Source organism: Clostridium sp. MCC328 (genome assembly GCF_018785465.1).
Classification (GTDB): domain Bacteria; phylum Bacillota; class Clostridia; order Lachnospirales; family Lachnospiraceae; genus Pilosibacter; species Pilosibacter fragilis.
This window is the reverse complement of record NZ_WQPW01000028.1, coordinates 1-115,343: the sequence shown is the minus strand read 5'-3', so window position 1 is coordinate 115,343 and position 115,343 is coordinate 1. Positions and strand designations below refer to the sequence as shown.

The window sequence follows — 115,343 nt, the reverse complement described above, 5'->3', positions numbered from 1 at the left end:
ACCAGTCTAAACAAAGCGAGAATTTCCGTAATATCCCGGCAAATAAATGCTGTAATTGCAAAGAAAGCAAGGATACCGATCTCGGCATTGTCTGAAAGTCCGGTGATCATGGCGATACAGAATAAAAAGAACAGCGTTCGGTACACAAGTTTGAAAATTCTTTTATAATCCTTATCCGCAGTTCTGTTTTGAACGGAAAGGACGCCGGCAATAGCCATAAACAGTGTCATGGCAGCGGTATATGTATTGATATTGCCATAGGAAGAAACAAACATGCCGCGCTGGCTTTCTTTTATCGCTGCGATCCACCCCATTGGATCTATCCCGGCAAAATCTGCAATTCCCCAGACTGCCGAGATTCCACCACCCAAAAGCATGAAACGTATGCATAGTCGGATAGATTTCTCGCTGACGGTATGTCTGATCATCAGATACGCAGCTGCATAAAAAAGCCACATTTTTAATCCCTGGTATCTTCCGCCTGCCCCAGTCCAAATCATTTTTGCATTACCAGAAAACAGCAGAGGAATCATCGTGCTTACTAGAAATACACACAAAAACAGATCCGGCAATATCCGATCTCGCCACGGTTGTTTATTCATCCTGCCTGCTGGGACGCGAATTTCATATTGATGTCGCCGGCAAGACTGGATAACGTATAAGAATGACATGGTGATGAAATACATCTTTGTCAGGTTCTGGAAATAACTCACGCGGTCTCCAAGAACGTGAAAATACCTGTCTGTGAAATAAAATGGGAATCCTGAGAACGTGTTCCAATGCCGTCCGGTCATCACGGGCAATCCGCATACCAGTTCAAAAATATAAATGAATGTAATGATGCCATAATAGTTTGGGGATTTTTTTTGATCTATGAATTGCATACTTTGTATGGGTATGGCCAGAGATGGCCACACCCTTCTCCTTCCCTTTGTTTGTTGTGCAAATTATGGGAAGAAAGCCTGAAAAATTGGTTTGCGCTGTGCCGATCATGGTATTTCTGGTCATTCGGCATTGCAATATAATATAATTTCATCTGTTTCCATGCATGTTTGATAAGAAGAATGTGTCTGAAAATAAAGATCCATTTTACTGCCTTTATCCACTATAAAATAATCGAATTGATAACGGCTGAAGTAATCATCAATCTGCTCCTGCCGGTATGATCCAATTACCTGCTTGAATTCTGTATATAAATCTGCATGATGGTTGATAGCGCTGTCTGAGATTTCCAGACGTGGTTCCAAAAGGACTTTTGCCCCGAACATTTCAAGAGCGGGATTTCCGGGCCATATTGTTGTTCCATCCAGATCAATGCCATGATTGTCAAAATACTGTAGTAAATCTCCGTCATCTTTCATGGCATAGACCTGTTTGCGAATATCTCCAGTTAAAAATATGTTTTCAGTCAGTTTTATTTCCCAGAAAAATCCCAGGAACACCATTGTAAGAATTAAGACAAGTTTTGCCAACTGATGCATCTTCTGTATCCTTGGAATGCTCTGTGTCCATTTATCTTTAATCCGACTTGCAATCCATGCCACCGCTCTACAGACTTCGTTCCAGACCAGCATCATGGCCGGTATCAGGAAGATAATATTTCGCTTGCATGTAAAAGCAAAAAAACCAAATCCCATCAAAAGAAATAGTCGGTAATAATCTATTTCAGGCGAAATGCACATGATTAAAAAAATGATGAATACAGTCACCAACCCTAATACAATGAATGGGGCGTCCCATGTTTCCAAGGAAAGAGGCTGGAGTTCCGGCGCCTCCACATGCCCAAGTGATTGAAACAGGTAAAATACGTTTGCAGCTTGATATGGGTTTACGAAAGCCAGTAAGCCGGCGGCTGCCGTGCTTATCCCTAGTGACGATATATACGTATTCGTGCTCCTCTTTTTGAATCTGTTTGCTGCCCATGCGGCCATAAATGCAATGATCGGGCAAAATAAAAACATCAGATTGGAGGACTGAACGTTTGCGGTAAAAATTGATGCCGCCGGCAAAACTGTCAGAATCATTTTCGAATCGTTGTTCCGATACTGTTCCAGCCCATATATGATCAAAAGAAGCCAAATAAATGTCAGAAGTGCTGGGCGTGCCGATTTCATAACATGCGCCATGCAGATATCGGACAAGCATGTAAATGCTCCGGATTCCATATCCGTATGTCCAAGGGCATGCAACAGCCGAAAACAGATATAACTGAAAAGAATATACTGTACAACGCTAAGCAGCTGCGCTCCTATCAAGCCAATGTCGCGACTGCAATAATAATGCAGTACGCAATAAAGCCAATTCTGAATGGCGATATCCATTCCATCCATAACAAGAAATGGATTGGTTTCCGGTATCCCGTGTTCTATGATATATTTCCCTGTTGCTATCATATAATAACTATCTGTGTTGATACGCAGAATAAATGGCAAAACCAGAATGACGGGAATAAGCCAAAAAAGGCCGTGTGAAGATAAAATTTTTCGCACTAACATACCGTCCCCTTTCTTCCTGCCAGTGCCAGTTTGACAATCCGAATACCATCACGCACTGTGTGGATTTTGGACTGGCTTCCATGTGGGCGATCAAGATATGGTACATCCAAGGACTGTATGTCAAAATGTTGCATCCAGGCATGAAGCGCCATCTCAGTTTCTGTTTCAAACCCGTCATACAATGCCGGGAAACTTTTTACAAAATCACGTCCCATGATCCGACTACCGCTTAGGACATCAATGTTTTCGAATCCATACAACACATGAAACATGACACTGAGAAAACGATTGCCTATGGCGTGAGAGCATGACATGACTGCGTGTTTTTTTGCATTCTTTCTCTTTCCAATCACAATGGACTTTGGATTTTCCATATACAAGCGGAGCATCTCCTGCACCATGGTCGGCGGATAAGTGCCATCTCCATCCGTCAGAACATAAATATCTGCATTAACTTCATGAAAAGCCTGTCTAAGCACGGCCCCTTTTCCTGGTATTGTACAAAAACGGATTTTTGCTCCGGCTTTCACGGCTTGTTGTGCTGTATGATCTGTTGAATCGTTGTCATAAACATAGATTTCCGCTTCCGGAAGTGCTTTGTGATAATCCTGGATCACGGACGCAATGGTCAATTCCTCATCCAGGCATGGAATAATTACTGCGATAGTGTGTTTCTGCATCAAATCCCTCCTTTTCTTTCGTAATTATGGCAAGAAACTGGTGGAAAATGGTTCTAAACACGTTGCATTTTCAATTCGTATTCGATACAATGGATTTTGTTATTAACGGAGGAATTTACATGAAAAACGAACGATTACTGGCACTAATGGAAGCCCGCGGGGTAAATAAAAATACATTATCTAAACTTACAGGCATTGCGCCGTCTACCTTGAGCCGTATTATTGAAAATAAGGTTAAGCATATTAAGCAAAGCCATATGCAATCCATTGCCTCGGCCTTGGGCACGACCATCCACGCGATTTTTGAAACAGCTTCGGAAAATGCTGTTTTATCTGCTATTCGTCCAGACGAAGCTGGTGAGCCGTTGACCAAACTTCTCTCTCCGGATGAATGTTTCCTTTTATTCTGGTATCAGAATTCCTTACAGAACGGCAGAGAAAAGATTTTTCAATGCGCAAAATCTGAATACGAACACGCTGTTGAAAAAATCAAGAATCGAGTCGAGACCAGAACTGTTCGAACGGAAGATAACGAAATTTCAATGGTACAATTATCTCTCCCTCTGGATTTGTGATTGCATTCTCATCCACAAAAAAAGATCTCTCCGATAGCTCGAAGAGATCTTGAGATGAATCTTTTAACTGTGTCATGGCCTGCGATCAAGTGCCATTCTGCATTGGGTTCATACCCAATAATTGCATTGTTAGTTTAACAATCTTTTTAACTGTTTGTCCGATAAATTCCGGATAATATCGTATCTCGAAGCAATTCTTAAAGAATCTTCCTTGATGTAGAATTTATGAGATCGTATTTTTACTAACAATATATCTTTATATTTTCCCTTTGTGTAGTTAACCACTTCCACGACTTTTCCATTATGGGAAGATGTTTTACTGTGAATGACGCATAAATCCCCGCTTTTGTATCTCATGCAGTGTTCTCCTTTCTATGGTCATTATGGTAAAAACATGCCGATTGTCGACATTTGCAGCGTTTTACTTATGACTGAAGTCACGAGTATTCGACGGTATCTTCTCAAGCTGCAAACTTCCTAATGGTGGCTCAGGGTAATTCATCTGCCTCCCCGCCAGCTGCAAAGCCATATCATGCATGGACGATGTTTTTATAGCATCCGGCGTTACCACCGTAATAGTGCCGGTTACATATTCCAGCAGATCGTGGCTGATTTCTGTCAGAACAAAAACTTCGTTTTCCGGAAGAATCTTCTGAAGCTTTTCATAGAAATCTGTCATATCTCTTTCAACCGGATCGGCATCATCCGTTTCTGTTTTGACATAAACAGTCACCGTCTTTCCGTTGAAATCAATGCAGTCGATATACCATTCCGGATGAGAGAAAACGATGTCCTTTGTGCTCTTCTCTGGCCACGTTTTCCAAACATAATACCAGACTGTCAGATCTTCATTTCTCTTTTCCAGGTCGTAGTCCAGGATGTACTCTTTTACTGTCATTTGTTCTGCATATTTGATTTTTCTGAAAGCACCAAATCCATGACGGATATCACCGTCATCACCCGTTTTTGCCCAGAACTTAATTTCCTGATCATCTGAATATAGGCCACTGATAAGTTCTTTGTATTTTTCTTCGTTTGTTACACGGAAATCATTTGATCTCGTTACGCTTCGATTTGCCATATTGTTCCTTTCCGGACAAGTCCTTATCTGCGAAATTTCTATCGTTCATCATTTGTTCGACGAGTCCCCATGCAACCCCGGCAATGCCAGGAAGCTCGATTTTGAGCCAGGACTCAACTGATAATGTTTGCATAAGTCCACATTCGTGCAAAATGACGCAGGCAATGATGACCAGTATCGTCCACTTACAAACAGCCAGAATGAAGCGTTTTATGTATTGAAGAAACATTTTCATTTTCATATTCCTCTCTATATTTTACAATAATTATGGTTGAACAGTCTTTGATTTCGGTCATGTCCAGATTGCTCTGGATTTGACGAAAGCTTCTATTCTGCCATATTAATGCCGAATTGTTTCATTACGGCAACGATTTCTTTTTCACTGTTTCTTCCAATGCCTCGAACCAAATCAAGGTGCCCATGCAAAGAAGCTACACTCTCTGCATTTTTCTCAAGATGGTTGCAGGCAAAATACCTGTAGAGCGCATTATATGGTCTCACAGATAAACCAAGTTCTTCCAGTGTTGTTTTACGACGCTTTTCAGCCAGCGCTTCGTACAGATTGGTCTCATCAGGATTTTCGCGCAGGCTCTTGGTTTCAGCCAGTACACATTCTGTTTCGGTCCGGATGTTTTCTGTCGCTTTCGATAACTCCTTGATTTTTTCATTGAGCAAACGCTGAAGTTCCAATTCTTTTGCCGCTATTACCCGTTCGTATTCCGCCTGGGCAGAATGCAACTTCTCCAATGCCTGGTTGTATCCTGCTCCAAGACACAGTTGCCATCGGTATTTTGGATGACGAAGTTTTCGCATGACTTTAGCAAGGATCTGACGAATACGTTCAGAAGACAAATGCTTGTGTTCTGCAATTTCTCTCAGCGACAAACCTTCCTGATAGCGCAACTGCAAAACCTCCCGCTCCACATCATCAAGTTCCGTGATAATCTGTGCATATACCTCGTCAAAATCTGCCGGCACCACAGTTTCCTGTCCAGTCAGATCACACAGAAAATCCTCTCTCCAGGTTTCCCAGTCTTTCTGCGTAACGGTTACACGGTCTTTTTCCCGGTTCTTCGAAGCGTCAATATTCTGCTTGACAAAACGCATAAACCACAGGTAATTGATGTTTTCTCTTTTGCATGCCTGACTGACTGGAATCCCATTGACCAGGACGGCCTCCAATACATTTTGTAATCGTGCAACTTTGTTCTGGCACTCTGTATACAGAGTTTTCTGTCCACCCACTGTTCTCATGATTCTTTCTCCTTCCTCAATGTCTGATATTGTTTCAGAGCAATTATGGATGACAATACGGCGATGTTTTACAAGAAAAAACACTCCCCAAAATAGAGAGTGTTTAGGAATATCAGAAATCTTTAGCCTTGGTTCCTTGCTTTCGCAAGTCATGACCGTAAAAGATCCCGGTGCTGTAATCACCAAATAATACCAGATATCGTAATTCTGGTTCACCTGTTATCGGTTCACCAATGACGATACCAACCCTGTTATTTGGTATTGTTCGCACAATATCTTTTCTTTGCAATTTGCGCCATTCTTCGTATCTTTTTTTGACTTCGGCATATTCCATTGCCAATACAAGATTGTACGGTACGCCAAATACAGTTATAATTTCTTCTGGCTGCATCAGGTAAATGTGACGCATCAGATCCCACGCTTCATTCGCACTGCTGTCTTTTGAATCTGTTTGCTGCACGCTGGATTTATTGTCCTGATTTAATGTTGCTGTCTTTCCTAAAAATGGGGATTCAACGCATTTATGCTTCACAACGATTGGACTTTCGTCTGCCTGATTCACCACATCTTTGGCCCAGTCGATTAGCCACGGAGCGTCTTCTGTGGTGAACATCGGTGTTGGTTCGGCTACGTATACAACGCCATCCAGAATTTTGCAACAAAGCAATACTTCCTGCTTGCCAATTTCCAGTTGATGTTGAATGGCGGATGTCATGACACCGTTATATTCTGCCTGCGCCATAAAATTCCGAATCACATCAGTACCAGTGCATCTGACCATGATTGTTTTCTTTTTGAATGCATCCCAACTAAATTTTTTCTTCATTCTCTTCCTTCTTTCTCAATGTCTCTATTGATAGAACTATAAAAATTATGGAAGGGAAAAGGTTCCGATAAGCCCCTCAAAAAAGCTGCCCATACGGACAGCTTTTGCATGAATGCAGAAAAATGATTATGTGGTTCTTTGCACGTTTTTTACAGCGGATGCTGAGAAAATCCTGGAAATACGATCGCAGGTTTCGATACGGTCTTTCAGTTCGCGCTCCAATTTCTTATAGACAGAATGATCGAAACTACTGCCAAGCAGATCATAAAGCTTGTATGCCAAGTCCGCCGTGGCCGATGCATAATGTTCGAGACAGTACTCATACCGCTTTTTACTGGCAACAGCCTGTTTGGTGATCATGCCATAATAAGCTGCCGGATTCTGGCGGTACAGAACATATAAACCATCCTGAATATTCTGGCCAGATGATGTTCTTAAAGTCACCGTGTATTTGGAATATAATCCAATAATATTTGCTTCCTCCTGAGTCAGTCTGCACTTTGGCATATCCAATGAAGATGAGGCTTCGGAGCCACCGAATAAATCAACGCCTCCCATAGCTTCTGCCATAATCGTATATGCCTCATCAGAACTACATCCCGTATATTCCATGACCATATCATGCGTTGACACAAATGTACCGCAAGCCCAGCAGTAATATCCATTTTCTTTCAAAACACAGTTTCCGATATTCATATCCGGATGCCCAAGCCGTTTTTCATGTCCGGGGCATAAAATATACGTATATTTACCTTTTCGCCTCGTATCCATCTGGATATAATCCGCAACAACTTCCGTGTCTGCTTCCATACACAATTTTCTGATATCCATTGTTTTCACTCCTTTTCATGAATCTATGCCTTATGATTATTTCATGAAAATTATGGGATTTGATGTTGTATGGAAAGAGATCTGCCGTGTGCCAACAGATCTCTTGAAAAGATTGGAAGTTCATTCAGGTTAATTCGGAATTTCTCCCACATCATTTCCATGATTTCACGCAGTCCGTGGGTGCCCATATTCCGGATACAGCGAAGATCCGTAGCCGAAAAAGTAGCGATGCTATATGCAGTTAACGGTAAATTACGGGAATAAAAAGCGCGTTTCAGTACATTGTATGGGCGTACTGACAAGCCGAGGTCTTTCAATGGCGTTGCTTTTAAAATTTCCGCAAGATGTATCTCATCCTCGTTGCTTCTACGTTCCGGAGGATCCAAGGCAAGCTCATGCAACGCAGAGATTGATTGCCCGAATGTTCTTTCCATCTCATCAACAATTTCCTTCACAAGCCCACGGTCTTCATTAAATGGATCGAACAGATTGGATCCATAGGAATGCGCCACGCTCCATGCTGTTAATGGCAGATTTTCGCTAAGAAGGAATTGCATCAGCACTTTTTCTGTATTGGGACGTAAATCCAGCTGTGAAATCATCACATCCTGCATGCGTCGTACTCCATCAGTTGATGTATCCACGGTACTGTACGTAAGCGGTGCCGTAACACCTTCCTGTTTCTGATTTCTCATTGCCACAGCTACTTCAGCTGCCAACTTGGAACGGGTAATTTCATTTTCAAGAAACGTACAAACAGCGCACGAATCAGATTTACCTCCAAGCAGCTTCAGGGCATAGGCCAAGCCGTTTGTCCGTTTCGTGAGGTGCGGCGTGTCAATCTGATCCAGGCAACCGGCAACAATGATTTTACAATCCTCTCCTGCACGGGTCAGGATTCCCTTCATCTGCGATACCGTGGTATTTTGTGCTTCATCCACAAACAGAATTTTACGTTTTAAAGACCGGCCACGCAGGAAACTCAGGGCTTCGGCGGACAGACATCCTCGTTCAAATAATTCCATGACTTTATCGCTGACATCTGTTTCTGACCCATCCTTTGTTTTTCCACTGACATATGCCGGATCTACCAGGGTTTCCAGATTGTCCATGCAGCCACGCAGCAACGGGCCGACTTTTTCCGTCTCGTCCCCTGGCAGGGCTCCAATCGCATGATCAAATTCCACATTCGCTCTTGTCACGGTAATTTCTCGATACGTATGCTCCACATATGTCTGCTGCAGCGCACATGCCAGAGTCAGGAAAGTTTTGGCTGTACCGGCATCTCCATGGATTACTACAAGCGGGATTTCATTGGCAGGTGCCATCAATGCTTCAATACAGAATCTTTGACCAACATTGCGTGGAGTAATACCAAATGGCTGGCTATTTTCATATTCCAGACATGCAATCACGCCGTTTTTCTCTTTGGCGAGTTTCGTCCCTCCGGTCACCTCATGACGGACTAAGAAAAATTGCGATTTATGTATTTTTTCTCCATGTCTTTTTTCAAATACTGCTGTTTCTTCGGGCGTCAGCGAACCGTTTTTACACAGTGCGCTAAACAGCTCATCTGAAACCGTGACATCTGCACGGCCAGTGTATTCCAAATCTTTTGCATCTACCGCTTCGTGAGTATATACCTGTACTTCCACGCCGAGCAGATCTGCTTTTACAGCCATGCAGAGATCATTGGATACAAGAACAGTTTTATTTACTGTTTCTCCCAAACACATCGGATTCGACTTCAGCGCCGCGATTGCCAGTAAAATTTCATTATCCGTTTTCTGTACGGATAACCCATAATCTTCCTTTTTAAGATCCGGCTTGATATTGCGGATAAAGAGCTTTCCTCCGTTACCGGCAGGGACGCCGTCATTCAGTTTCCCTTTTGTTTTCAGAGCATTCAGATTACGGATTGCCCGGCGGACGTTATACCCGCGATCCCCGGAGTCATTCTTGTGATTATCCAATTCTTCTAAAACCTGTGTCGGAATTAACACAATATTATCGTCAAAAGCATGAATGGCATTCGGATCGCTGATCAACACATTTGTGTCGAGAATATAAAGTTTTCTTCCCAATATAATGGCCTCCTTTTTTCTTTGTATTACAATTATGGTGTTTTTTCTGTATTTTTTTAGACAAAAAGACCTCCTCCAGAGGATCGGAGAAGGTCTATGTTGACAAACATTATAATGGTAATGCTGCAAGTGTATCCACATTCTGTTTTGTGCCTTCCATTGGAACGAACTGGATCACATTAAGATCCGGTGCACCTTTACCTCCACGCAAGGAAAGAATAACTGGGTCACTGCTCAGGTCATTGCCAATTTTTTCAATAATACGACGTATGCAATCATCGCTTTTATCGCAATGATAGGATCTTACAATAGTCGGTACTGTTTCCTCTCCCAAAGTATGGCGAAGATAAATTTCACATTCTTCATCCGTAAAAAGCTGATGCATGCGTGCAACGATTGCCTGAAGCATCATTTTGCTGATTGTCGCTCGCTCCGGAGTCTCGAATGCTGTGTTTACTTCCGGGTTTCCCGCTATCAACTGTTCGTGCTGCGGGATTGCTTCCAGATGAGTGTTAAAATCCATATTAAGCTGGCGTAATGCATTGCGGATCTGAGATAACGTCTCATCCGTTTCCAACATATAATCCGCTTCTGTCGGCTTTTTTCCAAGTTTCTCATATTCTGCACGAATTTTAAGAATCTTTTTCTTTAATACTGCATCAGCCTGCGTCATTTGATGCTTATTTGTCGTTGTTGTATGTGACAGGGCAGACTTGATATGATAATAAAAAAATGTGGATGGAGCACCTTTGGTTGCATCGTACCGCGGAAGGTTTTCCATGATAGCCTTATAGGCTTCATGCTCCAGATCTTCTTTGTACTCCGGATCGCGTTCAATATAGGTCATATATCTTTTGAAAATAAAATCACGCACCAGGCCTTTCATATAAAAGCACGCAGATTCCATGGCCTCTTTTCTTTCATTGCCGGTTTTTTCCCTGACTGTTTTTGCAAGCTGAGCATAAAATTCCTTAGATTCCATACCTTTTTTGATTTTTGCGTCTGTTTTATAAAAGTCAAACAGCTCATCTTCCTGGTTCATCAGTCTTTTGCGAAGTGCACGAGTTTTTTCCTCATCCTGCTGCTCCTTGGTTTCTTCATCCTCGGATGTGTAGTCCATGGTTTCATAAGCCTGGTACTCAGAATCATCATACGCGTCCTCTTCTTTTAATTTTGCTTCATCATATACTGATAACATATGCATGCAATCTCCTTTCAATCAGCGGAATCAGCTGTAAATAGTAGTCTATGGTGTCTGGATCTCTCACCGCGTTCCCAGTTTCTATCATCCAGTGAGTCAGGATTCCGTCATACGATTCTTTTGTGCAGTCTGTACTTTCTATAAATTTCATCAGGCTGCGTATCTGTTCAATATCGTGGGTCATGTCTAATTCTCCTGACGGTCCGAACGTCGAACCCTATCGGTTTGCTTTGTATGGGCATATTATATTCGGTTATGACAATATTTTCCAATTAGCTATCTCTGCGGATATCGTTTTTGCATGTATTTTGAAAAAATCTGAAATTTTTGTGAACAAAAATAACAGGGATCCAGATTTTTGTCTGGTCCCTGCTATTATCGGTGCAATTATACTGGCTATTGTGTTGCCTCGCTTTCTTCTCGGCTCCAGTCTATGGCAGTCACATCCTGAAGCTGAAATTTCCATTTTCCCTCTTCCCAATGACCGCGGATTACTTTTTCATTTGCATTGTAGCGATACCGTAACATATTGCCTTCTCGTCTTTCAAGCGGATACTTGCGGCCGCGCAGCTCCACGTATCCTGTAATCGGAATATTCTGTTCACCACAGTTATGGTCTTTGAACGGCACGATAAAATGAGCCGGCTGCCCCTTCCTCTCCAGACGGAACTGATCGAGAAATGCATCGGAGTCCGTACGTTCTGGCTCTGTTTTTTCAACCGTTTCTTCCATGCGGTTCTGACTTTCTGTTTTGCCTGTCAGTGTAACATAGGATGTGAAATGACCATTATCCCAAATACCATACACATTGAATTCCTTATTGTCTGACGTCGTAATCGTGATCATATCCTGTCCACGTTCCGTGCAATAGGAACGCTCTACGCCGTTTTTATCCACAACATAAATCAGAAGATCTGCAAAAGTCCTTCCTGGATACATCTCAACGATACGGGTAGGCCAGATAATGAATTTAACCTGGCTCAAAATAGCATCTCCAAATTTCGGTTTCACCGTTACCTGATGGATATGCTGGAATAATACTCCTCCATCCTGACTGTGATCCGGTTTAGCAGGTTCTGTATTATTCTGCACAGGCTCCGATGTTGATGCGGATGTTGGTGCCTCCTCCGCAACTGTATGATTATGGTTTGCCTTATCTTTTACTTCTTCCCCGGTTTTTTCGGTTTCGGCTTTCTCTGCCATTTCTTCCTTTTTGTCAAATGTCTCAGTCATGTTCTGCATTGGAGTCTGCTCATTCGGTTCTGCATTGGATACCACCGCCTTTTCTTTGGTATTTGGCTGAAATTCCGGCAAAGATCCATTTTCAGCCGGTTCTGTTTTTGCATTTTTGGATCCGATGCCAAACAGACTGGCGATAAAGCCATGTTTAGGTTTTGACTTTTCCGAAGAAGTGTCATTTGTATTCTGCATTATTTCCTCATGCTGAAGAGGATGCGCGTTCTTTTTAGGTTCGAACGGCATTGGATCCTCAGCATCTGCACGCTTGCTCTGATCGGCAACAGTCTGACTCTGTTCTGTATCTTTGTCCGGCATCTCATTTTCCTGCGTCACTTTGATATCCTGATGTGTAGATTCGGCTTCATCATCAAGAACCGGTGCATCAAAAGCACTGTAATCATCCATACCGGCGTCTTCGTTTGCTTCCTCTGGCACGTCGCTTTCACTCTTCATACCATCAGGTACAGTTTTCTCCGAAGCATCCTGGATGACTGGCATATCCTCAGTATGCAATTCCGAGGAACGGATTTCCGAAGTGCTGTCTTTCTCCTGTGCGCTGGTATCTGGTGTATTCTGATCCATCGTTAATTTTGAAGAAGTGACCGGTTTATTTTCGGGCGTATTCTCGCTCTCGTGCATAGCGGCATCCTGCTTGGATTCTACGTCGTAGGCATGAGCCGGTGTAGGTAAATCATCCACGGTTTTCGATTTATCCGGGGTATTACTATCCAGATTTGCATTTACAGGTAGCTCATGTGCATCCGCATCTTGCTCTGTCTGTGATAAGGACACTGAAGCGTTATTGTTTTCCGGGACCTTTCCGCTTGCAAAGGTGCCTCCTGCAGAATTGTCCATGGTTGCTACGATAGCATCGAGATCCAGCTCTGGTTTTTCTTCCAGAGGAGTAGAGGGTATTGTTTCTGCAAACGGTCCAGCAGTCGGTACAACAACTGTTTTTGCGGTATTAGTGACTTTTTCTTCCGCTTCTTTCTTTGATGCGGCCGTTGTGGTTTCCGGAATTGGTTTCTGCACGGGAACATTTACATGAATATCCGGGAGTACAGAACCAAATGTCGGAATTACCCTGCTAACAGGAATTTCGTGAGCGGCAGACGCCGGTTTTGTATGCTGGATCCCAGCGTTTTTTACATCTCGTTTCTCGGTGTTTGTTTTTGCATTGATTTTCTTTGTTTCCTCTTCTGTTGGTGGCTGCGCTGCTGTATTTGTCGCATGCTCGGTTTTTGTTTCATTCAGCTTACTTGCCTGTTTTTTCTTGGGGGATGTTGCCACAAGTTCCGGATACCCGCCGCTCTCCAAAACGGTGGCAAACTCTCCTCTCAGTGTATTTGAGACGCTTGTATACGGACACGCATGCTGCATCCCATCGATTTTCATCTTGATAAATGTCGGGTTGCCATTTTCATTTTTTTCAATGGTAAATGGGTAGCCTGTGCGTAAAATACCGCAGAAAGCGCTGTTATAAATGCGCGTGTTCATCTGATGAATGACCGGCACCAGTTTATCTTCTTCTGATTCATTCGCCATCAGTTTACGTCCGCACTCCAATGCCAAGGCATAGGTCTGTGGTGCATAAAAAAGTTCTTTACTCAAATCTCCATGTCCTCCTTCTGACTGTTCCTGCCGCATGGAACTGGCAGATCATTTTTTTCTGTTATAATTATGGAAACAAAATGCTCATGATTTGCACACAGCACAAGCGTGTCCAGGCACATACTCACCGTTTTTCTTCCGGCAGGAACAGTTCTTCATAACGCCGGATAATATCTTTTCCAGTCTGTGTCCCGCAATATTTTCTTGTTTCCTCACGGATCCAGCGGAACATATTTGGATATGCAAGCATCAGATCTATAAAGTAGTTGTTTCCTGATTGTCTGTCACCAAATAAAGTTCCAGGACCGCGCAGTTCCAGATCCTTTTCAGCAATTTCGAATCCATCATTTGTCTGTGTTAAAAAGGCCAGCTTGTCATTCGGGGATTCCGTCTGCAGAATACAGTATGACTGGTCTTTCCCACGTCCTACTCGTCCGCGCAGCTGATGTAAAGTTGAGAATCCAAACCGGTCAGCGCCGGTGATCGCAATTACCGTTGCGTTCGGCACATTCATTCCTACCTCGATCACGGTGGTTGCCATTAGCACATCAATAAGACCATCCGCAAAATCTCTCATAACTGCAGTTTTTTCGGCCGCTTTCATTTTTCCGGTCAGTATTTCCATATGAATTCCCGCCGGTTCAAAAATCGAACGGTATATCTTTTCTTTCTCCTCGATGGAGACAATTTCCTGCTTTTTTGTGTTGGTATCAATCGCTGGGCATACAATGTATGCTTGGTGTCCTTTTCGCACTTCCTGGATAATGCAGTCAGCAGCCTCTGTGTCTTTGCATGTCAGTGTCGTTTTCACTGCTAAACGTTCTGCCGGTTTATCCGTAATTGTGAGGATCCCGGTTTGTTCTCCATAAATGGTGGAGGCCAGAGATTTGGGAATGGGGGTGGCCGACATGGTGATTTTATGGCAGTTCTGAACGCCTTTCTCAAGAAAGTGCTCCCTGTGCATGACCCCAAATTTATGCTCTTCATCAATAACCGCAAGGCCAAGGCTCTGGTATTCCACAGCATCCGCGAAAATACTGTGGGTACCAACCAGAATGCTGACGTCGCCGTTTTTGACTGCTGCACATATTTTTTTCTTTTCAGATGCTTTTGTCTCACTGGTCAAAAATGCAATATGAATGCCAAGCTTCTCCGCTTCTGGCTGCAGATCCCGGTAATGCTGCCAGGCAAGGGTTGTGTACGGGGCAGCGAGTGCACCCTGGAACCCGTTTTCCGCAGCCTGGATGAGCAACGCAAAGGCTACGCAGGTCTTTCCGGTTCCCACATCTCCCTGAACCAGTGTATTTACCGCAGCTCCGTCAGCCATGGATTTTGAAATACTCTGAATGGCACTCCATTGACCATTTGTCAGGGCATATGGCCTCGATTGAATGTATTGCCGCATTTTTCGTACAGTGGGCATTGCAGCGATACTGTGCTGGCTGATATTTGTTCGGTTTGCTTCCAACTTCATGTTCAAATAGACCAAGTCATCGAAAATCATCCGTTTTCTGGCTATCTGACATTGTTTCCAGTTTAAAGGATGGTGCATGAACATTGCCGCCTGTTGAAATGAAGGCAGCTTCGCTTTCTGTAATAATTCCGACGGTATAATATCAAATGCACTGATTCCGCGGATAGCCCTGTTGACAAAGCGGGCATGATCCATGTTGGACCATCCTTTTATGGCGCTGTACTGCACGTAAAACTGATGATACATTGCAATATTATCTGACAGTACCGGCGGGTTCATAACCGAATAGCTTCCATAAAGATCATTGTACTGGATAAAGCCTCCAACAATCAGATGTTTGTTATACACCACTTCTCCTAACCGGATTTCGTCTAACTGCACCTTACGGATACACAGATCCAGTTTTAATCCGCGAAGATACCAGCGGATGCATTGTAACGTGGCCTGTGAAGAATCTTTCATTGCGCGTGTAATTGTTTTGATCCAGATAATCGTTTCTTCCGGCAGCATCCGCTTCGCGTTTTCGAAAGTCACCTTGGAACACGCATCCACGCCGCCAGTTTTTAATCCTCCAAGCATTTTGAGCGACGGCGTATTCAATGCATTGATCTCTTCAATTTTCTTCTTGCAGAATTGCTTGATATCCTCCATGACTACGGGGCTGATCTTGTTAATTTCCTTTGGGATAGTAATATTTTGTCCACAGGGATTTTTTGCGCTGTTTTCCAGGTATGTATACTTAAATGCCTCCACACCCATAACATTTACATGCAGGATATTACCCGTACGGTCATCTTTTATTTTTATTTTTGCAAGATTGGCATGACTCTGCGTTTCTTCCGTATACGAGATGCAGATGCCGGTTATGGCAAATGGCATGCGATGCGTCATGTGCCTTACGACATCCGGATCCGTAAAGTCTAGCGGCATCAGGGAAGTAAAATTCCAATAATGCAGCGGTTCCTGTCGCAGGAGTGCTTCCGCTGATACAATTTTTTTCTTTTCCAGGATTTCTATCTGTTTCTTTTCGATTCCAAGTTCTTCCAGTTTCATAGCTCGCCTGAGACAGTCTCCTTTCGTAATATGGACTATCGACAATGTATTCTTCTTTTTAGTATATCTTGTTCGCATGAATTTTACTGTTTTCGTGATTCTGCGGATATTTAAAAATATACAGTTTTCAAAATGATTTCATCCGCTTCCATAATTTTCTAAAATCATAAAAGAAATCAGGAGGAAGCATATGAATGGAATGAAAAAAATAACAATGCTTGTACTTGCACTGGTCTGCGTCATCAGTGGATCCGTATGGGTAAATGCTTATACCAAAAAAATGGCTGATGAAGCGGCTTATGAAGAAATTCGCGAAACAGTCCAGATTCATGATCTGGAAGTTCAACCTACAACCGTTGCACCGACTGAAACAAAAGTTGTAGAAACTGTTGCTGACAATAAGCAAGAGTCTTATGTAGCTCCAGCGGGATTGGCTGACTTGATGGCATCTAATCAAAATGTGATTGGATGGTTAACTATCGGTAATACAAAAATCGATTATCCAGTTTGTCAGAATAAATCCGATAACGAGTATTTTTTACACCGTGACATTAACGGTCAGAAAAATACAGCTGGCAGTATATACCTTGATAGTATACAGGATATTAATGCCAAAGGTCTTCACGTGGTTTATGGACATCATATGAAGAACGGAACAATGTTTAAGGATGTATCCCGATTTACTTCCGCGAAATATATGGCGGAGCATCAGGACATTACACTCTGGACCGGCAAGCGTGAAATCAAATTAAAACCGATTGCATGTTATGCAGGTCCGGCGGATGGAAGTTATCGGACAAATTTCCAGACCACAGATGAATTACATAAATTCATCAAGACCAAATGCGGAAAGGATATTATATCTGATAATGTATTCGTTTTCATCACCTGTTCATATGGTGGGAACGATGAACGTACGTATCTCATATGCGAAGAGGAGGGTTAGTCCCTCCTCTTTTGTGTTATGTTTCTAGTTTCTAGTTTTTAGTTTCTATACAGACCCGCGCATAAGGCGGGTCGTCGATTTGGAAATAATACAATTTTAGATATCGTTTCTATACAGACCCGCACATAAAGCGGGTCGGTATCGCCTCGTTTTTCATAATTGACGGATATGGTTTCTATACAGATCCACACATAAGGTGGGTCCGAGAATTTCCTGAATCTCCTCTGCGCTGTACAGTTTCTATACAGACCCACGCATGAGGTGGGTCTATACATAAGGTCTTTAAGGTATAGTTTGATATATGTTTCTATACAGACCCGCGCGTAAGGCGGGTCAGCGAAATTCAACAAAAATTCCGCTATATAAAATCTTGATTTTATCCAAATAGTCATTTGGATGCATTTCTTTACCATTGCAGACAATGACAGTGAAAAATACGCATAATTAATGATACTTGTTTTTGGTTAATAGTCACAAAATGAAAACTGATTTTTATGTGTACATGAGGTTATAAATTGCGTATCGTGCGTCAACAAAATCTTATTCGTCAACGTCCACGTCATCTGCATCAAGATTATCATCTTCTCCAAAAATTTCTGCTCTGGCCAGTTTTCCTTCCTCGATCGCCCGCTGCTGCTTAATCTCTTCGATTTCTTCCATCGTCTTACATCCTGTCAGATATTCCGTTGAATACGGCACAATCTCGGTTGCGGTATCTTTATACTGATATGTCTCTCCGCAAGTCGGGCACTGATGATTTTTCAAGTATTCCCTCGTCTGAATCGCTCCATCCACAAACACCATGCCACCTTCCTGAATTGCCAAAACATCATTATCTGCTACTACACCATATGATTTTACAAATGGGAAATCGTGTTTATTCGTTTCTTGATCTTCCTTGATGCGGTATTTTCTCATAACATCCAACTGATAGTTTGCAATACGCTGCCCTTTATCCGTAATAAACAAGGTGGGTGGAGTGCAGACTTTGCCGATAATGGTTACTCGGTTTGAAATTTCAGCATTCCGTCGCATTTCCCGATTGGATTCTTCCGGCGCTAATGATTCACATTCTTTTTTCATGTAAATTGGATTCACAAAGGTCATGGTAGCTGGTATGGCTTCCGGTGCCCCACAATGTGGACACTTTAAGGTCAGCGTATAATTGACAGTAGCCAAGGTACCGCGCATCAGAATCACATCTCCCGTCTTCCACGCGCTGATTGCCTTCATCATTTTTTCATTCTGACTCAGAATAATTGGCAGGTCGATACGGATACGTTTGTCCACAGCTCCAAAATCCCTAATACCGCGCAATACAGACAATATACCAATGGTACGGACAAGTTTTCTGTTCGGATCATGCACGTCGCTTGTATTATACAGGAGTTTGGGAGATTCCATAACGGTGCCATAAAGCGTTACTTCATTATGTCTTGCCATAAGTTATATAGCGGTTCCCGGATTTTCCAGTCCCGCCGTTCCTCCTTATTTTTTCTTCTGTGCCAATTATGGAAACTTTTTTTATGAAAGTTGCAAAAATATTAGCATTCTCACACGCATGGGGCAACCTACAAATTTGTATGTGCGAAAGCACAACCAAAATCATTATGTGAAAATCACATCATGATAACATTGGCGTGACATATCATACTCACGCATTTCCATCCACTCCTCATCATACTGCTTCTTATTTTCTTCTGTCTCAGCCATCCCGTTCCAGGTGAGAAATTCTTCCATTTCCAGTGTTGCCGGGAATGCCTTTACGGAAAAGGCAAGGCTGGTTACTTTACGGCCTTTTTTATTTTCCGTAAACGTTACGTTGATATCTGTTTTTTCATTAATTATCTGAATGGCCGGAGCCAAATAGTTGCGTTTTAAATGCTTGTAATCACACGTTTTGCTGGCACCTACGAGACAGATCAACTCTTCCAGACTGTAATTGAATGACTCCATGTTTCGATATCGGCAAAAAAATGGGTACAGCGTAACCGCCGCAGAAGTTTTTAACCGATTCAGGTATTTCAGTTTCACCACGGTAAATGTTTTTTCCAATTCCTTTCCAAAATAATGTCCAATGTCCGAATTAAACCGAACCTTCAGGGAATCTGCATCATAATCCGCATATACAGTCTGCAGCCATGCCATGCTGAGAAATTTTTTTCCTGAATCTGCACTGACTTTGAAAGGAATAGTCAGTCCGGTTACTGCATCGGAAAGAAACTTCATTACACGGGCAAAGTTGTTGTTTTTATCATGATGATACCCAAGTGCTTTGCAAAGCTCAGAAATGTTCATTTCTACTGTTTCAAAACAGCCTGGTGTCATAGCGTTGCACTTCCAGATAATATAAAGCAAAGCTTTTGTTTCTATCGGACTGAGATTGCCAGTCAGTGGCAGGATTCCGTATTTTGCAATCGTATTCGCAGTAAATAGCTTAAACTCATCGTTGTACATATAGCCTCCTAGATGCCTGTGCTGTTATTGGATCGACTGTTACAATTATGGCGAATTTCCTTGTCAAGTTGGTTACTGTCTAAATCCCAAAAAATCCCCGGCAATTTGCCGGGGATATGGAAGCAATACTGTTATGTCTGCGGATAACAATTTTTACCGTGCGATAGAAACATGCGGATATGGGATTTCGATTCGTTCCTTTGTAAACTCACGGATAATCCTGAGCCGTATGTTGCTGGCAGCTCGAAAACTTTCATCCACAGTTTCTGTCCAGATGGTTGTCTTGATTACGCATCCAGAATCATTCATCGAAGAAAGCAACACGGATATTTCTTTCTCTCCATTTCCCTTGCTTTTATCAACCACGGCAGGTTCTGCCAGAACCGCTTCTTTGACAACCTGAATTGCCCGTTCAAGGTCTGCTTCATAAGCGACTGATATTTCCAGAAATGTTCCGATCACATTACCATCGAAATTGCTGTTTCGCAGCACCTGTTTATTCACCACACTGTTTGGAACCAAAACACGGCTTCCGTCATATGCACGGATTACGGTATGACGCATTGTGATGTTTTCCACGATTCCGGCAATTCCCATGTTCTCAAGAACGATTCGTTCGCCGACATCAAACGGTTTTGCAAAACTTAAAACCATGCCGGCAATAACATCCGCCAATACCGCTTGTGCCGCAAAACCGATCACGGCTACCATGAGGCTTGCACTCTGAAACAGAGTTAAGGTCAGTTCTCGTGTAATCGAAAACTGCATTCCAAAAACCAAGATTGTCAAAACCACGAGTATTCCTTTAGCACATGATATAAAGAAGCGGACATGGAGGGATTTTTTACGCTGAATCAGAATTTCTCCGATCAAATCTGCCAAATACCAACACGAAAGCGCGATCAGTACAATGATTACGCTGCGTAATGCCACATTTTCCATCACTGTCTGCATTGTAACGCCTCCTCGCTCTGCTCTTCCTCGTCCTCGTCCTCATCCTCATCCTGTATCTTCCGAATCTCAGGAATCCAGTCTTCTGTATATGGTTTTAATAGCCCATATGGCACATACTCCTGCAGCGCAGAATTACACGCCAAGGCCATATCAATCAGGTAAATGTCATCGCTTCCATCTGGATTGGTTCCGTTCAGCATAACATCTAACGACCACTGCCCTTTCAGGTCAAGGTTCGGAAGTATTGCTTCAATTTTACGCGCCACCTTATCTTTATATATTTCATATTTTTCCATTAAAGTGTGTTCATATGCACTGTATGTAACATAGTCATGGATTTTATCCGGATTGCGAAAATCATCTTCCATGGAAAACCGCCGTTTCATCGTTTCCGGGGCCCAGTACGGCGCAATTCCAAGGACACGCTTTTCTGTTGCGTCAATGAAGACGCGCATTTCCAAACGAAGCGGCAAGCCACAGTAAATCTCCGGAAGTTTTTCTTTGGGCTCAATATACTCACGCACCGCCCATTCCACAGTAGTCTGCATACCATAGATAGACGGCTGGCAAAGCGGGCCGGCCATTGCTGCCCCTCGGGAATGGTTGTACAGTAAATACTCTCCAAGTTCATGCACTTCCTTTGCCCCAGATACTTTTGCGTTCCGGAAATCAAATTTGGACGAACATGTTCCAGTGCGTACGAAATACGTTTTGTTTTCATCCAGTCCAAATACCCTGTAACAGTAATCATCCACAATTTTCAATGTGGTTGGCGTATGTGTTCCATAATCCAGTCTGGTAAGCTGAAGCAATGTAAGCGGAACTTTGATCATGGTGGTTGCCGGGATCTTGAAGTAATCCTGTTTTTTTACTACTTCAACCAGTGCTGGGAGCCAATATCCCATAGAATTTGGATTTTTGTCGATCATGGCATACATCAGACCATCCAGATCCAGAAGATCAAGCCCGGAACGAAATCGGTCATATGCCTGCTTGCGCGCAGTCCGTGAACGTTTCTGCGACTGAGAATCCATGTACATGGACAGTAACATCCTGCCATTTACACCTTCTTCTGTATTACAGTCTTTTTTCATTAAATTACCGGTGCAGGCAGGCCGAAATGCTGCAGGTACAGCCATTACCTCCTCTTTTGTAACCATTTCATGATCCGGCAATGCAAGTGGGTTGAGGGTAGAGATGTTTTCTCCATCATAACGATATACCGGAGTCAGCGCGATCAACTCTTCCACGATTCTGCAAACCAATTCATCCAATGCTTCCGGCGTTTCACGGTTCATAACTGCCGCCGCCTGTTTTGCATTCGGTACTCCGTCGTAAGAATAGTCATTATCGTCAATCACTTCCTTGCGGTAAGCTTTTTCAAATGCATCCAGCGCTTCTGGCGTTGTTTTTAAAAAATCTACCAGGGCATCTTTTCCTGTTTTGGATTCACCTTTTTCAGCTGAAAGAACTTTATCAGCCGTCTGTACAAATCCTGACATCCACGCTGACATTCTGTTCAGCGGCGATGTCGCTTGTTTTTTCACTTTCTTTTCCATTTTTTTCTCCTTATTGTTCGAGTTTTGCCATACATGCTTCGATACCGGCATGATCCGGATAGAAAAACTTATGGCTTTTGTGATAATAGCGGATGATCTGCTGCAATTCAGATGCATATTCCATCCAATACTGATAAGCAGTTTGTACGTAATCGGAACCGTTGTGATACTGAGCTTTGATTTCTTTCGTCGGGATCGTCCACCAGATCATGTCGACGGCATACATTTCGGTAACATGGCAAAAATCACACCAGGCTTTAAAGCGATCGTTCACGTGAAAGGTCTGCTCATTGTGCAGATAATCGACAATCGCATCACCCAGGTAGGAAACCGGCCAGAGCACTTCGTAATCGTCAAATATACCGCTGATATCATAAGCACGGGCTTTCTGAAGCTCATCGAATGTGCATCCCTCCTGGATATCGGCCCATACAATATGCCCTCTATCCTGCGCCCAGCATAACTGTCCGCCAAAAGCAGTTTTAAGCATATTGGCGAAATAATAACAGTATCCGGCGGAAAATAGATGATCAATTTGCTCCCCGGATTTCCCGTCTCGGTCAGGGAAATTTGTAATTTCATCAATGAATTTGATAACCTTAAGATTTACCTCTCCCTGAAATTTTTCTGTATTGGTGTACCATTCTAATAAGTGTCCCATATTTTTCTCCTTTGTTAAAACAGCGAGAGTTCTTTGGACCGTGTCACGTCACAATCCAAGTCTCTCACATGTTTACATTCTGTACTCATATTATTTTTTCGTTACAAATTATCTGTATTGATCCAATATCCTGCTGTCTTCATTTCCTCATAACTATCGAAACCATGCTGCAATGCGACAATATCCAGATAATCCTCCAGCGGCATCGCACCCATGTTGGTATTCACAATCTTTTCTGCACTTTCGCCCATAAGATTCTCCTTTGCTTTTCTGCAAATTGCCGTCTTTTTTGTTACTGCACTACCGTAAAATCAGTCGGTATAAATTTCGATGGCCAGCGATAATGTCCATCACTCCAAAAAGTACGCGAGCCGACGCAGCGCTTCTGAATTGTTACCGTATCACCGGCGTGGACCACTCCGTTGCCATAATTTTGATCAGCAACGAAACTGATCCATGTAAATAATGGCAGTGCATTCAGTTTTTCTCTGCTTTTCCGATATTTTCTTACTTGCTCTGCATATTCCTTGCATTTTTCGCGCCAGGCGAGTGCGGTTTTATTTTCTGTCTGACTTAAGCATTTCAGAATACCAACCGGGCAACGCGCTTCTGGTCCCATGGTTTCATCCATATCTTTATAAGCAAAGTTGTAATAATCCCGCTGGTTAGTCTGCGTTAAAAAGATGACTGCATAAACATCCTGCTCTGCCTCCGGAATCGCTTCAAATTCATCGTTGTGTCCAGTGCGTCTTAACAGGGGCCGGATTGCCGCATAGTATGTAGCTCCGACCATGCTGGACTTGACCACGGCGAAATGCCCCGCATTCAGTCCTTCCAACCAGTACGCATCACATTCCCGCTTCCGGTCCACTCTGCCTGATTTTGTGTAATACTGTGCATGATAACTTGTCCATCCCATATGTTTTCTCCTTTTTTGTATATTGTAAAACAGCCCCGTCTACGCATCTGCATGAACGGGGCGTTGTTTGGAAGTTACGCTGTTTTCTTTTTTCGACTCTTTTTTGCAGCCTCTTTTTCTGCTTTACGTTTTTCCGCTTCATGGTCAACCGGATCATAGGTTTCTCCAAGAATCTGGTAAACTTCACGCAGAAACTGATTCTGCTCATAACCGGTTTCTTTTGTACCATAGGCAATGTACTGCCCGGTTACAGTCAGGGAATCCCTGGCTCTTGTCATTGAAACGAAAAGAAGTCTTCTGGTTTCCTCTAAACGTTTCTTGGAATTCCGGCTGTTTTTGTGCAGGTACTCGGAATCGTATTTTGAAACACTGTTAAACACATATTTCCATTCCAATCCTTTGGAAGAATGTGCGGTGACCAGGGTGACCCCCTCGTATTTTTGTTCCATTCGCTTTTCTTCCTTTTCGCCGTAACGCTTAAAATCGCGGATATACTCCAGTTCACTCTGCAGATCCTCATTGGCGTATACCAGATCAAGGAAATGAGCGTAAATTTCATCGTCACCTTTGATATCATCAAGCATCTGGTGGAAGATTACACGCTGCACATCAAATGGCAGGTCCTCCATGGATTCAAAGGAATCCTTCAGCTGTTCTACTACCTCTGTTACGGCATCATCATCCATATCCGCAATCAGATCGCCATCATGCTGTGCAACCAGATAGTCAAAATAACACTTAGTCGCGTCGGGTTCATAGAATGCCATGGCTAACGAAAGCGCCGCCTTTACACGGCTGTTTTCCATTAAACGCAGTGGATTTTTCATTACCCACGGGATGCGGTTTTTGGAAAGAGCTGCGGACATTTCGCTGATCTCATTTTTTGTGAACGCGATAAACGCAATCTCTTCCGGTTGCACACCGCTATCAATCAGTTCTCCGATCTGATCCGCGATCCACGCGTATTCATCCTGCTTCTTAAAGAAGCCCTTGACTCTGGTGCTACCGCCATTCCCTCTTGTGGAAACCATGGTTTTATCCACTTTTTCCGTATTGAGGTCATTGACCGCATTGGAAAGCTCCACGACTTCCTCGCAGCTTCTGCGATTCTCTGTCAGAAACAATTCCGTACCGCTTACACCCATTTTCGTAAAGAAATGGATAATATTATCCGGCGATGTATTGCGGAAAGAGTAAATGGACTGAGCGTCATCGCCAACCACCATAAGACTCTTAAATGACGGGCAAGCGCAAAGACGTTTGATCTTGTCAAGCTGGCCATCATTACTGTCCTGAAATTCATCCACCACGATATGCTCAAAACCGTAGCGTTCCTCCAGGTAATCCGGGTGTGCATCCAGGAACTTGTTGGCAAGCGGTTCCTGATCAGCAAACTGTACCAGGTTATCTTTCTTAAGTTCCTCGTTATACCGTTTACACAGTGCCAGAATATCACGAAGCTGATTGGTATCAAGACTGCTGATATAACCGGAGTCTATGATGGCATGCTGCAGGTTGTTCACCGACGCGGGATCATCCGGGTCAAGGTTCTCCGCTTTAATCACTTCAATCACCTTGGATACGCAGGCGAGCGCCCCGTGGTCCATGGTATAGTTCAAATAATCAAGTCCAGGAATCTCTTTCTCTTCCAGCAGTCTTGTGATCGTAACGTAATTGCGCACGCGATCAATAACATTAGGCATGGCTGTAAAGCCAAGCTCTGCGTAATTTTCCTTCACGATCTGGAAATCAAAGCTGTTGAATGTCATGGCCTGAATGTCATCCGTCCCGATATTTAAACCTCTTGCCGATGCTTTCTTGGCAAGGCGCTCCTTCATTTCCGTAGCGCCCGCCTCCGTAAAAGTGATAAAAAGCATCTTATGCGGGTCGGTCCCGGCTTCAAACATCCTGGCTCCGCGCTCAGTCATGCATTCGGTTTTTCCGGTTCCGGCGCCTGCGTTGACCTTGCAGTAACCTTCCCGGAAATCGATCACCCGCTGCTGTGCATCGGATGGCACGATTTTCCCTTGTTTGCCTGACAATGTTTTTTCTTCGTACTTCTCTGGGAGCTTCTGCCAGAAACACTGCGTATACATCTTGCAGTATCGGCAATTATCTTCTCCGCACATATCAGAGCCCTCTGTGTAAGTCTCCAATTGATCACGGAACATTTCATCATTCGGGGTATCTCCCATGGTATCACTCCATACTTCTTCAAGCGTTACCACATTGCCTCCGTTTCCGGAAAAGAAATCCATGTCCGAAAGCGTATCAGCTGTATCTGTGGTTTTACGCATGAAATAGTAGGAAGCCTTCACCTTCCAGATTTTTCCTGCCGGCACGAGCGTGCGTGCATAGCGGAGCAGGAAATATAACTCCAGACAGTTATTGACGGATGCATCCTGTTTGTGCCCTTTCTGGGTAACTGTCGGTTTGCCAAGACGGTACAGCACCACTTCCACGCTGTCCTGTTCGAAAAATGCTGCGTCCGGGAATACCGTCACCTGGTATTCTCCCTCCACAATATGCTTTGGGCCGACAAAGGTTGCTTGGCGCTTCTCAGAATTTGCCGCGCGCAGGAATAGTTTACAAAGGCGTTCTGCCTTAGCTTTTCTCTGTTCCGGCAGAAGCATCTGCTCGTCATCAAGTCCTTCTTCCACAAGGCCCATAAACTCGCCCGGTTTATATTTTCCGGCAAGGTAGCCTTTCATCAGATCCTTCATCAGGATCGCTTCATCAAAGTTGGATTCCTTTACAGTATCCAGAATGCCGTTCAGACCATCATAATTACGAAGCACCTTACAACGATCTGCACCACGGAATTCCGAACTTCTCTTTTCTATATAGCCATTTTCATTTTTTCTCATGCCGTTCTCCTTTGATCATTCAGGTTCCCGCTTACGCGGAAACCTTGATTACATACTCCACGCTGTCCTGGCAGTCCTGATAGACAATGACCTCATCCATCATGAATCCGGAATATCTGGACTCCGCCCAGGTGCATAATGCATCCGGCGCAATGGATTTCAGTTTTTCCCAGCACAGACCGCTGTCCAATCCAAGATGCCCGTCATAATAAGTGCCGTCTTTTCCGACCGCAACCTTGCAGACTAAAAGCAGACCATAACTCTGTCCACCGCTTGTCCACTTCGCTCCGACTCTGGATGTATATCCCAAGGACTTGATAGCATCCGGTGCGAAATAGGAACCATATCCGTATGCCTTACCGGTGAGGACAGTATCTTTCGGCGGGCGGTTCTTGATGCCTGTTGTCAGGATAGACCAGACGTTTTCATGCTTAGTGCCGTGGAATAAATATTTAATTCCATTTTCCATGGTCAGATCATTTGCTTTAGCAAATTCTTCCAGGTCATGTTCCGTTGCGTGGTTGCATACTTTAAATGCCTCGATATACTTTCCTGCATTCCCGGTCAAAATCTGTTTTAAATAGTCTTCCTCTTCATCGGTTACCGGGCGCATTTCAATACCATTGGCATCCAGGATTGTTTTTTCATCCTTGTGATCCATGCGATTTTCACGTACCTGGGAAACCATGATGTCGAACAGATCCTGCTCGTCTACCAAGATGCCCGCGAAATCCTGTTTGTGCTTCGCAAGATGCAGAGAGAGTTTGTCCATTCGTCTTGGAATGGCAGTATAAAGCAGCTTTAACTTGTTATTAAATTCTGCTACGCTCATACGATCCTGTCCCGCCACGAGATCTTTGATTGTCTGTTCGCCAAGCGCGATCATTTCATCTGAAATGTCATCAACCTTGACGGTATATGACTGTTCAAAGATGTGCTTTGCGAATGCAAGCAACTCATTCACAAAAGCCTGGGTTTTAGCATCCGGGATTTCTGCAAACGAACCATCCTGTACACCGCCATTCCGTTTGGTAACCTCGATCTTGTCCATTTTTTTAGTTTTGATCGGCATGTATCCCTTACGGATTTTAGCGGCATACACGTTGTCCCAGTCCTCAATCGGAAAGATCTGGCTGGTCGGTTTATATCGCCCGATTGTGATACCTACTCTTCCAGTTGTGATTTTCATGGAACCATTTTTCAAGTTTTCCATGATAAAAAACTCATTGTGCCCACGTCCGGTTGCGGTTTCTTTGACATACGCCATTTCCACATACTCACGCGGGATCTCTTTCTTTTCTTCATTTTTCAGTAAATCTTCCATGATATCCTCCTTCATGTCTTGTGATTATTTCAGAGAAATTATGGGATCTGATGAATCAATATAGTGAATGGCGTGAAATATCACAATTTACCATATCCGCAGCATTTCGCTCCATGCACGAACGCAAATGCGGGGTTATAATAAGGTCAATGAATGAAACACAAAGGGGAAATAATGATGTTCCAGAAAAATTTAGCTCAGGAAGAAGCTGTTCAGACTCATAACGGTCCGGTATTATTGGTAAGCTGCCCAGGCAGTGGCAAAACTACAACTATGCTCCGCCGTATCAATTCCATGATCACGTCCGGAATTCAGGCGAGTTCTATTGTGATGGTAACATTCACAGATGCTGCTGCGCAGGAAATGAAAGCCCGTTATATCAAAGAATATGGCGAATGTTGCGTCGCATTTTGTACAATACACTCCATGTGCCTTCGCATTTTAAAAGAATATTCTGACGTGCCTGTCAACGTTATGCCTGCGGAAATTCAATATGGATTGCTCAGACAGTGCTTTCGTAAAATCCGCGTACCATACCGAAACGCGGAAATGCTCAAGGGTGCATTTACAGATATTAGCGCCTGCGCCAACAGCGGTTATGAACCAAGCATGTTTCATCCGGCTTCCGTTGATAAGAACATTTTTCCGGCGCTCTTTGCGGCATATCAGGAAGCAAAACGCGAAGCCGGATACCTTGATTTTGACGATATGCTCTGCGTATGCAGAGATCTGCTTCGCTCCAACAGCACCGTTCTGACCACATTACAGAAACGTTATTCCTATCTTTTATGCGACGAGTACCAGGACACCAACCTGGTGCAGAAGGATATCTTATACATGCTTGCCGGTGATACTGCAAATCTCTGTGTTGTTGGAGACGACGACCAATCCATTTATGGATTCCGCGGTGCTACACCTGGAATCATGCTGGATTTTGAAAAAGATTTCCCAAATGCAAAGATTATTTCCATGGATACTAATTATCGATCCAGACCGGAGATTATTGGAAAAGCTCGGAACCTTATCGGACATAACAAAGAACGTTTCGAGAAAAATATTAAAGCTGCACGGGATGGACATGGCGATGTGATTGTCAAAACATTAAAAATACGCAGCGAGGAGCTTTCATGGATCGCTGCAAAAGTCAAATCCATGATTTCTGATGGCATTTCCGCACGCGATATCGCTGTTCTGGCGCGAACCAATCTCCAGTTGGAAGATCTTGCATGTGCCTTTGACATTTTACAGATTCCCTATACGGCCGGTGAGTCCATACATGATGACTATGAACATTTTATTTTCCGTGACCTTATCTCCTATCTGACTTTGATGGAGGGAAACTGGGATAAAGAATGCTTTTTGCGGATTCTGAACCGTCCGGTCAGATGGTTGAAGGAATCATTATTTTCCACTCTTGACGGGTTTGATGAAAAAGCCATGCTCCAGCTTGCTACGCTGCATAAGCCATATGAAAAAAGAGCCGTGGAAGAAGTCAGACAGTTATATAAAATACTGTGTGGTTCCCGTCAGTGTCCCCTTGTTGATAAAATAAAAATTATCTGTAATGAATGCTGTTACCGCGCTTTTTTATGTGATTATGCAGACAGTATCGGCATGGAACCTAGCGTGTTTTTTAGTAAACTGGATTTCTTTTTACGCGAAGCTGTGAAATATCGTTCCGTCAGCGAATGGATGGAAGCAGCTAAACGCCATGTTGCCGCACACCGCAGGAAATTAAGTGAAAAGGATGATAATGCCGTTACCCTCGCTACCATGCATCGTTCCAAAGGGCTTGAATGGGATCATGTGTTTATTTTGGATTGCTGCCAGAATATTATGCCTGGTAAAAATCCAGCAACCGCACAAGATAAAAATGGTTCTGAAAAATCAGCGTCTGAGATTGAGGAGGAGCGTCGTCTGTTCTACGTGGCCATGACGCGTGCAAGAGAATCCCTGTATCTATGTAATTACGCATATCGCGAGAAGAAAAGCAGACAATCCGGTGAAAATCCAGGATTTACTGGTGTTGCTCCTTCCATCTTTTTAGCGGAAATGCAGGAAGATCTGGAAGCGAAGAAAAAGAAAATAGAGTTGGATGAGAAAAACAGAAAAGAAAGTGTATGTGCGGTCCATGATGCGTTTCTCGAAGGCTCTCCAGCCACATTTACAACCGGCATGGAAGTGCATCATTCTGAATTTGGCACTGGCACCGTTATACGCAAAACTCCTGCATTTGTAATCATCAATTTTGGTAATGAAAGCAAAATGTTTTTTCTGAATCTGTAATCCTCTCCTAGCAAACAAAAACTCCCGGGGTCCTGGGAGTTTTGTTACTGCTTATTTTCTTGATAGAAATTCTGTCCATGCCTGTTTCCATGGATCACTGCCCGTAAATTCGGCACCATCCTTATCAGCAGTCTGTACGGATTCTGCATAAACAATGATTTCATAATCCTGTACATCCGCCGCAGTCTGAAACGTCGTCTTTACCTTTTTAAACAAAGCATCTGTCGTTTTACCCGCAGCCACCGGTTCTGTATAGTAATAGTATCCTCCTAACTCCGCATCATCGGGCTCCTCGATATATGTCCAATGCTCCGGTAAATGATCCGCGTAGCTTTCCGCCGAGAAAAAGCTGCTACCGTCCGGGGATAATTCCGAAACATCTGCAACGTTTGAGTCTGAAAATGCTACATACACGCGTACATAGCACGGAACTGTTCCGGTATTTTTCACTTCCACATTTTTTTTGTATGTATTTTCTCCGGTGTTCATTTCTTTTGGCGGAGTAAAATCTTCTTTGATGGTAATTGTATTATATCCGGCTGAGAGCTGGTTATTTATGATGCTTTTTGCCCGGAAAAGTGCTGCCGTTCCGCCGACGGCGGTCAGACAGATCATTGCAGCAAAACCAGTCAAAATCATTCTTTTTGATCGTCTCATACGCCAATCCGTGCGCGGTCGTCTTTAACCGCGCACGTCATCCCTCCTTTCGTTATGATGCCGGCTGCGCTTCGGTTTCCGCCTCCGGCTCTACCTCTGTTTCCTGTGCGATATTTAACCCAACAGACTCTTCGCAGTTTACCCATACACGTCCGAGCTTATCGCCCTCAATGTCAAATGTATAAGTTCCAGCTACCAGGTTCGGTACCTTAATGACATACTTACCGCCCTCATTAGCCATGATGTTGCCAGGGGTGGTTGCAGCGGAATATTCCGTTCCATCCGGCGCAGTCAGGCGAATATTTTTCAAAACACGGTCAGTCTGTTCCCATGTGATGGTAAAATCATGCGGAGTTGCAGATGCATCATAGTAAATGGAAATGTTACCATGGCTGCTGTTATGATAATAGCTGGTCGCATTGCCGCTGCTGATGTTTATTTCAGCATTTTTATAGGTGTTTTCAAAATTTTCATAAAGAAGATACCAGTCTCCCGCGATCACATCCTGAATACTTGCACTCAGATAAGTATTGCCGTTCTGATTACTGCTGTCGTAAGTTTTACTATTATCCTCTTGCAGTCTGGTGACTTTACCAACCGGATCTATCAGATATGCCTTCGGAAATTTACCGTTTTTATTTGCTTCCGTACGGTTCTCATCGCTGATATAACGGTATGCGACAGTTAGATCCATATTCTTCTGCGTCTGGTCGATTGAAATTTTCTGTTTTTCCGCATAATCGTCCGGATTAATTTTTAAGCCGGTCTGTTCCGTGGCGGCCACCCCATCATTGCTTACGATTCCATTCGCTTCCTGCCATTCATAAAAAGTCATGGTCTTGCCATCTGAGCCCTTGTAATAATAAGGGGTTTCCAGACTGATTCCGCTTTCATCCACACCGCGGTCTACGTTCAGGAATTTTACAAGCCCGGTTCCATTTAACAGATAATAGCCGGATTTGAAATAGGACGGAACTTCAATAACAGCATAGCCATCCGTAGACAATGTATAACGGTCCGTCTGATATAGTTCAAAGGAACTGAAATAGCGGGTGTCGGCCAGTGCAGTCAATTGAAGTGGCGCTGTGCCGACATAAAAATCAATCTGGGCTGTCGCGTCTTTGCTCATACCTGTGATGATTCCTGCTTCATTGACATACTGTTTGGAAATTCCTGTTCCGTTGATTTTATCCACAGTCAGATCGGAGCCTTCCGGCATCTGCACTCCGGACAAGGCAGCCTGCAGGGAAGAACCGTTCGCCAGTCTGGTTTTGTCTCCGGATTTTGCTTTTCCTGAGTTAGTCATCAACAAGCCGGATACACCGATGGAATACCCACAGTCTTTAAAGCGCTCCCAGGAAAAAGAGTTAATCGGGTCTGTGGACACATAGATCAGCTGATCGTTTTTATACAGGGTCGGAATTGCCGAATCTTTGTAAACAAAATCCAGCAAGCGGTTATCGTCCTGTTTGGTCATGCCGTTTTCAGAATCATCCGTGGACTTCACTTCTTTGCTTGCATCAAAGTTCTGGTCTTCGTACGGAAGCAGATAAAATGAATCTCCGGATTTCACATAGAAGTTCCCGGCGCTCAGGTCATTTAGTGTGATGGCGGTCAGCGTTTCTTCTACCGGCCCCTCCTGCACCTCTTTCTTTTTGCATCCGGACATCAGCACACATGCGATTGCAACAATCGCCGTGCTGCACACAAGTAATTTGCTTTTATTCATGCTGTGCCTCCTTTGTAGTATTTTCTGACGGTACCGGGTTTTTGCCGGCATTGGACAGATATTTTTCACTGACGGAAAGTTTTACATCTCCCTCAAGTCCACCGTAATGAATCAGATACATAATGAAATTGATCAGGTTATGGTGATTGACTTTCTCATCGTCAGAAATGTTGATTAAGCCAAGAGTCCCCTGGGTCAGACGGTTAAATATATCCGACGTCTCTTTGAAACCCGCAACTCCGGCAGATACTTCTCTGGTCAAGGACGGTTCTTTGTTTCCTTCTGGATCAAAAGCTGCACCGTTCACTTTGGAATAGAACAAGATGTAATCATCGCAGTCGATTTCTACATGCTTCTCATCCATGCCCTTCACTTTTGCGTCAATCTGAATACGAATCGGTCTGTTTGTCATATTCTGTATGGCGACACCAAGATTCCAGGTGCCGCCTGCCTCCTTTCTAATTTTCGCGTTCCGGAAATCTCATTTCAGTCGCATAAGCAGATCCCTTTGGCTGCAGCTCCAGATATGCGTCATACGGCTTCCCGGTTTTCTTGGATTTGCCCCATGAGCGGAATACTCTTGTTCGTTTCTTGATGATGAGTTCTTTTAAATCTTTTTCTTTCAGTTTTCCGTTATTGGAAGAAACGGCAAAATTGCAGCCTTTTTTATAATCCTCGCATGCATATCCCCAGGATGCCGTATGTACCGGCTTTCCACAATAAGGACATGTAATGCCATTCACATTTCCGCCGCCGGAAGTTTGTCCGAAATCAGCGCGCACGGCAAACTGGGATCCTTTTGGTTCCAGTTTCATTTTTGCATCGTAACTTTTTCCGGTTTTCTGAGATTTGACCGCATTTTTAAACATGCGTGTTTCACCCTTTGTCAACAGGTCATCCATGTCTGAATCTTTGACCTGCCCGTTTAAATTGCCGACTTTAAAATTACAACCACCGTCTTTGGATGCCTCACATGCATAACCCCATTTAAACTTTAAAATAGGTTTTCCGCAGTACGGGCATGTGTGCGATGTATAGGAATGAATACTGTTTGGAGCTGGCGCGCACTGCATTGCTCCGACTTCCCGTACAAAATCATGGACATAACGGATAAACTGCTGCTCCGCATCCGCATATGCCACACTTCCCTCGCGCACATTCTGGAACAGGTTTTCCCACTGTGCCGCCTGTACCGGATCGGAAATGGTAAAGTTTGCGATGGCCTCCACATACCGGATGCCAAGCTCCGTAATGAAAAGCTGGTTTGTTTTTCCTTTGGATTCCATATACCCGGTATCCAGCAGGGCTTTGATGATCGTGGCTCTTGTGGACGGCTGTCCAAGTCCCTGCGCCTTGTCCATGGTCTGTTTCAGCATTTTATCGTCAATATATTTTCCGATATTTTCCATGGCGGTTATCAGGGATGCTTCTGTTAGGCGCTTCGGCGGAGTACTCTTCTTTTCATGTACCTGCATATTTTTAATATTCAGGACGGTGCCGCAGTTAATATTAGCCGGAATGGTTTCCCCTTTGGTCTGACGATCGTATAATTCCGACCATCCCTTTTCCTTTATGGATGTTCCGTTGGATTTGAAAATACAGTTTTTGATATCCGTAATTAGAACTGTTTTCTCTTCTACCAGCTCCGGCAGGAACTGTGCCGTCAGTCTTCTGCAGATCATGTCATAAATGTTTTCTTCGGCATCACTTAAAGAATCGTAATCAGGATGATTCTCCGTAGGGAGAAGCGCATCATGCGATTTCTTCTGTACTTCCGCATCATTTACCACATTCTTGTTGCCACGGACACGCGCAATGTCTGAAGCTGTGATATTTGCAATATAAGGCTCAAGTGCTGGCACGAAGGAAGCAGATGTTAACAGTGCTTCAAACTCTTTGGCTTTATCCGTTGAAACATACTCGCCGTCCGTACGTGGATAAGACACCAGCTTCTTTTCGTACAATGTCTGTATCGTGTCCAGGGTTTTCTGTGGGCTATAATTGTATTTACTTCCGGCCTCTCCCTGAATCGTGGAAAGTTTATACAATCTCGGCGCTGCCGTTTTTACAGCTTTACGATTGATATCGGCCACAGTTGCTGTTGATGCACCTCGTAGGGTTACAAGAAATGCCTCTGCCTTTTCTTTGGTGTCATATAAAACCGGCCCATCCTTCGTCACGTAAATACCACTAAATCCTTCCTGATATACGGCCTGCGCCAGGAAATCGGAATGCGGTTTAAACTCATCAATCGCCCTGGAGTTTAAGTATACCAGCCTCAGAGTCGGTGCCTTCACTCTTCCGACACGCATCAGGGTTCCAATTTTGACGGTCAGGGAACGGGTTGCGTTCATCCCGACCAGCCAGTCTCCATGGGAACGCACCAAATATGCCTGCGTCATATGGACATCCCTCGGATCCTTCCAAAATTCCGTCATGGAATACAGTGATTTCAAAATTTCCGCATCGGTCAGGGAGGCTTCAAAATAGCGCAGTGTTTTGTACTGTCCCAGTTTTAAACATTCACTTAAAAGATAATAGATTCCGTTGCCTTCCACATCCGAGTCCGTGCCAACGATGATACCGTCGAAATTTCCATTCTTTAAAGTGTCACGAATGTCATTAAACACACGCTTCTTCTGAGTAGGCTGACTGATGTTTGTGATCAGGAACGGATCCGGAATCATTGGCAGGTCGATTTCATCCCACCGCTGTCCCTTCCATTTTGAATATTCGTCCGGATCAAGGTATCTGCATACATGACCGGACAAGGCGGTGAATTCAATTTCGCCGATTTTATTTGCAATGTCTGCTTTGTGGCGGTGATAGGTATCCTTCACCGCGTTCATTACGGATGGCTTCTCGGCGATAAACAGGTATTTTAGCATGTCTTTCCTCATTTCTATTCATTTCAATTCGAGGCCCGTATATGAAACGGGCCAGATGCTTACAGAGACGTGAAACCAACCGGTCTACGCCAGTTCTTATGCAGATTTTACCTCATCCGTGATAAATCTACGATTTCCATGGTTCTGCGGATATGTAAAATACACCTATTTAGCGCCTTTTCATCAGATACTGATACAACAGATAAATCAGTCCGGCAATCGGAATGAATAAAAAATTAGATCTCAAAAACTGCAGAAACATATTATCATCCGTTCCGTCCGGCTTTTTAAAATCCAGATAAACATTTCCATTTTCTTCCGGAATCGTCAGTCTTGCTCCGTCATCCAGCTTCTTACCATTTCCGTCCACAACACTTGTCAGTCGGTAAGTACCTGGCTTGATACGGATCTGCTGCCCTTGGTATGCGACGGACAGAGTTGTCTCCTCATCATTTTTCTTCATGGTAATCTTGACCGGAAGCACAACATCATTTGCCGTCCGCATCGCCATGGTCACATAGCCTTCCTCATCCGGTCCGTTATCCGGCGTCAGAATATCAATCATATCTTCTTTTAAGTCATCCTGTTTTTTGGTTTCCGCTTCTGTTGCAGACTCTGATTCCGGCTCTTCTGATTTTTCCGATGCTGTCTCGGTTTCTACAACCTCCTCTTCACTTTCTGCTTCAGACGTTTCTGTTGTTTCTGTTTCCTGGGCGGTTTCACCCGGAACGGTGCCAGGCTCTGATTCGGCAACAGACTCCTGCGCAAGGACTTCTGATGTTACTGTCTCCGTTTCCTGTTCTACTGGCGCGGCATAAACCTGACCTCCAATGCACATCAAACAAAGTGCAAGTGCCGCGGTTTTTACAATTTTTCTTTTCAAAATCATTCCTCCTCTGATGATTGCTTGTGATACTGGAATTATGGAATTTTTCCGTCATTTTCCTGTATGAACGGTGTCGGCCTACTTTTCTTTTTCCTGCAACATGGCCCTTTCGTAATTGCGCTGAACATTATCAATAATCTCTGCCACATTCTCAGCAAGCTCCGGGTTCGTCTGATTTGTCCATTCAATGCCCTTTTGCAGGTTATCACGGTAATGGATTGCATGTACAGCATTCTCCACGCTTCCAATTTCATCCATAATCTCGTCCACATACTGCTGGTAACGTTTTTCAATTGCCGCTTCCAGAGTCCGATTGGCTTTCGTTAATGCTTTATTTTCTTTGGTTAACTGATCGATCTGATAGTCCTTGCCCAGCATACGCAGGCATTGCTGCTGATAAAACTCATTTGCTCGCTTTGAATAATCATACAAAGTCTCATCATCCCTCGGGCCCGGAAGCGTTTTTTCAAGCGCCAGGTTAATGTTGGAATAAAACATACCGACTTTCTGGTGCTGGATATGCATGTAACGGTTTTCCGGTTCCAGTCCAACTTCTTTTGTATACTGGTAATATTTGGTATGGAGATCTCGCATGGCCTGCCGATCCGGAAGAAAGGCGCGCGCACTCAGTTTTCCGTCCTTGATTGGTATAATTACTGCATGAATATGCGGCGTTCCTTCATCCATATGGAGTACGGCGGATGCGATATTTTCCTTGCCAAACTGGTCCATAAGAAACTGCTTGGATTTCTCCATCCATTCTTTCACGGAAAAATCCTTGGGAAGACCGCTTGTTCCATAAGACAACATGAACTCCAGCCCCAGAGTCGCATTTTTTCTTATTTTGTGCGTTTCGTAATACGGAAGTTCCATGAGTTTTTTTTCAAAAAATGTATTATAAGTCTCACCTGCCGGTAGACGGATAATCTGTTCATTCATGTGACTGTATGCTTCGTTAGCATTTGGAATGGCGCCGATTCGATAGTTATGCTTGAATTTTGCAGAGAATGCCTGCATGGAATGGATCGGTTCCACCCTCATAATCTGTTTCCCCATTCTTTTCCCTCCTTCCCATATTTTCTGATGGTAAAATTATGGGCGAGGATACAATCAAATATCACGGATTGCTAATAAATAGCATTTACGCGCATATAGAAAATTGCAAAGAAAAAGACCACCCATGCGGATGGTCTTTCAAAAACCTGAAGACTTATTTTTTCTTTTTTTTGTAATACACGCAGGCTCCGATGGCAACACCAACGACAATGGCTGCTGCAATTTTTGCTACCTTGGTAAAATCAAAAGCCACGTTTGATGTTACTTCAGCTGCCGGAATTGTTTCTTCCATGGAGGAATCAGATGGGAATTCTTCCGGGAAAGCTTTCTTCAATTCTTCATTTTCATGGTTCTGTTCTGCATCAATCTGTTCCTCGATAACACGTCCGTTATTCATCTGATTGGCATTGACTTCCGTTGTTTCCGTGCTGTTAACCATATAAACGATAAGATCGGTATCTTCGACTGTTTCGCCGGTTTTAATCGTAAAATATCGACCAAACGCACCGATATTTCCCTTGTGTTCCCACTTAAATGTCATATCAAGGTTTTCAGGTACCCAATCACAAAGCTTGTACTCCATAGTGCCAGTTTCATAATATTCCCCGGCAGGCAATGCTACATTTGCTTCAAAACCATGATCCATGTCGAGCACAACGTCATACACTGTTTCCCCAACAAGATGATAGGTCAGGCTCTCAAAGACTCCGTAATTTTTTGCCTGAATATGGATGAGCCCACTCTCTTTGCCATCTGAATAATCATATACGGCCGGTCCATCTTCCAGTTCAAAATTTTCATACGCGCCATCGCCGGTCTGCTCCGTTGTATGATTGTTGGAAGTCTTTCCATATTCCGGATTTTCCGCTACATTTACCGAAAGCGTAGTGTCAGAATGGATGTCCAACGTTTTCTGTACGGATGCTACGTACTGGTTCATCACGTCTTTTGGCAAAATGACATGAACATCATAAAGGCCAGGATCTACTGGGATGGTGATGGAGTAACCATCTCCCGCCGTGATTCCATGTCCTTCTTTATTCAGGTATACATCAACCCTCTGGTCGAAACCTTCGGGAACACTCACCTGAATGGTAACATTTTTTGTATTTTCATTGATTTCCGTAATTTCTTTTAAATAATCATCCGTGCTCCTCGCATAGCATGGAATACACATCATTAAGGTCAGCATTGCACAACTGATCAATCCAAATTTATTTTTCTTCATGGTCTTCTCTCCTTTTTATCTTAATATTTTCTTTTGTAATTATGGGGCCGGATTCCGTAGCTTTGCTGCCGCAAAAAAATGCGGCAGCACAACCATTATCCCTTATATACGGTATAATATCCTGAGTTTAGATACTTGCTGATAAAATCAGGGGAATATGCCTGGTAACTGTATGCCTGATGGTTGCTGTTCGGATCATTCACATAAATGTTTCCAGAAGCATCAATGCCGGTCAGTACAATGATGTGAGCGCTTTTTGTAAAATAGCTATCCGACCCTTTTTTCGTGGACATGGCAACTGGATTGCCCTTTCTTAATTCTTCCAACACCGCATTCATGGAGGACAGTGACTTGTATTGGAGCCCGTAAGCAGCTGCCATAGCGCTGTAAAGTTGTGAACAGCTTTGACCTACTCCTTTCACGTGAAACGCATTATAGTTTCCTTTGACTTCGATCAGTTTATTATATACATCACTTGGATAGATCCAGCTGCCGAGCTGATAAGAAATCAGCATGGACAAGGATGTCAGGGAACAACCGCTGGTTGCAATCGTTCCGTCTCCGAAAGGCAGGGCGGACCATGGCTGACCACCACTCTGTGCATAATACGGTACTTTGTTGTTGCTCTGGTTATTCGGCACACTGTATCCGTTTGGATCGATATTTAAAAGTCCATTGCCTTGTTTCGCCTGGTATATCTGCTGCGCGTATTTTCGTCTCTGTGCAAGCTCCTGATATTTTTTTCCATTAAACATAGGGCACTCGACTATGGTATGGGAGGGGTTGTTGCAGACACATCCCTCGTAAACAGCCGCCCATAAATCACAGCCAAGCTGCACGTCATCAATGGATTTGTAATCGGATTTGCCATTATATCGTCTTAAAGCCGATGTAAAATATCCAGAATAACCTTCAAGTTCCTTCAACATAAATGCAATTTGTGCATCCGCATCCGTCCAGCTTTTTCCCATACTTGCCGCAAAATTTTTCATTTTTGGGCCTCTTGAACTGCCATCCCATTGCACCAATCCCAGGTAACCGGAACCGCTTACATCTGAGGGATTGAAGTGTGATTCCTGCCAGATATTTCCGCATGCACCTGCGGCAAATTCAGGGGAATATCCGGCTCCGGTCAAGGCATTGTACACTTTTGTCATAACCGCAATCTGTTCCGCTGTAAGCCCTGTCAGGCCGCCGAATGAATACGCCCCAAAAGTCGTCATCCTGCTTGGGTCATAGTACTGCGGAGTGAATGTGGCTCCGTTTAAGTCAAGACTTACATTAATCCTCCCTTTGACTTGGAAGGCTTCTCCTACCGGGTTTTTCTGCTCAGATTTCTTCGCATATGCATTCACACAAAACAAACCGAAAATCCGATCTTTCAGACTTTTAGTAATCTTTGTAGGCGCCTGTTTCTGTCCCGCATAAGCCGTGATGCCGAACAGACCATGGGAAAGATTTGATGTCGGGGTTGTTTTTGCAGAGCCGACTATGACGGTGCCGCTCTCATCCTGTGATTTGTATTTTTCGTGTAATCCGTCCGTATAAGTATCATACCATCCTGTCCATATTTTTTTATATGGGAGCATTTTATTGAATGCTGATTTAGAACAATACGAATCTTTCCACTCAATCCCTATTTCTGCTAATGCATCTTTTATTTCCTGCGTATCCGGATAAGCTCCGTATACCAGAGCAAACTCCACCGCTTCGAATCGTTTCATGGATTCACTGTCCCAGTTGGAAACATTATTGACCCAGGAATCAGTTTTGCCAAGGCTCAGCCTGTCAATGGCAAGAAGCAGGTTGTTTTTTCTTGTCAGATCTGAATAGTATACCATGGAATTACCGTACACATCCATATACAGTGCGGAATCATCCTGTTTTAACACACTATTGATCTCAACCGGGAGATTGGAGTCCTCTACATTGTTTCCGTATTTATCTTTTGTATAGTCTTCCGGGTTTTTCTCATTCCCTCCGTATTTCAAAGAAGAACTTGTACTTCTTTTTTTTATCCGGCCTGGGATTCCCTCAATTGCCACATCTGGATTCACGTTTGTGCGGTTTCCTGTCCGTTTCAAGAGTCCAGCTGCATCAATCGTTACGTTGTATCCCGCTCCGGCAGCCTCATTGATGGCACCAATATCAGCAACATTGATTTCCTCTTTTTTGCCTGCCTTTTCACCGGTATTTTCATCCACTGCGTTTGGATCCCAGTCTTCATCATATTCGTAATATGCGTAAAAATTCACATTTTTGTTCCGCATCACCTTATATGTATCCCCGCAGTCATAAAGTTCTCCGGATTCCTCTTCTTCCCATCCTTTCATGGTTGCTTCCCAGATCAACGCCCCGAGGGACTTTTTCAACGTAACGGTCTCACCGGGAATGACGGTCTCCGTGGAATACACGCCACCTTCCTGCTCCGTCACATAATAAGTCGGTACATCGATCGGATAATATTGCGTGATCGTCACCGGGTCATCCGTCACGACCGTGAAATAATACTCTCCTTCTTTGAATTTGGCCTTCATACCCTCCTTGAAAAAATATTCCTTATCGTTATCATCCATGCAATACCAGCCGATTCCGTTTCCGGTCAGTCCTTCATTGGATTCGATCGTTTCGCTTGTAGCGTCCGCATCGTCGCCGGATTCAAAGAGATATGCATAATCCGCTGGGTTCTCAAAGGTATATTCATCCTTTGGGGCGATGGATTTGGCCAGGGAATAGATCTCGTCGCCGTTTACATTCTGGAAATACAGGTGTACCTGGTGATCAAAGGATATGGTAACGGTATTTTCTCCGGTCAGTACCGGATTATCCGTTTTTACATAAAAGTAATGGTTTCCCGCTGACCATTGGAACGCATCACCTTGTTTGTATTCTTTTATCGTATTCCCATTTTCATTTACTTCCGCCCAATGGGTGCCAGTGACCTGATAATACAATTCCGGATAAACTTTTTCCTTACTGTCCGGATCCACCGGAAGATATTTCCATTCGTCCGGGTTTTTGAATGCGTATGTCTTTTTTGAACCTATCTGTTTTTGAAGTTTTGTGATTTCTTCCCCGTCCACCGTATAAAAGTAGAGATAGGCGGTTTTGCTCAGATCACTGCTTTCCGCATAGGTCGCTTTTGAAAAAAAGATGCACCAGCAACTGAGTAATGCGGCAATCAAGCAGATAACGGTGACAGTCTTATTTTTTGTAGCACTCATATATTCTCCTTTCTTTGCTATGGCTCAGACATAAATCTGAACCATACAATACTTTTGTGACTTTAGTCATGGGTTATTGACTCCGTAGCTGTTTCCGTTTCTTCCTGGTTTTCCGTGGATTCCGTTGTTTCGCTGTCACTAACGGAATCATAGTTGCCAACCTTGTCATAATTCACGTCTTTTGCTGCCGGGAAACTCGGATCCCTGGAAAGGTCTCCGATCGTGACGTATACAACTGCCGCCATGTGTCCGGCACATTCATACTTCCATTCGTATTCATAATGCCAGTGGTTGTCCTTCTTCAATTCTTCGCAGTCATAATATTCCACATCATCATCATGTTTGACTTTGTTGTGATCCGCCTGGCAGTTGTAAACTTTCCTTTTGTTACCAGTGCGCTTCCAACCGCCATGTTCGTTATTTTTGCCATTATTGCAAAGATCGCTTCCGTCTTCTCCATATCCATCGGAAGGCACGTCGTCACAGGAATCGCAAACCCAGTCTGCTTCTCCCCAGTGAATAATGTTTTTTTCAAACCCGTCTGTCAGCCAAACAATTGTTCCATCCTTGTCGCATTTACCTTTATCATAAGTAGTCTGCATTTCCGAAGTGTCCACGGCCCCTTCTACCACTTTTGTCACAACTGCCTCATCAGTATGTTCCGCGCCGCAACCGGTACATGCGTTTGTGTCTGATGCATTACTGGTACCGCAGTTTTTGCAGATCCATACATCGATGGTACTGTTTCCGGGATGGTACTCTTCAATCGAAATCTGATGAGTAGCCGCCCACAGATAATAGCAGTAATCCTTGAAATGCTGGGCCATGTCTTCATATTCCTTTTTAGCCTCTGCCGTCGCATTCTCTCCCGGTTTAACCAGCGGATATGGCATAAATTTCTGGGCCATGGCAAGAATCGCCTTGGTGTTATTTAAGTCCACATGTTCCGGGGTCAGTTCGACACCCGTCATGGCATCGCGGAAAATGACGTTATAGGACTCATAAGTCGTTGCATTTTCATTTGTTACAAGACCTGTGGTTACGCTGTATTCCCCGCGATGGTTCGCTGCATCATTGATATCTGCCATGAACTGGTTGTTTTTCTGTGTCAGTTCCGTGGTGATTTCCTGGATGATTTCGTTATCAATATAAATACCATTTGCCGGACCACTGTCTTCCACTTTACGCTGGCTGTCCACTGCTTCACCGAGAAGCAGAATGATCAAAACCACAACCAGTATCCATCCAAGCGTCACGCTCGCTTTTGCAACAAAGGACGTCAGGGCTTTACTGGCTGTTGCTGCTACCTTATCCAGGCCGAGTTTTACAATCAGTTTCTGCGCCGGCTTGGTGATCGGTTTTGTCAGGAATTTCAATGCGCTGGATGCGTGGTTAATGATTGCTCTTCTGGTTTGTATCAGGGAATTTTTTACCCCGATTTTATCCAGTGCCTTGCCAAGGTTTTTGGCAGCCCGTTCGCCGGCCTTTTTCTTTGCGGCACCGAACGGGTTCTTGATTGCATCTAATACATCCAATGATACCTGTTTTCCAAACATGGAGGCTATTCCGTCAGCATCCACGCGGATGGCTCCGAACTGCCTGAGTGTATGCAGAAACAGTTTCATACCGGCCCGGTATGCCATATAGGTACTGGTAACAAACATATTGGCATCGCCAAGTGCCCTGCCGGCATCGGACTGTCCGGCAATTGCTTTCAGCAGGTTCTTCTGAAAACCCTTTCGAATCATCCTCGCGATACCGCCCGGTCCAACATGGAATTTTTTCTGCGCGATACCAGCCGTGAGATTATCCAGTACTGCCATATCAGCCGGATTATTCCTATACTTTTCCTTAAGTTTTGCCAGTTTGACCAAAATATCTTCGGAAGACATATTAAGTTCCGCAAGATCCTTTCTCAATCCGTCCGAAATATTCAAGTTTGCCGTCAGCTGCAGGATATCTTCCGTGGACGCACGCCCAAACCAATCTGAAAATGATTCTCCGGCGCGAAGACCAAAACCATCCGGACCATCGGCAAGAAAATTCTTCTGGAACTGTGCAAGGAATTGTTGCCCCTTTAACCGTTCAAGTTCCTGCGTCAACTCAGCGATCGTGTTTTTATCCGAATCCGTCAGGATTCGTTTTGTCTGCAGGTTGGAAATCTGATCGCGCAGTTTTTCCATCCGTTCCCCTAATTCCTCAATATTTCCGTAAAATGCACGATCGAAAGCGTACATGCTGATTGCCCCGGTTCCAGCGTTATCACCATCGATAGCAGCCCGTGTCAGGAAACGCAATGCGCCTTCCGCATCCTGCCTGCTGTTACCGGTTGCGGCCATATTAAAAGCAATTAACACCTCGTGATCCATCATGGTTTCCTTGGTCAGGTTCATGGCGCCATTTGACATCATGGTGGCAAGCATGGCCGCTGCAATTGGGGAAGTGTTGTCGATCACCTGGTTTGCCACGCGGCCCCCATCCGTTTCACGGCTGACCACGGTCTGAGCAACGATGCGCCGCGTTGCTTTCTGCAGCTGCTTGAAATGTTTCGGGGAAAGGGCATTTTTAGCATCGTTGATGGTTCGGTTGCGCAGAATGGTTTTTGCTTCAGTGGCACGATCCACAGATTCCTGCGTGCCCTGAAAGATTTTTATTGTTTCTGGGGCGGTGCGTTCTGCATCAATCCGCTGAACGCGTACAGTTTGTTTTCCAGCATCATTTCCGCGCAATATATCGTCGCCGCTGTTCATGCTATAAGGTTGCCGAATAATTCCGCTATGCGTATGAGTCGGAATCTCATTGTGGCATGTTGCTGCTGTGCCAAGAATCTGCACGCCACCAGCTTGGACCTCACCCGAAGCAGAATGCGCAGTTGCTGCATTGCGGTGGGTAAAATCCACCTCTGTATTTCTGTTTCCTCCCGCTAAAGCCGAACGCTCTGCATGACTTCGCGATGCAGTATCATGGTGTGAAGCTTCTACGTAATCTCGTGTGTTTTTTCGTTCTTCGTACGATTGCTGAGCATGGCGATCAATATCCTGATTTCCCCGAAAGATACCCCGATTTTTTTCATAATCCTGTGTTTCATATCCACCAAACGGGGTCTGATGGCAGGAATGGTCTTTATTTCCCTCAAAATTTTCGGGCGTATGCTGGGCAGGTGATATTTTATCCTGCGTATACGCACCAGCATTCGTCCTGTCGATTGTTCGATTATCCCCATGAATGGTTTCTCTCGCAGAAGTATTTTCATCAGTATGATAAAACCCTCCATGGCTGCCAAACCCGGCGGAAATATTGGCATTGGATTCGGCGCCGGCCGAGCGCCTTGCCTGGTCGCCACGTTCCGGTCGTGAGTGTGATGCTTCGCGTTCAGTCTCTTTCAGACGCTCAGATTCGAACCCGGAATAACGTTCTGATTCCTGATTTCTGTGTTCCTGTCTTTTTATCGCCTCACGAGATTCTGTATCGGCAGTGCGTTCCCGTTCCAATGGCTCATATGATTCACGCTCTCTATACCGCTGCTGCTCTTGCCTTTCGTGATTTGAAGCGCACTCCTCGCTATATGTCTTTTTCTGTTTCTTTTTATTTTTAGTATCAGATTCTGACCCATCTTCTAATTCGTCCGGCGTTTCCCGACCTTCCTGTTCCTGTTTTTTCTCGGAATCAGTGTCATTTTCCTTACCGTCATCCTTTTCTGGTTTTTCCTCGTCTCTGGAGTGTTCGGGCTCATCAGTATCCTTATCTTCCTCTGTCTGTTCTTTTGTCTGTTCTGCATCAGCGAGAATCTTTTCATTAATTTCCTGTACAACTTTGTAGATACGATCATAATCTACTGTTCTACAACAATAAACGTAGAAACCAAAGGATTTAATGTCATCCGGCAGTGTTTCTGCGGTGCTTTTGACGAATGGGATTGTTTTCTCCTGTAATGCCAGTTCCAGTGCCTGATCCAATTCATCTGGCGGGGTCACAGCCACCATTTCATCTGTATGTTTCAAATCGCGCATGACGGTATCGTAATAATAGGAGTAATTTTTAAACCGTTCCATCACCTCAAAGAAATTGGGAATGGTACTCATAATGCTTTTCCAGAATGCCATTGTGATCTGGACGCCACTCATTTCTTTCATCAAAACAGTCTCCTTTCCATGGTTTGTTTAATTATGGAAAGAAAAATGGTTAAAAACGGAGAATGGAGTACGTGCGCAAATGTAGAAATAATACGATTTTTGTTATCCGCAAAAATTCCTATTTGTCAATTAAGGATGAATGCGATATGATGAATATAGAAAACAGATAAATTGGGGCCATTAAGACTGTGAGGTTTTTTTATGAATAGAAAAAAAGTAATATTGCAGGATATGCAAAAGCAGCATACGCAAAATCGTTCTATTGTTGATCAGATTTTTCAGAATCCGTTTATCCGCGATCTGCCGGATATGGCGGCATTACGTGGCATGTACTGTCGCTTTATTGTTGGCGAGACAGATGTATATGTTGCATTTGGTTATGATGAGAAAATGGTATATGGAGAATTCATTGAAGCGCGAGGGGCAATGATCCCCGAGTCGGTTGTAAAAAAATGTGGATACTTTGTGCCAGAATTTGACGCCGGAGTCATTCGCCTGTTTTGTGAAACCAGAAAATTGACAGGTGATTCATGCAAAAATATCGATGAGATCATGAATTTAATGATCTGGATGGATTTTTTTACTGCACGTTGCATGAAGCACGGGCTTCAAATTCCAATGTATTGCAGCCGTGATAACGAGAACGAGGTGACGGCTAATTTTGTGGCTATGTTGGACAATGAGCGAGTTATAGATTCTCCTGGAAGAAGATCATTTGACGCACAAGAGGTACAATACTATCGTGATCGTCTGATTCCTGAATGGCCAATTCATCCTCACGGCGCACGCCCAGGGTTTATCGGATTCCAAGAGTCTCGCTACGCATATCATTGCTCTACAACTGCAGAAGCGCGTGACCTCTATAACTCAACAAATAAATGGAAAGGTAATTTAAGCGAGCACGATTTTGATAAGCATGATTATTTTAATCCATGGGTTGAAAAAAATTTGGATTCCAAGGCCGAAGCTGATTTTATAATCCATGGAATGAATTCAATGAATATTCCATGTATGTATTCTGATGTTCATGGATTTTCACAGGCTATGAAGACAGACAACCGTGCATTTAATAGGCTGGGGTTGCGTAAAGACGCTGGCCAAACCGTGAATGTATGTTTTAATTCTACAGACATTGGAGCATTTATATATTGGAGAAGGCAATTCTTAACCACTCAATTTTCAAACGCAGAAACAACGCTTGGCACAAAGTTATATTATGCACCAGAAAAAGCATCATATTTATTTGGTGTATCTGGCAATGTTCTCACATGGATGTTGCAAAATCTGCGCAATGAGGGGATTCCATTTGGATATCCATTCGATTGTCCACGTAACGTGGCGGGAACGAATATGGTATGGCTTTGTACGGATATCAGCGAAATGCCTCGTGTAATTCCCCTGGTTCATGAGGCACATTCCATGTTTTTTCATATGCATCGATATGGGTTGGATTGGGACTCCACCAGAGAGATTCGCCAGTACGCAAAAATGAGATATCCTGCCGATCATATGCGGAGCCTCTACATCACCTCCGATCAACCAGCATATGGCGGTAAGAAAAATTTTTCCGGGTATGTCCTATCCATGGATGGAAAACGATCAGATAAACAAATTACTACTGCCGACATTGATCCGTCCCTAACACCTCGTTGTATTCCGATCGATGAGGCGATTGAAAAAAAACTCATGATTGTACGCCCGGAACTGCGCAAGTCATAGAACCATTTTGCAGGTAAATATTTCCATAATTATCTCGTCGAAGGGGTACAAAAAATCGCAGAGTAATTCGGAGCCCCGAAAACTATCAAGATATAGTATATGTATGGTTTCACACATGCAATTTATAGAGTTTATCCCACGTATGTGGGAATGATTCGGGTTTGACGTATCACCGAGATATGATTTCGGAGTTTATCCCACGTATGTGCGAATGATTCGTTTTTTCATTGAGATTTTTTATCTTCTATACGGGTTTATCCCACACATGTGGAAACGCTGTCATACCCCTCTCAACACAAAAAACCGCTATTCCCATTACAGGAACGGCGGTTTTTCTTTTGAAAGTTTTCATTGAGATTTTTATCTGCTATACGGCGGTATGGCACCGGGCTGCGGTCCGCGATATCCATTCCCGTACGTCTGTCCTGGCATATTACCGGCCTGGTTTCCATTCTGATCCCCATTATTTGGAGACCAGCGGTTTGCCTCATCCAATTTTCTCAACGTCGGATACCACATTGCTCTGACCATCCGCATGTTTTCGTCCAGACGGTCCAGAACATACAACCATTCCGCTTCTGTCAAATCCACATACTCCTTTTTAATATCCTCCGCATTTTTCATGTCGATCGGCTTCAGACCGTTCGCCATCTGTTTTAACGGTGCAAGGCAGTTCATGATTTGCACGCGGTATGGCTGGTCCTTATCCGGCAGGCAGCTGATCTCGATTGAGTAACAATTATTTTTTCCGGTTCTTTTATCCACTGATTTCTGATGCTTCACCGGTGTTTTATAAATGACATACTGCCCCGCCGGTGCACTTTCCATTTCATAAATTGCATCTGCATTTGGTTTTATGGATGTCAGTACTCCCATGCTCTGACAGTTCAGGGCATCTTCAATTGCGTCAACATCACTTTGATTTTGCGGATATTGTTCAAGATGATTTTTCAACCACTGGCGCTGCTTCTGCAGCATTTCTATGGCCTGCCCCAGGTTCTGCGCAGATAATAAAATATCTCCCGGCGTCTTCCCTTTCAGGTGTTCTCCTCCCATTCTCAATGGAGTAAAGGCCGGCGAAACGCTTTGTCCCGTGCTTTGCTGCTGTGTTTGTTTCGGCGTCTCAACTTTTTCAAACGATGCCCGAAACATCAGATCCTCCGCGCAGTCAGTCCTCTTTTTAATCATCGGCAGATCTTTGATCGGAATGTTGGCTACCAGGCTCTGTTTTAGTCCGGCAGGTTTGTTTTTATCACTCTGGTCAAAGTGGGAAATTCTGGCCAGGTAAATTGATTTTGCGGAAAAAATATTCAGGTAAGGATCTCCCTCCTCTTCTGTCATTCTGCTTAATCGATCCGTGAATGACAGATGTACATCTTTTCGTGCAATATCTGCCACCTGCCCTGCATACGTTTTATTTTTCTTTTCTCCCATTATTATTTTCTCCTTGTATTTCCTTTTGCGTTGTTTGAAGCCTTATGCACGCGCAGCTGCTTTGTCAGCCAGCGCTTCGCGCAGCCTGTTGTGACCATTGTTTTGTTCCACCGGACTTATCAGAGTATAGACCATCTGTGCTTTCTCATAGCCAAGATGACGGTTTACGGATAATGTACCATATAAAGAAACATGTCTCGGGTATCCGAGTTCTCGGTACTCCTCCCTTCCGTGAAAGGACACAGCGTCAAAATCTTCACCGAACAACTTTACCCCTTCTTCTCCGGATATGAATTTATAATATTCCGATCCGTTCGGCATCAATGTCAAATCTTTCATGAAAAAGGTTGGCACAGGATTTCCAATGCCGTACGGTGCATACTGCTCCACTTCATAAGCAAAGTTCTTTGCATCCTTTGGGGTTACCTCAAGATCATACAGGGTCTCATTGCTTTTCTCCGGTCTTTTCCCATCCAGATAATGCTTTGCTGCTGTTCTAAATGCATCCAGATTTTCTTCTTTCAACGCAATGCCGGCAGCCATGGCATGACCACCATATCTTGTCAGAAACTCCGGCGTATGATCCAATAAATCTTTTAGGTCTACGCAGCCATCTGATCGACAGGATCCCTTCAACTGTCCGGTTTCCTCATTATCCCCAAGCAGAATACATGGCGTTTGAAAAAGCTCCGACATTCTTCCAGCAATGATGCCGATAATTCCTTCCGGGATTCCTGACATATGCACTACCAATGGATAATCGTTTTCCATGTGGTGTTCGCGGATATAATCCTCCGTCAGCTGACTCCATTTTGCAGATTCATCCTTGCGTGTCTGGTTAATATCAACCAATTGCTTTGCCATTGTCTGAGCCTTTCCATATTCGCCCTCATAGATCATCAGCATGAGGGATTGCATGGCACCGTTGTCCAGAAGTCTTCCCGGGGCATTTAATACCGGGGCAAGCTTATAACCGATTTTTACTTCATCAATCTGGTCTTCCAAGCCAAGCTCTGTCAGCAGAGCATACAACCCGATTGTGGACCCCTGTTGTGTAATCATGTCCTTCATTCCCTGTTTGACAATCCGTCTGTTTTCATGTGTCAGAGGTACGGAATCTGCCACAGTCGCAACGGCTGCCAATGACTGAATTTTTCTGATTATTGGATCATTTCCTAACAACGTCTGACAAAGTTTGAATGTCAGACCGGCCCCGCAATAACCGTCAAAATCCGCACTACCCGGCATGGCATTTGGATCGATGATACAGTCCGCATCCGGATAAACCGGTTTATCAGTACCCGGATCTTTGACTGGCAGGTGATGATCAATGATAATAACCGTCATACCCTTTTCTTTAGCCAGCGCCACTGCATCAATCGAGCTGATGCCGTTATCCACAGTAATCAGGATCTGCCCGTCCCGGCAGTCCATTACAGTTTCTCTTTGCAGTCCGTACCCCTCCGTAAAACGTCTTGGCAGGCGGACCATTTTCTTTGCATGTAATCGGCCCAGTCCCATCACCATACCGGCGGATGCCATGATACCATCCACATCAAAATCTCCCATGATGTAAAAGATTTTGCCTGCTCTGATTCCGTCGCGGATGATCTGCGCCGCTGTTTCAAGACCGTCAATGCGGTATGTGTGTGTGTCGTGAAGCAGAGCTTCTTTTGTCATTCCTGTATTGCTGCATACAACATCAGCGATGCTGTGCAGCTCTGCATTTTTCTGTCTCAACATAGTTTTCCTTTCTGCATTCTCATAAATGCCTGATATATTTTCGGAAAAATTATGGAATGGAATCAGTTCTGATTAGTCCACTGCACATCCGGCTCCATAATTCTTTTGTAAACACAGAGGAATCCGAGTAATCAGAGAATCTGGTTTATGTGAGGCACAAAGCCTCTGCGACAATAGCGGAGGTGCCACGTGCATCTCCATCAGAAAGGAGGTGCAAATAAACATGAGAAGAAAAGTCAGAAAAAGTCAGCCTGACAAAGTTGAAAAACTTCTGGAAGACCACGCAGATGTTTTTGCGGATATCATCAACGCATTCATTTACCATGGCGAAGATGTGGTGAAACCGGAAGATTTGAAGGACGGACCGACCGCAAGCATGTATAAAGCTGCAGAAGGGAATTTCCGTCAGAAAGAGCGCGATGTCGTCAAAATCGATGAGCGTCGTGGTGTGGTTTATGCTTTGTATGGCGTGGAAAATCAGACTGCTGTGAATTATGTTATGCCTGTCAGAAACATGGGCTATGACTATGCAGCCTATGAGAAGGCAGTACGTGATCTAAAAGCAGAAAACGATGCGAATGGCGTCAAAGTACCATTTGCGGAAGAAATCCGGCCGGATCAGAAATTATATCCGGTTGTCACCGTGGTGTTATATTTCGGCACTAAACGCTGGGATGGCCCACAGACATTACATGAGATGTTGAACCTTCCAAAAGAACTGGAACCGTTTGTGTCAGATTACAAAATCAATCTGATAGAGGTTGCTTTTCTCGATGAGAAGGAACGCGCCAGACTCAAAAGCGATTTCAGGATTGTTGCGGAATATTTCTGCGCGCTTGCTGTTGGCAAAGAAAAGGAAGTGATGTATAATTATCGTAAGCAATGGAAACACGTCGAAGAACTGATGGAATTTTTCAAAACATTTACAAATGACCATCGTTTTGAAAAATACAAACAATTCATGGTTGAGGCGTCCAAGAAAGGAGAGGTTATGATGTGTACTTTATTGGATGAATTTGAAAAAGATGGAATCAAAAAAGGCATGGCAGAGGGTACTGCATATGGCAGATACCAATCATTAAATATGCTGATGAAAAATCAGAACATTTCTGAGGCATCAGCAATGGAGGCACTTGGTTTTTCCGAAGAGGAAAAAACCGGTTACAAAGTATGGCTTGCCAACACTAACCAGTAACACTGATAAGGAGGGGATTCGTTTCGAATCCTCTTCTTTTTTGTCTAAAATCCGTTTCCATAATTTCTTTGCAACGAATACAGACATCCGAGTTTACATACTGGATCAAGAACATGGAGGAACATATGTATACAACTGAAAAAATGTGGAAAAAATTTATCAGAACACGGCATTACAGAAAATGGAGAAAAAAATGGTGCTTCCCGCTGCAAACGGAACCGGAAAACATGACTCCGGAAGAATTTGCTATGGCAGACGCATATATGCACGGGTCTGAGGTTGCCAGTGCGCTGCCGGATGGATATGATCTTCGTATTGACCCAGAAGATGCAGCAAAGCCAAATGGCGGGCGGAAAGGTAAACATATTACCCTCTCCGGCATTTACTGGATTGCTGCCGCAGGAAAACTGTTTCCAGATAAATCCCTGCGCTATAACCGTCTTCATATCCTGTTTACGCTCCTGCATGAGAAGCATCATTTGGATATCGGCAAGTGGGATTACTGTCACAAATGGTATTGGCCGAACGCATGGTTTGTACGGCATTGTGAAGAATGCTACTGTGACATGATGGCGACAAAAGATCTGATGTTACTTGGTGTAACGCGAGAAGAAATTGGTGACATGATGGCGGATCGTGAAACTTTTGAGAAAAACGCTATGCATGACGGGACCACGCATCCATCCAGATCGTTCCGCAGCAAGATTGTTGCTGGTCAGCGTTGGAATAAAGAAGCAATTCAGCAGGTTGCGGATCACTACATGCAGTCTGCGGATATTGCAAAATGGTGTAAGAACGTGACATCGGAAACAGTCGATGCCATATCTCAGTATTACGCTGATACGTTGGATGCATTTTTTGATGAATCCGGTTTATAAGGAGTCTTTGATGGCTCCTTATTTTTGCGCAAAAAAAGAGACCGCTAAGCGATCTCCCTTTCCTGCTGTCACACATTGATTGATTATTCCACGGTGATAATGTAGCCTCTGTCTTTCGTGGACTTGCTTACGAGTGTCTTGAACTCATAATTGTCATTGCTAAAAGTCAGAGTATACCGATACTCGCCTTTGGTGATATCGATCAGATGATTATATCCCTTCAGCTTTGCAATCTCCGGGCTGGTAACATGGAAATTCTTGTTCAGAACAAGCAGCTCCTTATCGTTACAGATTACCCAGTCTTTTTCCGCGTGGCTCCAGGAAATCTGAAGCTCGCCATCCATCTGGAACTCCTCATCAGATCTAACGGCGTACCACTTGCGCACATCGCGCTTTTCAACGAGATCCTCGGCATCTGTGATTTCGTCCGACGGCACAAAGACTTCGTATCCATCCGGACATGCAATCACCTTAATGTCCTCTACACATACCGGGTCGCTGAAGTGGCTGCCGTCAAATACTTTACCATCCTTGATGGTCAGCAGGCCAGCCTCCTGGAATTCTCTGACTGTGGTCTTGCCACCATCAGTTTCTGTTTCTTTCTCAAGGGTTTCCGAATATGCCAGGAATACTTTGTCCGCAATATTGCCTACGTGCTTCGGTACTGGGAAGTCTACACACAACTCCACAAAGCGATCCCTTGATAACTGGTAGGACATTACATCCACATGTCCATTCTCAGTCTTATTGCAAGCTAAAATCAGGTGATCCGGCTGTGTTGCCAGGATACTGTCTACCACGATCGCGCCCTGCTCGCAGACAAATACACCGTTTTTCACGATTTTGCCATTGGATACACTGTATCCTTCCGGTACCGGGTATGGTTCTGGATCGCTGACCAAGCGAAATGCCAAGGCGTTTTTTTCGGTGATGAGCACCCAGTCCTCACCGAGCTCCTCATCACAGCCAAACGGAGTGTCCGGAGTGTCCGGATTGTCGCATAACTTATATGCGGTACCAACCTGGTTGCCATCCTGAACGGACACGTTGGTTACCTTATAATACTTGCCATCTACCTTGTTTGCGACAATGATTCCAGTTCTCATTCTGTTGATTCTCATATTGTTTTCTCCTTTTTTGATGTATTTGGCACATCGGCGCATGATTTACGCAAAGGAAAGCATTTTTTTGTGTGACAGCTTGCTTTTCTCAGTGCCTTAATAATTGTTACGTTGTAATTATGGTGCCGGATGCATTCGCAAAACGATGGAGCGCGTCGGGTGCTAACCCAGCTCCAAAATACCGGGTGCCGTCAAGAAATGCAAACCCATCAATATAAGGTGCGATTTGGTTCCATCATAAGATGAAAGATTTGCTGCACCAATTTCCTTATAAAATACCCTGATTTCATTATTTTTGTTTTTTAATGTGATTCGAACATTGAAAATCATGTGTTCTTTCTTTTTTGTATTCCTTACATTTTTTCACATTACAATAAATAAATGGAATTACTTCTCGGCTCTTTTTCTCACAAGTATATGAATAATTCGGATGATCAAATGCATCTCCATGATAGGGAGTTGCATCTTCCACTTTTAAAAACTTACAATCTGTCATTTGCATACCTTTCTATTTAGAATTATTAATCCAAAAACGCTCTTTTGTGTTTTCCAAATATAATTCACTGTTTACATTCCAACCACCAGTTAAATTCAAAATCTCATTTCTTATTTCATGAAACTCTTCCAAATGTTCTCTAAAATAATTTACCGCATCATTCTCGCATTCGAATTCTCTCTCATGTTCCCAAAAGAAATATCTTTCATTTGTTGCAAAGAACGAATTTGAGTCAAGACAATATGCAATTATCCATGTTGGATAAGTATCTGAAAAATTTTGGCTTTCATTTAATTTTTTATACATCTTTTATTCTCCTTCCATTCTGAAATCATCGTTTCATTGAAATTCTATGTATTTCTTAATTTCATTTTTTGAAAATGAGATAGGATTGGTTGTATATTCATTTGAGCAAAGGCAAGTATCGCCTTTTATTTCTACCACTTTAAATATGCCAAATGCTGTTGGAAATTTGTCTCCAATTTGGACTTCTCTGTTTAATAGGTCATTACCAATTCGCGTAATATTTACCATCCTTTCCTATTGAAACTCTTGTTTCATTCCACGGTTACAACATAGCCACGATCTTTTGTTGATTTACTTACAAGTGTTTTGAACTCGTAATTGTCATTGCTAAAAGTCAGTGTATACTGATGTTCACCTTTGATAATGTCAATCAGGTAATCATATCCCTGTAACTTTGCAATCTCATGGCTGGTCACATGAAACTGTTTTTCTAATACAAGTAATTCCATATCATTTTTGATCACCCAGTCATGTGCAATATAACTCCAGGAAGCACAAATATCTCCGTTCATCCGAAAACTTGCTCCATTTCCCCAGAGAATAAACCACATACGCATATTACGTTTTTCAACAATGCTTTCGCAATCCGTATCGTCTATATCCTCATCAGACGGAACGAAAATTGTATACTCACTATTACTGTATTCGACATTCTCTGTATTTACGATTTTGATAGCATCCATAGTGATCGGGCATCCAAATGGGGTCTTTTTAAATACCTTTCCAGCTCTAATAGTAAATATACCTGCTTCGGTAAAATGTCTGACAATCTTTTTCTCTCCACTCTCTTCTTCCTCAGATTCAGAAATGCACTGATAAGCCATGATCATATCTCCATTTGCAGCCTCGACACATTTGAATGTCGCGCTCTTTACTAATGTTGCAAACTTTGCAAAACGGTCTCTGGAAACTTGATATGACATGATGTCCACGAAATCATTTGTTGTACTATTGCAAACCAGAAACAGATAATCCGGCTGTGTCACAAGAATATTTTTTACAACAACAGAGCCCTGTTCACATACCGATTTGCCATCTTTCATCAGTTTGCCGCCAACAACATTATATCCTTCTGGCTCTGGATACGGTTCTGGGTCATCTACTAAATAAAATGCCAGTACATTTTTGTCAGTAATGGATATACGTTCTTTACCAAATGTATTCTCATCAAGCAACTCAATGGCAGTCCCGATTTTCATATTATCTTTTATGGACACGTTGGTTATCTTATAGTATTTTCCATTGATTTTACTCATTGCTACGACGCCAATTCTTATATTATTACTTTTCATATTTTCTCTCCTTTTTAATGCATTTTGATGCGTTCCGTTTTTCCAAAATCACTTAGAATAATTTCACTGCATTTTCTGGTTTGCTTAAGATCGATGATCCGTTGGTTGGATGACCCACGGAATCGCAGAGTCATATCTTTGTGTTCTATCTGAAATCTGCCATCGACAAGGACATCGGCCATCGCCAGGATTGTTTCTGTATCACCAGAGTGACAACGGATATTATCGGGATTCATCAATTCTTCATATGTATAACCGGAATAAATCCATATTGTTTTCTCCGGAAGTTCTTTCTTAATGCGTTCCATAAACGGACGTAATGCCTTCTGGTTTGCAACTTCCATCGGCTCTCCACCGAGAAACGTAAAACCATCAATGTAAGATGCGGCACTGATCCTGATCAATTCATCCTGAATGTTTTGATCAAACGACTTCCCATACTGAAAATCCCATGCGATTTCATTGAAACAGCCCTTGCAATGGTGTGTACATCCGGAAACAAAGATAGATGTACGGCAGCCAGGACCATTTGCAATGTCACATGTGAATACCTGCGCATAATTCATGATTTATTGGGCGTCGGAATGATATAAATCAAACCGGCGCCCGCTTCCTCCTTTCTGTTCTCAATTGTTTCTATGAGGTTTCTATACAGACCCGCACATAAGGCGGGTCCTCGAAATTTAACAAAAATTCCGCTATGCAAAATATTCATTTTTTCCAAATAGTCATTTGGGTACATTCTTTTGCCTTTATCAACTGAATCATTGTTATATCAACTGATTCATTGTACATTTACATGCTGTCAGACCTCCTTTTTACGCCATTATTTCACACATTTTTTAATATAAGAACTGTATAATTGTACATTTCATTGATTCTTTTATGACGTATGAGAACTGTATAATTGTTATAAGAACTGAATCATTGTGCATTTACAGGTCATTTTCCCCGATCGACAGATGCAGTACCCTCTGAGAAATCTCTTCCGTTCTTCCGGCGTTCCACCACTGAGTTCCGATGTATCCGCAGGTACGACGGGCAACAGACATCTTATTCTGATCGCGGTTTCCACAGTTCGGGCATTCCCACACCAGTTTTCCGGCATCATCCTTAACGACTTTGATTTCGCCATCATATCCGCAGCATTCGCAATAGTCGCTCTTGGTATTCAGCTCCGCATACATGATGTTTTCGTAGATGAACTGCATAATGGACAAAACTGCCGGGATATTATCCTGCATATCCGGCACTTCCACATAGCTGATTGCTCCGCCTGGAGAAAGCTTCTGGAATTCGGACTCAAATTTCAGTTTGCTGAACGCATCAATCTTCTCACGTACATTGACGTGATAGCTGTTTGTAATGTAATTGTGATCCGTCACATCCTTGATGATGCCGAAACGTTTCTGCAACGCTTTTGCAAACTTATAGGTCGTGGACTCCAGTGGCGTGCCGTACACGGAATACCCGATGTTTTCTGCTGCGCGCCATTCCGCACACTTATCATTCAGCCTCTGCATCACGGACAGCGCAAACGGCTTAGCTTCTTCATCCGTATGGCTTTTTCCGGTCATGTACATACACATCTCGTACAGTCCTGCATAACCAAGGGAAATCGTGGAATATCCGTCATACAGAAGCTTGTCAATGGATTCCCCTTTCTTCAGTCTTGCCAGTGCACCAAACTGCCAGAGAATCGGTGCCACATCGGAAGGTGTACCAAGCAATCTCTCATGACGGCAACGCAGCGCTTTGTGGCATAATTCCAGACGTTCATCCAAAATCTTCCAGAACTTGTCCATATCTTTTCCAGAACTTAAAGCAACGTCTACCAGATTGATGGTGACAACTCCCTGATTGAAGCGGCCATAGAATTTCATGCTTCCGTCTTTATTCCGGATATCTTTTTCTGCGGTAAGGAAAGAACGACAACCCATGCAGGTGTACACAGCTCCTTTCATTTCTTTCATAATCTTCGCGGAAATATAGTCCGGGACCATGCGCTTGGCTGTGCAACGTGCCGCCTGTTTGGTCAGGTACCAGTATTTGGAACCTTCTGTGATATTGTCCTTATCCAGAACATAGATCAGTTTCGGGAATGCCGGCGTAATCCAAACACCCTTTTCATTCTTTACGCCCTGATAACGCTGCCGCAGTACTTCTTCAATCAGCATGGCCAGATCATCTCTCTGGCGTCCTTCCGGCACTTCGTCCAGATACATAAACATGGTTACAAACGGAGCTTGTCCATTGCAGGTCATGAGGGTGATCAGCTGGTACTGAATCGTCTGAATGCCTCTGGCGATCTCATCCTTTAAGCGCATTGCAACTACTGCTTCCCGCTGTTCTTTATTCATTGAAATACCAATTGCCTCGATTTCCGCGTCAAGCTGTTTATGGAGCTTCTGACGCGATACTTCCACAAACGGCACCAGATGCGCAAGTGAAAAAGACTGCCCTCCATACTGGTTAGATGCCACCTGCGCAATAATCTGCGTGGTAATATTGCAGGCGGTATAAAAACTATGCGGTTTCTCAATCATGGTTCCGGAAATAACCGTACCGTTCTGAAGCATGTCTTCCAGATTTACCAGGTCACAGTTATGCTCCTTCTGTGCAAAGTAATCAGAATCATGAAAATGAATAATACCGGCCTTGTGCGCATCCACTACCTCTTTTGGCAGCAGAATACGATCGGATAAATCACGACTGACCTCGCCAGCCATGTAATCACGCTGTGTTGAGTTAATAATTGGGTTTTTATTGGAATTTTCCTGTTTGACCTCCTCATTTTCGCAATTGATCAGGCTCAGAATTTTATCATCAGTCGTATTTGCCCGACGAATCATTGCCCTTTTTTCGCGATACTTTTCATATTTCATTGCCACGACCGGCGCGTGTTTCATCAATGCAAAAACCACCATGTCCTGAATGTCTTCCACATGGACAACACTGATGCGCGCCATGACCGCTTCTTCCACATCCTGAGCAATTGCTTCGATGTAGATCGGTTTTAATCTGGCTTCCTCGTTGACTGTTTCATTTGCTTTTGTGATCGCGGTTACGATCTTCTGGCGGTCAAATGGAACTTCCATGCCGTTTCTTTTGATGATGTTCATAAAATGCTCCTTTCCTTAGCTTTACGGAAGGAAAGGAAAACCATGTGCGACTTACGGTTTCCCTCCATTCCTTGTATATATGTTCAGCTTAATTATGGTGGTGGATGATGGGTCAAATTCCGCACTGACACAAAACAGCCGGCTCGTAAAAGAGCCGGCTATTGTTGTTCTACATATCCTTATTATTTGATCAACCAAGATGTTCCAGGCGTTCTGCAAGATTGTTTAATCCAGACAGAACTTTAAAGATATCATGATATTCCGTGTTTTTATCACTCCAGTTACTTGCCTCGGATTCTTCCGGAAAAACTTCATTCAACCATTCATCAATTTTATCAGCATACATACGGAAAAACGGAATGAGTTCATCCGTGGTAAACATTGGAAGACCATCGTGTGTATCCCGGCAGATCCGATACATCGGAATTACCTGGTCTGCAAACCCACGTTTTTCTTCGTATATTGCCAGCGCAAACGCAAGACTCCACTGTGATACATCTTCTTTCCGATTGGATGTTTTCATCACAGCATCCTGAACAGCATATAACGCATCACATCGGTATAAAATTTTAACGGGGATATTCAGCGCATGGGACGCTTCCTTAATTGTCGCCTGCACGCAATGTATGCATGTATTCAGCACATCCGCCGCCAGATACGATGTCCAGCAGTGTCGCCCGTCCTCTTCAAACATAGCTTCCACAACCTGCAGAGCATCACAGAGCTTTGGCGTCATTGTGGTTACGGTAAACATATGTTTCTTCATTTCATAAGCACCCATATCGAACCCGGTATCAAGAATCTCCATTCTTCAAGGCCCCTTTCTTCTTTTATCATTGTTTTTTTTGTTTGCGCGTGCAATGTGTCGTTGTGCTTATAGTATATCAAGGTAACTCTGAATCGTCCGTTATGCAAACACTGCGGATATTTAAAAACTTGATATTTATAAAAAAGAATGTGCCTTGGCACATTCTCGCGCCGAGGCGCGGTTGCTTCAGCAACCATCTACCTTTGCGCCGAGTGCGCATCCCTGCGGAGCGCTTTTTTGTTTCATAGGACGCAATTTCCTATAAAATAAAAAAGAACGCCTGGTATGTACCAGACGATCTTCTGTTTGATTATTCCCGAAGCCCCGTGGAATCACGGAAGGTTTCGCTTGGCATATCTGATGTGGTAAAACCATAACGTTTCTGCCGTTCCTGCTCCCGGTATTCTTCCATCTCCTTTTCTCTGGCCTGTTTGAACGATTCTTCTTCCTGCTGCACCTTTTCTCTGGCATCCTCTGCCATCTGTTCTGCCGCCAACTCACGTTTGACTGTTTCCAGGACATCTGCTGAAACAAAAGAATCATCACGAAGAAATGCAACAGATTCCGGTTCAAAAACAATGCGCAGTTGATCACAGTATTCCATGGAAACCATTGCATCTGACGGTTGAATATGATAAAAAATTGGATCGTGTGCCACCATGCCATATTGTCCACCTAAAAGCATTGGAACAACCGTAATGGACATGACAGGAATTTCATCCGCATCCGGTGAAAGCGCAGCCTGTTCTTTCCCGTAATCCTCCATTAGATGCCACATCCGGTTCATTTCCGGATTCCTGCCGTTTGCAAACTGCAGGACAACAGTTGTATAGCCGCCGCTCTGCTCCAAATGTACTTCCGGTTCCATGGTAATCATGGCAGAATATCCATGTGTGGCCGCATTCTTTTCCAAGTTGAAAAAGCTTTTTCGGAATTCTACAATCGTCATTATTCTGCCGCCCTCATCCCGTTCCATAAATGCTTTTAAGATATCCTGTGCCCCTGGGATTCCGCCAATCCGATCAAGATTTTCCTGCGCCCGTTTTTTTAGCTGCTCAATTGGATCTGTTTCATTGACCCCTATAGTTTTAATGTAGGAATCATAATCAACAGCCGATATGTTGTCCTGTGTTCTATTCTCTTCTGACATGCCAACCCTCCTTGTCATTTCTTTAATTATGGAGCATTTACTTGATATTTTGGCAAAATGCCTCTGTCACAAGTATTTTTTTGTCTTACAACCCCTTATCGTTCCATATCTTCTGATTTTACAATTGGATCCAGAATATAGTCATCTGACCAGCTGATATCTTTACCAATGCCTTCGTCCCACAATCTTCCATCATCGGTCAGTTCCGATACCGGCGGTGTCGTAAAATCATATACAGTTGGATCATATTTTTCTTCAGCCTCCAAAATATCGCACAATTTTAAGGTTGCGAGTCCTGCGATATTTTCCATAGACGCGGCACCGTTTTCAGCCCGATACACTTCTTCTCCATCGATCTGCACATTTTTGATGAGATGTTCCTCCGGATCAATTTCTGCCGTTATCCGGTGCCCGTAACATGAACTTTCCTGTAAATAGCTTTCCCCGTTCGCAAGTAACGGAAATAACTGTTGCATCTTTTCATCGATTTCCTGGATGCTGTGAGAATGTTCCCACTTCCGCTCCTGTTCTCTTATATGTTCCAGGGTTGGTATGTGATCCGGTTCCATCTCGACCATCTTGATTTTCCCATCCTGACCAAAATGCCGTCGCAGATACTCTTCCATTTGTTCCCGGCTTTCTTTAGATGTTGCAATTCCGGCGATAAATGGTTCTGCATATTCTGGTTCCACCGTATAACACCAGATTTTCTGCTTATCCTGTTCTTTTGCGTCTGACGGCTGTGGCTCCCAATTTTCTCCGTGTATGGTATCTGTACGGCACTGCAGGATTGTAGACTGTATCGGCATTATCTGCTTTTGAAGGAGTGTTTTCTGTATTTCATCCGCCCTATCTTTACTCGTCGCCACTGCAACAAGAAATGGGGTGTCATGACCTGAGTTGAACTGGATGCACCAGACTTTTCCAGTGCGTTTTTCTCCCATAAAATTTCGGCGGTTCGCTCCGGGTTATCCCGGAAGAAACCGCCCTCCCTCCCTTCTTTGCCTGAATTATGTTCCAAGATCCGGATCTTCTTCCACCGGTCCCTGGTAACATGGCTGATCCGGTTCAAAACTGTGACTGATGATCTCTGCCGCTTCCTGTTCAATCATTTCACGTTCATACGGTGTAATACGTCCATCATCATCCAGTTCCGAAACCGCCGGGACATCATCCGGAATGTTCACCCAATTATCCACAGTTTCCTGATCCCTGTTTTCCTGTATCGGTTCTGTTTCTGCACGCTGTGGTTCTGCGGCCGGCATCTCCGGCGCCGTTTGCTTCACCGCGGCATCAATCTGCGGTTCCGGTATTGGATGCTCTGCAGCTTGCTCCTGAACGGTTTTCTGATTCTCAAGTTGCTGATTCATAACCTGGTTTAAATTTTCTCTTACAGAATAACGGATATCATGTTCAAGCTGCTTTTCCACAGCCTTATCGGCAGCTTCCATAAAAGGTTGCAGACGATTTTCGCTGACCTGAAAACTGCTGTGGATGTTGTCGATCATTTTCTGAGCCTGTCTGGAAATTCGTTCGGACATTTCCGCGATGTTATCCTTCGTGACACTCAGCGGATGCTGATCTGACGGATATCGCTTAACATTTACGACATCCCCGATTCGTTCATAAATCAGTGGAATGGAAAAATCGCGGTTTTTATGTATACCGCCTTTTTCAAACATAGTATTTAGTATTTTTTCAACCTGTTTCGGCGGAATGGACACTCCGGTTGGAATCCTGTTAAAGTTTTCGCCGATCAACGGCTCTTTGACGATAGAACCGTCCTCTTTCTGCACATCCCTGGTTACCTGATTATATTCCGGATCCTTGATCTGGTCATACACAATACCTGTATAATAGGTAACTGCCTTCCGGATTTCCCCAGCCAGCGCCTGGACGGATTTGTCCGCTTTTGTTTCATCCGGAAGTTTCCACTGGCCTCGTTCATCAATCAGCACATTTAAAATTTTTCCGGTTGACATGGTCAACTGAGCCTGAATCCAGTTTTTTTCTTCCGCATCTTTAAAATTGCCGATTGCAATTTTACCATGTTCCAGACCGGTCTGTGTCTCAAGAAATTCTGTCAGACCATGCTTGTATACTTCCGATACATGCTCTACCTGCATGGCAAACTGCGTTTTTTCGATGCTTTCATCTTTGCGAAGATCTGGTTCAGCATTTTTTTTAGGGGCTTCCACCGTCTCTGCTTTTTCGGCATCTTTCTCTGCATCTTTGCTCTGGTCCTTGTCTTCTTTCGAGAGCTGGGTAATTTTTTCCTTTAACACCTCAGTTTTAATTTCCTTCTTTGCCTCGTCTTTCTGTTTCTGTTTCTCCACTTCCATATTTCCAGCACTAATACGCTTGCTGGTTTCCTGGCGGCCGAGAAAAACAGACAGAACGACTACTTTGGCGAGATTGGCCAGTTCTCCCAGCTTTTCCAAAAACCATCTCAAACCGCGGGCACCGATATTCGGGTTTGTGATCTTGTTTAAAGCTTTTTCAGCCTCTGACGCAGACTGGATGTTGCGGTATTCCATTTCCGCTTCTTTCCGATATGTGGCGCGATCAGCATCCGTTACATACTGTTTCGGCTGACGCGGTCCACTGCGGGTATCCTTTTCGGGCATGATAGATTCCTCCTTTAACTTTATTTTAAATAAATTATGGAATGAGAACTGGCAGGAAAAGAAAAAGACCCTCCGGTAACGAAGGGTCCTTTATGAACAACATTTATAAACAAGCGTGCTAACACCCGTGACTTTAGTCATGGGTGATTGACATTGCTTAACTTGTGATTAAAATTCTTCCATACCAGGCTTCTCCGAAGAGATGGAACACGTGATTTTTGTATTCCAAATGATGCCACCAGTGAAGTCGTCTCTCATGACTAAAGTCACGAGCTTCCGGTATCCGGTTGGATTCCGTTCCTGAAAACCCTGCCATGAAAGTGTCCCGGTAGCCGGATTTCCTGTCCGGTTGGAGCCTTAGGACTCCCGGGCTGCCCTTCCTCCATACAGGCTGAACTTAGTTGTCTTCCGGCGTTACGCCGCAAGCACCGCATTCAGCTTAATGATTCATAATGTATTCCGCTTTTGTTTTTAGAGGGATATGATGCCGTCTTCGGCAATGCCGAGATTGCGAAAGTACTCTGTGATTTCTGCGCAACGATCCAGAATGCCTGCATATTTTTCATGATCAGCATCGTCCGCCAGCATATTCACGGTGCTTGCGGCGTCATACAACATTTGGAACGCACATTCCAATTTCGTATCATGACACCGCTGAATTTGCTGTTCCGCGTTCTTCGTCTGTTTCTGCGGAATGCCTTCGTCCACGCCAATCATCTTCTCAATGATTTTTTTTGCCTGGTTCCAGGTCATGCGCGGTATACGGCTCATTAAGTTTTCCAGGCAGCCGGAATCCAGTTCAAACTGGCATTCTGCAAGAATAGCATCCGCTTCATCCGGCCCATACTGTTTCGTCAGTTCTTCCATGGAATCATAGCCATAGCAGTCCAGCACAAATTTTGTATCCACTTCAGCGACATACACAAAATCATGCGCTACGGCATAAATTTTCGGATCACGTTCCGAAACTTTTGTGACATCCTCCACTGCCTGAATCTGATACAATTCGAAGACTTTGCTCTGACCCGTTTCCAGCTCTTTTGCTTCCCTGCGGTACTGCACGGAATCATCGTCCGTTTTAATCCATTCTTTATTCATTTTTGAAGATCTCCTTTCTCCCGTCCGGCGCTGTAATTTCCACGGTAGTTTTCTGTATGAACCAGCATTTTTCTGCAGCCCACACCATCTGAATGGTGGTGTTTTCATTGCCGGTTACCGTATAGCACCGCCCGTTCGCAAGATTTTTTATGATAAATGTTCTGTTCTTCATTTATGTAGAGCGGTTGATCCCATGATATTCCCACAGGAACGCCGCCGCCTCCTTCCTATTTGTCATACTGACTTTTCAGCCATTTGATCTTGCAAGCAACACATGGTGCATAATTGCCGTCACCCCGATAACCACACTTCTCAGAATCCGGGCATTCGATATACCCCTCAACAGACTCTGCGATTTCGTCATCGCTGATGCATCTTAAGGCATCCGCCAGCATTTCCGCATTGGTCTGTTTGGGTTCTGCGTTCTTTCCGAGGACTCCCCACTTTTCCAGAGTATCCTTTAACGCATCGGAAAGATAGGTATAATCATCACCCTGAATATGGACAGTGTTTGGAGTATCATCTGATGAATCCTGATTTTTCTTAGAAATATAGTCTTCCATGATATCGATGATCCGCCCAATGAATTCTTCCGGACATTTGTTGACCTTATCGTATTTTCCCATTTTTTCTCCTTTGCTGTTTTAATATCCGCGTTCCATTAATGATTCTTCCGAGTCATCCGTGGCTGCAATTTCTACATAGTTGATGCTGTCCTCCGTCGTTCCAAACTCCTTACAAAGAGATGAAAACAGTTCTTCCAGCTCTTTCCTGCCATCCTCGGTATTCAGAGACTGAGAAACATTTAACTGGGTTTCCTGTTTTTTTCCGTCCTGATCGGTGTATCCGATGTTGACGGCGGAATACTGCCGGATGTCCTGTCCCACGATAGCTTTGTCCAATAACGGTCTAATTCTCATATTTTGCCTCCTTAATTTTCCAGCAGAACAGGTTCTGCTTTGTAATTTTCGCTGATTGCCGGTCCATACAGAGATTCACGAATTTTCCTTTTTTCCCGGTGTCGGATGTTACTGATTGCCTTTTCCGGAGAAGATGCATAAGTATAACGCGTCTCAAGCGGAATTCTGGTCACATCCCCGCCGCAGTAATGCAGTACTCTCTCACCCGTGACGCGGTATTTCTTCTTTTCCATGTTGTTCCTCCTTTTTCTCATGTGTCTTTTGCAGTTTCAGAAAAATTATGGAAGCGGATGTGTCTGCGGATAAGGGAAGAATTCTCTATGTATTTTGCGGATAAGTGATTTCGTAAAACTGTGCGATTTTTGATATCCGCAGAGATGATGTTGCAGGATTTTTGTTCCATAATTATAATGAAAGAAATGATTGATTTTGAAAAAATGGAGGTCTTTTATGATAAAGAGAAATTTCATGATGGCAGCGTTGATTTTATGTATGGTGGCGAATGCGTCCGTACCAATTTATGCGTCCGAAGGTCCAGGCGTTATGATTCAGGAAAACATGGAAAGTTATATCCAGAGAAGGAACCCGGAACAGTTATCCGCAGAACAGATCATGACAGAGCTGTATGCAAATGTAAATAATCCAATGATTCAGGATGGCGCAAAGACAGAAGCTATGCTCCTGACTGGCGAAAAACCGATTACTACCGATCAGTACGGGATCCGGGTTGGAAAATACGATATTCCTACCTGGCCGAGCGCGGCTTCTCCTTTTGGCGATACCGCTCTCACGCTTTCACTGGTTTATCCGCACAAAGACGGTTCCCAGGAATATGCTCTCTATGCTCCGGTCAGCGTAATTCCGGATACACAGAAAATGCAGGAAAACCGGTCAGCTTTAAATCTGCTTTACAATACAGCATGGGGTTTAAAAGAAGCCACTTCGTCCATGAATGATCACGATAAGGCTATTGCGATTGCAGATTGGCTGCGTGCGAACATCAAATCAAAGGAAAACTCTCCGAAATCTCCTGTCAGTTGCCTGGCACTTGGCTATTCGGACTGCAGCGGATACAGCGGATTATTTGAAATTTTTGGTTCCTTCTGCGGGCTTGATACCAAGCAGGTGGCGGGACGCTTCCGTAATGACGATCATAGTTGGAATATGGTCAATATCAACGGAACCTGGCTGTATCTGGATGTGGGCTGGAATGAAAATCTGATTGACCATGATACGTTATTGGCGCACGGATATCAGATCTCCATGATTTCCGGTGATAAAGCAGATATGCTTACGGCTGAGACCGTTAAACGGATTGATACAACAAATGCAAATTAGCGCACACAAAAAAAAGCTCCCGCAAGGGAGCCTTTTTTTGAAAGCACGCAATCATTCTCAGGTCAGCCTGTCGCATCTAATGTCGATACGGGATCTTTGCCTGATTGCATTTCCGGTTCTGGCATACCGCACAAAGTGCGAGAACTCGGAAATAGAAAACTATTTAGTTTTAATGCCCACGATCAAGCACTAGGGCAAGGTGTTATTCGCGGAATACAGGATGTAGTTTCAGTAATCCTGGATCATCTGCGAACTGTTTTGCGGGTGTAGCTTTGAACGGTATCTCGGCTGTGCCCAGGGAAGCATCTGCAGGTTCATATTTTGAGACTGCAGATGCCTCCTTTTTGGAAACTTCCCATGTTGCTACGATGCAATCGTGTTTTGCCCTTTTAATGACACGATTGCTTTTTTTATCTTTCCGTCCTTTTTTGGCATTCATGGCCAACATGGTCACGAGGCTTGCCGCGCTGGCAACAAACACAATAAGCATCAGATCTGCATTGGTGCTGTCGCCAGTCTTCGGCAAGCTTGACGTCGTCACAACTGGTACCGGTGCTGGGTCTTCCTGCCCTGTTGTGTTATATCCAACATAAACAGGAATTGGCTCGATCTCGTCATCCGTATGCATGACTGGCTGTTCCACAACCACTACTGTTTTTGTAGTACGGTCGTGGTCATCGTCGTCATGATCGCGATGACGCTGCGGCTGCGGGGTTACCGGTTTTTCCGGCTGTGTCGGCTGCTCCGGTTCGGTCGGATTGATCGGCTGTTCCGGCTTCTCTTCCGGTTTTTCCGGTTCAGTTGGCTGCTCCGGTTTTTCCTCTGGTTTTTCCGGTTCAGTTGGCTGCTCCGGTTCTTTCTCAGACGGACCAAAGTCAATGATATCATTGTCTTCAGCCACTTTATCGGTACTATCAAAAGTATCATTGGAACCGGCCTCTGCACCGGTATCAACTGCGTCTGTTACTTCCTTGCCAACAGTTCCGTTTTTATCGGAATCGTCTTTGGAATCGGAAGAATCAGATGCCTCTGCATCTTCTGCTTTGCTGACGGATGTGCCAGCATCTGCGGAATTTACAGTCTCGCTGTCTTCTGCTTTTGCATCCGTATTGTCATTTGCGTCTGCGGTATCTTCGCTTACGCTTTCAACTGAAGTGGATGCAGTGTCAACAGTTACATCCGCCATAGCTGAAAAAGCCAGCATTGCGGACATTGTGATTGTTGTTAGTGCCAGAGCGATTCTTTTTTTCATAGTGTATTCTCCTTTTGTGCATAACGCAGACTAGAGCCTGCGCCGTCATTGTGTGTAAGAAAACCAAATAGCATAGAGTTGCGCGCTTTCAATTTCATCTGATGCCTTATAGTCTTCTTGCGAGAATTATGGATTTGGATATGTTTCTATACGGACCCACGCATGAGGCAGGTCAGTCAATTACTCACGACTGAAGTCACGAGCTTGATGATACTTGTCATCCAGTCTCTGATCCAGACCACGCGAGTTTACCACTCCCTATCTGGTCCTAACGTCATCCCTTACGGGATGCTCCCAGAAATGCCGGGGTCCTACCCACGGTTTCGCCGGTACAGGTTCTATGGGCGGCTTCAGGGTACATTGACTTAGCACCCCAACTGTCTTATTTTTGTTTGCGTATCCGGGTATTTAATATCCGGAGACTTTTTTGGAAAAATGTGGATTATCCACTCCGCTGATGTACCAGATGCCAAGCTGGTGCAGGTTCTTTGCTGCCACTTCATCATCGTTGTAAACGCGCCCGCAGTGCTTACACGTATAGCGGTGCTGGCTGTGGTTCCTTGCTGTCTTATCGATTGTCCCGCATCCGGGGCATTTCTGGCTGGTATACCGTGGATCGACCTTCAGGATGGCTCCCCTGCGCATGGCAGCCTTGTAGGCTGTTTTCATCTCCAGGCTGTAGAACGTCCAGGAACGTAACTCATACCGTCCGGACGTGTTCCTGTCCTCCAGGTTCTGGAATGAGACTCCGGACAGATCTTCAAATACGTGCAGGACACCTGCCCTGCATCCGGAAACGAGTGTCTTGCTGATGCGGTGATTCACATCAGACATCATCCTGTTCTCTCGTCCGGAAATACGTTTTAAGACCCGTCTGGCTCCCTTTGTTCCTTTTGCCTGTAAGGAGGCACGCGTCCGTGCATAACGTTCCTTTATCCTGCGTACATCCTGTCCGTCCTGGAATACGGTTTCCCCATTGTCGCCACAGGAGGTTACCAGATTGACCAAGCCGCGGTCATGGCCGTAGATCTCCGTAATACGGCTTCTCCCAGTATCCGGGAATGCCTTGGTAACAGAGATATGCAGGTACCAGTTCCGGTCTGCGTCATGGAAGACCAGTTTTGCCCCGCCATGTTTCCATGCCGGGTCAAACAGCCGGCTGTCAGGACGGCATTGGTACGTACATTTGATCCGCTTTCCAAGGGTATTGACAGAAACCATCTCCATGCCTGCGGTAAAGCCCCAGTCACGTCCACGAACCAGATCTGCCTGTGGACGCCGGAATACGACGGGTTTCTGGAGCCAGTCAAGGCTCTTACGGAAAGTGTCATGCCTGCCATCCACGGTATATGTTACGGTTTCCTGTTTCATCAGCTCACCGACGGTCTTATACCTGGCAAGGACCGTTTTAAAAACGGAGATTGCCATTTGGGATTTTAATCCGTAGGAAGCACGGACATCTGTGTACAGTACCTTATGCAGATCGATGACGGACCCGGTGCAGTTATGTTCAAAGTAATAGCAGGAAACGTACGTACATGCCTCTGCGTATCGTTTTGTTACGGCAGAAAAAGCCCGTTCCGCTTCCTTACGCTGCCCATCCGATGGAAAAGTCAGTTTGATCTGTTCCGTTAATGTTACATCCATGCCGTCGCCTCCTTTCTAAAAATTGTTACGCGATCAGTATGACATATCTGCCTGTATGCGTTCAGCACCGACACATTTTGTTGTGGCGCATTTCCTCTCACGACTAAAGTCACGAGTATCCCTGCACCGAATTATGAAAAAATCTCCGCGGAATTGGTTAGAAAACAAAAAAAATAGGACATGATTGTTTATTTCTGCGGGAACAAAAGCTGTGCGCATACAAGCGCTTTGGCATTTGCCCGGCCTTTTACCTTATCATTTGTTCCGCTGTAATATGCAGTGGTTTCAATCGTAGAACAGCTTCCGTCCGCATGCGTGATGAATGCTTCTCCCTGGATATAGCCGTCATTGGACTCATCCAGCCAAATCTTGTATTCTTCGCCGTGCAGACTGAATACATAACCTGGATAGGAGCTATTGGATGACTCAATGGATTCCTTAAATTCATTTACGGTATCATAATAACAGGTTCCGTCTCCAAATGCCGATGCGGGCGAATATGTGACAAAGGTCTGCATGGTTAAATGATCCAGATAAGCACTGTCATCGTATTTTAATTCCCACGACTTTCTTACCTGCTGGTCGGAACCGTTGCTGCGTCCCGGCACCGAATAGTCTACGGCATAGCGCGGAATATAAACAGTCAAATCCCCTACTGTTTTGGTTTCCATATACGTCATAGCAGTATCCATATCATTGTCTGATATGCCGATGGCTTCCAAACCTGTCACGCTACTACTTTTCTGTACGTCCGTCTTCTCAGGTGCCTCCGCAGACTCTTCATTCTGCTGGTCATGGATCTGACCACCAAGCAGTTTTTGAATATCTACTTCCGCTCCGGATCCGGTAGTACCGTGCGCGTCCGCGTCCCCACTCAGTTCCAGTCCCATTTCAAACCAGTCCGTGTCCATGTTGAAATCGTCCTCTCCGCGGTCCAGATACATGACAGCATAAGCATCTTCGCCATCATACATTGTGGCAAATACGGTTTTCCATGTATTGCCATCAGAAAGTTCGCAGTCCACCGTCGCAACATCCCATTCATTACCATCATTGCCCATCACGGATGTATATGCCGGTTCTCCCGCCTTGGAAACCTGCGCATTCTTTTTAATGCATGCCTGGAAGAGGACCGTTTTGGCCCCGGCTGCATCGCGGATACCAAGTTGTTTCGCGTTAAAATGATAGAGATTCAGACTCGACTCATTGCCAAGCGACATGTTGGTGTAGTCACAGAATACGGTCAGGGTAAAATAATCCTGGTCCATATGTGTCGTTTCCACAAAAGTGTCCGGGATCTCACCCGGAAGGGTTAGCCGGATGCCGGAACCGGAAAACGTGGTCTTTTTTGCCTTGTCCCATGCCTCTGCATCAGCAACGACCTGCGCTTTTCTTTCTTTCTTTGTGTGTTCCTCCTTCGATTCTTCGGAGGTTTCCAGCATGGCTTCTGTTTCTTTTTCGGTGCTTTCGGCTTTACCGATATTCACAATATCTTTACCTCCAACGCTTACCTTCAGAAAACCGCCACAGCCAGAAATACTTCCTGTCACCATGGCAACCGCCAAGGCAAACGCCACCTTTTTCTTAAACATAATTTTTCTCCTTTTTTGAAAAACCCCGCCCAAAAGGACGGGGCCAATCACCAGTTACAATATTACAGAGCCATGCGTTTTCTCTTATAGAAAAGAATCATGCACAGTATGGATGCTGCGGTAAATACAGCTGCCGCAGCGGTGCCGCCGGTCTTTGGCAATGGTGTATCTGTTGGAACAGGCGCAGGAGCCGGTTTCGGAGCATCATACATGACTACCGTTTTACTGCCATCTTTCAGCACTTTATTTACGATAGTAAACGGAATGCTTTCCGCTACTTCGTATCCATCCGGTGCCGTGATTTCCGTAAGTATATACTCTCCATCCGTCAGATTTTTGATCTTATGCGGCTCAGTGGTTGATACCCAGGATTCCACAACAGTACCATTTTTTGTAATAGTAAGCTGTGCACCCGGAAGTTCTGTTTTTGAAGTGATGTCCTGCTTGGAAATATCAATATACCAGTCAGTCGTTACGGATCGTGGACTGTGTCCGCCGCCTCCTCCACTGCTGTGGCTGTGTCCGCCGGAAGGTTTTGACGGAGTATCTGGTGTTGTTGGTGTGTCAGGTGTAGAAGGTTTCTCTGGTTCGGAAGGGGTTGCTGGTTTCTCCGGCTTATCCGGTTTTTCCGGTTCGGAAGGGGTTGCTTCGCTTTCCCTATCTTCCATGACCACGGTGCCGCCCACAGCTTCACCGTTTTTTACCTCAAACTCAATGGATTCTGCTACCTCATATCCTTTCGGCGCTCGTTTTTCTGTCAGGGTATACATGCCATCAGCAATTCCGGTAATCACATGAACGGTATCACCAGATACCCATTCATCAACCACATCGCCCTTTGCGTCTTTCAGGACTAAGGTTGCACCCGGGAGTTCTTCTCCGGTTGTTGCGCTGACCTTGGAAATCTTCACACTGCCTCCGGTCGGCTGATCATACATCACTACTTTGTCGCTGCCGTCGGCAAGTTTGCCATCCTTAATCGCAAAAGTAATTTTCTCAGCTACCTCATATCCATCCGGAGCGGTCACTTCTGTCAGAGTGTATTCTCCATCTGGCAGGGTAAACTCGCGCGGGGTATCGGAAGACTGCCAGGTTTCCACTACTTCACCATCCTTTGTAATGGTCAGCGTTGCTCCCGGAAGCTCTTTCCCGGTGGTAACATCCTGTTTGGAAATTTTAATCCCTTTGCTGAGCGGCTGATCATACATGGTAATTTTGCCGCCTTCCACGGTACCGTTCTTGACGGTAAAGATGATCTTTTCCGCAACCTCGTATCCATCCGGTGCTGTAATCTCCGTCAGTTCATAGGTTCCATCTTCTGGATTGTTGATCTTATGCGGAGTATTGGTTGAAACCCACTCATCCACAGTTTTCCCGTCTTTTGTAAGTTTCAGGGATGCTCCCGGGAGTTCCTTGTTTGTGGCCGCATCCTGTTTGGAAATCAGGAGATCTTCAACCACAACATCAACCTGCAGCGCTGCGTCTTTCTCACGTACTGCGGACGCAAGTACATCCTGCACATTATTATTTGTCTTCTTGTAGTATTTTAATGACGGTTCATTATAACTGAATGTGATCTGCTCTGGTTTCTCATCGGCAACCAGAACGACTTCCTCGCCGGTACGGAATGTATTGCCACCGTCCTTGCAGGAAATCTTGTCAGATGTCACATTGATGGTATAAACATACTGGTCAGCGACCTCGCCGGACGCATTTACAGTATGCACAGTAAATGGATCACTTTCATAGCCATTGCCGTTTCTGTGGAATGTGACGGTATTTCCATCAACAGAAAAATCCGGTTCAAAGTTGTAGTCCTTGTAATGTTCCACAGCCTTTAACAGCTGGCTGCGGTACTGTGCAACCTTATCCGCATCAAACGGTCCATATCCGGTTCCGCGGATGGTTTCCGGTTCTGTTTTGTCAATGATATGGTACACAAGTGCGGATACCGTATTCAGCGCCGCGTCACCATGTTCCATTACTTCCTGACTGGAAACGGCATCCTCATAGCTGACACCGAATGTTTTTTCGAACAGTCCAGTACCGTCCACCGGAACACCGGCATACATCAGTGCGCGGATCTGATCATACTTTGTGGCATCAACATCTTTGGAATAATCTGTGACGCCCCCGACACTGTCCGGCACTGCCTTATCATGGTTGTAGCAGAATCCTACTTCTCCGTTTACCACGAAAACGGCATCATTCTGTGAATAGAAGCTGAACACCTTATTCTTAGTGACGCTTTCCGGAAGGCTTCCGGCGATCTTTAAGTATTCCGGTACAGAGTTAAACGCATATGGAGATACATCGGAAAACTGTTCAAAGTATGTTTCATCAAAATCTGTGCCTGCGGCAACTTTGACCAGCTCCTTATCATCCTTGGTCCACAACGCCTTTCCGTCTGTTTCATATACGGTGCTGTTATCCGCATTGAATGCATGCACTGTTGTGCCATACAGGATTTCCGTACCGGCTCCGCTTGAAGATTTCGGATCCCGCACAGTCAACGTTCCAACTTCCGTACCCGCCAGAGCCAGTTTTCTTAACTCTGTGGTGTTTCCCAGATCCAGGCTGTCCAGATTCATGTGATCCATGTTCCAGATACTCTTGACACTATTTGGAACGGTATAATCATCCACAGCTTCCGGACAAAGTTTAATCAGGGTGGAGCCGCCGCCGGCAAGTAATGCCACACCATCCCCGTTCGTTGTAAACGGGGAGCCTTCAGCCAGTTCAATCTTCTTTAATCCCGGTGTATCATACAGAGCATACAGGGTCATTCCGGTAACATTTTTCCCGAGTGTCAGCGTCTCCACGTCTTTCCCGTTTAGAAACGAGTGGTTCACATTTTTGTCGCCAAGCGACTTTACTGGCGTTCCATTCAGTTCATCCGGAATGGTTACCGTACCGTCATGGACAGCGGCATCCGTGATGCCGGTGATGATAACGCCTGTCTGGTCGCTTGTGGGTGAAGTAATGAACTCATTCCCCTCCGCGTAGACGGCATGGCCGGAGTACACAGCGGACAGGCATACGGCACCAGCCAGCAGGCCGGAAACCGCTTTTTTTACTTTTTTGCGCATAACATATCTCCTTTCCTTGTTTCAGAAACGTATTCGCTACATTTCTTTTGTACGGGTAAATTATGGATGGAGATATATACTTTTTCGCAAATGCTAATATATTGGCAATTAGAAAGCCCGTCTGCAATCAGACGGGCTCATTTCCTTACTTACTTTCTTTGTTGTCAGTGTTATCTTCTGTCTTTTCCTTATCATCCTCATCATCGAAATCTGATGGAATGTACGGCAGAAATGTGCTGCGCTCCACGTGGATCTGATTATCGCCATTCTGATCTACAGGTTCAATCACACGATGCAGCGCAACCGGTACCTGTTCTAACATAGTTTCGCCTGCGGACGCCACATTGCTGTCTGTTTCGCTCTCTGCCGCATCATCTTCCACGTCGAGATAAAATCCGCCCTCCCCGTCGTCCTTCATGGATGACGGAAGTCCTGTTTTTGCTAATGCTGAAGCGGCATTTGTCAGTTCTCCCTCATTCAATACGATTGGATTGTAATCCGTAACAACTTTGTATCCATTCATCACTTTAATGATGTCACGAATCAAATCATCCTTCAGATCCATTCCCATACTTCCCGGGGTCAGGGCGTCACAGGCATACTGGATATTTTCCTTAATTTCTTTATTTGTATCCATAGCAACACGGTATTTGGTGCCTTTGCCGTCGTCATATACCGGAGTGATCCAAAGGAATGGGATCCCGGCGCGGTTAAATGCTCGACGAACATCTTTTAAAATTGTGTCATTAAGCTGTTTGAATTCATCTCTTTTATCATACATAATGATTCTCCTATCTGTCACTCACTTTGTTAACCCATGATTGATTCAAATGCCTCAAAATCATCGAAATCCACATCCTCGTCCTCGCCATCTGCATTTGCATTGACGATATCCTTATCTGTCTCCTGCACATGTCCCGATATGAATTGTGCAGTTGGCTCTAAGGCTTTTTGTGACAGAACTGGCAGAGGCTGTCCTGCCGTCTGCTCTTCCGCTTCCCCTGCTGTCTGTTCATTTATCGATTGTGTTTTTTCAAAAATTTCGTCCAGATCTCGCGGCTTCTTTCCCTTCTGTTTCCGATCGATGGAGCCATCTGCCACGGCATCCAGCCATTCCTGTGTGGTATGTTCCTGCTTTTCTCTTTTTTTTCGAGACGATTTTGGAAATGGAACCGGTTTTTCAGCCATCTCGATCGGTCTGGTAATGCAGCCGTCTTCCCGGTAAAATGCCATACACGGGTCATCCAGATAATGTCGGAAAATGGATTTGAAGCAGCTGTTTCTATATCCCTTCTGTAATCCAGCAATCCAATGTTCGATGCCGGGTGCGTCATAATCAGAAATTGATAAAAGCAGGTTGACAACAAGCGGCATAGTTTTCAAATCCGGGATTGATTCGCGCTCTACCGTAAAACGGAAATGCTCCCCACAATAATATGCAATGATTGCCTGTTTCATCACCTGAGCAAGCGGGATATTTCCAGCCTGATATAGTGACATCAAGTCAAAATCATGTGTTCTGTAAATTCGGATTGTGATCTTCATGGCTGACAGAACGCCACAACGGGGTAACAATCATTATATTTCCCCCATTGTGATGTTCCTTATCCCCCTTTCTGTCCTTATTTTTGTATGGATTTGCGGCGAAGCCACTCAATCAGATACATGTAATATCCACGCACATTACAGAAAATGATATCCAGATCCGGACAGTTTTCATTGCCCATAACCACTGTCAGACGTTCAATTGCCTGGAAATATTCCCTGATGTACGGTTCCCACACGGCACTTGTACCACCAGTCAGAATCAGGTAATCGTATTCATCCAGGGCATTATACATGTTGATTACTTTTTCCACAGCCTGTTCGCAGATTTCTTTCGTAGCCGCTTCCAGGAGGTCTGCGAATCCTTCCGTTTTCGTGGAAATCTTCACTCCTTTTCGTTCCGTAATGGTAAACGCTCCTCTTTCAAGTGCATTCTGCATGGCGGCGGAGCGGATTGCGACACCGGAACGTTCCTGGATCCGTTTGCCGGTTTCTTCCAGAATCGCCCGCATTCCGAACTGCGCAAATGTTTCCTTGGAATTTGCCTTACGGTTTACGATGTCATAAAGATCCAGCGTACCGAATCCGGCATCAAAGATTAAAATGTTGGATGTATAATATTTTTTTGCGTTCATCAGTGCTTTGGCATTGTCGTCCGTGGAAATACTCCGAAGCGTCCCCATTGGCTGACTCATGATATGGATGTTCTTTTCATATACAGTGAAATCAAAGCTTACATAATTTCTGTTGTTCCACAGTTTCATGGAAAATTTATGATGTCCTGCCAGCGCACTAACGATTCTTGGTGAATCCTCAGTCAGATAAGCCGGCGGCAGTCCTGTCTGGAGCATGATACTGCGACCGTTATATTCACCTGCCTGATTCTTTAACATGCACATAGCCATGCCAACCCTTGCCGCAATCTGGAAGATTGGGGAATCATAGCGGTCGCGGGCAAATAATTCCAACTGGGAATCATTGGTGTCTTTGCTGTTCACCATCTGCTGAGCACTACGTCCAACCCTCCATACCTCTCCGGTTTCCCCGTCACGGTACAGAATTTCATACGGTTCCTGTTCCCCGAACAGCTGCGGGTTCTTCCCGAGGTTTTTTGCATAAAACGGGAATGCGCAGATCATAATCGGAGAAAAACATTTAACGGAAGAATAACCGATATCCATGGCGATTGGCCATGCGTTTTCAACAGAAACATTTTTTACTTCGTGCGCAATGCTTTTGGTCCGGTAGTCCATTGTATTTGTCATGGTGTCTTCTGCGGATGTCATCGTGCATCCGCTCTCCTTTCTGGCTTTTTCTGGTTCCATTATATCTGCTTACGCAAAATATTGAGACTTTCTGTATTTTGCGGATATGCAATATTCGCTGATTTGCCATCAGCATGGTGAATTACTATTTGCGATACAATTATGGAATTGTTTCACTCTCCTATCGTTTCTGCGGATAAGAAAACAAACGAGTTTTGAAATGGTAGCTTCCAAAAAAGTACCCCGCCGGAATATCACTGGCGGGGTTGTACTGAAATGAATCTTGCGGTATTTTCGGCTACTTACTCCTGTACGGTGCCAGCAGGGGCAAGATCCAAAACTACCAGATCCTGATAGTTCGGTGCCTTTTTTCCGGATTTTGTGTCAATCGTCTGAACCATTGCCAGAAGGCTAATCTGACTGCCGATTGACAGGCCATCAGCTACTCCTGCGGGTGCGCGGAAAAAAGTTGCATTTACCATGTTCTTTCTTTCCCCAGACAGATCCAGGCGCAGTGAAAGAATGGACTCCGTGCGTTTGGCGATGCCAATCAGTGGAGCTGAAATGTATACTTCATTCTGACATTCCGGATAATTTCTGCCCTCAACACCGAAAGCATTTGCCATTTTACTGTTATCATGCAGCATTTCCCGAATGTATACTTCCATCATTTCCTTTACTTCTCCAGTACGTTCATCCATGCGCAGGTAGGACTGTACATATCCCTTTACAACAACATGGTTTCCAACTTTAAAGTTTTTCATGATGTCTTCCGTAATTGTATGCTTGTTAAATGATAATGCCGGAAAATTGGTTCTTACTCCATTTTCCAACTGACCACCTTTTCTTGTGGTTGTGATGACCGGGCAGGCTAAAACGATAGTGCCACCGCCCTCTGTTCCACGCATGCTTGCGATTCTTCCACGGAAAATTGCTTCGTTTACAATATTACCCATAATGTGTGCTGCCGTATGTATCGCCGGCAGACTCTCCTTTCCGGACGGTATAGCCGTCCCATTTGTGATATGCCTGATTGTATTGTGCGTACTTTTGTTTTCTGCTGCGCCACAATTATGGTCGGAGATGCATGAAATGTCGCAAAAAGAAAAACTCTACAACGTGGGACCATGTGCCTACTGCAAAAAAAAAGACTCCCGAAATTCGGGAGTCTGCACATGAGTCATTAAATAAATGGGAAACCTGTTCCCGTAATTCTTGAATACATATGATTCCGGGCGATCATACGTAAAAACATCCCGACCATTTTCTGCTGCAGAGTCGGGTGTTCCTGTTCGAACGCCTGGATTTCCATGGCAATTCGCAAGCGGGAAGACTTTCCGCGCATAAGCAGACAATTAATGTTTCCAGGTGTTTCAAGCAATACTCGGTGGCAGCCTTATTCCGTAAATCCCAGTGCTCTCTTTGCATGCGTTTCTCGCATTCTCCTGCATAGCCAAGAGATGCCATGCATCCGGCGGCCAGCATAAGAAAATGCTTTTTGTTTTTCTCATCTACCAAAATAGCATTCGCGATCTCTTCATCGTGGTCGCCAAAAGTATTGCAGAGGTCACTAAACCGCTTGATAGCCAAAGACTCCCGGGCTGTTGTTCTTGCCTCGATGAATGGATCTTGTGACAATATAGTCCGTAAGCACTCCGTGCCTTCTCTCATAATGTTCTCCTTCCACAAAACAAAATCCCGGCTTTGGATGATAACCGGGATTTGTGTTCAGCGGCACGTAGCCGCAAGCATGATATTATGATGGATTCGCGCTGTTTTTTGCATCCGAATCAATCTCCTGCAATTTAATAAACTTCGCGTTCTTCATCCCCATGAATGTTTTGATCACATCCAGATGGTTGACTCCACAAAGAAAAATATGGTCATATTCTGCAGTGAATTCCGGCGTTTCAAGCAGTTTCCTTAATCCCTGCATGTGTTCCAGATCCATGGCCTCCAGATTATCGACAAACATCAGTCTGGAACCGGTCAACTGGTTGACCATATCCGTTAAAATGAAGGATGCCAGTACCTTTTCGCCATTGGAACAGGACGCAAGCGGATAGTAACGTTTCTGCATGGTTGGTGTCTTGACAAAGATCTTTACGCCGTTATCCGGATGGAATTTAAAAATATAACCCGGAGCAAACTGTGCCGCCCTTGCATTGCATACACCTTCAAACTGCTGGAGATAAAACTCGATGATCTTCGTTCTGACCGGTCCTTTATCTTCCAATGCACGGATCATGCCTGTTTCTACTGCGTACCGCGCCTTCTGAGTTTCGGCTTCTTTGAGAAGAGTCTGTTTATAAGCGTAATCTTCCGCATTCTTCTTCTCGGCTTCCAGTTCGCGCTTTTTCTTCGCAAGTTCTTCAGGATTCACCGTTTCGCTTTCTGGCTTATCCGGCAGCGTCACCAGGTTCTTTTCATATGCAGCCAGTTCCGCCTGTAGCTTGGCATATTCTGCATAGGCACTTTTCGCTGCATCATAATCTTTTTTGGAACGGATACACGCTTCTTTGCGGGCCTTTGCATCCTCAATTTCTTTTCTGACATCAGCCAGCAGCTCCTTATTCTGCGTAAGCATTGCCTCCGTTTCCGTACGGATCTGTGTTTTGTCCGTGGTGCATACCAGTTTTTTTGAAATTGGGCATACCGGAAGATCTAAGGAGGCCAGCGCTTTTTCAAAAAATGCGATGTTTGTCTGGATGCCGTTTGCCTGTGCCGTTTTGTTTACGATCTGACCTTCCAGGGTCTCCCTTTCATGCTCCAGTCTTTCGCCTGTTGCATCATCCGGTTTCGCCGGTGCAGTACTTATACGATCTTTCAGCCTACGGATTTCCGCTTCCTGAATCTCTCTCTTCCGCTTTGCGGAAGCATACTCTGCCTGCCGCTTAATGGAATCCATTCTGGTTCTTTCAAAAGCGATCAGATTAGTCAGTTCTTCACTGATTACTTCCACAGTACGTTTCGGCTCTGTCGGTGTCAAATTCTTTGCTGCAGCGTCCTTTTCCTTCAAAAGTGCGTTGACCGTTTTTCGATCTTCAAAATAGTGCATATACACTTCCTGTACTTTCTTCATGCCGAACTTTTCCGGCATTGGCGGAAACGCTTTTCTACATTCATCCAGCACTTCCTTCGGCTGCCCGTCAAAATAAGCCAAGATGCGATCTACATCCAGTGTTTCCGGAATATACTGCATCAGCAGTTTAGAAAAATCGGCCGGTGAAAGCTGTAAAAGCACGTCTGAACTGCACGCAATTTTTACATCGCGTAGTACATCTGCTCTTTTACCTTTCTGTATTGGAATGCCGATCATGTCTGCGATTGCTTCATTCATGGCAGTTTCCGTAACCTTCTTTCCATTCATCCCGCACACGGTAGCTTTTCCCCGTGCGCGCTGGATGGACATTCCGTTATCGAAGATGATCTGTACCGCCCCGCTGTGCAGATTATCCGGCGGGACAAGCCCCGTAATGCCGTAACGTACTGCATCGCAAAGACTTGTTTTTCCTGTTCCATTCTTGGCAAAGAATAAATTAATCTTTGCCGGTTCCAAATCAAAGTTCTTGCCCCTGTAATTCTGGGTTCTGATCCGTTTGATTTTCATGTGGCGCCTCCCTTGTAAAATAATTTGTCCGTGTCATATCGGTTGCCGTATAAATGTCATAAATTCTTCTGTTGCGGCCTTCGAACCGATAGGGTTTTCCGCATTTGAACCAGGCATTCCAACGAAGGTTTTCCTGCGGTGCAAGCATACGCTTGCATGTTTCCATCAGAACCGGGTCGCGCACCTGGACAATCGCTGATGCGGCATTGCCATAGCGATCGTATCCAAAAAATACATTCATGGATAGATAAGGTGTGCCCGCATTGTCAATTTTATCTTCCATCCAGTTGACGGTTCCGCCAATACTGTATTTGACATCTTCGCTGCGTTCTGCCCCGAGTCCCACGACTCCACTGTAATAAATCCCGTATCCGTATGCTTCCGCGAAATCATTGCCTGTAAAGTAAACGATCATGGCAACTGTCCGTCCCGGACGTATGTTTTTCCCACGTGCAATCTGAACCCACGGGATTGGTTTTTTATCGTCCATACGCGACTGCTGATCTTGGAAATACACCGTTGTCATAACGGTTTCTTCCTGCCTGCGAACACGGTTAAAAATCTCGTAGGAAACCTTAACTACGTAACGGTTCCCCTCATCCGTAACTTCTTCCACGCGTCCGACAAGCATATAAAAATCGCTGTCGTTTTTCCGCATAAAAATACCCCTCATATATTTCGATCCAGCACCCGCGCGACTGATACTTCCGTGCGGGCGCTGTCCTCCTTCCTGCGTCCTGCTCAGTTTTCCATGGTCTGAGGTACGATAAATGCCTCTGATACGGTATTGCCCGTTTTTCCATCTGCCAGCTTCTCAAAATTCACATAGGCAGCTTTTCCGACTGCTTCGCTGAATTTACGGATTGTTTCTTTGCAAACACCCTCTTTCTCCAGCCACGGTTTCAGAGACAGCTCCAGCTCAAACGTTTTCATGGCAATATCATACGCCGTATAGCGCATGGATTCATCAATCTGTCCGTGTTCGATGCAATTTTCAAAAATACTCCGGATCCGTTTAGCGGAAAGGATCTGTGAAAGATGTAGTTCGCGGAAAACGTACTGAAAAGCAGCAACCACTGCTTTTGCATTGCGTCCGCGGCCGCGTGCTTTGGTAAGATCCAGATCCTGCGGTGTAATGTCGATCTGAAGCAGTTCCAACAGCCGCTCCGGCAGCTTCGTGTATTTATCAAAAATATTCTCTTCCACTCCCTGACGGATGATATCACGAATTGTATCGTGTTTTCCCTTTGCGGCTCCAGTAGCAGCCTTGCAAGTTACGGTCCCCCTGTGCTCGCGTTTAAAGGATGAACCGTAGATTTTGGCACCGTTTGGCGTTTTCCAGTATCCGGTTGCCTCAAAGGCATTTTCCCCGATATCGGAGGTTACCAATTCCAGACATGGGATCAGTTTATCCTTGATGTTGTACATGGCGTTGATGTCTTCCGCATATCCATGGAAGGCAAAATTGATGCGTACACGTTCATGCGTCACATCCCATCCGTCACAAGTCACATTTTTACGGTCCGACGGTAAAGTGGTCGTATCCGAAATTTTTGTGATGTTCGGGTTTTCGCCAAACAGATCGCGATAGATCGTACAGATGTCATGCAATGGAATTTCTGCATACTTTGGACTCATAACCGCACAGATTTTACCGGTTCGGCGATAGTTCTTCACGACAAGTTTGACTTCTTTGTCCTGATTCAGCTGTTCTGCAATCAGACAGTCCGAAGCGAACGAACGTGTACCAATCGCCGCAGTAGTTACACCAAGCCGCTGGGCAAGCGTCGGGATTGCAAGTGTTGAAACGTGATAAACACTGCCCTTCCCATTTACCATCACAGACAACATCATCGAATTCGATGAAATCATTTCGGCATACAGTTTGGCATCGTACTCCTTGTTACTGGTCACATTCGGCAGGACCTTGACCGTTTCAAAGCGAATGACCGGCGCTTTCGATCCAGGGCCTTTGACCCATGGGTTTCCGGGCCAGAATGCGTATACCGTGCATTCGTCCGGGGCATTTTTCTGATACGCTTCTTCTACCCGGCTGAAAACAACCAGGTTCTTCATTGCGACCGGATGGTAGCAAGTGTGCGCGTCAATCTCTTGCAGCAATTCCTCAAACGCCTCTTCGTTGTTTCCGCTCATGTGGAACGCATCCTGTAAAAAATCAGCCTTCAACATGTCTCATTCTCCTTTCCAAAAAAATCCATAACCTCCAGAAGAAAGCTATTCTCGGGATCCGAGCGCATTTTTTCTTGAAGCATGGAAGCTGTGGTTTTAGAAAGAAATCCGGTTCTTGCATCTTGAACCAACAGGTTCTTTTCCTGTGTGCTGAGGATTCCGAAATGGAACAGCAGGTTTGTGTTCCGTACGAAATTCAGCAATTCATCTTTGTGATTCATCATGCTCACTCTATTCCTTTCGTGTAGTTTCGATAAAATTATGGTGGAAGATACCCGGTTATTGGAAATTAGATGGTGTTTCTTCCCACTTGCCATTGGCAGTATGTCGCATGTTGACGAAATGTACATTTCTTTGCGGATAACGATTTTTGAACGACTGCTTATGAAACCCGAAGTGAATCAAAATATGGTTGTTTTGAGATAACCAAACCATCTGTTAGCCAGTCCAGTCTGCATGGCAATATAACCGATCGTATTGGCAGGTTGACTCCCGGCCTGATTGTGACAATCTTTTGCCGAGCACCGTAACGTGTTCGCTCGCGCTAAATTGTAAGATGGCAGATACCGGAAGCTCCGGGATTCTTCGTTTTAGTTCGTGGTTCCAGTAACCTAATTGGCATATTGATATATAGAAGAGAGTAAATTTTCTCCGAAAGTCCGACAAACCCAGTAAAATCAACGGTTCCCGGACTTTCCAGCGGTTAATAATAAGAGCCTGTTTGGTCAGTTATAGCTGACCGAATAGAAAAGACATTTTACATAACGGTTAACTCTTATTAACTGTTGGAATCGAGTCGAAATGAGTGGAGACTGTATACCGGAGGAGACTGTATACCTGAACATTCGTTGCTATCTCTTATGATTGTGCTCAGTGTGGATCAACCAAGTGCCTTGGTGCAGCGGTCTTTCACTTGTACCCGGTCGGAGAATGGCAGATACCGAAAGCCCCGGGACACTTCGTTCCAGTCCGTGGTTCCAGTAACTTCATTGGCATATTGATATATAGAAGAGAGTAAATTTTCTCCGAAAGTCCGACAAACCCAGTAAAATCAACGGTTCCCGGACTTTCCAGCGGTTAATAATAAGAGCCTGTTTGGTCAGTTATAGCTGACCGAATAGAAAAGACATTTTACATAACAGTTAATTTTTATTTAACCGACCAAAATGACCTTTGAACCAATTTGTAAATTTTATTTCCATAATTCCTTTGCAAAAAAATGACAAAGGAGTCAGGACCATGGAGAAGACAAATTTTCAGTACATTCAGGATACACAGACCTTAATTGGGAACAGGACCAGAGAATTGCTTGACGTTGAAACAGGAGAAAAAATCACCGTAAATCAGATTACCAAGAGGGTTTATGGTTCAAAGAATTTCTGGAAATGTTATCTGATGGATTTTCTTACCATTCTCGGCATTGTGGATAGTAAACAGCTGGATGTACTCATCTACATCATTGAGAATACACATCCGGCAACTAATATTTTTCTGGGAACTTATGAACGTATTATGACCAATACCGGGGTCAGCAGGCCTACCGTCGCAAAGATCATGAAGAAGCTTCAGCAGGCTAATTTTATCCAAAAAATACAGAACGGAGCCTGGTGCGTAAACCCACAGATTTTGGTCAAAGGCGGTGATTTCAAACAACAGATTTTATTATCTTATTATCAGGATACAGGAACCGATAAGCCCAAACAGTCCGGCAAATCCAGACAAAAAGCATTGAGAAATCAGGAGACAAATTCTAAAGAGGAGGCGGGATCAGATGTGTAAACAGTTGGAATTATCATACATCGGCACAAATGGTGAAGTGAAACTTCCACTTGAAAACTGGCAGTACGCTGTGATTGCCCAGGTACTGGGACTGTCTATTCGGGAAGATGGTCCATGCACGGAAATCGGATGCTTTCCGAAGGAATTTGTCATGCAACGCGTGCAGAAAATGGGCATTTTGGTGCCATCCACAGAAGCAAAAGTATGATCTTGACTTTCTGCGGATATTAAAAAATACATTATTTTGTTAATCTGGAATTTATGGTACGGTGAGCGAAATGACGTATTTTTTTCTATGGTGAGGAAAAATACGTATCTGAATTTCTCATGCTAAAAGCTGCGGATATCCAAAATTAAGCATTATTTTGTCTCATACTCATTGCATAATTTCTGCGGATATTAAAAATCGTATTATTTGATTGTTTTGTTGCAGGTGTATGGTGAGTAAAATGACGTGTTTTCACAAAAAAAGCCACCCGGTTCCAGGTGGCTTTTAACTAACAGTCAGGACTTAATACAATGTGTAAACGACAGGAACCGTTTGCTTTCAGGATGTCACTGGCGTACACACCTGCCATGAGTCTGAAACGGTCGCAGAAACCATCTTTTTCCGTTTCTTCCATACGGTGCGCACCGGTCTCCTGCTTGATTTTCTTGACCAGTTCCCATTTTAGATGATCTGCCTCATGCGGCTTCAACATTCGCTTTGCTTTCACGACGCAGACTGCCTTTGCGTGCAGCTCTGTCCCGTCTTCCGTAGTAGCGTATGTATTGATGACACAGACATTTGGAATCCAAATATATTTCCTTACAAACTGTTCTAACCATTTTTTCATTTTTTTCATCCTTTGTATGACGCAAGTTCCACTTCATCCTTACATCCGGTCATATGCAGTACCTGACGGATAACATCCTGCATATTGTACTGACTGATCAGATCGTCATCATATACCGGATTCCAGGTCATGGAAGTGACATCAAAGTAGAATCTCGTGATATCTGTATCGACATAAATCCTCTTAACTTTCCAGTTTTTCGGATGCTCGTAATAACGGACGCTTTTGACCTTGCAGGTTGCCCCGTTTCCGGTCACTTCTGCCGGTTTGCATAAATCCAGACATTTGTTGGCTACCAGAATGGTTGCCAGCGTATCGGATTCTGCGTTATGGAATGCCTCTATCTGATCCGTCACCTGGAAGTGCTCCGCCAATGTCACGAGCTTCTGGTTTTTTAACTGACCGGGTTTGAACAGTGTTTTGACCAGAGCATAAATATCCATGGACATTTTGGGTTTCCATGCATAACCATAGCGCTGGTACATCTGCTGCATAAACAGATCATCAAACTTGCCATTGTTGTATCCGATCACCGGATAATTTTCGAAGAACCCGACAATCTCTCTGATTACTTCCGATTCTTTCGGCTGGGTTGCAAGAAAACGATCCGTGATACCGGTAAGCTCCACGATTTTCTGTGGAAGCTGATAGCCAGGGTTGATATACCAGCTCTGGGAACAAATCTCATCCAGTCCATACGGCGATACAGCACAAAGTCTAGCCGCTACCTGGATCGGGTGATTGATTGCCGGATTTAACCCAGTTGTCTCCAAGTCATAAACAATGGCCATCAGCTCCGTGTTTAAAAATTTACGGTACTGCGTTGCTGCGGCCATGGAAGAATATACATTTGCCATGTTTCTAACAGGGAGCTGCGATCTGGCAGCTCCCTCCTGCATCTACAGGTCTCCTTTCTTTAGCACTCTCCGCTTTTTACAAATGTTTCATCTGCGATCGGAATATGATAGTAATCCATGTATGCGCGTACCTTCGGCTGTATTGCCATCAGTTCATCGGTCAGCTTGTTCTGGGAATAGATACTGCGCAGAATAGAACGTCCTGCTTCAATTTTCAGCAGATCACTGACTCGATTCTCCTCACGATGTTTGAACAGCGCAACCGGAACACGCACGTCTTCCGGTTTTCCCATATTCTGAGTCTGCTGGCCATTATTCTGCGGCTGCGGTGCCGGACGATTCTGCTGTGGGCCATTCTGTCCGCTTGAACGTGCCGTGTCTGCATTCTGCTGCGGAGCACGATTACCGGAACCCTGACCCGGAGCATTGGACTGTGTCTGGTTCTGGTTGCGTGTTCCCGGCATTACCGGATTACTTCCGGGCGCAGTCTGCTGTCCTGCCGACGGATGGTTCTGCTGCGGCTGTCCCTGCCCCTGCTGGACACCCTGTCCATTCGGACGACTCGTGCCTGCATTCTGCTGCGGAGTACGGTTGCCAGGGTTCTGCGCAGGCGTATTGCACTGTGGCTGGTTCTGATTGTACGTTCCCGGCATTACCGGATTGCTGCCAGGCTTCTGCTGTCCCTGACGATTCTGCTGCTGATTTACAGCAGAAGGACGGCCCTGCTGCGGAGGCACATTCTGTCCATTCTGACGGGATGTACCTGCATTTTGCTGAGTCCGGCTATTTCCGCCAGCAGCCTGATTTGCCTGGTTCTGACCCTGGGTAACATTTGATGTATTCTGAGTCTGTGCTTCAGATGCTCCGGTCCGTACGATATACAAACTCTCGTCCACTTCTTTGTTAAAATAAGCACTGAGTGCCATATATCCTGCATGTTCCTGCGCGGTTGCGATGTCAGCATCCGCCGCGAAACGACAAATGCGTGCGCCCTTCTTATCGCTCACCACGCATTTCATGGCAAAGAGGCTGCCAACCGGAGCTGCTGGCTCATAATCAACGAATACCTCCATTTTTCTTGCCTGCGCTTCCAGTTCCATAAATTCCTTTTTCATTTTGTGTACCATGACACTGTCTCCTTTCTTGAAAAAAGGAGCCTTAACTGCTTTTTTTCTCGGCTCCTTGTAAATATTTTCAAGTGAATTATGGAAGGAGATGTCACGAAAAACGGTAGAGCTTTTTACATGGAGTCAGATGACTCCACTATGGAGGATATATAACAAAAAGCAGGGTTTCCCCTGCTTTTCGTAAGACATATTTCATCAGCCAAAATCTCTCATCACCGGTTTCTTCTGGCAGATGTTGTATAATTCCTTGCTGTTTAAAACACTGGCGGATAACCGCAGATCACAGTTTCGGAATTCTCCCATCATCATGTCATAGATCTTACACGGATATCCTTTTTTTGCAATGTGCGGTTTCAGCATATTTTGCAGTTCACCGCCAAACATGGATTTCTTTGCAAAGATCAGAATGGTTTTGGTACGCTGGTGAAGTTCGGAAACCCCGTCCAGTTTTAATTTTTTCGTACCGTCATCTTCCACCATGATACTTCCCGTAATCCGAACGACCGTGTCATCCGCAAGGCTTTCACCTACAGCTGCAAATTCTTTGGTGAAGCAGCAGACATTGATTGAACCGGAACAGTCTTCCAGTGTAAAGAATGACATTGGGGCTCCGTCTGCCTTACGGTAGCGGATCCGATAATCGCTGATCATGCCTGTTACTGATAATTTTTCTCTCCTTCCTGCCGTTAAGGCATCAATAATCGGAACGGCGCCACATTTTTCCGGTTCCGGATAAAGTTCCATCGGATTCATACTGACAAATACACTCAGGCGGTCGCGTTCTTTTTTCAGTCGTTCCATGCCGTCTTCGCAGATATCCGTGTCCGGAACCAGTTCTTTTAATTTAGCCTTGCTTTCCTTAATTTTTGCCTCATACGAAGCAATTTTTTTTGGGTCATACTGTTTTTCCAGACGTTTTCTCTGGTCTTTGATTTTTTTCATGACCGTGAGATATTCCGGAATCATCGCCGTAATGGCAGCTCTGTTTGTACAGAATGAATCGAAAGCTCCGGCATCCGTAAAATTGGTCAGGATTGTTTTTCCGGCGTCCGTCCGAAGGATGAAATCCTGTATGGACTTAAATGCACCGCCTTTTGCACGCACCTGTTCCACTCCGTCAACCGATTTGCCGAGCCCCTTAATGCTTCCGAGTCCGAACACAATATTTCCATCATGTAGGGAAAATCCCTGTTCTGACAGATTGATATCCGGTGCTTTGATACCGATCCCCATTGTCTTTAAATCGCGGATCAGACCCGGGAGTTTATCAAAATCTGTATTATTCATAACGGACTTCATATATTCTCTCGGGTAGTAATATTTTAACCAGGCCGTCTGGTATGCCACCACGGCGTAGCACGCCGCATGACTTTTGTTAAATGCATATTTGGCAAATTCCGTCATCTCATCAAACAGTTCATTTGCCGCTGTCACGGAGATGTTATTCGCCACGCATCCGGCGATATTGCGTTCCGGATCTCCGTTTAAGAAGGATGAACGCTCTGCACGGAGGACCGAATCTTTTTTCTTACTCATGGCACGGCGTACAAGATCCGCCTGTCCAAGTGAATAACCGGCCAGGGAACGGAAAATCTCCTGCACCTGTTCCTGATAGGTTATGGAACCGTAAGTGCTCTTTAAAATTGGTTCCAATTCCGGCGTCAGATAACTGACCTGTTTTCTCCCGTTTTTGACCGCAATTACATCCGGTAAAAACTGCAAAGGTCCCGGACGGAACATGGCCACAAGAAGAATCAGGTCAAAGATACTGTCCGGACCAAACTGCTGCAGCATTTGTTTCATACCGTTTGACTCCAACTGGAATACGGAATTCGTCATTCCGGGGGCGATGATTCTGGAAAACACATTCGGATCATCATAGGAAATACGGTCCATATCAACCAGTTTTCCGGAAGTCTTAAAGATTTCGCGCAGCGTCTCGGTAATGACGGTCAGGTTGTTCAGGCCCAGGAAATCCATTTTGAGAAGTCCTATCTCCTCTGCCTGTGTCATATCACACTGTGTCATCATGATGTCATTCTTTCGGTTGTAGACCAGTGGAACATAATCTTCAACCGGTTTCCCGTCCGTGATGATGACGCCAGCCGCATGTTGTCCGATCTGCGTCATGCATCCTTCAATCAGAATGGCATAACGGATAATCTCGTGAGCAACTTTATCGGAATCAAACGCCTGATACAACTCCGTTTCAATTTTCTTAAGGTTCATGTGCAGTTCGTCATCGGACAGTTCCACTGCTTTTTTTGAAACTGTATTGACGACGCCAAGGAACGCCGTGGAATCCCCGTTTTTCTGGATACCGTATGCACGGCCAGCTGTCTGGATCGCCGCTTTACCGGTCTGTTTTCCGCGTGTCATAATACCGGCTACAGATTTCTCACCGTATTTATGCTTGACATAACGGATAACATAAGGACGGATATTCGTTTCGATGTCGCAGTCTATATCTGGCATGGTTACTCGTTCCGGATTTAAGAATCTCTCAAACAAGAGCCCGTATTTTAACGGATCGATGTTGGTGATTCCAACCAGGTAACACACCAGGCTTCCCGCCGCGGAACCACGGCCTGGGCCGACTGTTTCTCCAGGCAGATTTGCTGTATAGCGTTCAATCGCTTCGATATCAAAACTTAAAGCAAGTTTTTCCTGTTCCGGATCGGACATATCCAGCTTCCCAGCTGCTCTTGCATAGCGTAGGAAATCTTCAACGATACAGTGATAATCTGCATAGCCCATGGAACAGATTACATCCAGCTCATGTTCCAGACGCTCATAGCCTTCCTTTTCATCTGGAAACCCATTCGGGTATTTTTTCGGAATCCCCTCATAGGCCATACGACGTAGGTATTCTTCCGGTGTGGAACCATCCGGTGTTTTAAAAGATGGATAATGCTTTTCTTTCGGCAATGCAACATGACACTGAGATGTGATCCGCCCGATATTTTCAAATGCCTCGTTCACTTTTGCTTTTGGAATAATCTTACCAACCCATTCTTTCAATTCTTCATCGGTTTTCAGATACATCTCGTAATCTGACGCGCTCGGGGCTTCCCAGTCTTTTAGAAATCTGGTGGTACGGATAATGGATCGTGCCAGGACATCATCTCCGGAGGATGTCGGAATATGAGCATCATTCGCCAGAACGGACGGGATGCCAAGCTCGTCAGAAAGCGCTGCCAGTCTCGGCATGATTTCTGTTTCTGTCTGGAATCCGTGGTACTGCAGTTCCACATAAAAATCGTCTGATCCAAACGTTTCACGATACCATTCTGCTTCCCTGCGTACAAAGTCGTCAATCTTTTCATTCGGGATTCGATGGCTGTTTGCTTCATCAATCTTATCCTGGAGAGCCTGCCATTTGGCAATTTCTTTTTCCGACTGTTTCACAACCGGTGCCAGGCGGCTTTTTTCTCCAGTCAACGCCTCTTTTTTGCTCGTTTCAAGCGCAAGTTTTTTTGCAGCCTCTTTTTTGGCTTCCACGACTTCATCATACGCAGCCTGTGCTGCTGCTCGTTTGGCACTCCCTTCTGCTGCTGCGTAAATCTTTTTTTCAAGAGCTGCTGTCGGTTTCCCCGATTGTTTTTTATACGCAGTAATTCGCTTGGCGCTTTCCTGTAATGTCTTTTCAATCCAGTCCAGACGGGTGCGGTTGTGAAGATAGCCAGGTGACGTCGGGGTCTCCAATCCGGACTGCGACGTCTTCAGCTTTTCGACTTTCTTCGCAATCTCATCATTCATACTGTAAAGAGATGCCAGTACACCGGAGACGCAGGCGGATGTTGCAATGACATGACCGTGACCCGGGGCGCCCGGCCCAAAGTATTTACGCAGGATGTCTTTGTTCATACGCGCAAATCCCTGGGAATCCATGCGCTCATTACTTTCGCTGACTGCTTTGATCAGCGCTTTAAATCCGTACTCATAGTCTTTGGCCATCAGGATCAGGTGCATACGTTTTTCCTCTGTGCCCTCTCCCGGTTTTGCATCCTCCTGCACATAAGCTTCCACACCAAAAATAGCATTGATGTCATATTTTGCGCACTCTTCAGCAAAGCGGAGGTACCCGGTCATCACACCATGATCCGTCAGGGCGACCGCCGGTGCACCAAGTTCCGCGGCACGTTTGACCAGCGTTTCTACCGTCATGACGGAATCGCGATTGGACTCATCCGTATGACAATGCAGGAAACCATATTTTACTTTTCTTTCTTCGTTCATAACTTGTCTTACTCCTCCCTCAAATTTCTTTCACAGGTTCGTGTAAATTATGGAAGAAGATAGTAAAAAGCTGGACGACAAAAAACCGCCCTGTGACCAGGACGGTTTCTGAAAGGTTACAAAATAGCTGTTGCGAGGGCGCGCAGTTCGGTTTCGCCTTTGGTGTTGAAAACAAACGCGAGATTCCCCGTGTGATATTTTTTCGCTACGGTTTCCCGTAATTTCCTGTTCGCGCTCTGTGCTTCCAGAAAAGTCTTCAGTTCAAAGTAATTCATCCGGTAAGGATCCGGCCGCTGTGCCATCATATTGGCACGGTCCGTATGCTCTTCCTCCAACCGGACGGTTCGCATGTCGCCACTGCGACGATTTTCCTGAATGAATTTTGCCGGTTTGGCCTGTGACATTTCTTTCATATTCTCAATGTCCGGGCGTTCCTTCGGAATCGGCGCTGGCGGAGAGAGATGCTCTACTTTTGGAATATTACCACCGATCATAGACATGACCATGCCTTCCAATTCCTTCCCGGCATTTTCCAACACGATGACGAGCTGGTTCCCGTCCCGGAATACTTTCATACTTTCATAATTCATACTACTGTCTCCTTTCTCTAATCCCAACCGTCCACAACCGTTGTGAGCCTCCCCACAATCTGTTCGAACATATTCGCGGGATTTTTCACTTCCACATAATATTCTTCCCCGTACATCCGATGGAATGTTTCTTTTTTAGTCGTGCCGATACCAAATCCTATTACGTCGATATCTGCCAATCTTGCTTCCATAACAGCGGTTGTGTTTTCTCTGATTCCCATTTCCACACTGTCGTAAAAAGAAGGCAGGCCGTCAGACAGCACAAACAGGAGTTTATGTCGTTCCAGGCGTTCTTCCAGAAGTTTTGCGGCGTAGCGGATGCTGTAAGAATCAAAATTGCATCCATCTGCTTTAAAACTCACCAGGCGATGCCGTTCGGTTTCCGTATTGTCCCAGCGGATGTAATGGGTCTGTATTGGTTTCCTGCCTTCCACATGGAAGCTGAAAAAATAAAACGGAATATCGAGTTCGGCAAAAATTTCAGCCAGCGCAACAACCGTATACAGTTCTCTGGTTAATTTTTCCCCAGCCATACTGCCTGAATGATCGCCGATCACGGTGACGCACATATCCGCTTTATGTCCTTGTGCCCGGCGTTTCTGAAACATTTTTGAGCTCAGCCTGCCGGAAGCAAAACGGTTCATGTCAGCACGTCCGCTCTCACAGTGTATTTTACGAACCCTGTCAGAAAGAAAAATTTCCCGTAGTTCTGACACGGTTCCGGCGATTCCACCCTGCATCGTGTGCAGAATTTTGTCATAACGCTGTACATGCTTTGGACTAGGCTCTGAAGCATATCTGTTTATTGCCTGAATATGCCGATATTCCGATTTGTTATTCAATTCTTCGAACTGGTCGAAGTCGCGGTAATACCGTTTTTTGTCCGTTGCATTTGTTTCAGGTTCATGCATATATGAACGAATACCTTCCAGGATATTTTCCCGGTCTTTTTCCAAAAGTTCCGGCATTTCCGGTATCTCCTGGTTCCAGATAGAATCCTGTTCTGGCGTCTGACCATTGTTGTCCGCATGCGCTGCGCTACTCTGCCCTGTCTGGACCGCGCTATCATCCGGATGGTTGTCGCCATTATTTTTACTCTTTGCAGACACATCCGTTACCGGACGCTCATGATTTGACTGGCCCTGGCCCTGTTCCGCTTCCAGACGTTTCATGGTTTCCGTACGTCTGTTCTGTGTTGGTGTGCTGTCATTGCAGGTTCCACGGCTCCCGGTTCCGGAAGCCTCCCGGTCGGCGCCACTTTTCCCGCGCTTTTCCATTGTTTGAGCAATCTGCGACTCCATCTCTTCTTTCTTTTTCTCGGAATATCCGGCCCACAACCTTGCACATTCCGCATAAATCGGAAATACGGCGTCAATTCGTTTCTTTGGATCCATTTCATTGATTGCATCATAAAATGGTCTGGCGATCTTTAAAAAAATACCGCGGGCTGACTGGAAGGAAAAATTACCTTTCAGAATGCCGAGATCCCCAAACTGGATTAGCGCATTGATCACTTCCTCGATTGGATAGCGGCAGCCTTTCTGAAAGTCACCGGACAGTTCGTAAATTTTGCGGATTGTATAACCCAGTGCCGCAAGCGGTGGGCCACCGATGACGCTGGACGCCATATTTTCAATGGCTGGATCTTCTACCAGGTTCACAAAAATACAGTACATCCGGATATCCAGTTCTGTCTTCAACAGTTTTGTCCTGGAAAGTGTGCTGATGGAGCGCTGCATGTAACTGAAATTTGTGAATACCTGATGCAGCGCCTCATGCACACATACTCCATAACGCAGCGTCGCCGCTTCTTTTTCATCAATCATCTGGAACAGCGGATGTTTTCTGGCTACATATACCGTGTCCCCGGCTTTTGTGTAGCCAAGCTCGCCGTCCTCCGCTTCCAGTACGTGCATCTCCCTTCCAACGATACCGGTCACAATTCCGGAGTACATATTTTTCTCCGCTTCCCAGCGGACTGTTTCTTTATCCATGTGATTTCCTCTTTCCGTATAAGATTGTTCGCATACTGCGATCAAGTGGTTTTTGTGTAATTAACCATAGCCTGAAACATTCCGGCCATATACTTATCCGCAACGCGCTTGTTCTTCACAGCCAGTGCGCCATAAAGGCTGTCAATAACTGCTTCCCGCGGTTCCACACCCTCTTCTATAGCGTTCAGTGCGTCAATGCACTGCCGGATGGAAACCTCACGCAGCAGCTTCCGTTCCTGGTCCGTTTCTTTCAGGGATTTTCGCAACTTTTTATACTGCCCATACACGTAACGGATATCATCCGTGGAGTATCCTCGTTTTCTAAGGGATTCCATCATGTCCTTGTCTCCCATTTCCCCGACGAGGTATTTGGACGTAAAACGCTGAGAACAAGCAGAGTTTAAGGAAGTGGTTCCCTCTGTCTCCAGGTTCATGGTTCCGATGATCACCGTCAATGGATGTCTCACGATCCGTTCGTAACCATTCCGTTTAATGATATACGGATATTCCATCGCCTGATTCAGAACGGATGTGAAGATGTTGGCTCTGGCCAGATTGATCTCCTCCAGAAGCAGAATGCCTCCGTTTGCAAAACCCTCCAGGAACGCTGTTTCCACGAATGAGAGCTTGCCTTCCACGATCTTATTTTTTCCCTCGAATTCGTCTTCCTCGGAATCCTCGTTAAAGGTTACCTCATAGATCGGCATACCTGTTGATGCGGAAATGGCATTGGCAAGTGCTGTTTTTCCGGTACCTGGATCACCATAAAAGAGCATATTTACATAGTCGGAACGGATCATTAACGGGTCTGTGACTCCACATTGCAGGTTAGTCACCATGTTTTTACCGATACGCAGGTCGATTTTTTTCATAACCTTGTAGAAGGTGTCCGTCGGTGTGAAATCATCCAGGAATGACACGGGACGGATGCGGTCTTTCTGCTCATCCTTCCACTCATAATCCACATGATGCTCCATATTACGGAAGCTTTTCATGTTGTCATTCTGTTTCTTGACTGCTTTTTTAGGCTCTTCTTTTTGTGCGATGCCCCGGAACAGCCTGCATGGTTCTGCGTTTTTCTCCATCGAAAACTGATTTGACATATCGTTTAACAAACGGCTGCGATATGCCAATAACAATTCCTCCTCGGTCAGAGTTCCCTTGGTTTGATAGACGCTTTTTGCTGGTTTTGCGAAGTCGTATAAAAACGAGTCGCAGAAATGATAGATACCAGTGGTAAGTTTGTCATAATCCACATTTGCATCTTGCATTGCAGCTATCACATCCATATAACTTTTGCGGATAACCGGCACTGTCAGAATCGCCAAGACAGCCAGGGCTGCGGTAGCGTATATCGTATCTGATGCTTTGTCATAGACCTGCGGATACTCTCCATCCATTTCCGCATAGCACCACACCGTGTTTCCTCCCTTATCCCGAAATTCCAGGTAAACACGCTCAGAACTGCCAGCGCAGGAGAGCTGTCCGTCTTTTACATAATCGAACAGAACGGCCACATTGCTAAGCGTGACATTATAGTCCTCTACATGGTTTGACGCCGCAACACTCCGCTTATGTGTATCACAAAGCCCGGTACGGAATTTGGTTTCTCCGGTGTAATGTCCGGGGATTGTTTCGAATGCGATTTGAGGACGCACCAGTAATTCAGTTATACTTTTTTCCATAGTTTTTTCCTTTCGTATCTCAAATTTCTGTTATAGGTTCAAACCAATTATGGGATGAGATGTATATGAAAAATCCGCCCATCAGGGCGGACTTCGTGGAATAAGAGTATATGAGAGGATCTTCCATTCCAAAGGGACGGTGCTACGCTTCTGCACGTGTGAACCACTCGAAAACTCTTTTTAAAGTTCCATCTGCTTTGGTCATTGCACTCAATCCAATGAATAAGTGCCAGCTTTGCGGCTCCACTAAGATCGCCCCGATTGTCGCGTAATACATCGGTTTTTTATCATGGTGCTCAATAGCGATCTGGACCGTGTTAATATAATGATACTGTGGGCTCTGACCCACTCTCAAATATTGAACCATTGTGTCCACATAGTTACCGACATCTTGTAAGGTCCAGTCTTCCCGGTATTGAAATGTAAGGTAAATACTATACATGATCCGAATGATACAGATTAACAGATCGCGGTCTTCGTATCCGTTGCAGGCGCAGCGGAGAAAATTCATGTCCAGCACCAGCATTCTTTCCAATTCAGAAAAATCCTCAATATATTTTCTCTGCATATAGTGTCCTCCTTTTGTCGCAACATTGCACAAACGAATTTTTCGTTATTGTACGTTGCACTCCGATTCTTCCAAAACAATATCTGTATCTGGCACCGTAACAGTCGCTTCTGTTTCTGTAATTCGTGTTTTGTCAGATGCAGGCCCTGCCGGTTTTGTCGGCTCTGCCTGATCTGCCTGATCTGCCTGATCCATCATCTCTTCTTCTTTCGTTTCTGAATGTTCCGAGGTTGTTTTTTCGGTTTCGTTTGCGATTCCTGGCATCGATTCAGTCTCTGATGTCGTTTCATCCGGTGTTTTTATCGAAGGTTGCAGTTCTGGACTGTATTCATTCGAAGACCATGTTTCCTGCGTTTGTGCCTCCCACGTTTCTATTTCCGTTTTACTCTGTTCGACTTTTTTCTCAACGGTTCTTTTCCCATATTCTTTTTTGTATATTGCATCGGAAATTTCCTTTACGCGTCCTGATACCTGATACTTAATCGAATCATACAGAAATTCATGTAGGATAGAAACGTTATCTGCCAATGATTCCGGGAACACGTAATCCCCACCAATGTTTTTACAGGAATATTGAGTCGGAAATCCCTGCGTTTCTGCAATATGCAGTTTCATAATATTCTTTGCGGCTGCAAGAAGATCATCCGTATCAATGGAAGAAGCTGTCTGCGGAAAGACTGTTTCAATAATGTTGTTAAGCGTGGCGAAGTCCGCATGTTTTGCTTTTTCCAATACCAGTTGCAACACTTTCTGCTGGCGTTCCGTTCTTTTAAAATCATTATCCATTAAACGCAACCTACAATATGCCACAGCCTGTACACCATCCATATGCTGCATCCCCGGCGCTTTTAGCTGATAAGAACCTATACCGGTTGATTTTACGGTTTCTGTAATGAAGGCATTGATGTAGCGGAATTCGCTTTTGGTAACTTCGAGATCTACTCCACCGAGGATATTAATGGCATCCGCCACACTTTTCCATGTCACGGCTACATAATCATCGATTTCCACATCCAGATTTTCATTCAGCATTTGTACAGCCTGTTTTGGCCCACCGGTTGCGTAAGCAGCATTGGCTTTACGGTACTTGCCATTCCCGATATTCATGCAGGTATCACGATATACGCTGACCATTTTAATGGCACCGGTCTTTCCATTCATGTCAAACAGGATGATTACATCCGAATTTCCATTTTTTAAATTTTCAGGGTTTCTGGAGTCTAATCCGAACCCGGCAATGGTCCAGTGATCGCGCAGTTTCATAGTTTCTTCTTTTGCGATATTTTCGTTTACCATTTCCTTTACTTCTTGTTTATCTACCGTCTGTATCATTGCCATGGCATGATCTGCTTTCTGTCTGGTCGTAGAAATGATTGCGGCAACGCCAATACCAATGAATGCCAACAAAGTGATTCCCAGATAAACTATCCGTCGTTTAAATTTGTCTTTCATAGTTCTCCTTTCCTACGCTGGATTTTCTCTGGAAAATTATGGGAAAAATATTTGAATTATTGGTATGGTTTCTATACAGACCCGCACATAAGGCGGGTCAGCGAAAATTAACAATAATTTCGCCATATGAAATACAAATTTAACTTACTTTGATGCCGTTTATGCTGCAAATTCCATTCAACGGAAGCACCAGGCATCTGACGCCGTCCACCACTTTGGTTTCAATGGAAGATCCTTCTCCCAGTTTTGCGGAGACCACAGCCTCTTCCGTTTTAATTTCCAGTTTGGAAGCATTCAGAACATTTTCCGGAAGCAGTTCCTTTCCCTTTCCTACCACTTCGTCATAAATCCGATCAAACGTTTCGAGATCTGTTTCATCAGCTCCACTTTCCTCAAAAATGGAACGCAGTTCATCCTTATTCATACCGCCATTATTTTGATCTTTCTTTTCTTCCGCAATACGCGCAAGATTATCATTGACAGATTTGACAAAGGCAAATTCCGGGGATGCACCAAATGTCTTTTCTACCACGGTCTCAAACATTTGTTTCTGTTCTTCCGCAGATTCCGGCATTGTTGCCCCAAACATCGTTCTAAAAAATACCGTCTGTTTATCGATGCTTTTCTTCGTATAACATAATGCAGCGTGGATATCCGTGGAGCGATCATTGAAAGCTGGGAATAAAAATCCATGCGTCGGCATTTCCACATTCCAGGAACGCTTACGATTTTCCACGGTCTTCGCTTCTTCATTATAAGCAAGCCCCGGTTTGTCCAAAGACATCGGACAGATGCTGCAGAGCAGGTACCGGAACACTTCGTCGGACGCATCATTCAGTGTAGCGTTGTCAGAGGTTTTTCCCGGAATGTCGTAACTCCCGTATGCGAGAATAATCGCATAGTTCCCAACGATATCATAGGTATCAATGATGTTCTGGAAAAATTCTTCGACCAGCTCATCATCCTTCAGCTCGCTTTTTCGCAGTCGCATCATAAACTCCTGCTCACCATCCTCTTTTTCTGCGGCCAGTGGTATATCTAAGTTATGTACATTTTTGCCGATTTTTCCAGACAAAGTCTTTTTAAAGATTTCATAATATTTAAAGACCTCCTCTTCCGGAAGGGAAAGAAATGTATCACCAAATGATGACAGAATTTCTTTTTCTCCATTGACGCAGCATCCGCGGATGCGGCTGATATTGCATTCCTGGGGTGACATTGTTTTTTTAATTTCCGTGATCTCCCGTTTAAACATACGAAAAGCCTCCATTCATTTTTTTGTTCAGGGAAATTATGGAGAGAAAAAGAATGTTTTTGGTTTTGAGATAGAAAAAAAAGATCTCCACGAGATCTCTTTTGTGTAACGAAGAATGTAGTATGCAAAAATAAGACCATCATCTGTTACCGCCTTGATATCTGCCGTTTCCAAACGGTTGAAATAATGTGATTTTTTCCACCCCCTAATTCTTTCTCTGCTATCGCTCCATATCTTCGACTTTCATTTTTTGTTCCTGTCTCCATACGGCGTCCATTTCCGGCTGCCATTCCGTGAAAGATTCTTCTTCCCTTTCCCAATCATCCAGATCCCGTACCATGTTCATTCCGGGGTCATATTCTACATCCAGATCGTCCGGTTCCCGTTTCTGCGTGACATCCATTTCCGGCTGGCATTCCATATCTGCTCCGGTCTCGCGTTGTATATCTTGTGCAAACATCTGAATGCAGTCGTTACAGATCCACTCCTGAATCTGAGTCAGCCCAAGTCCCCTTGCCATGCTTTCCAGATTTCCGTATATCCGGTCGCCGTATGCAATGGAACAATTTCCCACCCGCCCATCATAAGAATCATTAATCAGTGTAATGCTCTGATGTTCAAGCATCGGATGACTGAAACTGCGATAATCGTTTGCGGTTAATTCCTGTGCGGACTTCCGATCCACTTCCATTTCCTTGCCGTTTTCCAGAATGGTTTTTGTATTGTGTACCTGCATCATATCGGTTGTATCCAGATAACGGCATACGCGATGGCAGGCGTCTCTTGCAATATAACAGACTATCTGATCCGGCTGCAGATAATCACCCAGGATTTTGGGAGTTCCCTGTGTGCGGCAAACAACGGTTCCCTGCATGTTCTTGTATTCTTCCAGGGCTGCTATCCGCAATAGCTGAATAAAACCTTTTGCGTTCATGGAAATCGGAGTTGCCGTATATTCAAGTTGCGCTTCCTCATCCTTACCATGTCCCTGTGTCGGTACGATTAAACCACGCGTCGCAATGGCTGACAGGTCACCTCCATCCATGGAAAGGCCGGTTCGATGAGCCCAGAGCTGTTGTGCGTTATTCCTGGTTTCCAGAAACATCTGTTCAATTTGCTTCCCGGTTTCATACGGGATTTGTCGTTCTAATTGTGCACACTCCTTTTCAAACTGCTGACGGATTTGTCGTTCTTCCGCATTTTGGCATAAAGTATCCGGGATATGATACCATCCATCCCGCGAAGGAACCATCAGATGTTCGCCGGTCATACGTGAGGCATGTGTCAATGTTCCATCCTTGTCCTTGATATAAGGATAGCCACTTCCGTACAACTCCTTCCACTGTTGCTGCAGATCCTGCTGCTGCTGTTCTATTTTTCGGTGCATAGCTTCGCGTATCGGTGCTGTCAGGTACGAATCAGCAAATGGGAGTCTGATACGATCAATGTTTTGTCCTTGTCTTTCCAGGGACTGTATGTGATGCATGCGGTCCATCAGATCGTTTGATAATGCGACCGTGTTATACTGATATTTTTCCAAAAGTTCACGATTTTTAAATTCCAACATAGCCCGTTTCCTCCTTGCTTTTGCAATTATGGGAACGGATTTCATCTGTTTCGGACAAAAAAAATAACGACGGGTTCGTCGTTGTTTCTGTTGGAACAATATACAGATTGATCGTATAAAATTGTATCGAAAGACCTTTCAAAGTTATCTGTCTTTTTTTTTGGCTGATTGTGGATAACCTTGTTTTAGTCCATTATTTTACAACGCTATTGCAATAATCAGACGATTCTTTGGATTACAACACGTAAAAAATCGTCCAGGTTTTATATGTTTCGTTTAAAAAAGAGGAGAAAATCAGCATAAATGAATGAAATGTCCATAAAAAACACCTCATTGTGGGGCAAACATGCACTTTTGTCTTATACGTCCGGGAAACACATGGCAAACCGAATGTCCACAATGGACGGATCTTTCTTCACCATGTTCACCTCACCGCCGATGTAGCGGGCGGGCTGCTGGATACTCAAGAGTATCTCTTCTGGTAATGCTAATTTTCTCATAAATCCTTATTTTACCTACATTTCTCACGTTTTTGCGATGCGTTCATCGCTGTTTTTTGGTTTTTTAGTTCTTTTTCTCTGATCTTCTCTGTAAGCGGAAAAACACAAATTCTTGTCAAGTGTTTTTTCTCTCGGACAGTTTACATAATATTTTTTACTCTTACGACAAAAAAATTTTTTCTGAAATACGCACAATTCGGATTTTCCATTATTTTACGGATAAATCCGCTCTAAATGTACAGATCAGACCGCATTATTATACGGTATTTCCCGCGTTTCCGCAACAGATTCTTTCCCGGAAGCAATTTTTCGAGCTCATATCGTCGAACTTTTTATCAAATTTTCCGAATACTCTTTGAATCCAAGAACCTCTTCACAAACTTTCTGGCTCGGGACAACTTAGTGTTGCATCGGGAAAATTCCGCTGGAATATCCGAGCACGACGGCCTGTTCTTTGATATTGACCTGGCAATGAACCATCAGCGTTGCGTATACATGACACAAATCGTGCCAGTGAAAATCCTCCGGGAGGCAGTAAAGTTTTTTCAGGGAATTGAAACTGAGCTGAAAGCTAATTATATTTCTTGCATAACTGTTTATTTTTATACATATAGGCATCTGCATCATCCAATAACATCTGCATTGTACACGACGTATTACCGGAGGATAACGCCCATCCGCATGCATAGTCGATTGGTATTTGATTTTCATAACTATTTAATCTGTCTTTTTCTCCGGACAAGGATTTTAATATTTCCTTAATTTCCGCCTCACTTGTATGATAAATGACTGCTATAAACTCATCTCCGCCATATCTTCCAACAAAATCCTTTTCTGGAATGACACCGCGCAAAAGCTTTGCGAAATTCATTATTAACTGATCTCCTGCGGAATGTCCCATTGTATCATTTACAGTTTTTAGATTATTTAAATCAAACATTATACATGCTGTAGGATCTGTAATCGTATCTTTTTTACCAAGAAGCTCATTACAGGCATTTTTATTTGGCAGCCCAGTATGGGCATCTATGAATACTTTCTGTTCCAGCAGTCTGTTTTGCATTGCCATCTGCATTGCCCTTAGAGTCTGCATAATAACCAATATCACCAGACTCAACATATCAAGTGCCGACAAAAGCTCTATGGTACGAATCTTTGTAGCAATCTTTTCTGAATAGCTTTCTGCGGCAGAGACAGTTTCATCTGCCATCGTAAAATATATTTCACTCATATTAACAATGTCTGTATTTTTGTATCCCTTGTTTCTTACTGATCCAATTTCTGTTTTCAATTTTTCCCAGTAATCACTCTGGATTTGCAATTTTTCCTGATATTCTTCGTCATTGAGTTTTACCAGATCATAATGTCCATCCTGATATCTCAATCCAAGAAGAATATCATCCAAATATTTAATTAATTCTTCATTTTGGTTTCCTGTAATTTCTAATTTTACTTCGCGCTGTGTAGCTCCACGTACCAGACCTGCATAATTTATTACGCGTGCTGTCCCCTGCAGCCTGCTGATCTGAATCATCATAAAAATAATAAGGACTACTAATATCAATATAAGAAAGCTCTGTATAATACCTATTATATTTTTACTTTTCCTGTTTGTCTGCATTTCACAATTTACCCCGCACCCTCAATCTTTAACAGTTCCGTCAGGATTTCTGCATTTATCCTATTATCCTCTGCACACAAAAACCGCATTCTTGCCTTGTCCTTTTTTGATTTTCATATTTTCCCCCCTAATAAACTCATTATAGTTGCGTCTATGAAATAACATCATAAAAAAACACCGTCTTACAGACAGTGCACCTCATTTCATGCAACTGGCTGCCATTTTACAGGCCCTGTAGCTTTGCGTCCCAGACTTTCATCTGGTTTGCCGATCATCCTTTTTAAGTTTTTAAACTTATGCAAAAAACTAGTTTAATTATACTATAGTGCTCTACTGAACACAAGAAAAACAATACCGCTTTAGCGCCTAAAAGCAAAAAAGAACAGCCGATACATATGCTCGAACTGTTCTTCTGCTTTCAAAGTCCACGCAGCATTGACATTACTGTTTCCTGTGGCTCCAGACAGATGGTAAGATCAATTCTGCCATACAGAGGATTCTGTTTTGGCAGAAGCGCCTTCATTGTATCAACATAGGAGCCGCAAACTTTATTCGGTTGAAACCGAGTCAACTGCATCCGGGTAAAATTTTCTCGATCACCCCTCAAACATCTCCGCAAATTCCTCCGCGAACTCATCTTTCAGCATAAACCGATCGATCATGCCGTTGTTCAGATACCATTCGAAATCGGCTCCTCTCTGTTCCGCGATGAGAATCAGGCGGATCTCCGGATTGATGCGCCGGACCACCTCACACAGTTCGATTCCGTTCATGGTCGGCAGTGTGTACTCCGCGATCAGAAGATCATAGGCTGACGGATCTTTCTGGACCCGGTCGATAAGGGCCGCTGGGTGTGCGTACAGATCTACCGTCTTCCGGCTGTGAGATGCGGCCGCTTTCCAGGTCTTCGCGGACTCTTCACTGGAGACAATCGCAATCTTTTGTACATGCTTCAGCCGTTTCCGGCCGTCAGCTTCCACTTCCGGTCCGCTCTGCGGGATCTCAATGACAAATGTTGTTCCTTCACCCGCTTTGCTCTCTACACAGATCGTTCCGCCGACCGATGTCACCATATTCTGGACCACAGAAAGACCGAGTCCGGTCCCCTGTCTGGATCCTTTCGTCGTATAGAATGGTTCAAAGATCTTCTGCATGGCGTCATCTCCGATTCCGCAACCGGTATCGGATACCTGCAGACAGATCATATCGTAACCTTTTGCCTCCAGTCGGATCAGCAGTTCCTTTCTCTCCGTCTTTTCCATAGCCTGAAACGCGTTTTTGCAGAGATTCATCAGAATGTGTTCCGCCATCCGTCTGCGTCCTAAAACATACAGTGGTTCCTCCGTAATCTCTGTTTTCAACGTGATCGCCGCCGGGGCAAGCTGCCGCACGATAGATACCGCATTCCCGACTTCTTCCGTAAAGTTCAGCGGTTCCAGCCGCACACCGGTATCCTGTCTGGAAAAGGCAAGCAGTTCTTTTGACAGATTCGATGCCTGATCCACCGACTTCGTGATCTCATGGATCATCTCCTGATTCTCGGAAGAAATGGATTCATCATTCTCAAGAAGCTCCGCATAGATCAGCACCGGTGTCAGATAATTGTTGAATTCATGCGCAATGTGGCTCGCCATCATTCCCAGCGACTGGATTCGCTGGTAATGCCGGATCTCGTTGTTTTTCTGGACCAGCATCTCCATTCCATGATTGATCTCTTTTAAATACGTGATCTCCTTTTGCTGGGATTCCGCCAGAAAACGGTTTCTCAGAAAGAACACTGTGACCACCACAAGAATCAGGACATAAGGTATCATAACCCCGATCATCATCGTCATCATGCTTTCCAGTGGCCCCGAAAGTTCCTGGAGCGGAAGTGTGGAATTAATGATCCATCGTTCTCCCTGGATCGAGATCGCCTGAAATGCGATGACACGTCGGACTTTTTTTAATCCCGGATCATCCCATACATAGGTGTCGATCACACCGGTTCCGGAATCTTCTTTTTCCTGTCTGGAGATCCAGGTTTCCAGACTGTTCAGATCCAGATCCGGATATTTCTGGATGCGCCCCTCAACTGCCTCCAGACCGATCTGATTCTTCGCATGGTGCATGATGATATTCATGTTCTGATCCTTTACCGTGGAATATCCGGCCTCACCGATCTTTACCGGCGCGACGATCTTCTCGTACAGTGCTTTCAGATCCATGGCAAATGTAAGGGTACAGATTCCGGACATGGAAGAAACTTCCTTCTCAATATAAAGCTCATACCAGCCCGTCCGGTCCGAAATTTCCTTTCCGGTGATCCTGGCCTTCTGATCTTTGTTCCCGGGCGCCACGCTCATCGTCTTCTCAGCTGAAGATTCCTGAACTGCTTCCTTTCCCGATTCATACTTAAACCTTGTCCCGTCTGGCTCCGTCACTGTGATCCAGTTATAGACATCTGCATTCTTCTTTAAAAAATATGATGTCCACAGCTTGATCCCATTGGACTCTGCCCATTCTTCCGGGATCCCGCGCTGTGAATAAAACAGATCGATCTCATCCAGCTGCTGTTCCAGATAGGAATCGAGATTGTTTCCTACGATCCCGGCCATAGTCAAAAGCTGGCTCTCCTCTGTCCGGATCACCTGCTCCCGGTACCGGCTGTAAAATCTGAAGCCTGCAAGCACCACCACAAGGGATAAAGCGATCAACACCCCAACTGCCATCAGCTTCAGTTTCCATCGATTTAAGAATTCTTCTGTCTTCTTCATTTTTTATCCCTACACATTCAGCATATATCCGATTCCACGCACCGTCTTCAGATACCGGGGCTGCTTCGGGTCATCCTCGATCTTGTTCCGGATCCGTTTCACATAGACGGTGATGGTATTGTCATCCACCACTGCCTCATTCCACACCTGCGTATAAAGCTGTTCCTTCGTAAATACCTGTCCCGGATGCTCCATCAGGAACCGGAACAGGGTCATCTCTCTGGCAGTAAAATTTAACGGCTCACCGTTTTTCAGGCACTCCATCTTTAAGGTATCTACTGTAAACGGACCCTTGCGGATCCCGGCGTCTCCGGCTGCTCCCTGGCTGTAGATCTGACTTCTGCGGATCAGCGCCTTTGCTGTCTGGATCAGGATCGCAGTATGAAACGGCTTTGTCAGATAACTGTCCGCGCCAAAGCCCAGCCCCAGCACCTGATCCATCTCATCGGATTTTCCCGACAGCATCATGACCGGCGTGTGGTCTCCTGCGGCGCGCATTGCCTGCAGCACATCATAACCACCCACATGTTCCATCATTACGTCCAGGATCACCAGATGGAACTGTTGTTTCTTTAAAAGTTCCAGAGCTTCGCTTCCATCGGCTGCCTCCGTCACCTGCATTCCTTCACGGGTCAGGGCGGTCCGCACAGCCAGCCGGATCGCGCGCTCATCGTCCACCAGTAGGATCTTTTCTGTATTCATAAACTTTCTCCTGCGTCATTTTTCTTTCATTATAGCAAAAAATCCCGTTCTGCGGTACAAGATCCGTACTGCAGAACAGGATTTTCATTCGTTATGTATCATTTAGATGGCAACAATGCCAAGAATCACACCGAATACCAGCATGATAAGGCTGATAATGTAGTACGGCGGAATGCTGAATTTCATATGATCTTTCAGTTCTGTTCCTGTCAGACCGATCGCGAGGTAAGTTGCCGGTACTAACGGGCTTACCATTAACGCAAGGTTCTTACCGATCAGCATGGTCAGGGCAGTATTCAGGGAAGCCACGCCATAGGTCTCGCCTACCTGCATAACTAATGGCATAATGCCATAGAAGTATGCATCTGTTCCAACGCAGAGACCAAGCGGAAGCGCCAGAATACCAAAGATGATGTGAACGTACTTTCCGAGAGCCGCCGGAATGATCGCCATGATCGCATTTGCCATTGCTTCCAGCATACCGGTTCCGTCGAAGACACCTACCATAGCACCTGCGGCAAACAGGGTTGCGGAAATGATCAGGGCCGCCGGAGCGTGCTTCTTGATCAGCTTATCCTGAGTCTTCTGGTTCGGGTAATTGACAGCCAGAAGGATGCAGAGACCAAGCATGAAGATTACATAGGATTTACCGATACCTGTGGATAACAGGGCAATCACACCTACTGTAAGTAAGAAGTTGAAGATCAGGTACGCGTTGGATTTTCTTAAATCAGCCGCCTCTTTCTTCTCTTTCTCATCAGACTCCACCTCTACGCCTTTTCCAGCGCCGGCACCATGCCTGATCGCAAACATGCCGAGAAGTACAGCAAGAACAATGTTCATCATCAGGCCGACAACCTGAAGCGGAATCAGCATGTGCCATAACTCAGTGGCATCCATAGCAAGTACTGTAGCCGCTCTCGCTGTCGGACCGCCCCACGGAAGCAGGTTCATAACGCCCATGCAGGCACCTGTCAGGCAGAGAAGGATACGGGAATCAATGTTCATCTTCTTATATACCGGGTACATCGCCGGGATCGTAATGAGAACGGTGACAGCCGTAGTACCGTCCAGATGAGCGATCGTTGCGATCAGCGCTGTAACTACCGTGACCGCAATTACATTGTTTCCGGCTTTTTTTACCAGCCATCCTACGATAACATCAAAGAGTCCGGTGTCTGCCAGAACACCAAAATAAATTACTGAAAAGATAAATAAGATACCATTGCTTGTGGTGGTTTTGATTCCATCCGCAATGAAGTCCATGACCTCTACCGGGGAGAAGCCAAGGATCAGGGCTGCAATGACCGGAATCACCGCAAGTACCACGATCGGAGACATTTTGCCCTTTAAGAGCAGTGCTACGATCGCGATGATCATCAGAAAACCAATAGCTGCTGTCATAATCATCTTCCTTTCTGGATATTTGTTAAATTCCTTACAGATTCATATTTTACAGACAGCAGTTTAATTGTTCATGACTGGAAAATGACAATTTTGTCATATTTTTGCGGTTTCTTCCTGTTTCCGCTTCCGAAATTCCTCTTTGATCTGTTCCAAAAGCTCTGGTCTTTCAATCATGTCGATGCATGTTCCCGCAAGGATCTCCGAACCGGACCGGATCGCTTCATGAGCCCGCTCCGTCTTTCCCGCATCGAGATATTCCTGCGAATGCGCCGCGGTACCCTCTGGCACAAACGCTGTGCGGATGCAGCATCCGGGCACATCATACATAACATTTCCAAAGTCCGTGGAGCCCGTCTTTTCACGCGGTCCGGCGAGCTGTGGTGCCTCAAATTTTCTTGCATTTTCCATGATCAGGTCATTCAGGGTCAGGCACGGGATCTTTGCCTGAAACGGGTAACTTCTCTCTGTCTCACAGGTCGTTCCCGTCATCAGGCACGCACCCTTTATGATGTCCTGAAATCTCGGAACGATGACCTTCTCCAAGTAATCCGTACTATAAGAGCGAAGTGTATACTCTGCCTTTGCCGTCCCGGGAACGATGTTCGATGGACCGCCGGCATCAAGGACCGTATAATGCATTCTGGAATCCTCAAGAACATGTTCCCTCATAAACTCGATCCCCTGAAAAGAAAGAAGCGCGGCATCAAAGGCGCTCTTCCCTTTGTGCGGGCTCATGGCGGCATGGGCCTCTACCCCATGAAAGGTAACATAAAAGCACTCAAGTGCCATACAGCGGACATCGACGCAGGTATTGGGAGCTGCATGCATCATGAGCGCAAGATCAATATCCTGAAAGCATCCTTTCTCCTTCATAATGATCTTTCCGCCGACCGTCTCCTCCGCTGGTGTCCCGTAGATCACGATCTTATAGGGCTGATCCTTACAGAGATCCCGAAGTGCCAGAGCAGCTCCGATCACAGACGGTCCCTGCATGTGATGACCGCAGGCATGACCGATCCCTTTCAGTGCGTCGTACTCTGCCAGGAATCCAAAGGAAGGTCCTCCGTTTCCCTGTTCATAGACAGCACGGAAAGCGGTCGGAAGACCCGCGATCCCACGCTCGATCTGAAATCCCTTTTTCTCCAGATAATCTGTAAGGATCGCACTGGAGCGGACTTCCTCAAGCCCCGGCTCAGCCAGGTCATAAATCCTGTCTGCCATTTTGGTAAGCTCTGCCATGTAAGGCGCAACGGCCTGCTTTATTGTTTCTTTCTTCATATCTCCATTCTCCTGTCACAATTTCGTGAAGATCCAAAGCGATCCGATCCATTCCTGAATTCCAGATCGATCTCTTTCAGCAGTTTTCTAAGCTCCGTCACCATCCGGTTTCTCTGTCTCACGAATGTTGTCTGATAGAACAGGCTCCAATCCGCGGGACTGTTTTCCGGAAGCGCCTTCGCGGAAGCTTTAAGGAGCTGCAGCGGACCATACGCAAAAGAAGTATCCTGTTCATACGCGGAGCCTGTGGAGTGCATAAGACGGCTGAAAACTCCTCCGACGAGACGGCAAAGGCGGTTATGTTCTTCGATCTTCTCCGTTCCCCACATATGTTCAAGCGTTTCACAACGATCCAGAACCTCTTTTAGAAGTGTTTCGATCTCATCCGCCGCCTGTTCATGCTCCTCTGAATTTTTTAACGTCTCAAAGTATGGGAGCCAGGTTTTTGCATAGCCGCGATAATCGGCAGGAAGCTTCTCCTTCGAGAGGAGTTCATACAGCAGAACGCCCACGACTCTCCCATCCCGCAAAAGCCCGTCAAGATCGATCTTGTCAAAGGTATCGTCGATCGTATGCCACCAGTACACGCCGGGACCCGGAGCATCCGAGTGTTTTCGTTCTTTTTTCGCCTCATAACGGGGATTGATGTGATATGGGATCTCTGCGCCCCAGAGCGACTGGTCCGCTCCCCGCCCGATACGCCCAAACATCATTTCCGCCGCCGGATCTACCTTCCGCACCTGCTCTTTCAGCCATTCCTCGCCCTCAAGCCCCGCTGTCCGGATCGCAAGCGTATGGTCTGCTCCTTTTGATCCCAGAAGATCAAGATTCAGGTGAGCGATGCAGTGCTCCTCAAGCTCATCCCAGTGGTGATCACAATACCAGGTGGATCCCATATAGCGCCCGTTGGAATGTCCCGGCCACCAGGCGATCCGCAGTGAATAAAACAGCTCATCCTGATGTTCTTTCATGTAATGGGCAAGCTCCAGAGCCAGCGCATTTGCCGTGCAGTTGTCAAAAGCGCCACGGTACCAGGTATCATAGTGACCGGAGAGCAGGACAAAATCCCTGCTCTTTCCCGGGATCTCGGCGATCGGCAGCGCGACGTTTTTTACGCATGTGTCCACCTCGCTGGAAAGCTGCGCAAAAAGCTGTTTTCCTTCTGCCTCATATGTTTTCAGCTTCCGGATCAGTTTCTCCCCACAGGGCTTTGAGACGGCGACCACCGGCATCCGTAACTGGAACAGAGATGAGTCCATATCCGGAGTTCCCCAGACAGGACTTACCGTGTCCTCATGGACCGCATCCTCGTCGGAGGTCCAGATCTGGATCCACCCGGCCGCTCCATGCTGCTCCAGCAATTTTGCGTAACGCTCATCAAACCCATACCCGAGGACAAGCTTTCCGGCAACCGTTTCCATAAACTGTTTCTGTTCTGAAAGGGAGACTTCCGTTTTTGTTCCGGGATCGTAGATCATCGGAACCTCGACCATTTCTTTTGTGCTCTCCGAGAAAGACCTTGGACGGCACGGGAACTCCTCACCATCTGCGATAAGGACACTGCTCACCGGATTGCTCAGATAAGCCGGAAAATCCTCCTCATGGCAGGAGATCCCGGATTTCTCCAATACCTCAAGAATATACTCGACCGCGCGATACGCCTCGGGTTCACCGGAAAGCTTGTCGAACGAACAAAGGTACTCCAGATGTTCTCTTAAACGCTCCTTCACTTCAAAATCCTGCATCTCCTCTTTTCCTCCGTCTTAATAGCCGATCATGAGTGCCCCAAGCATGAACAGACATCCGAAGAATGTCCAGATCAGGAATAACGGCATCATGAATTTTAACCATTTTACATACGGGATCTTCGAAACAACGAGATACCCCATCAGCGCAGAGGATGTCGGAAGAACAGAGTTTGAAAATCCGTCTCCGAGCTGGAACGCAAGGACGGCTGTCTGTCTCGTGATACCGATCAAATCCGCAACCGGTACCATAAGCGGCATGGTAACCGCGGCCTGTCCGGTACCGGAGGTGATCACACAGTTGACAAGTGACTGTGCAAGGAACATTCCAATGGCTTTTAAGGACTGCGGAAGAATGTTTACGATACTTGCGATCGCATGGACAATGGTGTCAAGGATCATCGCGTCAGATAATGCAAGCTCAACACCGCGGGCAATACCGACGATCAGAGCTCCCACAACGATTCCCTTCGCTCCGTTTCCGAACGTAGCGGCGATCTTGTTTGGGCTATAGCGGTTCACGATACCGCAGAGCACACCCATCGCGATAAAGATCGCCGACATCTCCTCAAAATACCAGCCGAGCTTACTGAGTCCATAGATCAGGACCGCAAAGCCGGCTACGATCACTGCCAGAGTCAGACCATGGGTCAGGTTCAGCGCTTCTTCTGTATCATCGAAAGTAAATTCCTGATCCTCAGGCTCTCCGTAGATGATACTCTTTGTCGGGTCCGCTTTCACGCGTTTTGCGTACCAGGTAATGTAGACCGTATCGATCACCAGAAGAACTCCGAGAATAAAAATGCGGTATCCCATACCGGAAAACATCGGGATCTCCGCAATATCCTGAGCAACACCGACATTGAAGGGATTCAGGATTCCGGCTGTAAATCCGGATGCGGCGCCCATAGCGATCATTGCGGTACCTGTCACTTTGTCAAGTCCCAGAGATGCCGCAAGGGCAATTCCGATCGGCACAAAGATCATGACCTCAGCAGACATTCCCATCGTTGTTCCAAAAACAGAAAATAACAGCAGAAATGCAGGGATCACAAAATACTCGCGGCCGCGGAAGGCTTTCGCCATCTTCTTACAGAGAACTGTGAGGATCCCTGTGGATGTGATGATCTCAAAGGAGCCGCCGATAATAAGGATAAACGTAACTGTGCTTGCCGCCTTTACGATCGCCCTGTAGATCAGTGCCGGAACGGTTAAAAAGCTTACCGGATGAGATTCGACATAATGGAAGCTCCCCGCTTCCACGAGGGTTCTGTTTGTCGCCTCATCCGTATACCGGGTATACTCTCCGGCAGGCACAACATAAGTGGCTGCGACTGCCAGAAGGATCAGCGCTACAAGGATCACAAATGTGTGCGGTGCCTGAAAAGGCTTTTTTTCTTTTAATGGTTTCATACTTCCAATCCTTCCTTGATTTGTTTTCTTTCTTAGACTATAATCAAGATGTAAAATTAAAGCAAGTTTAATATTTTTATTGTTTTATTTAATATTATTTATTTTTATGCGAAATTGCAAATATTTATTCAGGGAAAGGACCAGCGAAACGCCATGGATATGCGGGAACAGCTCTATATGCTTGAAATTGAAAAACACAGGGGAATTAAGGATGCGGCGCAAGCCCTGCATATCTCTCCGCCTGCCCTCAGCATATTTTTAGGAAATCTTGAAGAACGCACCGGGACAAGATTTTTCGACCGGATCGGGAAACAGTTTGTCCCAACCGAGGCCGGAAAGATCTATTTGGAACATGCAAAAGAAATGATAAAAATAGAAGCCCATTATGAAAATGAACTTCAAAAATACATGGGTGGCTCTTCGGGAACGATCCGTTTCGGAATCCATCCCAGAAGAACACTTTATCTTCTTGCGAAGGCGCTGCCTGTTTTTTCCGCCCGCTATCCGGACGTGAAGCTGGTCCCATACGAGGAATCTACTGAGCAGATGATCCGGCATCTGCTTGCTGGAGAGCTTGATTTTGCCATCGTAAACGAATCCTCCAGCCATCCGCTGCTGGAATACCGTCCTCTCTATGAGGACTATATGGTCGCTGTTGTCTCCGCCGGGCACCCACTGTGCACCGGCGCGGCAAAGAAAAGCCGGAAAGATCCATGTCCGAGGATCAATCTCAAACGATTTAACGGGGAACGTTTTATCCTGCAAAAGCCGGATCAGTCCTCCAGGCACTACACAGACCTTGCCATCGCTTATGATCACGCCGAACCGGGACAGATCTTTCTCCTCGAGAATCTTGAATCTGCCTGTCAGCTCGCCGCGGAGGGCTATGGGATCGCTTTCAACTTCTACCAGTATATGAAACATTTCCACTATCCCAAGCCTGTCCGCTGCTTCCGGATCGGAAATCCGGCTGATACTACCAGCTACTCCATCGTTACGCTGAAAGGAAAACAGACACTTCCGGCGATGGAGGAGCTGATCCGGCTGCTGCGGGAGTCCGCGTGAGGGCTATTGATTGTTCATAAGCATAAAAGAGTGGATAGTGCCCCGTTCAACTACGGCAGGCAAAATGCCCAACACATAGCGGCTGCATCTATCCACTCATATTCTAAGTATATACAAAATAGCGGAAAATTGCAATGGGGGTATGGATTTTTTGATTCACGTGAAAATTTCAAAAGTAAATTCCGTTTACTATCATTCGCACATTCGTGTCTTTTTGTGTACCAGGGAATTTTTCGGCATTTCCCGATATACAAAACAGGCAGCCGACCCATCCCTGAATCAACTGCCCATTCCCGTTCATCAAATATCCAATTTTTAAATTTTCTTCTTCTCTTCCTTCTCCAAAATCTTCGCCTCTTCCAGCATCTCTTCTGCCTCTTCCTCTGTCTCCTCCGGAGTCTCATCTTCTACCGGAAGTTCACCGATACTGATAAAGATCCGGGCGACGGCAAGGGGAATAAAACCTACACAGGCGCCGAGGGCGTTGCCGAAGGCAGCTACACCGGTGACACCGAGGAGAGCGCCGAGGAAGAACATAAGTACCGTGTTGCTGTAGAGCACCGCTTTTCTCTTAAATTCTTTATCTTTCGTCAACGCATACTGCGTCCAGCCGAGGACGGATTGCTTGAAGTTGTTTGTGATGAAGACCGTCGCGCTGTTGAAACCATCTGCGCCGGAATATACACCCCACTGGAATGCCGAGCAAAAAAAGATCGGGTAAACGCCCGCAATCGGCGAGAACCAATCCGGCAGCAGGGCCGTAAGTCCGAGACCGGCCGCATCCACCCAGATCGCCAGCTTCCGCATATGTAAGTTTGTATAGTTTGTCAGCATATAGGAAGCGATCACACCGCAGGCGAAAATCACCATCGCCAGCAGACGAAGTCCCAATTCCTCCCACTCCATAAATCGGACGTTCGAAGCCATCTCCATCAGGTTTCCCGTCTGTGCGGAGCCGAAGACTCCGGCATGGGAAAGGATTGCATAACCGCCGAGGAAACCGCCCACAAAGGAAATATTCCAATGCAGGATCGCGTCCAGACGTCTTTGAATCGTTTTTATCATAATCTGTACCGCCTTTCTGCGCATGATTATATCGTGACTTCGTCACTCACTAATTTCGCCGTTCGCCATAACCGTGCAGGCACGCTTCTGACTCACTATCGCTCATTATATCATGAATAATCTGCCCCTTCAACATAAAGCCATGTTCTAAATTAACCTGTTGTGCTAGATAAAATAATATAAAGAAACTTCAACAAAATGTGCTATCCTATTTGTAGGCAATACAA

General features: G+C 44.9%; 90 protein-coding genes and 1 riboswitch (1 of these 91 running past the window's edge). Of the genes, 10 read left to right on the top strand and 80 right to left on the bottom strand.

Annotation, left to right across the window (positions count from 1 at the left end):
* The 3 genes from GPK83_RS05555 to GPK83_RS05545 all read right to left on the bottom strand — a co-directional run.
* On the bottom strand, positions 1-884 hold the 5' portion of the coding sequence (locus GPK83_RS05555) for an O-antigen ligase family protein (RefSeq protein ID WP_215704227.1). Its footprint begins 769 nt before the window's first position; 884 of the gene's 1,653 nt are visible here — the first part of the coding sequence; the start codon lies at positions 882-884; its stop codon lies beyond the left edge, outside the window.
* Positions 885-1,004: 120 nt separating this feature from the next.
* Positions 1,005-2,495 (bottom strand): hypothetical protein, encoded by a 1,491-nt coding sequence (locus tag GPK83_RS05550; RefSeq protein WP_215704226.1) that lies wholly within the window; start codon positions 2,493-2,495, stop codon positions 1,005-1,007.
* Positions 2,489-3,175 (bottom strand): glycosyltransferase, encoded by a 687-nt coding sequence (locus GPK83_RS05545; RefSeq protein WP_215704225.1) that lies wholly within the window; start codon positions 3,173-3,175, stop codon positions 2,489-2,491. The genes GPK83_RS05550 and GPK83_RS05545 overlap by 7 nt, the downstream gene beginning before the upstream one ends.
* A 119-nt stretch (positions 3,176-3,294) precedes the next feature.
* On the opposite strand from GPK83_RS05545, the gene GPK83_RS05540 reads away from it, so the two are divergent.
* On the top strand, positions 3,295-3,750 hold the full coding sequence (locus GPK83_RS05540) for a helix-turn-helix transcriptional regulator (protein ID WP_215630573.1): 456 nt from the start codon (positions 3,295-3,297) through the stop codon (positions 3,748-3,750).
* A gap of 129 nt (positions 3,751-3,879) precedes the next feature.
* Here the strand turns inward: GPK83_RS05540 and GPK83_RS05535 are convergent, their stop codons facing one another.
* From GPK83_RS05535 to GPK83_RS05485, 11 genes are all read right to left on the bottom strand, one after another.
* Positions 3,880-4,107, bottom strand: a complete 228-nt coding sequence (locus tag GPK83_RS05535; RefSeq protein ID WP_215704224.1) for a hypothetical protein — start codon at positions 4,105-4,107, stop codon at positions 3,880-3,882.
* A 64-nt stretch (positions 4,108-4,171) separates the two neighbouring features.
* Positions 4,172-4,831, bottom strand: coding sequence for a hypothetical protein (locus GPK83_RS05530; RefSeq protein WP_215704223.1), 660 nt, complete (start codon positions 4,829-4,831; stop codon positions 4,172-4,174).
* Positions 4,800-5,066, bottom strand: coding sequence for a hypothetical protein (locus tag GPK83_RS05525; RefSeq protein WP_215704222.1), 267 nt, complete (start codon positions 5,064-5,066; stop codon positions 4,800-4,802). The genes GPK83_RS05530 and GPK83_RS05525 overlap by 32 nt, the downstream gene beginning before the upstream one ends.
* A 92-nt stretch (positions 5,067-5,158) precedes the next feature.
* A complete protein-coding gene (locus GPK83_RS05520; protein ID WP_215704221.1) occupies positions 5,159-6,085 on the bottom strand; it encodes a sigma-70 family RNA polymerase sigma factor in 927 nt (308 codons plus the stop codon).
* A 112-nt stretch (positions 6,086-6,197) separates the two neighbouring features.
* A complete protein-coding gene (locus tag GPK83_RS05515) occupies positions 6,198-6,911 on the bottom strand; it encodes a hypothetical protein (protein ID WP_215704220.1) in 714 nt (237 codons plus the stop codon).
* Positions 6,912-7,037: 126 nt separating this feature from the next.
* Complete coding sequence (locus GPK83_RS05510) at positions 7,038-7,742, bottom strand: hypothetical protein (RefSeq protein ID WP_215704219.1); 705 nt, start codon at positions 7,740-7,742, stop codon at positions 7,038-7,040.
* A 50-nt stretch (positions 7,743-7,792) separates the two neighbouring features.
* Complete coding sequence (locus GPK83_RS05505; protein ID WP_215704218.1) at positions 7,793-9,826, bottom strand: PhoH family protein; 2,034 nt, start codon at positions 9,824-9,826, stop codon at positions 7,793-7,795.
* Positions 9,827-9,935: 109 nt separating this feature from the next.
* Positions 9,936-11,024, bottom strand: a complete 1,089-nt coding sequence (locus GPK83_RS05500; RefSeq protein ID WP_215630581.1) for a hypothetical protein — start codon at positions 11,022-11,024, stop codon at positions 9,936-9,938.
* Positions 11,008-11,211 (bottom strand): hypothetical protein, encoded by a 204-nt coding sequence (locus tag GPK83_RS05495; protein WP_215630582.1) that lies wholly within the window; start codon positions 11,209-11,211, stop codon positions 11,008-11,010. Before GPK83_RS05495 ends, GPK83_RS05500 begins: the two co-directional genes overlap by 17 nt.
* Positions 11,212-11,423: 212 nt before the next feature.
* Positions 11,424-13,877, bottom strand: coding sequence for a hypothetical protein (locus GPK83_RS05490; protein ID WP_215704217.1), 2,454 nt, complete (start codon positions 13,875-13,877; stop codon positions 11,424-11,426).
* A gap of 124 nt (positions 13,878-14,001) precedes the next feature.
* The gene (locus GPK83_RS05485; protein ID WP_215704216.1) at positions 14,002-16,404 is read right to left on the bottom strand and encodes a DEAD/DEAH box helicase; all 2,403 of its coding nucleotides are present in this window, start codon (positions 16,402-16,404) and stop codon (positions 14,002-14,004) included.
* A 190-nt stretch (positions 16,405-16,594) separates the two neighbouring features.
* Here GPK83_RS05485 and GPK83_RS05480 point away from each other — a divergent pair, with 190 nt between their 5' ends.
* Complete coding sequence (locus tag GPK83_RS05480; protein ID WP_215630585.1) at positions 16,595-17,350, top strand: class B sortase; 756 nt, start codon at positions 16,595-16,597, stop codon at positions 17,348-17,350.
* Between the two features lie 540 nt (positions 17,351-17,890).
* On the opposite strand, the gene GPK83_RS05475 is transcribed toward GPK83_RS05480, so the two are convergent.
* The 9 genes from GPK83_RS05475 to GPK83_RS05435 form a co-directional block, all read right to left on the bottom strand.
* Positions 17,891-18,793: a single-stranded DNA-binding protein gene (locus tag GPK83_RS05475; protein WP_215630857.1), complete on the bottom strand. Its 903-nt coding sequence runs from the start codon at positions 18,791-18,793 to the stop codon at positions 17,891-17,893.
* A 165-nt stretch (positions 18,794-18,958) separates the two neighbouring features.
* Positions 18,959-19,807, bottom strand: a complete 849-nt coding sequence (locus tag GPK83_RS05470) for a replication initiation protein (protein ID WP_215630856.1) — start codon at positions 19,805-19,807, stop codon at positions 18,959-18,961.
* Positions 19,808-19,960: 153 nt separating this feature from the next.
* Positions 19,961-20,761 carry a mechanosensitive ion channel family protein gene (locus tag GPK83_RS05465; RefSeq protein WP_215704215.1) on the bottom strand — a complete coding sequence of 267 codons (801 nt, stop codon included), beginning with the start codon at positions 20,759-20,761 and terminating at the stop codon, positions 19,961-19,963.
* Positions 20,749-22,320, bottom strand: a complete 1,572-nt coding sequence (locus GPK83_RS05460; protein ID WP_215704214.1) for a hypothetical protein — start codon at positions 22,318-22,320, stop codon at positions 20,749-20,751. Before GPK83_RS05460 ends, GPK83_RS05465 begins: the two co-directional genes overlap by 13 nt.
* 10 nt (positions 22,321-22,330) lie before the next feature.
* Entirely contained in the window at positions 22,331-22,981 is a 651-nt protein-coding gene (locus tag GPK83_RS05455) for a hypothetical protein (protein WP_215704213.1), read from the bottom strand.
* A gap of 101 nt (positions 22,982-23,082) precedes the next feature.
* On the bottom strand, positions 23,083-23,232 hold the full coding sequence (locus tag GPK83_RS05450) for a hypothetical protein (protein WP_215704212.1): 150 nt from the start codon (positions 23,230-23,232) through the stop codon (positions 23,083-23,085).
* 41 nt (positions 23,233-23,273) lie between these two features.
* Positions 23,274-23,900, bottom strand: a complete 627-nt coding sequence (locus GPK83_RS05445) for a hypothetical protein (protein ID WP_215704211.1) — start codon at positions 23,898-23,900, stop codon at positions 23,274-23,276.
* Between the two features lie 74 nt (positions 23,901-23,974).
* Positions 23,975-26,767, bottom strand: coding sequence for an ATP-dependent helicase (locus GPK83_RS05440; RefSeq protein WP_215704210.1), 2,793 nt, complete (start codon positions 26,765-26,767; stop codon positions 23,975-23,977).
* Positions 26,768-26,798: 31 nt separating this feature from the next.
* The gene (locus GPK83_RS05435) at positions 26,799-28,091 is read right to left on the bottom strand and encodes a hypothetical protein (RefSeq protein ID WP_215704209.1); all 1,293 of its coding nucleotides are present in this window, start codon (positions 28,089-28,091) and stop codon (positions 26,799-26,801) included.
* A 177-nt stretch (positions 28,092-28,268) separates the two neighbouring features.
* Between GPK83_RS05435 and GPK83_RS05430 the strand changes: the two genes are divergently transcribed.
* On the top strand, positions 28,269-30,377 hold the full coding sequence (locus GPK83_RS05430) for an ATP-dependent helicase (protein WP_215704208.1): 2,109 nt from the start codon (positions 28,269-28,271) through the stop codon (positions 30,375-30,377).
* A 51-nt stretch (positions 30,378-30,428) separates the two neighbouring features.
* Here GPK83_RS05430 and GPK83_RS05425 read toward each other — a convergent pair whose 3' ends face one another.
* The 9 genes from GPK83_RS05425 to GPK83_RS05385 all read right to left on the bottom strand — a co-directional run bounded on the left by GPK83_RS05425 (position 30,429) and on the right by GPK83_RS05385 (position 46,178).
* Positions 30,429-31,034, bottom strand: coding sequence for a hypothetical protein (locus GPK83_RS05425; protein WP_215704207.1), 606 nt, complete (start codon positions 31,032-31,034; stop codon positions 30,429-30,431).
* 52 nt (positions 31,035-31,086) lie between these two features.
* Complete coding sequence (locus GPK83_RS05420) at positions 31,087-32,763, bottom strand: hypothetical protein (RefSeq protein WP_215704206.1); 1,677 nt, start codon at positions 32,761-32,763, stop codon at positions 31,087-31,089.
* Positions 32,756-33,175, bottom strand: a complete 420-nt coding sequence (locus GPK83_RS05415) for a hypothetical protein (protein ID WP_215704205.1) — start codon at positions 33,173-33,175, stop codon at positions 32,756-32,758. The genes GPK83_RS05420 and GPK83_RS05415 overlap by 8 nt, the downstream gene beginning before the upstream one ends.
* Before the next feature lie 46 nt (positions 33,176-33,221).
* On the bottom strand, positions 33,222-35,651 hold the full coding sequence (locus tag GPK83_RS05410; RefSeq protein WP_215704204.1) for a type IA DNA topoisomerase: 2,430 nt from the start codon (positions 35,649-35,651) through the stop codon (positions 33,222-33,224).
* A gap of 169 nt (positions 35,652-35,820) precedes the next feature.
* Complete coding sequence (locus GPK83_RS05405) at positions 35,821-36,534, bottom strand: hypothetical protein (protein WP_215704203.1); 714 nt, start codon at positions 36,532-36,534, stop codon at positions 35,821-35,823.
* A gap of 81 nt (positions 36,535-36,615) precedes the next feature.
* Positions 36,616-37,593, bottom strand: coding sequence for a MobV family relaxase (mobV, locus tag GPK83_RS05400; RefSeq protein ID WP_275950612.1), 978 nt, complete (start codon positions 37,591-37,593; stop codon positions 36,616-36,618).
* A 154-nt stretch (positions 37,594-37,747) separates the two neighbouring features.
* The gene (locus GPK83_RS05395; RefSeq protein WP_215704201.1) at positions 37,748-38,821 is read right to left on the bottom strand and encodes a hypothetical protein; all 1,074 of its coding nucleotides are present in this window, start codon (positions 38,819-38,821) and stop codon (positions 37,748-37,750) included.
* Between the two features lie 95 nt (positions 38,822-38,916).
* On the bottom strand, positions 38,917-42,045 hold the full coding sequence (locus GPK83_RS05390; RefSeq protein ID WP_215704200.1) for a phage tail tip lysozyme: 3,129 nt from the start codon (positions 42,043-42,045) through the stop codon (positions 38,917-38,919).
* A gap of 62 nt (positions 42,046-42,107) precedes the next feature.
* Positions 42,108-46,178 carry a hypothetical protein gene (locus tag GPK83_RS05385; RefSeq protein WP_215704199.1) on the bottom strand — a complete coding sequence of 1,357 codons (4,071 nt, stop codon included), beginning with the start codon at positions 46,176-46,178 and terminating at the stop codon, positions 42,108-42,110.
* Between the two features lie 201 nt (positions 46,179-46,379).
* On the opposite strand from GPK83_RS05385, the gene GPK83_RS05380 reads away from it, so the two are divergent.
* A complete protein-coding gene (locus GPK83_RS05380) occupies positions 46,380-47,897 on the top strand; it encodes a hypothetical protein (protein WP_215704198.1) in 1,518 nt (505 codons plus the stop codon).
* Positions 47,898-48,257: 360 nt separating this feature from the next.
* On the opposite strand, the gene GPK83_RS05375 is transcribed toward GPK83_RS05380, so the two are convergent.
* On the bottom strand, positions 48,258-49,331 hold the full coding sequence (locus GPK83_RS05375) for a hypothetical protein (protein ID WP_215704197.1): 1,074 nt from the start codon (positions 49,329-49,331) through the stop codon (positions 48,258-48,260).
* Between the two features lie 42 nt (positions 49,332-49,373).
* The gene (locus GPK83_RS05370) at positions 49,374-51,074 is read right to left on the bottom strand and encodes a DHH family phosphoesterase (protein ID WP_215704196.1); all 1,701 of its coding nucleotides are present in this window, start codon (positions 51,072-51,074) and stop codon (positions 49,374-49,376) included.
* Positions 51,075-51,297: 223 nt separating this feature from the next.
* On the opposite strand from GPK83_RS05370, the gene GPK83_RS05365 reads away from it, so the two are divergent.
* Together GPK83_RS05365 and GPK83_RS05360 are read left to right on the top strand one after the other, a co-directional pair.
* Entirely contained in the window at positions 51,298-52,269 is a 972-nt protein-coding gene (locus GPK83_RS05365) for an Rpn family recombination-promoting nuclease/putative transposase (RefSeq protein WP_215704195.1), read from the top strand.
* Between the two features lie 227 nt (positions 52,270-52,496).
* Positions 52,497-53,147: a hypothetical protein gene (locus tag GPK83_RS05360; protein ID WP_215704194.1), complete on the top strand. Its 651-nt coding sequence runs from the start codon at positions 52,497-52,499 to the stop codon at positions 53,145-53,147.
* An 83-nt stretch (positions 53,148-53,230) separates the two neighbouring features.
* Here the strand turns inward: GPK83_RS05360 and GPK83_RS05355 are convergent, their stop codons facing one another.
* The 14 genes from GPK83_RS05355 to GPK83_RS05290 form a co-directional block, all read right to left on the bottom strand.
* The gene (locus GPK83_RS05355; protein WP_215704193.1) at positions 53,231-54,268 is read right to left on the bottom strand and encodes a hypothetical protein; all 1,038 of its coding nucleotides are present in this window, start codon (positions 54,266-54,268) and stop codon (positions 53,231-53,233) included.
* 508 nt (positions 54,269-54,776) lie between these two features.
* Positions 54,777-55,070 carry a hypothetical protein gene (locus GPK83_RS05350; RefSeq protein WP_215704192.1) on the bottom strand — a complete coding sequence of 98 codons (294 nt, stop codon included), beginning with the start codon at positions 55,068-55,070 and terminating at the stop codon, positions 54,777-54,779.
* A gap of 251 nt (positions 55,071-55,321) precedes the next feature.
* The gene (locus tag GPK83_RS05345; RefSeq protein ID WP_215704191.1) at positions 55,322-56,362 is read right to left on the bottom strand and encodes a hypothetical protein; all 1,041 of its coding nucleotides are present in this window, start codon (positions 56,360-56,362) and stop codon (positions 55,322-55,324) included.
* Between the two features lie 14 nt (positions 56,363-56,376).
* Positions 56,377-56,928 carry an anaerobic ribonucleoside-triphosphate reductase activating protein gene (gene nrdG, locus GPK83_RS05340; RefSeq protein ID WP_215630829.1) on the bottom strand — a complete coding sequence of 184 codons (552 nt, stop codon included), beginning with the start codon at positions 56,926-56,928 and terminating at the stop codon, positions 56,377-56,379.
* A 369-nt stretch (positions 56,929-57,297) separates the two neighbouring features.
* On the bottom strand, positions 57,298-59,484 hold the full coding sequence (gene nrdD / locus GPK83_RS05335; protein WP_215704190.1) for an anaerobic ribonucleoside-triphosphate reductase: 2,187 nt from the start codon (positions 59,482-59,484) through the stop codon (positions 57,298-57,300).
* A 190-nt stretch (positions 59,485-59,674) separates the two neighbouring features.
* Positions 59,675-60,178: a hypothetical protein gene (locus GPK83_RS05330; protein ID WP_215704189.1), complete on the bottom strand. Its 504-nt coding sequence runs from the start codon at positions 60,176-60,178 to the stop codon at positions 59,675-59,677.
* Positions 60,179-60,602: 424 nt separating this feature from the next.
* On the bottom strand, positions 60,603-61,442 hold the full coding sequence (locus tag GPK83_RS05325) for a hypothetical protein (RefSeq protein ID WP_215630826.1): 840 nt from the start codon (positions 61,440-61,442) through the stop codon (positions 60,603-60,605).
* Between the two features lie 95 nt (positions 61,443-61,537).
* On the bottom strand, positions 61,538-62,134 hold the full coding sequence (locus GPK83_RS05320) for a hypothetical protein (RefSeq protein WP_215704188.1): 597 nt from the start codon (positions 62,132-62,134) through the stop codon (positions 61,538-61,540).
* 318 nt (positions 62,135-62,452) lie between these two features.
* Entirely contained in the window at positions 62,453-64,069 is a 1,617-nt protein-coding gene (locus GPK83_RS05315) for a hypothetical protein (RefSeq protein WP_215630824.1), read from the bottom strand.
* A 471-nt stretch (positions 64,070-64,540) separates the two neighbouring features.
* Positions 64,541-65,167, bottom strand: a complete 627-nt coding sequence (locus GPK83_RS05310; RefSeq protein ID WP_215630823.1) for a hypothetical protein — start codon at positions 65,165-65,167, stop codon at positions 64,541-64,543.
* Entirely contained in the window at positions 65,160-65,339 is a 180-nt protein-coding gene (locus tag GPK83_RS05305) for a hypothetical protein (protein WP_215704187.1), read from the bottom strand. Before GPK83_RS05305 ends, GPK83_RS05310 begins: the two co-directional genes overlap by 8 nt.
* Positions 65,340-65,394: 55 nt before the next feature.
* Complete coding sequence (locus tag GPK83_RS05300; protein WP_215630822.1) at positions 65,395-65,793, bottom strand: hypothetical protein; 399 nt, start codon at positions 65,791-65,793, stop codon at positions 65,395-65,397.
* An 18-nt stretch (positions 65,794-65,811) separates the two neighbouring features.
* Complete coding sequence (locus GPK83_RS05295; RefSeq protein ID WP_215704186.1) at positions 65,812-66,087, bottom strand: hypothetical protein; 276 nt, start codon at positions 66,085-66,087, stop codon at positions 65,812-65,814.
* A gap of 11 nt (positions 66,088-66,098) precedes the next feature.
* On the bottom strand, positions 66,099-66,320 hold the full coding sequence (locus tag GPK83_RS05290; RefSeq protein WP_215630820.1) for a hypothetical protein: 222 nt from the start codon (positions 66,318-66,320) through the stop codon (positions 66,099-66,101).
* Positions 66,321-66,537: 217 nt separating this feature from the next.
* Between GPK83_RS05290 and GPK83_RS05285 the strand changes: the two genes are divergently transcribed.
* Positions 66,538-67,425 carry a transglutaminase-like domain-containing protein gene (locus GPK83_RS05285; protein WP_215630819.1) on the top strand — a complete coding sequence of 296 codons (888 nt, stop codon included), beginning with the start codon at positions 66,538-66,540 and terminating at the stop codon, positions 67,423-67,425.
* A gap of 202 nt (positions 67,426-67,627) precedes the next feature.
* On the opposite strand, the gene GPK83_RS05280 is transcribed toward GPK83_RS05285, so the two are convergent.
* The 12 genes from GPK83_RS05280 to GPK83_RS05225 form a co-directional block, all read right to left on the bottom strand.
* A complete protein-coding gene (locus tag GPK83_RS05280) occupies positions 67,628-68,677 on the bottom strand; it encodes an LPXTG cell wall anchor domain-containing protein (protein WP_215704185.1) in 1,050 nt (349 codons plus the stop codon).
* 408 nt (positions 68,678-69,085) lie between these two features.
* Positions 69,086-70,324 (bottom strand): RNA-guided endonuclease TnpB family protein, encoded by a 1,239-nt coding sequence (locus GPK83_RS05275; RefSeq protein WP_215630817.1) that lies wholly within the window; start codon positions 70,322-70,324, stop codon positions 69,086-69,088.
* Positions 70,325-70,512: 188 nt separating this feature from the next.
* A complete protein-coding gene (locus GPK83_RS05270) occupies positions 70,513-71,916 on the bottom strand; it encodes a hypothetical protein (protein ID WP_215704184.1) in 1,404 nt (467 codons plus the stop codon).
* 62 nt (positions 71,917-71,978) lie between these two features.
* On the bottom strand, positions 71,979-75,005 hold the full coding sequence (locus GPK83_RS05265; RefSeq protein ID WP_215704183.1) for a prealbumin-like fold domain-containing protein: 3,027 nt from the start codon (positions 75,003-75,005) through the stop codon (positions 71,979-71,981).
* A gap of 145 nt (positions 75,006-75,150) precedes the next feature.
* Positions 75,151-75,786, bottom strand: coding sequence for a hypothetical protein (locus tag GPK83_RS05260; protein ID WP_215704182.1), 636 nt, complete (start codon positions 75,784-75,786; stop codon positions 75,151-75,153).
* 29 nt (positions 75,787-75,815) lie between these two features.
* Complete coding sequence (locus tag GPK83_RS05255) at positions 75,816-76,550, bottom strand: hypothetical protein (protein WP_215704181.1); 735 nt, start codon at positions 76,548-76,550, stop codon at positions 75,816-75,818.
* A gap of 77 nt (positions 76,551-76,627) precedes the next feature.
* The gene (locus GPK83_RS05250; protein WP_215630811.1) at positions 76,628-77,875 is read right to left on the bottom strand and encodes a ParM/StbA family protein; all 1,248 of its coding nucleotides are present in this window, start codon (positions 77,873-77,875) and stop codon (positions 76,628-76,630) included.
* Between the two features lie 242 nt (positions 77,876-78,117).
* Positions 78,118-78,771, bottom strand: a complete 654-nt coding sequence (locus GPK83_RS05245; protein WP_215630810.1) for a hypothetical protein — start codon at positions 78,769-78,771, stop codon at positions 78,118-78,120.
* A 283-nt stretch (positions 78,772-79,054) separates the two neighbouring features.
* Complete coding sequence (locus GPK83_RS05240; protein WP_215630809.1) at positions 79,055-79,486, bottom strand: hypothetical protein; 432 nt, start codon at positions 79,484-79,486, stop codon at positions 79,055-79,057.
* An 85-nt stretch (positions 79,487-79,571) separates the two neighbouring features.
* Positions 79,572-81,425, bottom strand: coding sequence for an ATP-binding protein (locus GPK83_RS05235; RefSeq protein ID WP_215630808.1), 1,854 nt, complete (start codon positions 81,423-81,425; stop codon positions 79,572-79,574).
* Complete coding sequence (locus tag GPK83_RS05230) at positions 81,376-81,951, bottom strand: hypothetical protein (protein WP_215704180.1); 576 nt, start codon at positions 81,949-81,951, stop codon at positions 81,376-81,378. The genes GPK83_RS05235 and GPK83_RS05230 overlap by 50 nt, the downstream gene beginning before the upstream one ends.
* Positions 81,952-82,166: 215 nt before the next feature.
* Complete coding sequence (locus GPK83_RS05225; RefSeq protein ID WP_215704179.1) at positions 82,167-83,615, bottom strand: hypothetical protein; 1,449 nt, start codon at positions 83,613-83,615, stop codon at positions 82,167-82,169.
* A gap of 1,239 nt (positions 83,616-84,854) precedes the next feature.
* On the opposite strand from GPK83_RS05225, the gene GPK83_RS05220 reads away from it, so the two are divergent.
* Both GPK83_RS05220 and GPK83_RS05215 read left to right on the top strand, forming a co-directional pair.
* Entirely contained in the window at positions 84,855-85,394 is a 540-nt protein-coding gene (locus tag GPK83_RS05220; protein WP_215630805.1) for a replication/maintenance protein RepL, read from the top strand.
* Positions 85,387-85,602 (top strand): hypothetical protein, encoded by a 216-nt coding sequence (locus GPK83_RS05215; RefSeq protein ID WP_215630804.1) that lies wholly within the window; start codon positions 85,387-85,389, stop codon positions 85,600-85,602. The genes GPK83_RS05220 and GPK83_RS05215 overlap by 8 nt, the downstream gene beginning before the upstream one ends.
* Before the next feature lie 289 nt (positions 85,603-85,891).
* Here GPK83_RS05215 and GPK83_RS05210 read toward each other — a convergent pair whose 3' ends face one another.
* The 19 genes from GPK83_RS05210 to GPK83_RS05120 form a co-directional block, all read right to left on the bottom strand.
* Positions 85,892-86,230 carry a hypothetical protein gene (locus GPK83_RS05210; protein ID WP_215630803.1) on the bottom strand — a complete coding sequence of 113 codons (339 nt, stop codon included), beginning with the start codon at positions 86,228-86,230 and terminating at the stop codon, positions 85,892-85,894.
* A 5-nt stretch (positions 86,231-86,235) separates the two neighbouring features.
* On the bottom strand, positions 86,236-87,087 hold the full coding sequence (locus GPK83_RS05205) for a 3'-5' exonuclease (protein ID WP_215704178.1): 852 nt from the start codon (positions 87,085-87,087) through the stop codon (positions 86,236-86,238).
* Positions 87,088-87,146: 59 nt separating this feature from the next.
* Positions 87,147-88,214 (bottom strand): hypothetical protein, encoded by a 1,068-nt coding sequence (locus tag GPK83_RS05200; RefSeq protein WP_215704177.1) that lies wholly within the window; start codon positions 88,212-88,214, stop codon positions 87,147-87,149.
* A 195-nt stretch (positions 88,215-88,409) separates the two neighbouring features.
* Entirely contained in the window at positions 88,410-92,453 is a 4,044-nt protein-coding gene (dnaE, locus tag GPK83_RS05195; RefSeq protein WP_215704176.1) for a DNA polymerase III subunit alpha, read from the bottom strand.
* A gap of 116 nt (positions 92,454-92,569) precedes the next feature.
* Positions 92,570-93,043 (bottom strand): hypothetical protein, encoded by a 474-nt coding sequence (locus tag GPK83_RS05190; RefSeq protein ID WP_215630799.1) that lies wholly within the window; start codon positions 93,041-93,043, stop codon positions 92,570-92,572.
* A 17-nt stretch (positions 93,044-93,060) separates the two neighbouring features.
* Positions 93,061-95,037, bottom strand: a complete 1,977-nt coding sequence (locus GPK83_RS05185; RefSeq protein WP_215704175.1) for a hypothetical protein — start codon at positions 95,035-95,037, stop codon at positions 93,061-93,063.
* 41 nt (positions 95,038-95,078) lie between these two features.
* On the bottom strand, positions 95,079-96,722 hold the full coding sequence (locus GPK83_RS05180; RefSeq protein ID WP_215704174.1) for an AAA family ATPase: 1,644 nt from the start codon (positions 96,720-96,722) through the stop codon (positions 95,079-95,081).
* Between the two features lie 142 nt (positions 96,723-96,864).
* Entirely contained in the window at positions 96,865-97,290 is a 426-nt protein-coding gene (locus GPK83_RS05175; RefSeq protein WP_215704173.1) for a hypothetical protein, read from the bottom strand.
* Positions 97,291-97,335: 45 nt separating this feature from the next.
* Positions 97,336-98,742 (bottom strand): LCP family protein, encoded by a 1,407-nt coding sequence (locus GPK83_RS05170; protein WP_215704172.1) that lies wholly within the window; start codon positions 98,740-98,742, stop codon positions 97,336-97,338.
* Between the two features lie 139 nt (positions 98,743-98,881).
* A complete protein-coding gene (locus GPK83_RS05165; RefSeq protein ID WP_215704171.1) occupies positions 98,882-99,997 on the bottom strand; it encodes a DUF4317 domain-containing protein in 1,116 nt (371 codons plus the stop codon).
* 220 nt (positions 99,998-100,217) lie between these two features.
* Complete coding sequence (locus GPK83_RS05160) at positions 100,218-101,564, bottom strand: hypothetical protein (protein WP_215704170.1); 1,347 nt, start codon at positions 101,562-101,564, stop codon at positions 100,218-100,220.
* Positions 101,565-101,923: 359 nt separating this feature from the next.
* Positions 101,924-102,064, bottom strand: coding sequence for a hypothetical protein (locus tag GPK83_RS05155; protein WP_215704229.1), 141 nt, complete (start codon positions 102,062-102,064; stop codon positions 101,924-101,926).
* A gap of 571 nt (positions 102,065-102,635) precedes the next feature.
* Positions 102,636-103,601 carry a GGDEF domain-containing protein gene (locus GPK83_RS05150; protein WP_345941779.1) on the bottom strand — a complete coding sequence of 322 codons (966 nt, stop codon included), beginning with the start codon at positions 103,599-103,601 and terminating at the stop codon, positions 102,636-102,638.
* A gap of 287 nt (positions 103,602-103,888) precedes the next feature.
* Positions 103,889-103,964: riboswitch (cyclic di-GMP riboswitch) on the bottom strand.
* 317 nt (positions 103,965-104,281) lie between these two features.
* Positions 104,282-106,441 carry an ATP-binding protein gene (locus tag GPK83_RS05145; protein ID WP_215704168.1) on the bottom strand — a complete coding sequence of 720 codons (2,160 nt, stop codon included), beginning with the start codon at positions 106,439-106,441 and terminating at the stop codon, positions 104,282-104,284.
* A gap of 9 nt (positions 106,442-106,450) precedes the next feature.
* The gene (locus tag GPK83_RS05140; RefSeq protein ID WP_015554466.1) at positions 106,451-107,143 is read right to left on the bottom strand and encodes a response regulator transcription factor; all 693 of its coding nucleotides are present in this window, start codon (positions 107,141-107,143) and stop codon (positions 106,451-106,453) included.
* Positions 107,144-107,245: 102 nt separating this feature from the next.
* On the bottom strand, positions 107,246-108,547 hold the full coding sequence (locus tag GPK83_RS05135) for a citrate:proton symporter (RefSeq protein WP_215704167.1): 1,302 nt from the start codon (positions 108,545-108,547) through the stop codon (positions 107,246-107,248).
* Positions 108,548-108,643: 96 nt separating this feature from the next.
* Positions 108,644-109,828: a M20 family metallopeptidase gene (locus GPK83_RS05130; RefSeq protein ID WP_015554464.1), complete on the bottom strand. Its 1,185-nt coding sequence runs from the start codon at positions 109,826-109,828 to the stop codon at positions 108,644-108,646.
* Positions 109,825-111,573: a M28 family peptidase gene (locus GPK83_RS05125; RefSeq protein WP_215704166.1), complete on the bottom strand. Its 1,749-nt coding sequence runs from the start codon at positions 111,571-111,573 to the stop codon at positions 109,825-109,827. Before GPK83_RS05125 ends, GPK83_RS05130 begins: the two co-directional genes overlap by 4 nt.
* An 18-nt stretch (positions 111,574-111,591) precedes the next feature.
* On the bottom strand, positions 111,592-112,986 hold the full coding sequence (locus GPK83_RS05120) for a TIGR00366 family protein (protein ID WP_215704165.1): 1,395 nt from the start codon (positions 112,984-112,986) through the stop codon (positions 111,592-111,594).
* A gap of 177 nt (positions 112,987-113,163) precedes the next feature.
* Here GPK83_RS05120 and GPK83_RS05115 point away from each other — a divergent pair, with 177 nt between their 5' ends.
* Positions 113,164-114,051: a LysR family transcriptional regulator gene (locus GPK83_RS05115; RefSeq protein WP_215704164.1), complete on the top strand. Its 888-nt coding sequence runs from the start codon at positions 113,164-113,166 to the stop codon at positions 114,049-114,051.
* Between the two features lie 315 nt (positions 114,052-114,366).
* On the opposite strand, the gene GPK83_RS05110 is transcribed toward GPK83_RS05115, so the two are convergent.
* Positions 114,367-115,116, bottom strand: a complete 750-nt coding sequence (locus GPK83_RS05110; protein ID WP_117513226.1) for a YoaK family protein — start codon at positions 115,114-115,116, stop codon at positions 114,367-114,369.
* Between the last annotated feature and the right edge of the window lie 227 nt (positions 115,117-115,343).

What these genes read in the sequence shown, in the direction of transcription:
- GPK83_RS05550 (WP_215704226.1), bottom strand. Translation starts at nt 2,495, where the DNA reads ATGTTAGTGCGAAAAATTTTATCTTCACACGGCCTTTTTTGGCTTATT.
- GPK83_RS05545 (WP_215704225.1), bottom strand. Translation starts at nt 3,175, where the DNA reads ATGCAGAAACACACTATCGCAGTAATTATTCCATGCCTGGATGAGGAA.
- GPK83_RS05540 (WP_215630573.1), top strand. Translation starts at nt 3,295, where the DNA reads ATGAAAAACGAACGATTACTGGCACTAATGGAAGCCCGCGGGGTAAAT.
- GPK83_RS05535 (WP_215704224.1), bottom strand. Translation starts at nt 4,107, where the DNA reads ATGAGATACAAAAGCGGGGATTTATGCGTCATTCACAGTAAAACATCT.
- GPK83_RS05530 (WP_215704223.1), bottom strand. Translation starts at nt 4,831, where the DNA reads ATGGCAAATCGAAGCGTAACGAGATCAAATGATTTCCGTGTAACAAAC.
- GPK83_RS05525 (WP_215704222.1), bottom strand. Translation starts at nt 5,066, where the DNA reads ATGAAAATGTTTCTTCAATACATAAAACGCTTCATTCTGGCTGTTTGT.
- GPK83_RS05520 (WP_215704221.1), bottom strand. Translation starts at nt 6,085, where the DNA reads ATGAGAACAGTGGGTGGACAGAAAACTCTGTATACAGAGTGCCAGAAC.
- GPK83_RS05515 (WP_215704220.1), bottom strand. Translation starts at nt 6,911, where the DNA reads ATGAAGAAAAAATTTAGTTGGGATGCATTCAAAAAGAAAACAATCATG.
- GPK83_RS05510 (WP_215704219.1), bottom strand. Translation starts at nt 7,742, where the DNA reads ATGGATATCAGAAAATTGTGTATGGAAGCAGACACGGAAGTTGTTGCG.
- GPK83_RS05500 (WP_215630581.1), bottom strand. Translation starts at nt 11,024, where the DNA reads ATGTTATCAGTATATGATGAAGCAAAATTAAAAGAAGAGGACGCGTAT.
- GPK83_RS05495 (WP_215630582.1), bottom strand. Translation starts at nt 11,211, where the DNA reads ATGACCCACGATATTGAACAGATACGCAGCCTGATGAAATTTATAGAA.
- GPK83_RS05485 (WP_215704216.1), bottom strand. Translation starts at nt 16,404, where the DNA reads ATGAAACTGGAAGAACTTGGAATCGAAAAGAAACAGATAGAAATCCTG.
- GPK83_RS05480 (WP_215630585.1), top strand. Translation starts at nt 16,595, where the DNA reads ATGAATGGAATGAAAAAAATAACAATGCTTGTACTTGCACTGGTCTGC.
- GPK83_RS05475 (WP_215630857.1), bottom strand. Translation starts at nt 18,793, where the DNA reads ATGGCAAGACATAATGAAGTAACGCTTTATGGCACCGTTATGGAATCT.
- GPK83_RS05470 (WP_215630856.1), bottom strand. Translation starts at nt 19,807, where the DNA reads ATGTACAACGATGAGTTTAAGCTATTTACTGCGAATACGATTGCAAAA.
- GPK83_RS05465 (WP_215704215.1), bottom strand. Translation starts at nt 20,761, where the DNA reads ATGCAGACAGTGATGGAAAATGTGGCATTACGCAGCGTAATCATTGTA.
- GPK83_RS05460 (WP_215704214.1), bottom strand. Translation starts at nt 22,320, where the DNA reads ATGGAAAAGAAAGTGAAAAAACAAGCGACATCGCCGCTGAACAGAATG.
- GPK83_RS05455 (WP_215704213.1), bottom strand. Translation starts at nt 22,981, where the DNA reads ATGGGACACTTATTAGAATGGTACACCAATACAGAAAAATTTCAGGGA.
- GPK83_RS05450 (WP_215704212.1), bottom strand. Translation starts at nt 23,232, where the DNA reads ATGGGCGAAAGTGCAGAAAAGATTGTGAATACCAACATGGGTGCGATG.
- GPK83_RS05445 (WP_215704211.1), bottom strand. Translation starts at nt 23,900, where the DNA reads ATGGGATGGACAAGTTATCATGCACAGTATTACACAAAATCAGGCAGA.
- GPK83_RS05440 (WP_215704210.1), bottom strand. Translation starts at nt 26,767, where the DNA reads ATGAGAAAAAATGAAAATGGCTATATAGAAAAGAGAAGTTCGGAATTC.
- GPK83_RS05435 (WP_215704209.1), bottom strand. Translation starts at nt 28,091, where the DNA reads ATGGAAGATTTACTGAAAAATGAAGAAAAGAAAGAGATCCCGCGTGAG.
- GPK83_RS05430 (WP_215704208.1), top strand. Translation starts at nt 28,269, where the DNA reads ATGTTCCAGAAAAATTTAGCTCAGGAAGAAGCTGTTCAGACTCATAAC.
- GPK83_RS05425 (WP_215704207.1), bottom strand. Translation starts at nt 31,034, where the DNA reads ATGAGACGATCAAAAAGAATGATTTTGACTGGTTTTGCTGCAATGATC.
- GPK83_RS05420 (WP_215704206.1), bottom strand. Translation starts at nt 32,763, where the DNA reads ATGAATAAAAGCAAATTACTTGTGTGCAGCACGGCGATTGTTGCAATC.
- GPK83_RS05415 (WP_215704205.1), bottom strand. Translation starts at nt 33,175, where the DNA reads ATGACAAACAGACCGATTCGTATTCAGATTGACGCAAAAGTGAAGGGC.
- GPK83_RS05410 (WP_215704204.1), bottom strand. Translation starts at nt 35,651, where the DNA reads ATGCTAAAATACCTGTTTATCGCCGAGAAGCCATCCGTAATGAACGCG.
- mobV (WP_275950612.1), bottom strand. Translation starts at nt 37,593, where the DNA reads ATGGGGAAACAGATTATGAGGGTGGAACCGATCCATTCCATGCAGGCA.
- GPK83_RS05395 (WP_215704201.1), bottom strand. Translation starts at nt 38,821, where the DNA reads ATGAAGAAAAATAAATTTGGATTGATCAGTTGTGCAATGCTGACCTTA.
- GPK83_RS05390 (WP_215704200.1), bottom strand. Translation starts at nt 42,045, where the DNA reads ATGAGTGCTACAAAAAATAAGACTGTCACCGTTATCTGCTTGATTGCC.
- GPK83_RS05385 (WP_215704199.1), bottom strand. Translation starts at nt 46,178, where the DNA reads ATGAAAGAAATGAGTGGCGTCCAGATCACAATGGCATTCTGGAAAAGC.
- GPK83_RS05380 (WP_215704198.1), top strand. Translation starts at nt 46,380, where the DNA reads ATGAATAGAAAAAAAGTAATATTGCAGGATATGCAAAAGCAGCATACG.
- GPK83_RS05375 (WP_215704197.1), bottom strand. Translation starts at nt 49,331, where the DNA reads ATGGGAGAAAAGAAAAATAAAACGTATGCAGGGCAGGTGGCAGATATT.
- GPK83_RS05370 (WP_215704196.1), bottom strand. Translation starts at nt 51,074, where the DNA reads ATGTTGAGACAGAAAAATGCAGAGCTGCACAGCATCGCTGATGTTGTA.
- GPK83_RS05365 (WP_215704195.1), top strand. Translation starts at nt 51,298, where the DNA reads ATGAGAAGAAAAGTCAGAAAAAGTCAGCCTGACAAAGTTGAAAAACTT.
- GPK83_RS05360 (WP_215704194.1), top strand. Translation starts at nt 52,497, where the DNA reads ATGACTCCGGAAGAATTTGCTATGGCAGACGCATATATGCACGGGTCT.
- GPK83_RS05355 (WP_215704193.1), bottom strand. Translation starts at nt 54,268, where the DNA reads ATGAGAATCAACAGAATGAGAACTGGAATCATTGTCGCAAACAAGGTA.
- GPK83_RS05350 (WP_215704192.1), bottom strand. Translation starts at nt 55,070, where the DNA reads ATGTATAAAAAATTAAATGAAAGCCAAAATTTTTCAGATACTTATCCA.
- GPK83_RS05345 (WP_215704191.1), bottom strand. Translation starts at nt 56,362, where the DNA reads ATGAAAAGTAATAATATAAGAATTGGCGTCGTAGCAATGAGTAAAATC.
- nrdG (WP_215630829.1), bottom strand. Translation starts at nt 56,928, where the DNA reads ATGAATTATGCGCAGGTATTCACATGTGACATTGCAAATGGTCCTGGC.
- nrdD (WP_215704190.1), bottom strand. Translation starts at nt 59,484, where the DNA reads ATGAACATCATCAAAAGAAACGGCATGGAAGTTCCATTTGACCGCCAG.
- GPK83_RS05330 (WP_215704189.1), bottom strand. Translation starts at nt 60,178, where the DNA reads ATGTTTGAAGAGGACGGGCGACACTGCTGGACATCGTATCTGGCGGCG.
- GPK83_RS05325 (WP_215630826.1), bottom strand. Translation starts at nt 61,442, where the DNA reads ATGTCAGAAGAGAATAGAACACAGGACAACATATCGGCTGTTGATTAT.
- GPK83_RS05315 (WP_215630824.1), bottom strand. Translation starts at nt 64,069, where the DNA reads ATGCCCGAAAAGGATACCCGCAGTGGACCGCGTCAGCCGAAACAGTAT.
- GPK83_RS05310 (WP_215630823.1), bottom strand. Translation starts at nt 65,167, where the DNA reads ATGAATAAAGAATGGATTAAAACGGACGATGATTCCGTGCAGTACCGC.
- GPK83_RS05305 (WP_215704187.1), bottom strand. Translation starts at nt 65,339, where the DNA reads ATGAAGAACAGAACATTTATCATAAAAAATCTTGCGAACGGGCGGTGC.
- GPK83_RS05300 (WP_215630822.1), bottom strand. Translation starts at nt 65,793, where the DNA reads ATGGGAAAATACGATAAGGTCAACAAATGTCCGGAAGAATTCATTGGG.
- GPK83_RS05295 (WP_215704186.1), bottom strand. Translation starts at nt 66,087, where the DNA reads ATGAGAATTAGACCGTTATTGGACAAAGCTATCGTGGGACAGGACATC.
- GPK83_RS05290 (WP_215630820.1), bottom strand. Translation starts at nt 66,320, where the DNA reads ATGGAAAAGAAGAAATACCGCGTCACGGGTGAGAGAGTACTGCATTAC.
- GPK83_RS05285 (WP_215630819.1), top strand. Translation starts at nt 66,538, where the DNA reads ATGATAAAGAGAAATTTCATGATGGCAGCGTTGATTTTATGTATGGTG.
- GPK83_RS05280 (WP_215704185.1), bottom strand. Translation starts at nt 68,677, where the DNA reads ATGAAAAAAAGAATCGCTCTGGCACTAACAACAATCACAATGTCCGCA.
- GPK83_RS05275 (WP_215630817.1), bottom strand. Translation starts at nt 70,324, where the DNA reads ATGGATGTAACATTAACGGAACAGATCAAACTGACTTTTCCATCGGAT.
- GPK83_RS05270 (WP_215704184.1), bottom strand. Translation starts at nt 71,916, where the DNA reads ATGTTTAAGAAAAAGGTGGCGTTTGCCTTGGCGGTTGCCATGGTGACA.
- GPK83_RS05265 (WP_215704183.1), bottom strand. Translation starts at nt 75,005, where the DNA reads ATGCGCAAAAAAGTAAAAAAAGCGGTTTCCGGCCTGCTGGCTGGTGCC.
- GPK83_RS05260 (WP_215704182.1), bottom strand. Translation starts at nt 75,786, where the DNA reads ATGTATGATAAAAGAGATGAATTCAAACAGCTTAATGACACAATTTTA.
- GPK83_RS05255 (WP_215704181.1), bottom strand. Translation starts at nt 76,550, where the DNA reads ATGAAGATCACAATCCGAATTTACAGAACACATGATTTTGACTTGATG.
- GPK83_RS05250 (WP_215630811.1), bottom strand. Translation starts at nt 77,875, where the DNA reads ATGGAACCAGAAAAAGCCAGAAAGGAGAGCGGATGCACGATGACATCC.
- GPK83_RS05245 (WP_215630810.1), bottom strand. Translation starts at nt 78,771, where the DNA reads ATGGGTAATATTGTAAACGAAGCAATTTTCCGTGGAAGAATCGCAAGC.
- GPK83_RS05240 (WP_215630809.1), bottom strand. Translation starts at nt 79,486, where the DNA reads ATGAGAGAAGGCACGGAGTGCTTACGGACTATATTGTCACAAGATCCA.
- GPK83_RS05235 (WP_215630808.1), bottom strand. Translation starts at nt 81,425, where the DNA reads ATGAAAATCAAACGGATCAGAACCCAGAATTACAGGGGCAAGAACTTT.
- GPK83_RS05230 (WP_215704180.1), bottom strand. Translation starts at nt 81,951, where the DNA reads ATGACAACGGTGTATTTCCAAGATCAGCAGTCGCGTATGGACGATAAA.
- GPK83_RS05225 (WP_215704179.1), bottom strand. Translation starts at nt 83,615, where the DNA reads ATGTTGAAGGCTGATTTTTTACAGGATGCGTTCCACATGAGCGGAAAC.
- GPK83_RS05220 (WP_215630805.1), top strand. Translation starts at nt 84,855, where the DNA reads ATGGAGAAGACAAATTTTCAGTACATTCAGGATACACAGACCTTAATT.
- GPK83_RS05215 (WP_215630804.1), top strand. Translation starts at nt 85,387, where the DNA reads ATGTGTAAACAGTTGGAATTATCATACATCGGCACAAATGGTGAAGTG.
- GPK83_RS05210 (WP_215630803.1), bottom strand. Translation starts at nt 86,230, where the DNA reads ATGAAAAAATGGTTAGAACAGTTTGTAAGGAAATATATTTGGATTCCA.
- GPK83_RS05205 (WP_215704178.1), bottom strand. Translation starts at nt 87,087, where the DNA reads ATGGCAAATGTATATTCTTCCATGGCCGCAGCAACGCAGTACCGTAAA.
- GPK83_RS05200 (WP_215704177.1), bottom strand. Translation starts at nt 88,214, where the DNA reads ATGGTACACAAAATGAAAAAGGAATTTATGGAACTGGAAGCGCAGGCA.
- dnaE (WP_215704176.1), bottom strand. Translation starts at nt 92,453, where the DNA reads ATGAACGAAGAAAGAAAAGTAAAATATGGTTTCCTGCATTGTCATACG.
- GPK83_RS05190 (WP_215630799.1), bottom strand. Translation starts at nt 93,043, where the DNA reads ATGAATTATGAAAGTATGAAAGTATTCCGGGACGGGAACCAGCTCGTC.
- GPK83_RS05185 (WP_215704175.1), bottom strand. Translation starts at nt 95,037, where the DNA reads ATGGATAAAGAAACAGTCCGCTGGGAAGCGGAGAAAAATATGTACTCC.
- GPK83_RS05180 (WP_215704174.1), bottom strand. Translation starts at nt 96,722, where the DNA reads ATGGAAAAAAGTATAACTGAATTACTGGTGCGTCCTCAAATCGCATTC.
- GPK83_RS05175 (WP_215704173.1), bottom strand. Translation starts at nt 97,290, where the DNA reads ATGCAGAGAAAATATATTGAGGATTTTTCTGAATTGGAAAGAATGCTG.
- GPK83_RS05170 (WP_215704172.1), bottom strand. Translation starts at nt 98,742, where the DNA reads ATGAAAGACAAATTTAAACGACGGATAGTTTATCTGGGAATCACTTTG.
- GPK83_RS05165 (WP_215704171.1), bottom strand. Translation starts at nt 99,997, where the DNA reads ATGTTTAAACGGGAGATCACGGAAATTAAAAAAACAATGTCACCCCAG.
- GPK83_RS05160 (WP_215704170.1), bottom strand. Translation starts at nt 101,564, where the DNA reads ATGTTGGAATTTAAAAATCGTGAACTTTTGGAAAAATATCAGTATAAC.
- GPK83_RS05155 (WP_215704229.1), bottom strand. Translation starts at nt 102,064, where the DNA reads ATGAGAAAATTAGCATTACCAGAAGAGATACTCTTGAGTATCCAGCAG.
- GPK83_RS05150 (WP_345941779.1), bottom strand. Translation starts at nt 103,601, where the DNA reads ATGATGATTCAGATCAGCAGGCTGCAGGGGACAGCACGCGTAATAAAT.
- GPK83_RS05145 (WP_215704168.1), bottom strand. Translation starts at nt 106,441, where the DNA reads ATGAAGAAGACAGAAGAATTCTTAAATCGATGGAAACTGAAGCTGATG.
- GPK83_RS05140 (WP_015554466.1), bottom strand. Translation starts at nt 107,143, where the DNA reads ATGAATACAGAAAAGATCCTACTGGTGGACGATGAGCGCGCGATCCGG.
- GPK83_RS05135 (WP_215704167.1), bottom strand. Translation starts at nt 108,547, where the DNA reads ATGACAGCAGCTATTGGTTTTCTGATGATCATCGCGATCGTAGCACTG.
- GPK83_RS05130 (WP_015554464.1), bottom strand. Translation starts at nt 109,828, where the DNA reads ATGAAGAAAGAAACAATAAAGCAGGCCGTTGCGCCTTACATGGCAGAG.
- GPK83_RS05125 (WP_215704166.1), bottom strand. Translation starts at nt 111,573, where the DNA reads ATGCAGGATTTTGAAGTGAAGGAGCGTTTAAGAGAACATCTGGAGTAC.
- GPK83_RS05120 (WP_215704165.1), bottom strand. Translation starts at nt 112,986, where the DNA reads ATGAAACCATTAAAAGAAAAAAAGCCTTTTCAGGCACCGCACACATTT.
- GPK83_RS05115 (WP_215704164.1), top strand. Translation starts at nt 113,164, where the DNA reads ATGCTTGAAATTGAAAAACACAGGGGAATTAAGGATGCGGCGCAAGCC.
- GPK83_RS05110 (WP_117513226.1), bottom strand. Translation starts at nt 115,116, where the DNA reads ATGATAAAAACGATTCAAAGACGTCTGGACGCGATCCTGCATTGGAAT.